Here is a 115,343-nt window from a genome sequence, read left to right as displayed (position 1 = left end):
CGCGCCCTCCCGTCATGTACTCGCAGCCGTGGTCACCCACGCCTTCCACCACAGCCGTAGCCCCGGAGTTGCGCACGGCAAACCGCTCCCCGGCCTGTCCGCGCACGAACAGCTCACCAGAAGTAGCGCCGTACAGGGCCACGTTGCCGATGATGATGTTCTGCTCGGGCACAAAGCTGGCATCCGGGGCGGGGTGAATGATAAGGCGCGCCCCGCTCAGGCCCTTGCCCACGTAGTCGTTGGCTTCGCCTTCGAGGCGGAAGGAAAGGCCGCGCACGCTGAACGCCCCGAAGCTCTGCCCCGCGGCTCCCCGGAAGGTGTAGCTGATGGTGCCTTCGGGCAGGCCGGCGGCGTGGTAGCGCTTGGTGATTTCGTTGGAAAGCAGCGTGCCGATGGTGCGGTCGATGTTGCGGACGGCAAACTCAGCCTGCACGGGCTGCTGATGCTCCAGGGCCGGGCCGGCGTGCTCCAGCAGCTGCCAGTCGAGGATGCCGCTGAGGCCGTGGTCCTGCTCTTCGCTTTGGTGCAGGGTGCTGCCCGGCTCCGGGGAGGTGAGGTAGAGCAGGTCGCGCAGGTCGAGGTGGCGGGCTTTCCAGTGCTGAATATTGGGACGGGGCTTGAGAAACTGCGCCCGGCCCACCATTTCGTTGATGGTGCGGAAACCCAGCTCCGCCATGATTTCGCGCAACTCCTCGGCCAGAAACCGGAACAGGTTTACAATATGCTCGGGCTGCCCACTAAACAGACGGCGCAGCTCCGGATCCTGCGTAGCTACGCCTACGGGGCAGGTATTGAGGTGACATTTGCGCATCATCACGCAGCCGCCGGCCACCAGCGCGGCCGTGGCCACGCCCCATTCCTCGGCTCCCAGCAGGGTAGCAATGGCCAGGTCGCGGCCGGTTTTCAGTTGCCCGTCGGCCTGCAGCACCACGCGGCTGCGGAGTTGGTTGCGCACCAGCGTCTGGTGAGCTTCGGCTAGGCCCAGCTCCCAGGGCAGCCCGGCGTGGCGGATGGAACTCAGCGGCGAAGCGCCGGTGCCGCCGTCGTAGCCGGCCACCAGAATCACGTCGGCATGGGCTTTGGCCACGCCGGCCGCAATAGTACCCACACCGGCCTTGCTTACCAGCTTCACGTTGATGCGGGCGGAGCGGTTGGCGTTCTTGAGGTCAAAAATCAGCTGGGCCAAATCCTCAATGGAGTAGATGTCGTGGTGGGGCGGGGGCGAAATCAGGCCCACGCCGGGCGTGGCGTGGCGCACCTTCGCAATCCACTCGTCCACCTTGTGGCCGGGCAGTTGCCCGCCTTCCCCCGGCTTGGCGCCCTGGGCCATCTTGATCTGCAGCTCGTCGGCATTGGTGAGGTAGTGGGCCGTCACGCCGAAGCGGGCCGAGGCCACCTGCTTGATGGCCGAGCGCATGGAGTCGCCATTTTCCATCACCTCGTAGCGCATAGGGTCTTCGCCGCCCTCGCCCGTGTTGCTCTTGCCCCCGATGCGGTTCATGGCAATGGCCAGGGTGCTGTGCGCCTCGTGCGAAATCGAGCCGAACGACATAGCCCCGGTGGCAAAACGCCGCATGATATTTTCGGCCGGCTCTACTTCTTCCAGCGGTACGGCCGGGCGGTGGTGGGCAAAGTCGAGCAGGCCGCGCAGGGTGAAGGCACTTTTGCCAGGCGTATTCACCAGCCGCGCGTAGCGCTGGTAGGTTTCGTAGGAGCCGGTGCGGGTGGCGTGCTGGAGCAGGTGTACCGTTTCGGGGTTGAACTGGTGCGCTTCGCCCCGGCGGCGCCACTGGTACACGCCGCCTTCGGGCAGCAGGTTCTGCTCTTCCAGTGTGCTGGTCCGGAAGCCCTGAAAGTGCTTAAACAGCGTTTCACGGGCAATTTCATCGAGCCCCAGCCCGCCAATGCGCGTCACGGCGCCGGTGAAATACTGGTCTACTACGGCGCGGTTGATGCCGAGAATTTCAAACACCTGCGCGCCGTGGTAGCTCTGCAGGGTGCTGATGCCCATCTTCGAGAATATCTTCAGCAGCCCGTCGCACACGGCTTTCTGGTAGTTGGCTTCCAGCTTGGGCACCGCGAGGCCCGCACCCAGCCGCCCCTCGTAGTGTAAGGTGCGGATAGTGCTCAAAGCCAGATACGGGTTGATGGCCGTAGCCCCAAAGGCCAGCAGGCAGGCAAAATGGTGTACTTCCCAGGCGTCGCCGGCTTCCACTACCAGGCCTACCGAGCCCCGGTAGCCCTTGCGGATGAGGTGGTGATGCACCGCCGACACGGCCAGCAGGGAAGGAATGGCCGCGTGCTCCGAGTCGAGGGCCCGGTCGGAGAGAATCAGCACTTCGAAGCCGTCGTCTACTGCGTCCTCGGCGTAGCGGCACAGGCGCGCCAGACCGGCCTGCAGCGCGCCCGGCTTGCCATCGGCCCGGAAGTAGGTGTTGATGGTCTTGGCGTTGAACAGGCCCGTGTCGATGCTGCGCAGCTTTTCCAGCTCGTGGTTGGTAAGGATGGGCTGACGCAGGGCCACGCAGTGGCAATGCATTTTGTCCTCATCCAGGATGTTGCCGTTGTTGCCGATGAAGGTGGCCAGGCTCATCACCAGCCGCTCCCGAATGGGGTCGATGGGCGGGTTGGTGACCTGAGCAAAGAACTGCTTGAAGTAGCTGCTCAGGTGCTGGGGCTGGTCGGAAAGCACGGCCAGCGGCGAGTCCACGCCCATAGAGCCGATAGGCTCCTTGCCCTCCACGGCCATGGGGGTAAGAATCGTATCAATATCCTCACGGGTGTAGCCAAACACCTGGTGGTACTTGAATACCGATTCGGCCGCCAGGTCGGTGAATACCAGCCGGGGCTCAGGAAGCTCTTCCAGCCGGATCTGGTACTCGCTCAGCCACTGGCCGTAGGGCTGGCGGCTGGCGGCTTGGGCTTTCAGCTCCTCGTCGGTGATGATCTGCCCGGCTACGGTGTCAATCAGCAGCATTTTGCCCGGCTGCAGGCGGCCTTTGCGCACCACGCTGGCTTCGGGTAGGCCCACACCCAGCACGCCGGCCTCGGAAGCTACCAGCACCCGCCCGTCGTTGGTGAAGGCGTAGCGCAGGGGGCGTAGGCCATTGCGGTCCAGCATGGCCCCAATCATGCGGCCATCGGTGAAAAGCAGCGCCGCCGGGCCGTCCCAGGGGGCCATAAAGGTGGCGTGGAACTCGTAAAACGCCTTTTTGAGCGGGTCCATCTGCTCGTTGCCGTCCCAGGCCTCGGGCACCAGCATCATCATGACGTGGGGCAGCGGGCGGCCGCAGTGCAGCAGCAACTCCACAATGTTGTCGAGGCAGGCCGAGTCCGACTGGTTGGCGTCGATGACGGGCAGCAGAATCTCCATTTCCTCCGCGCTGAAATAGGGCGAGAGGTAGGAGGGAAGGCCGGCGTAAAACCAGTTCAGGTTGCCGCGCAGGGTGTTGATTTCTCCATTATGCGCCATGAGGCGGAAAGGCTGGGCCAGCCGCCACGAGGGAAAGGTATTGGTGGAGAAGCGCGAGTGCACCATGCCGATGCCGGACGTTACCCGCTCGTCCGACAGCTCGGGGAAGTAGCCCCGCACCTGGTAGGTGGTCAGCTGGCCTTTATAGATGATGACGCGGCAGGAAAGGGACGTGAAGTACACTTCTTCCTCCGGCACGCTGGCGGCTACCTCGCGGCTGATGAGGCGACGCAGTACGTAGAGCTTGCGCTCAAAATCCTCGGGCGTAGTCACACCGGCTGGGCGGCCTACAAACAGCTGCTCAATGGCTGGCTCGCCCGACAAAGCGGTGTGGCCAATACCGGCCGGATTCACTGCCACCGGCCGGTAGCCCAGCACCGGAAAGCCCAGCTGCGCGGCGGCCGCATCAATGATTTCGCGGCAGGCCTGGCGCGCGCCGCTGCTCTTAGGGAGAAACGCCATGCCCACGCCGTACTCGCCCGGCTCGGGCAGGCGGATGCCCAGCGTGGTACATTCCTCCAGGAAAAACCAGTGGGGCAGTTGCAGCAGAATGCCTGCCCCGTCGCCGGAGTCAGCATCGCAGCCGCAGGCACCGCGGTGCTCCATATTTTCCAGAATCGTCAGCGCATCAGTCACAATCTGGTGCGACCGGCGACCATCGACGTAAGCTATAAAGCCCGTACCGCAGGCGTCGTGTTCGAATTCGGGCCGGTATAGGCCCTGAGGCGCAGCTAGCTCCATGGGAGACATCAGAGTTCAACGGTAAAAAATGACCCCCGGCAGTAGGTCCGAAGTAGAAACCTAAGCAGTTGCGTCTGCCCAAACCATTGCCACTGCGGTGGTTTTCCGGTTTCTAACTCGCTCTGATTTTCCTGCATTTTGCCGCTTAAACCCGCTAAAGCCGCGTATTGGCGACGGTTGCCTAACCCAAACAGCAGAAAACCGGGGCGCAGCCGCTACAATTTCAAACTCCAGGCTACCTCGTCATTTACTGCCCGAAAAACGGTGTCACTTCATCTTTCCCTTCCGCCTTTGCTGGACAGAAGCGTGGCGGCAGGTCTGAAGGTCAGCAATTGATCCAGGGGTTTCGGGCTGCAGAACCACTTTGCCTTTGCTAAGAAATAAGCAAGTTTTAACTATGTCAGGATACCTGTAAGTGCTTACGTAAATGTTTTTACATTTGCCGAATGAATTTCTTCGCCAAAGTTGGCCCCGCCGCGCTGGGAAGCCGGTTGCGCCGGTTGAATGACCTGATGACTTCCCAGGCCGCGGAGGTGTACGCCAGCTACCAGGTACCCTTCGAGCCCCGGTGGTTTCCGGTGTTCTGGAGTGTAGCAGCCGATTCCACTCGCCACGTGAGCGACATTGCCGAGCAAATCGGCCAAACCCACGCCGCCGTTAGTCAGGTAGTGAAAGACCTCATGAAACATGGTTTGGTGGAGGTGCAGCGCGGCGAAACCGACCAACGCCGCAGCATCATTGCCCTCACCGACAAAGGCGCCAGCTTGTGGCCGGCCCTGCAGGAGCAAACCGCCGATGTGCGCCAGGCTACTGAAGCCCTGCTGGCTGAAACCCGCCACAATTTGTGGCTGGCCATTGAAGAGGTGGAGTACGCCCTGTCGCGCCAGAGCCTGGCCAGCCGGGTGAAAGCCATGCGCAGTGAGCGGCTGGGCAGCGAAGTGCGCATCCTTGACTACGAGCCCCGATACCAGCCCGACTTCAAACAGCTGAACCTGACCTGGATTGAGCAGTACTTCCGCGTGGAAGAGCCCGACCTGCTTGCCCTGGACCATCCCGATACGTACATTCTGGAGAAGGGCGGGCACATTCTGCTGGCCGCGTACCAAAACCGGATAGTAGGCGCCTGTGCTTTGCTTTGGATGGAAGATGACACGTACGAGCTGGCAAAAATGGCCGTAGCGCCCACCGCCCAGGGTCTGGGTATCGGGTTTCGGCTGGGCGAAGCCGCCATTGCCAAAGCCCGGATGCTGGGGGCGCGGCGGCTGTACCTGGAAAGCAACACCAAGCTCAAGCCCGCCATTCAGCTCTACCACAAGCTGGGCTTCCAGAAAACCGTGGCGGGGCAGCCTTCCCCTTACGAGCGGTGCAACATCCAGATGGAGCTGTTGCTGTCGTAGATAGGACGACGGAAGGCTGATCAGGAAACAGAGGTAACGCATTCAGGCAAACCATTGGCCGGGTTGCCCGTTATGTTTGCGAGAATACGACGAAGCCCCTATTTGCTTAATGGCCAACGCTACTTCGCCTTTCCGTTGGCTTGCCCTGGCGGCGGTTCTGCCGGCCCAAGTCGCTACGGCCCAAACAAGGTCAGCAGTACCCGATACCACCCAGCTGCGGGAAGTCGTAATTACGGCTTCGAAAGTGGAGGAAAGCATTCTGCAGTCGCCGGTGACGGTGGAGAAGCTCAGTGCCCGACAGCTGCAGATTACGCCCGCGCCCTCTTTTTTTGATGCCTTAGAGCATGTGAAGGGCGTGCAGGTGATTACGCCCAGCCTGGGTTTCAAGGTAATAAATGCCAGGGGCTTCAGCAATACCACCAACGTGCGCTTTGCCCAACTGGTTGACGGTATTGATAACCAGGCGCCCCACATTGGCGGGCCCATTGGCAACGTGCTGGGGCCAAGTGACCTGGACATTGGAGCGGTGGAGATAGTGCCGGGCACAGCGGCCGCACTGTACGGGCTGAACGCCATCAACGGACTGGCTAATTTCAGCACTAGAAACCCGTTTCTAAGCGAAGGGCTGAGCGTGCAGCAAAAATCCGGGCTGAACCACGTGGGTGACCCGGCAACTGGCGTGCGTTTGTTCTCCGAAACCAGCCTGCGTTACGCCAAGGTCCTGGGTACGAAGTGGGCCCTCAAGGTAAATAGCACCTACCTGCGCGGCTACGACTGGGTGGCCCGCGACCTGACCGACCTCAACCCCAAGGGCAATGCCACCACCGGTCTGCTGGGCCCCGACAACCCGGCCCGCGACCCGGTGAGCAGCTATGGAAATGAGTCATCTAACCGCTCGACCCTCACGCTGGGTGGCAAAAGCTACCAGGTGGCCCACACCGGCTACCTGGAGCAGGATGTGGTGGACTACCGCCTCCAGACGCTCCGCTACGACGCGGCGCTGTACTACAAAATGACGGATAAAGCTGAACTGGCCTACACTTACCGGGGCAGCCAATTCGACAATGTGTACCAGCGCAGCAACCGGTTTCGGCTCGAAAACTACCACCTGCAGCAGCACGCTCTCCAACTCACGGGGCCCGTGGTACAGGCCCGGGCCTACTTCACCCGGGAAAACACCGGCCGCAGCTACAACCTGCGCTCCGCCGCCGAAAACCTGGACCGCAGCTTCAAGCCCGATAACTCGTGGAACCAGGACTATGCCGCCGCCTGGAACCAGGCCGTGGCAGATGGCCAGACCGTAGCCCAGGCCCACGCTACGGCCCGCACCGCCGCCGATGCGGGCCGCCTGCAGCCCGGCACGCCGGAGTTCAAACAGCGCCTGCGGGAGCTGACCGACATTAATAATTGGGACCAAGGGGCGGCCCTGCGCGTACAAGCTGATCTATTGCACCTGGAGGGCCAAATGAACCTCGGTAGCGCCTTGCGCCGCTGGGGGCGTAAGGCGCTACCGGCCTGGGCCGACGTATTGCTGGGCCTTGCCCACCGCACGTATTTCATTCAGCCCGACGGCAACTACTTCATCAACCCCGAGCAAGGGGAGGACCCGTACAGTACGCTTACCTACGGCAAAACAGGGGGCTTTGCCCAAGCCGGAGCCCGACTCTGGGAGGAGAAGATTCGGCTGACGGCTACGCTGCGGGCTGATAAGAACGATTACTTTCACACCCTTTTCAACCCGCGCCTGACGGCGGCGTACTCGCCCACCCAGCGCCATCACTTCCGACTAAGCTATCAGAGCGGCTACCGGTTCCCAAGCTTGTTTGAGGGGTTTTCCAACGTGAACAGCGGGCAGGTGAAGCGCATCGGGGGGCTACGGGTGATGTCGGATGGAGTGTTTGAGGCCAGCTACCTGCGCAGCTCCATCGACGCCTTCAACGCGGCCGTAACCCGCGACGTGAACACCGGGGGCCTGTCGCGCGGCCAGGCCATAAGCAAAAACCAGGGCACGCTGCAAAAGAACCCTTACACCTACCTGCAGCCCGAATTCATCAAGTCCTGGGAGGCGGGCTACAAGGCGGCTCTGCTGCCCGGCGGGCGCCTGCTAGTCGACGTGGACTTCTACGCCAACACCTACCGCGACTTTATTGCCCAGGTAGAAGCCTACGTGCCCCTCAATGCCGCCGGCCAGCCGATGACCCCCGGGGCCGACCAAAACACCGTGGCTACTGCTTTGAGCGCCCGCGCCGGCCAGGCCCGATACCGCCTCTGGACTAACTCGCGCAGCCGGGTGCACAACTACGGCGGCTCACTGGGGTTGCGCATGGAGGTAGGCGGCAGTTACCTGGCCGGGGCCAGCGCCACCTATGCCCGTCTGCGCCGCACTGAGTCGGGCGACGGGCTAGAGGACGGCTTCAACACGCCCCCCTGGGCTGCTAATCTGAGCCTGGGCAACGAAAATGTGGGCAAGCATATTGGCTTTGGCCTCAACTACCACTGGCAGCAGCGCTACTATTCCCAAACGTTCCTGGTGAGCGGCTACGTGCCCGTTTACGGCACCCTCGACGCCCAGCTCAGCTACCGTCTGCCCACACTTAACCTGCGCTTCAAGCTGGGCGCCAGCAACGTACTCAACCACTATTACGTGAGTTACCTCGGCGGACCTAGCGTGGGCGGGTTGTATTACCTGCAGCTGACACACGGTTTATAGAGACGCTATATCTTGCGGCTTGCCGTTGCTGATGTTGATTACCACGGCGCGGTTTCGGCCGTTCAACGACGAGACGCTACTATGCGTCCCTACTCCGTTTTGCTCCATGCTCGATGCCCTCCGCGCTTATTTCCGTGACAAACTCCCGCTCACCGAAACTCAACTCAACGAACTGACGGGGCTGCTTACCCCGCGCCAGCTGGCGAAAGGCGAGGTTCTGGGGCGGCAGGGCGAGACGGCGCGCTACGGGGCCTTTGTGGTGCGCGGCTGCCTGCGCAGCTACGTCACGGACGAGCGCCAGAAGGAACACATCCTGCAATTCGCTCCCGAAAACTGGTGGATTGCCGATCAGCACAGTATCCGCCGCCACGAGCCCGCGCTGTTTGCCATTGATGCGCTGGAAGACTCCGAGGTACTGCTCTTTGGCGCCGGGTTCTACGCGCAGCTTTCTGCCTTTGGGCCGGCGTTCCAGGCGTTTTTCTACGAACTGCTGCAACGCAGCCTGGCAGCTATGCAGCGGCGGCTGATTGGCGTGCTCAGCGTCCCGGCCGAAACCCGTTATCAGGAGTTTCTGCAGCTGTATCCTACGCTGGCCCAGCGGCTGCCCCAGCGTCATATTGCGGCCTACCTAGGCATCACACCCGAATCCCTGAGCCGCATCCGGGCTGAGCGGGCCAAAGGCTAGCCGGCCGGTTAAATCCCGAGGCTGTTGCTGTACCAACCGGCCGGCGGCTGATTGCACATATGAGCCCGGGCACTGGCTAGTCGTGTCTAAGCGAATATAACGTAAGCCGGAAGCGGGCTTCCAGCAGTGTCGAAGCGCGGTCCGGAGAAATTTAGAAAGAATATGGTTAAAGGCTAAATAACCTAAGTGGTAGTCCCTCGCGGCCGGTTGAGATTGAATATAGGATTATAGAAGGGAAAAATCGGGCCAGGAGCATAACGTGCGCCGGTGGAACCCCGTAAGCCAAAGCAACTGCCCGTGTTGCAGCGCCAGCCCTTCATCCACAACCAGCTTTCTTTCTATGCCTCAGCAACCGACCAACGCACCGGCCCGCGCCGGCGGGGTGGCCGTGCCGCCGTCTGCCGGCCCGGTTCATCTCACCATCAACGGCCAGCAGCATACCCTCCAGCTTGCTCCCTGGACCACCCTGCTCGACGCCCTGCGCGAATACCTCAACCTTACCGGCACCAAGAAAGGCTGCGACCATGGCCAGTGCGGGGCCTGCACGGTGCTGATCGATGGTAAGCGCATCAACAGCTGCCTGTCGCTGGCGGTGATGCACGAGGGCGAGGAAATTACGACCATAGAAGGCCTGGGCACCACCGAAAGCCTGCACCCCCTGCAGCAGGCCTTCATCGACCACGACGCCTTCCAGTGCGGCTACTGCACGCCCGGCCAGATCTGCTCGGCCCAGGGCCTCATCAACGAAGGCAAGGCCCGCACGGAAGATGAAATTCGGGAGCTGATGAGCGGCAACCTCTGCCGCTGTGGGGCTTACATAGGCATTCTGAATGCCGTGAAGGAAGTTGTGGAAAAAAAGTAGTGAGTAGTAGGTATTGAGTAGTAAGACCTTACATCTGGCTGCTACTCTAATCCATTATATGCTCAGTACCAATTACTCACTACTCAATACTAACACATGAACCCATTCACCTACCACCGCGCCACGGCCGTCGATGATGCCGTGCGTGATAAGGCCGGGCACAGCAACGCTGCCTACATCGGGGGCGGCACCAACCTCATCGATTTGATGAAGGAAAACGTGGAGCGCCCCACCCACCTCGTGAGCGTGGGCAAGCTGCCGCTGGCCGCCATTGAAAATCTGCCCGACGGCGGCCTGCGCCTGGGTGCTACCGCCACCAACGCCGACACGGCCTGGAATGACGAGGTGAAAAGCCGTTACCCGCTGCTGAACCAAGCCATTCTGGCCGGGGCCTCGCCGCAACTGCGCAACATGGCCACCAACGGCGGTAATCTCCTGCAGCGCACCCGCTGCTACTACTTCTACGACCTGGCCACGCCCTGCAATAAGCGGGAGCCCGGCTCGGGCTGCTCGGCCATTGGCGGCTACAACCGCATCCACGCCATTCTGGGCACCAGCGAGGCGTGCATTGCCACCCACCCCTCGGACATGTGCGTGGCCCTGGCCGCGCTGGCTCCTACGGTGCGCGTAAGCGGGCCAGGTGGGGAGCGGAGCATTGCCTTCGAGGAATTCCACCGCCTGCCCGGCGACCAGCCTGAAAAAGACAACACCCTGGAGCCCGGCGAGCTGATTGTCAGCCTCGATTTACCTGCCAAGAGCTTCGAGAAGAATTTCAGCTACCTGAAGCTGCGCGACCGGAGCAGCTACGCCTTTGCCCTGATATCGGTGGCGGCGGCCCTGGAGCTCGAAGGGAATACCATTACGGATGCCCGCCTGGCCTTGGGCGGCGTGGCCCACAAGCCCTGGCGCGACCAGGAGGCCGAAAATATGCTCAAAGGCCAGCCTGCCACCGCCGAAACCTTTGCCCGCGTGGCCGCCAAAGTGCTGGAAAACGCGCAGGGCCAGGGCTCCAACAACTTCAAGATTGAGCTGGCCCGGCGTGCCATTGTGCGGGCACTCCGGCAGGCCGCCGAAGGCTCGCAAACCGCATCCGACGTCTTTCTAAACTCGAATCCATGAGCACGACCAACCACATAGGCAAGCCCACCAGCCGCGTTGATGGTCCGGCGAAAGTAACCGGCGCGGCCAGGTACTCGGCCGAGTACAACGTGCCCGGCCTGACCTACGGCTGGGTGGTCAGCAGCCCCATTGCCAAGGGCAAAATCACCAGAGTCCACGCCGACGAGGTGCTGGCGCTGCCCGGCGTGCTCCAGGTTTTCTCCCACGAAAACGTGCCTTCCCTGGCCTGGTTTGACCGGAGCTACAAGGACGACGTAGCCCCCGGCGGCTCGCCTTTCCGACCCCTGCACGATAACGAGGTAAAGTTCAGCCAGCAGCCCGTGGCTCTGGTGGTAGCCGAAAGCCTTGAGGTGGCCCGCTACGCGGCTTCCCTGCTACGCCTGGAGTATGAAGAGGACAAGCACGAAACCGACCTCGAAACCAAGCGCGACGAGGGCTTTGAGCCGGGCCGCGGCAAAACCGGCTGGATGCCCCCGCCGCCGCCCCGCGGCAACCCCGACAAAGCCTGGGAAGAAGCCCCGCACCGCATGGAGGCCGAGTACGTGCATGGCGCCCAGCACCACAACCCCATGGAACTGTTTGCCACCACGGCCGAGTACCATGCCGACGGCAAAATCACGGCCTACGACAAAACCCAGGGCGTATATAACGTGCAGCAGTACCTTACCAAAATCTTTGGGCTGAAGAAGGACGACTGCCGGGTGGTAAATGAGTACATGGGCGGGGGCTTCGGCGCGGGTTTGCGGCCCCAGTACCAGGTGTTTCTGGCCGTGCTGGCCGCCCTGGAGCTCAAACGCTCAGTGCGCGTCACGCTCACCCGCCAGCAGATGTTTTCCTTTGGGCACCGCCCCCACACCCTGCAGTACCTCAAGCTGGGCACCAACGCCGATGGCACCCTGGCGGCCCTGCAACACCACGCCCTGCATGAAACCTCCCAGTTTGAGGACTACACCGAAAACGTGGTGAACTGGAGCGGCATGCTCTACCAGTGCGACAACGTAAAGCTGGGCTACCAGCTGGCCAAGCTCGACGTGTACACGCCCCTGGATATGCGCGCCCCCGGGGCCGCTACCGGCTCCATCGGGCTGGAAATAGCCATGGATGAAATGGCGTATGCCGCTGGTCTTGACCCGCTGGAGTTCCGCCTGCGCAACTACGCCGAGCAGGACCAGAACCTGAAAAAGCCTTTCTCCAGCAAGAAGCTGCGCGACTGCTACCACCAGGGCGCGGCCAGGTTTGGCTGGGAAAAGCGCACCCAGGCGCCCCGCTCCATGCGCGACGACGCCGGCAAGCTAATAGGCTGGGGAATTGGCGGCGGCGTGTGGGATGCCACCCAGCAGAAGTCCGCCGCGAAGGCCAGCATCACCGCCGACGGGCACCTGACGGTATCCAGTGCGGCCGGTGAAAACGGCACCGGCACCTACACCATCATGACGCAGATTGCAGCCGAAACGCTGGGCCTGCCCATCGAAGCCGTCACCTTCAAGCTCGGCGATACCGACCTGCCCGAGGCCCCGGTACAAGGCGGTTCCTGGACGGCGGCCTCGGTGGGTACGGCCGTGAAGAACACCTGCGAGGCCCTGGGTGAAAAGCTGCTCAAGCTGGCGCAGAAGATGGAAGGCTCGCCCCTCAAAGGTGCTAAGCTGGAAGACGTGGAGTTTGTGAACGGCCAGATCCGCCTGCGCACCGACGCCAGCCAGGCCGTAGTGCTGCGCGACGTGCTACAGGCCAGCGGCGAAACCAAGGTGGAAGCCGATAGCTCGGCCATGCCCGATATGCTCAAGCAGCAGCCCTACTCCATGCACTCCCACAACGTGGTGTTTGCGGAGGTGAAGGTGGATGAGGAGTTGGGCACCGTGCACGTAACGCGGGTGGTCAACGCCGTGGCGGCCGGCCATATTCTCAACCTCAAAACTGCCCGCTCACAGGTGCTGGGTTCCATGGTGTGGGGCATCAGTGCGGCGCTGATGGAGGAAACGGTGATGGACCACAAGTTCGGCCGCTACATGAACCACAACTACGCCGAGTACCACGTGCCCGTCAACGCCGATATCCACGACCTCGACGTGCTGTTTGTGGAGGAGGAAGACGACATTGTGAACCCACTGGGCGTGAAAGGCATTGGCGAGGTTGGCCTGCTAGGCGTAGCCGCTGCCATTGCCAATGCCGTGTACCACGCCACCGGCAAGCGCGTGCGCGACCTGCCCATAATGATTGACAAGCTGCTGTAGCCCTTGCAATTTGTCTTCACAGAAAACGCCCCGGAGTCAGCTGACTTCGGGGCGTTTTGTTGTTTGCTGCGCGCCTCTTTTACCGACGGCTCTGGGCTCTACGGAGCTTTTACGGCATCATCAGGCGCCTGTTCGTATTCAGCCAGGGACTCGTCCAGCGGCCGGCCCTGCTTATGAATACAGGCGCAGAATGCATAGCCGGCGGTGGTGCGGTTGCTGCCTTTAAACTGCGCCTTGCACTCTGACATCATGTTGTAGGGCTTCACATCGAACGAGTTTATACCTACCACTACCAGCGCTACGGCAGCCGCTACTCCCGTGAAGAAAGCAACCGGGAACTTGTGGCTGGTTGGCTGCGGCGTCAGGGCTGCGGGCGGATAATTGAAGGGGAGAATATACTTCAGCCTATCGTAGTACCAGCCCAGCAGATACAAATTGGCCAGCACCATCAGTGGGGAAGTAAGCAGCGACCCATCAAACCGCACGGCCAGCGACAGGATGCAGATGTTCAGGATAATAGGAAAATAAAGGACCGCTCCGAGAGGGGCCGTCCAGGGCAGCAGCAGCAGAATAGCAGCAGTCATTTGCACCACGCCGATAAAGGGATAGTAATAGCCGGTGTGGGACAATGCTTCCAGGTAATGGCCCATAGGGTGGTTATCGGACAAAACAGTAAACCGCTCACCCATAATCTTCACGAACCCCGACGGAATAAACCCGGCCGCCAGGGCCACCCGGTTGAAAACCGCGAAATACTGCAGCCAGCGGTTTTGCTTTGCCTGCGCATGCAGGCGGTCCAGAGCAGATGACAGACTCATATATAAATTGTAGAAGTACTGAGCCGAAGCTTTCAGGCCGATGATTGATGACTGGAATGCAGAAGCGCCGCGCCACCGCTGGAGCCTATAGTGAAGCTTGGAGGCTGGCTAAGACTTGACGGGATGGGTGCGCCCTATATTGTCATGCAGCGGCACCCGCGGATGGCCCACAATGCCAAGCCGGGGATTAGTCCCAGAGGCCCGTAAAGGCGAATGCCGCCACCAGGCTCACCCACAAACCCACGAAATAGACCAAAATGCTGATGCCGTTGGCTGCCAGCTTCTGCCAGCTGCCCTGGTAGCGCAGATAGTCCATCAGATGGTAGACGATGCCGCCGAATGCCCCGGCCACCGGAACCGTGAGTAGGGGCAGAACCGTCCACAAACCAAAGGGCATGTTGGCCCCACGGGCAAAAACAGTCATAAAAACAACTACCAGTCCGAACGCCAGCCCCGCGCCCTGCAGGATGCGTTTGCCCAGGGAAGCAGGATGCAGGCTTTGCGGAAATTCAGATGAACCAGTCATGACGTAGAAGTGGGAGGTAAGTGAATAAAAGAACTTTGAATTGCAAAGTAAACGAGAAAAATTGAAAAAGGATAAACTCAGGAGAGAAATAAACTTTTCGACGTAGGGAATAGAGGCTTGTCGTGGGGTACCACTTACATTCCAGGGGCTATCCACCATTCAGCTCTACGGCCCCCTAACGCTGGACGTAGTTGGTTGGGTGGTCTGGCTGTCGGGTAGGAGCCTGGGCCCGATACTCCAGGGGGCATTTCTTATCCTATATCAAGGCGGGGCAGCAACTGCCGGGGTAGCTTTGTAGTTGCTATCTTACTGCTCATACGCCGCGCCGCCGCATGCTTCAACCACCTGCGCCGCAGCCCTTTGCTTTTCGCCATGAACTCTCTGCAAGACCTCCACAATACCGCCAGCGGCTTCCAGAAAACCGCCAAGATGCCCGTGCTTTTCGTCGGGCACGGCTCGCCCATGAATGCCCTGGCCGATAACCCGTTCACCCAAACCCTGCACCAGCTGGGCCTGGATATCCGTAACCGACAGCCCCCGCGGGCCATTCTAGTGGTATCGGCGCACTGGCTTACGCGCGGCACCTTCGTGGCCGTGAATGAGCGGCCCGAAACCATCCACGACTTCGGGGGCTTCCCGCAGGAGCTGTTCGACATGCAGTACCCCGCGCCCGGTGCGCCCGACGTGGCAAAAGAAGTTCTGGCCGCCCTGCCCGACGCCCACCCGACCGATGAGTGGGGACTCGACCACGGCTCCTGGACGGTGCTGCACCACCTGTTTCCCGAGGCCGATATTCCGGTATTCCAGCTCAGCATCGACTACTACAAGCCCATAACCTACCACGCCGAGCTTTCCCGGCAGCTGCAGTTTCTGCGCCGCCGCGGCGTGCTCATTCTGGGCAGCGGCAACATCGTGCACAACCTGCGCCAGAGCATGCCCAAGCTCATGCAGGACGATGCCACGCCTTACGCCTGGGCACAGGAATTCGATGAGTGGGCCAAGGCTAAAATAAACCAGCGCGACCTTCTGGCCCTAGCCCACTACCAGCAGGCCGGCGCCAGCGGCCCGCTTTCCGTGCCCACCCCCGACCATTACATCCCGATGCTCTACAGCTTGGCCCTGGCCGAGCCCGACGACGCCATCCGCCACGCCTACGAGGAGGTAAGCTACGGCGGCATGAGTATGCGCACGTTTGTGGTAGGGTAGGCGGGGCTAAATTCCGGTTTATAAGCCTCGCGGCGCTGCTATTACCTGCTGCTGGGTATTTTGCGGAGTGCCAGCAGGCAACACTTAGAATAGAAACGCAGCTATTTAGTATGGGTATTGCCCATGCTAAATAGCTGCGTTTCTGTTGTTTATCAGGGTGCCTTAATTCGTGGCTCCCTTATCTGTCTGGGCCTCTACCGTTGCCTGCACGGCCGAAGGAACAGTCGAAAGCAGATCGAGCCCGGTAGCCGCCTCAATGGCGTCGACGCTGGTGCGGTACTGGCCCCAGGCCTGGCTCAGGCTGTTGTCGTTGGGCGTATCCACGGCAATGATGCGGGTAGCAGAGCCGACGCGGGCCGCGTCGTTGTCGCCCACAGGAAGCACCACAATCACCTTCCACACCCGTGCAGGCACGGTCACGCGTCCATTGTCTACCGTATTGGCTGCCCCTTTCGAGCCCACGCCGCCCTTGCCGTAGCTGCCCATGATGACGTAGAGCTCATTGCCAGCGCGCACCAGGGTTCGGCAGTAGCTTTCCAGGTCGGCCCAGGTTTGCTGGTTGTTGTTGGGGGCCTGCGGTAGCATGTTGGTCATCAGGAAAGTGGCCGAGTTGTCGGGCACGGTGCTGGTGCGGTCGGCTGAAGGGCAGTTGTGGCCCCGGTCGAAGCCCGAGCCGGAGTAGCTGGTGGCCTGCACCTGATACCAGCCAGCGGGCAGGGTGTTGTCGGCGCGAAAGTCATCCTGTCGGTCGGCCGAGCCCAGCCAGAAAGAGGCAATACGCCAGCTCACCCAGTTGGGGATGCCCCGGTCGCGGTGGTAGCTCAGCGCATACTGAGGCTTTACCAGCAGATAGTTGGTGGGCTGGTTTACATCGGCCGTGGCGCCGCTGGGGTTGCCCATCGTCAGCAGGTTGTCGTCATCGACGGATAAAGCAACCGGTGGGGTAGGCGCCGGGTCGTCGTATGGTTCCTTGATGCAGCCGGAAAAGAGGAAAGAAAAAGCCAGCAGAGCGCCGACAAGGTACTGCGCACGATAGTTCATGCTACAAAGATACCGTGCTGTCCGCGTTCCAACGGGCTACTTCACCATCAGGCTGCGTACCTCGCCGGTTTGCTTGCTCACTTCAAAGGCGGCTTTGTTGGGCATCCGGCCGGCCCAGTCGGTGCGGGGCACCAGCACCTGCCACTGCGTATCCACATCCACCACGCTGGCCGAATCGAGCTGATACAGGGCCGGATTGGGTTGGGCGGCCACAAATTGGGCTACGGCGGCCCGAGCTTCGGCTTCCGTCTGGGCGGAGGTAGCAGCAGCCTCCGTAGCGGCAATTGTCTGGGTATCGGCAGCGGGTTGCTGGCAGCTGTTCAGCAAACTGGCGGCACTGCAAAGGGTAAGCAGAAGAAAAGTGCGCATTGGCTGTAAAAACAGGCCGCGCGACAGTCAGCAGCCCAGGAAAGCTACAAACCGCCACGCGGCGCTTTTGAAAAATGGAAAAATTAATTCAGGTACACTTCCGCCGCTATTTCAAAGCGGTGGGGGCTGAAGGCGTTGAAGTACGGGGCATTGCCTTCAAAGCCCAGTACATGTACTAGTTCCAGCCCTTCTACCTTGCTGGGAACCAGCCGGACGGGGTAAATTTTGCCTTCTTCCGGCCAGTCGCCTATGTGGTTGGCGGGGCGGTTGGAGGCGTCGATGCAGTAGGCATAATGCAGCACGGGCTCCGTGCGCGTAGCCTCGCTCAGCGAAAGGTTGGCAACTTCAGGCATAGGACTACAAAACAGCAGTTTTCGAAATTGGTTCGGGCGGCCTGTCCGGCAGTGTTTCTACGTGTGCCGGGCAGCAAGGTAGACAAGCTACTGAAAAGGCCGGAATATTTGTTTTTCCGGCCCGAATTATAACCGTCGGGAAGTGCCTGCTCAGGCTGCCGTACGGCGGAGTTTGTGAGCCAAGAAATACCCCGCCAAAAGAAGCCAAAACCGCGCGTATGCTGGCAAAAACCAGATAAAATAGGTATCTTTGTAGATACCTAAGTTAGGCTGAATTAACTGCGTCACATGAGTGAAACACAAGAGATAATCGGTACTTCGGACTACTCCGCGGATAGTATTCAGGTGCTCGAAGGGCTCGAAGCGGTGCGCAAGCGCCCTTCCATGTACATCGGCGACACCGGCGTGAAAGGTCTGCACCATCTGGTGTGGGAGGTAGTCGATAACTCCATTGATGAGGCCCTGGCCGGACAGTGCGACCGGATTGAGGTGACCATCCACCCCGGCAACGCCATTTCGGTACAGGACAACGGCCGCGGTATCCCCGTCGGCATCAACCAGAAGTTTGGCAAATCAGCCCTCGAAATAGCCCTCACTGTGCTCCACGCCGGTGGCAAATTCGATAAGAACAGCTACAAAACCTCCGGCGGCCTGCACGGCGTGGGCGTGAGCTGCGTGAATGCGCTCAGCACCCACACCCACGTCACGGTAAAGCGCGACGGCCACATCTACGAGCAGGAGTACACCATCGGCGTGCCCCAGTACGACGTGCGCGAGATTGGCGATACCACCGACCGGGGCACGCTGGTGTGGTTCCAGCCCGACCCCACCATCTTCGACGAGACGCTCGTGTATTCCTACGAGCGGATTGCCACCCGTCTGCGCGAGCTGGCTTACCTGAACCGCGGCATCCGCATCGTCCTCCAGGACCTGCGCACGCCCGCCGATGGGGGCGAGGAGCAGCGCGACGAGTTCTACTCCCAGGGCGGCGTGGCCGAGTACGTACAGTACCTCGACAGCAGCCGCACCGTGCTCATGACCAAGCCTGTGTACGTGGCTACCGAGCGTGGCATTCCGGTGGAAGTGGCTTTCCAGTACAACGACTCGTATCAGGAGCATATCTTCTCCTACGTCAACAACATCAACACCCACGAGGGCGGCACCCACGTAGCAGGCTTCCGCTCAGCTATTACCCGGGTGCTGAAAGCCTACGCCGAGAAGTCGGGCGAGGTGGCCAAGGCTAAAATCGAAATCCAGGGCGACGACTTCCGCGAGGGCCTCACCGCCGTTATTTCGGTGAAAGTAGCCGAGCCCAAATTCGAAGGCCAGACCAAAGGCAAGCTGGGCAACTCCGAAGTAAGCGGCGCGGTGAACACTGTGGTGGGCGAAATTCTGAACCAGTACTTGGAGGAAAACCCCAAGGAAGCCCGCGTTATCGTGGAAAAGGTGATTCTGGCCGCTAAGGCCCGGGTAGCCGCCAAGAAAGCCCGCGAGATGGTGCAGCGCAAAACCGTGCTGGGCTCCAACTCCCTGCCCGGCAAGCTGGCCGACTGCTCGGAATCGGACCCGGCCATCTGCGAGCTGTATCTAGTAGAAGGTGACTCGGCCGGTGGCACCGCCAAGCAGGGCCGCAACCGCGCGTTCCAGGCCATTCTGCCGCTGCGGGGTAAGATCCTGAACGTGGAGAAAGCCCAGGAGCACCGCATCTACGAAAACGAGGAAATCCGCAACATGATTACGGCCCTCGGCGTGAGCTTTGAGAAGAAGACCGACGAGGACGACGGCAGTAGCTCCCGCTCCCTGAACCTGGACAAGCTGCGCTACCACAAAATCGTCATCATGACGGACGCCGACATCGACGGCTCGCACATCCGTACGCTGATACTCACGTTCTTCTTCCGCTACATGCCGGAGCTGATCGAGAAAGGCTACATCTACATTGCGCTGCCCCCGCTGTATCTGGTGAAGCGCGGCAAAGAGGAGCGTTACTGCTGGACCGAGGATGACCGCACGAAAGCCCAGGAAGAACTCGGCCGTGGCCGCCCCGAAACCGTGGGCGTACAACGCTATAAGGGCCTGGGTGAAATGAACGCCGAGCAGCTCTGGGAAACCACCATGCAGCCCGCTACCCGTTCGCTAAAGCGTGTTGATGTAGACTCGGCCGTGGAAGCCGACCACCTCTTTTCCATGCTCATGGGCGACGAAGTAGCCCCCCGCCGGGACTTTATCGAGAAAAATGCCAAGTACGCTAAAGTCGACGTGTAAGCGTTTTCAACAATAAAAAAGCCCGCCACCAGCGGGCTTTTTTATTGGGCATGCCGAGTAAAATGCAGCCTTCCGCCCGGCATTGAGCGGAGCCGGCGCACGGCGTTCATTTGTAAGTAAGAAAAATAATGCGACAGAATATTTCTTCCGGCGCCCCCTGGGAGTCCATTGTGGGCTACTCACGGGCCGTGCGCGTAGGCAACGTAGTAGAAGTAGCCGGCACCACCGCCCAGGATGGTGACTCCGTGGCCGGCGGCGACGCCTACCGGCAAACTGTGCGAATTCTCGAAAAAATAGAGGCTGCTCTTGCGCAGGCCGGGGCCGCCATGACGGATGTGGTGCGCACGCGCATCTACGTCACGGATATTTCGCAGTGGGAGGCCGTGGGCCGGGCGCACGGGGAAGTTTTCGGGCAAATCCGGCCGGTTACTTCCATGGTGGAGGTGCGCGCCCTTATCGACGACCGGCTGCTGGTCGAAATGGAAGCCACGGCCATTATTTCCCCGGCCCAAGCCTAGCTGCGCAGCCTCTGTCCTGCGTATCTTACTCCGTCTTTACTCTCGCTATGAAACTTTTCAAGTCCGCCGACCTCATCCGGAAAAGCAAATACATCAGCCGCGACCTAAGCTGGCTGCGATTCAACTACCGTGTACTCGACCAAGCTAAGGACGCCAGCAAGTCCCTGTTCGACCGGCTGCGGTTCCTGAGCATCACCAGTTCCAACCTCGACGAGTTCTTCATGATCCGGGTGGGGTCGCTCTACAACTATATCGATTACGGCAAGGAGCGGGTAGACTACTCCGGACTGCGCGAGCTGCCTTTCCGGCGCAAGCTGCTCGACTTTGCCCACCGCTTCATCAACGACCAGTCGCTCACATACCACTACGAGCTGAAACCGCAGTTTGAGCGCCACGGCTTCAATATTCTGCGGATGGAGGAACTTACGGAGCTGGAGCTGAAGAAAGCCGAGGGCTACTTCAAGCATACCGTGTTTCCGCTGCTCACGCCCATGGTGTACGACTCCTACCACGGCTTCCCGCTGATGATGAACCAGATGCTCATCTTTGGGGTCGTCACGCGCACGGGCACCGATACAGAGGCCGAGAAAGGGCAGGAGCGCCTCACCTTCGTGCAGATTCCGCAGAACCTGTCGCGCTTTTTCGAGCTCACGCGCAAGGACAAAGTTATCTTCGTGCCCATCGAGGAAATCGTGCGGGCCAACCTGCCCAAGCTGTTCCGCAACATCGACATCGTCTCGGCCAACCTCTTCCGCATCACCCGCAACGGCGACTTCACCCTGGAGGAGTCGGAAGACATCGACGTAGACTTCATCAAGGAAATTCAGGTAGGCCTGAAGACGCGCAAAAAGGGCCGCGTGGTGCGCCTGGAAGTGGAGCAGGATGCCTCGCCGGTGCTCATGAACGTGCTGAAGGACCGTTGGAAGATTGACAACGGCAACGTGTTCGTCATCAACTCGCTGTTGGATATGCGCGGGCTCACGCATATTCTGAAGCACCCGAACTTCCGCGGCAAAGGCTCACGGATGCCTTCGCCCGTGACGCCGCTAAGCCTGCCCGATGGGGCCGAGGACAACCTCTTCGAGTACCTCAAGCACCACGATGTGCTGCTACACCATCCCTACAACTCCATTGAGCCGGTGGTGCGGCTGCTGGAGCAGGCCGCCGAAGACCCCCACGTGCTGGGCATCAAGCAAACCATCTACCGCCTGGCCGACGACTCGCGGGTGTCGGCCGCGCTGCTGAAAGCCGCCGAAAACGGCAAGCACGTATCAGTGCTGTTTGAGGTGAAGGCCCGCTTTGATGAGGAGCGTAACATCCGGGAAGGCTCCCGCCTGGAAAAGGCCGGCTGCTTCGTCATCTACGGGGTGGGCAAGTACAAGACCCACACCAAGATGCTGATGATTATCCGCAAGGAAGGGGAGAAGGTGACGCGCTACGTGCACATCGGCTCGGGCAACTACAACGAGCAGACTTCCCGCCTCTACACCGACGTAAGCCTGCTCACTACCAACGACGTGTACGGCCATGACGTGTCGGAATTCTTCAACGTAATTACCGGCCACTCCCAGCCCGACGGCTACGAGTATCTGATTACGGCGCCCAAGGATATGCGTCAGCAGCTGATTCACCTGATCCGGGAGGAAGCCAAAAACGCCAAGAAAGGTCTGCCCAGCGGCATCATCATGAAGATGAACTCCCTGGAAGACAAGGAGGTCATCGACGAGTTCTACAAAGCCTCGAAGGCAGGCGTATCCATCCGGCTGATTGTGCGCGGCATTTGCTGCCTGCGCCCGGGCCGGCCCGGCCTCAGCGACAATATCGAGGTGCGCAGCATTGTGGGCGAGTACCTGGAGCACGCGCGCCTGTTCTACTTCCACCAGGCCGGGCAGCCGGAGGTGTACGCCGGCTCCGCCGACGTAATGGTGCGCTCCTTCGACCGGCGTATTGAGGCCCTGTTCCGCATTGTGAACCCGCAACTCACGCGCGAGGCCATCAACATTCTGTATTTCAACCTGAAGGACAACCAGAACACTTACATCATGCGCGAAGACGGGGCCTACGTGCGCCGCCAGCCCGGCCCCGACGAGGTGCCTTTCAACGTGCACAAGGAATTCTACCAGAAAAACTTCGGGGTAGTGGCCGAGAGCCTGCTGCACCAGGAGTATCTGGCTACGCTGGCCGCCTCGCAGCCGGTGGTAGAAGAGGTGTCAGCCGTGATTATGGCTGCTGAGGAAGACGCCGAGGAACAGCCTACCGACTTCTGTACCCCAGTAGATACTGGTGAGGATGAGACGGAGTTGCCGATTTCGCTACCGGTTTCAGCTGGGCAGTAGGCATCTCACTTGGCCCCGCTGGCCTCACCCCTGGCCCCTCTCCCGTGGAGAGGGGAGCCTGACGAAACAAGACCTCGGCTTACCAGCCGAGGTCTTGTCGTATTAATGCATAGATGCACTACCATCAGTTGCGCCAGGCAGCGCGACTGGCTCCCCTCTCCACGGGACAGGGGCCGGGGGTGAGGCCAGCGGCACCAGGGGCGAGGCTCTTACTCTACGTCCGTGGGGCGGCTTTGCACACTTAGCTGCGGACTCCCGGGCCTGTGGTTGTCTTTGGGGCGGAACTCCTCGAAGTGGTCTTCGAACAGGGCTTGCAGCATACCGTCTTTCAGGCCGATATCGGGTACAATCATAGAGTGGATGTTGGCCCACTGCATGGCCGAGAGGTAGATGTGGCCGGCGGGCACGATAACATCGGCGCGGTCGGGGTTGAGCATGGCCACGTTCACGCGCTCATCCATACTCAGGCTGGTGAGGTGGTCGAGGATGGTAGCAATGCGGGCGCGCGTCACGGGCTTGTCGAGCTGAGGTTGGGCCAGGCTGTAGAGCTTGTTGATGTTGCCGCCGGTGCCGATAGCGCGGGTGACGTGGTAGCGGCGGCCGTTTTCGGTTACCCAGTCTTCCATGCGCTGCCAGGTTTCACGCATGGCCTCGGTGCTGAGGCCGGCTTCTTCCTGCTGCATACGCCGGATGGAGCCCACCTCAAACGACTGTGAAGCCACTTTGCGACGGTCGTGGTAGATGTTGAACTCGGTGCTGCCCCCACCCACGTCGATGTGGAGATAGTGCTTCTTGTCTTCGAGCAGGTGCTCAATCACCCGGTTGATGTAGGCTGCTTCATCCTGACCGTCAATTACCTGGACCTTCATGCCCAACTCCTGTTGGATGCGGTCGGCCACTTCCTGGCCGTTTTCGGCGGTGCGCATGGCGGAGGTGGCGCACACTAGGTAGTGATTGGGCGCCACGTCGTGTACCTCCATCAGCAGCTTCAGCGCGTGCAGGAACTTGATGAACTTATCCTGTTTTTTCTCCGAAATCCGACCGGTGGCAAACACATCCTCGCCTAGGCGCAAGGGGTAGCGCACGTACTCCACCCGCTTGAGCCGGTACCGCTCGCCATAGTGGAGCACTGCCGAAATCTGGCAGCGCACCGCATTTGATCCAATATCGATGGCAGCCAGTTTCAGCAGGGGATAATCCATAGGAGTTGGTTAGGGGAGGAAGTGCGGTTTATAAACAAATATAGCCGTTTGTGCTAACCCTAGAGGCCGGTAGAATTACTATTTAGCGGGCAGAAAGCAAAAAAGCCCCGCAAATAGCAGGGCGTTTCTCGGTAGCAGGCGCAGCAAATATCACTGGTCGATCAGAAAGTAAGACATACTGTCGAAGAACATAGACCTTTGAAAGCAGTGTTTTTTCTTTCTTTGAAAAAGAGGACTTACGCTGAGCTTTTCTTCCGGAATGATATACCCTGTATGAAGACGAAACTATTTGTTGCCGTCATGCCGCTTGGGTTGTGCGCCTGCGTGTATGACCCGCCTCAGCCATCCGTCCAGCTGATTAACTGCTCTGGTCAGCCTGCAACGCTTGAGTTATACTTCGATACAGCCACATATAAGAGTCAGTGGGATAAGCACCAATTTCGCCTGTTTTTGACGGATAACTATGGCTATTCTTATCCTGGGCCTGAAACTAAGCTGGTATCTTCCGATACGATAAACCTAGTACAGCAGTACTCCATCCCGGTTAAATCAACTTTCTCAATCAGCGGCTGGGGCGATAGAAACAAACCAGTGCTTTACCGCAAAATGCGGATTATAAGCCGGACTGACACCGTGGTATATACCGACCTGGAACAACTAAAAAAAGCGTTTACCAGAGTCAGCGAATTCAGGAACAAGCTCGAAATACGTTGACGTCTGTGTTGCGGTGCATTGACCTTAAGTAGATAAAAATGGAATACTTGTCGTTCCGTAGCAGGGCCCTTCTGTCTCAGTTCTACTGGTCAATCCTAAACCCAACGCCGAACTGAAGCAGGGCGCTTTCTTCCTCGGAGGTCTGGTAGGAAATGGACAAAGCCAGCTGCTCGGTGACGGGTGCGATGTAGAAGCCACCGCCGTAGCCCGCGTGCCAGCCGGTGGGCGAGGCGCCGCGGTAGTACACGCGGCCCTGGTCGTAGAACCCGAACACGCCGTAGTAGAAGGGCAGGATGGAGTTTTTACTTTGGCCCAGAGCCAGGCGCAGTTCGGTGTTGAGGTAGGCACTGGCGTCGCCGGTGAAGCGGTTGCGCACGTAGCCGCGCAAACCCTCGCGTAAGCCCAGATTGGTGTATTTGTAGAAGGGAATCTGGTTACGGTCGCCGTAGTTTTTGGCGCCGCCCACTTTCACCACCAGCGTAGCGGGCACGAGCAGGCGGGCCGTGCCGTAGAACTCGCCGAAGGCCTGGGTAAGCCCGAAGTTTGCTCTGGCCTGGTTGAGCTGACGGTAGGAGTCGTGCTGGGCCCGCAGGCGCACCCCGCGCCGGGCAAAGCTCTGCCGGTCGCGCAAATCAAGGTCCAGCACGGCGTTCAGTCCCACCAGCCGCTGAAACTGGGTGTTGGGCCGCAGGTCGTCGGGAATGGGACTAGGATTTTCGGAGCCCAGCAGGGAGTTGGCCGTGTAGTTGGATTTATAATGCTCGTAGCTGGGGCCGATGCGGAAGAGGCTACGCTGCAAGAAGGTGCGCTCCAGGAAAGCGTTGGCAGTGTAGCCTTTGTAGCGTGCCTTGTAGAAGTTGTCGTTGTACAGGTTTTCGTCCTTGGTAGTCTGGTTGCCGAGGCCGAAGAAGTTGTAATACTGGAAGTAGTTGCCGTACTCGGTACGCAGGCCAATATCCCACTTCCTGATGGCGTAGCGGTAGCGCGAATTCAATGAAACCTGGAAGTTGCCGTTAGTGGAGCCCTGAATATCGATGCCGTACAGGTTCTTGAAGCCGGGCTTGCGGAAGCCCTGGTGCACAATGTCGAAGCCCGCGCCAGCCCCGAATCCATCACTCTGGTTGAAGATGAGCGTAGCACGTGGGTTGTAGCCATCGTACTCGAACTGCTCCCGGTCGTAGCGGTTTACTTCGAGTTTGGTGGAAGTGCGGTTGTCACTTTCCTTGCTCAGCTTCAGCTCCGTGTCGGGCACGTCGTACACTTTCGTGAGGGCGCGCAGGCCGGATACACCCGATTCATCCGTAATTCGGTCTTTGCCGTCGCCGCCGATGATGCGCAGGAGTACGCTGTGCGGGGCCTGGCCCGTAACGGTGAAAATATCGTCGTCGCCGAGGCCGTAGAGGCTTACTTCGTCGGTTTCCTTGCGCTTGAAGGTGCGGTCGAACAGCGGCTCACCCTCGGGCTGGTCGGTGCCCTTGGCCTTGTCGAACATACGCACGCGCAGGTTGCCGTCGGGGAGGCGTTCGGCCTGGAACACTTCGCTCTTGTTGGAGCCTACTACGTCCACGCGCTTGGCCAGCATCAGGTAGTACTCATCCAGTGCTTTGGGCAGCTCCTGAATGCGGGCTTTCAGCTTGCGGTTGATTTCCTGACCGGACAACGCCTGAATTTCCTGGGGAAACTGGGCGGTAGCCTGGTCGATGGCGGCGGGGGTAATCTGCTGCTGCAAGTACTTGCCTACGTCCTGCCACTGCTCCCGCGTAAGGGACTGCAGCAGGAACCTGTCCAAATGGCGGGCCGGCCAGTTCAGGCTTTCCATGTCGTGAAACTCGCTCTGGAAGTCCTCAATGCTGGGCACAGCCCATTCGCGGTTGGCCGTCCAGGTCAGCAGCCCGTTCCAGAGGGTAAACGACTGGTCCCGGTCGCGCGGAATGGGCTTGTAGATGGTCGTGTTGCCTTGCTTGTAGCCGGCCCATTTCCAGTTGTCCTCGTGCTTGCCGAAGTCGGCCACCAGCATATCAAAAGCACGGGCCTTGCCTAGGGCCACGGCGTCGATGCGGTTGTCGTGGTCCTTGTAGAGTTGGCGGAAAAAGCTGAACGAGCGGCGCACATCGTCGGCCCCGCCAAAGCCGGGTAGGTTGGGCTTGGGGTCCACGGGGCGGTCTTCCAAAGTGCCCAGCAGGCCGGCGTACTGGTCGCGGTAGGGACCGAGTTGCTGGTTGTCGGGCAGCACAAACAGGCGCGGCCGGGCGTGCAGAATATCGGTCTGATCAAGCAGGGACGACACGGCCAGGGCGGAGTAGGGGTGGGCCGTGGGCGTGATGTCGCGCAGCACGTCGGCGGCAATGGAGTTGCGCAGCTCCGGAGGCAGGATCTTGGTCACGTCTTTGTCCACCGAGCGGAACACGTACTCGGAGGAGTCGGCGGCAATGAGCTTGAGCGAAGTCGTCTGCCGTCCGCCGCCCCGGCCAAAGGGCCGCAGGCCACCTTTATCGGTAGCCAAGTTGAGCGTGGGCACCTGCACTGGCTGCGTCCAGGACGTGCGGTAGAGGGGCCCCAGGAAAAACCGCTTGCCGGGGCCACCCTTGTACTGCGGGCCGGGTGTTACAGTAGTGGTAGCCACAAAAGGCGCGTCGGGTTTGGCATTGGCTACCCCGCGTGGGGCCGTAGGGCACTCGGGAATAAAGGCATTGACGGGTATACCCGGCAGGCGTGGCTCCTGGCAGGCACTCTGGAACAGCGTACCCGCGTAGGATTCCTTTACCGCTTCGGTAGTACCTTGGAAGGTGTAAAAAGCCGTTTTAACAGTACCGTCCTCGTAATATTCGAGCTTGGAAAAGCCTTCTTCAGACTTGTTGTATAGGGATTTGGCATTGGCGCCCACGTGCTGCTTTTCTGTGAAGGAGCCGGCTACGAGGTGGTAGTTGCCGGCCAACGGAGTGAGCTGCAGGCTATAGTCGTGGGCGGCGGCGTACACCACACCGGGGTTTTCCTGCAGCGTATTCAGCAACTCCTTGCGGAAGTTCTGGTAGGCCGGGTTGGCCATGTCGCGCGGGGAGCCTACGTTCTGGCGGTAGGCCGTGTAGAACGAGCCCACCAGCGGGGGCAGAAAGTGGCGCAGCACGGGCATGTGGCCGCCGTAGATGCCATTACTGACGACGGGCTGGTGGCCAACCAGCAGCACGTTTTTGCCCTTGGTGTCATCCAGAATATCCTGCAGCTGCTCCCGGAATTCCTCCTGGGTCATCGTCTTGCAGTCGGTGTCGGGCGCTTCGGGCCGGTCGTAGGGGTGCGTCCACCAGGGCGAGTTGATGGCTACCAGACGCACGTTGGGGGCAATATCCACCACTTCAGGGCCGGGGCAGCCACCCGTGGGTACGAAGGCGTTCTGGCCGGGCAGGCGCTTCTCGATGTACTCTTCCAGCCGGCGCACGCGCTTCAAGCCCTCGGGGCCGGAGTTGGCCCAGTCCTTATCACCAGGCACAAAGTAAAGCTTACCATTGGGCAACCCGGTGAGCAGGTTAATAAGCACATCGGCCCGGGCCTTCTGACCAGCCGCGCTGCTGTCCTGCTTGCCGGCCAGACTTTCATTGCCCACGATGTCGCCAAGGTGGACAAGGGTAAACGGGCCGGTTTGCTGCTCTAGGGTACGGCGCAGAGCCTGCAGGTGAGCGGGAGTAGGCGCGGTGGTGGCGGTGTTGCCGAGCAGGAAAACAGTATGGGCCGGGGCAGTCTGCGCCAGCGCCGGGCACGTTGCCGTAAGCAACAGCGCAGCAGCCAGCAGCCGGAAGTAAGGGTTGAGCATGTAGCTGGAAGGGAAATCCGAACGGGAAGTGCCTTCCTTACGCAGAAAGCTGAACGGAGATAAGGCCGGATTAACATTTCTTAATCTGATAAATGAAATTTTCTGTCTGTCAGCAGCACATTTTATTAGGGGTTCACCCGGAAGCAGCCAAGTGTATAAGGCCGGTTGGAGCCGGTAGTTTGAAAATGCCTTGTCAAAACTGGCCTGCTATTACAATATATTAAAAATTTCCTGTGCAAAATCCTGCTTTTTTGCTTGTTTTCTAACCGCTTTATCTGCCATACCTAATGGTGGCTTATATCGGGCTTATTGCCTGATCGGGCACATCAACGCGTGTGACGTAAGTGATAAAAAGATGAAAAAAACATGGTTTTAGCACCATATAAGGCGTTTTCAAAAGTTGACATTGCACTGACCGACCCGATATATTGCTACTGTTTCCAAGACTGCATCCGGCAGCCTTGGAGGCCCCGATTTTCCCGACCTACCTCTTTTCCACAACCCCACCATCATGAAGAAACTCTTTACCACATTTTGTGGCGCTCTGGCATTGGCCGGCGCCACCCAAGTAGCCCAGGCGCAAACCTACCAGCAGGTCTGGGCCGATGAATTTAATGGTAGCATCAGCTCCAGCTGGGTGTTTGAAACCGGCGGTGGCGGCTGGGGCAACAACGAAAAGCAGTACTACCAGCGCGCCAACGCCACCGTGAATGGCACGGACCTGATGATTACGGCCCGGAGAGAAAATGTAGGCGGGTTGCCCTACACCTCGGCCCGGATGAAAACGCAGGGCATCAAGCAATTCACCTACGGCAAGATAGAGGCGCGCATCAAGATGCCACTTGGCCAGGGCCTGTGGCCGGCTTTCTGGATGCTGGGCGCCAACATCGGACAGGTTGGCTGGCCGGCTTGCGGCGAAATCGACGTGATGGAGCACATCAACTCCGAAAGCAAGGTGTACGGCACAGTGCACTGGGACAGCAACGGCCATGCCGAGTACGGCGGCAACATCGTGACGACGCCCCAGAACTACCACGTGTACACGGTGGAATGGGAGCCCACCTACATCCGCTGGTTTGTGGATGGAGTGAAGTACCACGAAATCAACATTACCGGCAACACCGGCGGTACCGAGGAGTTTCAGCGGCCCTTTTTCCTGCTCCTGAACCTGGCGGTAGCCGGCAACTGGCCCGGCCAGACGGTAGACGAAAGCAAGTTGCCCGCTACCATGTACGTTGACTATGTACGGGTATACCAGAAAACAAGCACTCCAACTACCTCTAGCGTTACGCTGCAGGCAGAAAGCTACTCGGCCATGAACGGCGTACAGTTGGAAAACTGCTCGGAAGGTGGCCAGAACGTGGCCTACATCGATGCCGGCGACTGGATGGCCTACAACAACGTCAACTTTCCCACTTCGGGCACTTATAAGCTGGAGTACCGCGTAGCTAGCCCCAGCGGTGGTACGTTGTCGTCGGATCTGAACGCTGGCTCCGTGCAGCTGGGCAATGTGGCCATTCCGGCTACTGGTGGCTGGCAGAACTGGACGACGGTTTCCAAGAACGTGAACGTCAATGCGGGCACCTACAACTTCGGGGTGTTTGCCCAAACCAGTGGCTGGAATATCAACTGGATCCGCATCACCAAAGTCACTGCCCTGACCGGTTCCGCTGGCACTACCACGCTCACCACGGCTACGGATGCCAAGACCAAAGCGGCCAGCGGCCCCTTCGGCGTGGAGGTGTACCCGAACCCGCTGCCCGCCGGCCGTACGTTGCAGCTGCGCCTGAGCGGCCACGATGCCAAATTGCCCGTAGGCGTGCGCATCACCACGGTAAGCGGCCAGGAAATGCTCCAGCGTACGACTTTTGCCAACGGCGAGCTGCAGCTGGATTGCCAGTCGCTCAAGAGTGGCCTCTACCTGCTGCGCGTGACGAGCGGCGAATCGACCCAGGTGCAGAAGCTGGTAATTCAGTAGCGCGCCAAGCCCATCTGGTTTAATGCAAAAAGCCCCGCCGCAAAGATGCGGCGGGGCTTTTGCCTGCTGAGGTCAGCCAGAATCAGCTTTCGGCGCGCATCAGTTCGGCGGCCACTTTGGGCACGCCGGTGGTGGCGGGCTCGGTGATGAAGTGCAGATCGGGGCGGGCTGAAACCGGCGGGCGACTAGGGTCGATGATATAGATGGGCGTGCCCGGCCGGACGTAGTTGACGAGCCCGGCCGCCGGGTACACCTGTAGGGAAGTGCCCACCACCAGAAACACATCGGCCGTAGTGGCTTCCTCTACGGCGCGCTCCATCAGTGGCACCGCCTCGCCAAACCACACGATGTTGGGCCTGAGCTGGTGGCCTTTCTCGCACAGGTCGCCCAGCTCTATCCGGTCCGATTCCATGGGGTACACCAGTTGCTCGAAGTAGGAGCTGCGCGACTCAAACAGCTGGCCGTGCAGATGAATAACGTGCGAGGAGCCGGCCCGCTCGTGCAGGTCATCCACGTTCTGGGTTACAATCACTACGTCAAAGTCCTGCTCCAGCGCGGCCAGGGCCAGGTGGCCGGCGTTGGGCTCCGCGGCACGGGCAGCGCCCCGGCGCTGGTTGTAGAACTCCAGCACCAGTTCGGGGTTTTTGGCCCAGCCCTCGGGCGTGGCCACGTCCTCGATGCGGTGACCTTCCCACAGCCCATCGGAGCCCCGGAAAGTAGCCAGGCCGCTTTCAGCCGAAATGCCGGCCCCGGTGAGGGCCACGATTTTCTTTTTCATAGGTAGCGGGGATAATAGATTCGTCAGGTATATACCTTGTCTGGGCCCGTGTGGTTCGGAGCAGTACCGCTGCTGCTGCGCTACTCAAACCGGCCCAATTCGGTGCGCTCGAACGTCCACTCAGGCGTAAGTACCTGGTCAGCCTGCGGATCGAGAAAGAACCAGGCGCCCAGGCCCGGAGCCTCCAGATTCTTCAAGACGTGCATCTGTTGGGCAGGCATGTAGCTTTGCGCCAGCAGGGCTACGCGGCGGCCGGTGCTGGATTGCACCGCTACGTCCAGCACCAGCACCGCGTGGCCCGGCGAGCCACCGTGAATCAGTACGTCGCCGGGGCGCACCTGCGCTAAGGGAACAGGCCGCAGTTCCTTGCTCAGCGACAGGGTACCGGCGTAAGTGAATATCCGGTCGAGGTAGCGGCGGAGGCTGGCGTGGCTGGGTGCTTCGGCGGGGCGTGGGGCAGGCTGCACGCTGTTGCCCGTCACCCGAAACCCCGTACCTGAGTACCAGTCCTGAAAGCGGATATCGTGGCCGCTGGTGAGGTGAAAATGAATCTGGTTGGGCTGTCGGCTGAACTGGTACTCGGCCCGCAAGCGGATAACCGCATCGGCGCACTGCTGCAGATCCTGATTGCCTACGTCGAGGTCCAGCACGGCTGCGTGTACATCCTGGCGGTTTTTCAGCTGCCCATTGTGCAGCCTCACCGGCGGTTTCCCCGGCAGCAAAGGCAGATACCGCAGCCACGCCCCAAAAGAGGCCGGTAGTACATCCACACGCTGGTAGCCTTGGGGTGGAGTAAACCGAGAGGCTAGCGTCTGGCGGGCGTTGTAGCGCCCGGCTGCCAGCCAAGCATAGTCCTGAGCCCGGCCGGAGACAAGGGTTTGCGCAGTCCCGGCTTGCCGGGCCGGAGCAGATTCGGCCGGTATAGGGTTGCCAAGTGTGGCGAGCAGCAACAGTAGGATAGGCATCATCAGTATAGAAAATGGCAAGTTCAATGCAGCCTTCCTAACGGCTCCATCAGCTTGGTATTTCATCCAACCTACAACAAAAAAGGCCCCGGCTAACGCCGGAGCCTTTTTGCTGCGCGGAATGGCGCGAAAGAAACTTTACTTAGCCTTGCTGGCCGTTTTGGAAGCGGCTGTTTTAGGAGCAGCCTTCTTAGCGGCCGGCTTTTTCGCCGCTGGCTTTTTGGCGGCCGGTTTCTTGGCGGGCGTATCCGCTTTTTCCTCGGCGGCAGGCGCAGCTTTCTTTCCGAAGCGGCCGCCTTTGGCTGGTTTATCCGGCGTGGCGTCAGCCAGCTCCAGGCAGCGTTCCAGGGTCAGCTCAATGGGTTCTTCGCCTTTCGGAATCTTCACGTTCTTCTTGCCCACTACGATGTAAGGGCCGAAACGGCCATTTAGTACCTGCACGTCTTCGCGGCCAGGGAAAGTTTTAATCAGGCGCTCCGAGTCCGACTTGCGTTTGGCTTCAATCAGATCAATGCCTTCCTGAGCCGTGATGGTGTGCGGGTCCTGCTCCTTGGTGAGCGAGTAAAACTTGCTGTCGTGGCGGATGTAGGGGCCGAAGCGGCCGAGCGCGGCCGTCATGGCCTTGTCTTCGAACTCGCCCACCACGCGCGGTAGCTTAAACAGCTCCAGCGCTTCTTCCAGGGTGATATTCTCGATGAACTGCCCCTTGCGCAGGCTGGCATACACGGCCTTTTCGCCTTCGGGGGCACCTTCCAGCGGCTCAATCTGCACGTACGGCCCAAAACGCCCTAGGCGAGCCGTCAGCTTTTGGCCGGTTTCGGGGTGGATGCCGATTTCGCGGGTGCTGCCCAGCGTGCTGCGCTCGATGTCCTGCCCACGCTCTACCGTTTCGTGGAAGGTGGTGTAGAAGCCGGCCAGCATATCCGTCCATACCTCCTGGCCATCGGCAATGCGGTCAAACTCGTCTTCTACCTTGGCCGTGAACTGAAAGTCCACAATCACGGGGAAGTGCTCTACCAGGAAATCCGTTACGACCATGGCCGTGTCCGTCGGGAACAGCTTGGCTTTGTCGGCTCCGTAATTTTCAGTCTTTACCTCGGTTTTCACCGTGTCGCCATCCAGCGTGAGCACATGAAACTTACGCTCCTTGCCTTCACGAGTGTCTTTTTCCACGTAGCCGCGCTTCTGAATGGTACTGATGGTAGGCGCGTAGGTGGAAGGCCGGCCGATGCCCATTTCCTCCATCTTTTTCACCAGGGAAGCCTCCGTGTAGCGCGCCGCCGGGGAGGCATACCGCTCGGTAGCGCGCAGCACCTGCAGAGGTAGGTCCTGGCCCACACTCAAGGGCGGTAAGCCGCGTGAAAACGACGATTCCGCAGCTTCATCCTGCTCGTCATCGTCCTTGCTCTCGGCGTAGGCTTTCAGGAAGCCTTCGAAGGTAATAACCTCGCCCGTAGCCGTAAGCGTCACGCCGGGTTGGGTGCTGATGCCGATAGTAGCCACTGTGCGCTCAATCACCGCGTCGGCCATCTGGGAGCCCAGGGCGCGCTTGCGGATCAGGTCGTAGAGGCGCTGCTCGGCGGAGTCCTCGCCGGCTTTTACCAGCGCAAAGTCCGTGGGCCGGATGGCTTCGTGGGCTTCCTGAGCCGAGGCCGACTTGGTTTTAAATTGGCGGGTGTGGGCGTATTCTTCGCCGTAGGCTTGCGAAATGGCCACTTTGGCCGCCGCCAGCGCATCCTGCGAGAGGTTCACGGAATCGGTGCGCATGTAGCTGATGCGGCCGGCTTCGTAGAGCTTCTGGGCCACGCTCATGGTCTGGGCCACCGAGAATCCCAGCTTACGCGAGGCTTCCTGCTGCAGGGTAGAGGTAGTAAACGGCGGCGCGGGGCTGCGCTTGCCGGGCTTTTTCTCCAGGTTTTCGATGCGGTAGCTGGCTCCCACGCTGCGCGTCAGGAAGGCTTCAGCATCTTCGCGGGCGGCAAAGCGCTTTGGCAGCTCGGCTTCCAGCACGGCCCCGCGGCCGGCATCAAAGCGGGCTACCACGCGGTAGGCGGAGGACGTTTTGAATTGGCTGATTTCCCGCTCCCGCTCCACTACCAAGCGTACGGCCACACTCTGCACACGCCCTGCTGAGAGGCCGGCTTTTACTTTTTTCCAGAGTACCGGGCTCAGCTCAAACCCCACCAGCCGGTCGAGCACGCGGCGGGCCTGCTGGGCGTTTACCAGGTTCAGGTCTATTTCCCGGGGGTTGTCGATGGCCGTGAGAATGGCGTTCTTGGTGATTTCGCGAAACACGATACGGCGCGTTTTGTCGCCGCCGGTCAGGTTCAGGGTTTCGGCCAGGTGCCAGCTAATGGCCTCCCCTTCGCGGTCATCGTCACTGGCCAGCCACACAGTTTCGGCTTCCTTGGCCAGCTTCTTCAGCTGGCTGATGATTTCGCGTTTATCGGGCGATACGACGTAGGTAGGCTTGAAGCCATTAGCAATGTCAATGGCATTGTTATCCTTCGGCAAATCACGCACGTGGCCAAAGCTGGATTTTACGATGAAGTCCTTGCCCAGGTAACCTTCGATGGTTTTGGCCTTGGCTGGGGACTCGACAATGACTAGATTCTTAACCATATAGGAGGAAGCAGGGCGGGGGCTGCCGTTATTTTCTTGAGTAGAACGGGAAGCAGCGCAGGGAAGTTGAATTTTGCCGCAAAGATGCTGCAATATTCCGGCCCGGTATTTTATTCATCCAGATAAAGTTGAAATAAAGCCGGGAGTCTACTACACAATAGGCCAGTAACTAGTTCAGCAGATGATGATTGAGCTATATAGCGCGGCAAACCAGGAAAAATGCCGGTGAGTTAGGCTGGTTTACCAGTTTTGTTACCTTTGTCGGTCTGACGAAAAGGGCTGATTTCCGGCTTGTCTTCATCTGCACCGCCTTTATTTCCGGCTTCGCAATTCCATAGTATATGGCTTCTGGCAAACCCACCCGCGCCGCTAAATCCGCCGATTCTTCTGTTACTGCCGCTACCGACGCGCCGGTAACGCCTCCGCGCAACGGGCAGTCCGAAGCGGCGCCTTCCAAGAAAGGCACGGCCGTTACGAGTGACAGCACGCGCAAGCGGGGAGTGGTGCGGGCCGAAATAGCCGACCAGGCCCCGGACTACGTCAACGAGCAGCTTAACCGCGTGCTCTACGCCCTCGATGCCTTTAAGAAAGGCGACGTATCGGTGCGCCTCACCAAGCAGAACGACGACATCTTCGCCGAAATAGCCGAAGCCTACAATTCCATGGTGGAAATGATTGGCGGGGTAGGCGGTGAAGTGTCGCGCATTTCGAAGGTGGCCGGGGTGGAAGGCAACCTGAAAGCCCGGGCATCGGCTGAAAATGCCGCCGGTTTCTGGCGCGACATGATCAACAATATCAACGGCCTGGTAGACAGCATTGCCGTGCCGGTATTGGAGGTAGGCAAAGTACTGAAGAACATCAGCCGCGGCAACCTCGACGAATCCTTCCAGATTCCGGTATCCGGCGACTTCAAGGTGATGGCCGAAACCATCAACAAAACGATTGACAACCTCAACGTTTTCGCCGGCGAGGTAACCCGCGTGGCCCAGGAAGTAGGTACCGAAGGAAAGCTGGGTGGCCAGGCCTCGGTACCGAACGTGGGCGGCATCTGGAAAGACCTTACCGACAACGTAAACAACATGGCCAGCAACCTGACTTCTCAGGTGCGCGACATTGCCAACGTAGCTACCGCCGTAGCCAAGGGTGACCTGACCCAGAAGATTACGGTAGATGTAAAAGGGGAGCTGCTGCAGCTGAAGCAGAACCTGAACCAGATGGTGGACTCCCTGAACCTGTTCGCAGGCGAAGTAACCCGCGTGGCCCAGGAAGTAGGTACCGAAGGAAAGCTGGGTGGCCAGGCATCGGTGCCGAACGTGGGCGGGGTTTGGAAAGACCTTACCGACAACGTAAACAACATGGCCAGCAACCTGACTTCTCAGGTGCGCGACATTGCCAACGTGGCCACGGCCGTAGCCAAGGGTGACCTGACCCAGAAGATTACAGTAGACGTAAAAGGGGAGCTGCTACAGTTGAAGCAGAACCTGAACCAGATGGTGGACTCGCTCAACCTGTTCGCCGGCGAGGTAACGCGCGTGGCCCAGGAAGTAGGCACCGAAGGCCGCCTCGGCGGTCAGGCCGTAGTGCCCAACGTAGCCGGTACCTGGAAAGACCTGACGGACAACGTAAACACCATGGCCGCCAACCTGACTTCTCAGGTGCGCGACATTGCCAACGTAGCCACGGCCGTAGCCCGCGGCGACTTGAGCCAGAAAATCACCGTTGATGTAAAAGGGGAGCTGCTGCAGTTGAAGCAGAACCTGAACCAGATGGTGGACTCGCTGAACCTGTTCGCTGGCGAAGTAACCCGCGTGGCTCTCGAGGTAGGCGCGGAAGGCAAGTTGGGCGGCCAGGCCTCGGTTCCGAACGTGGCCGGCGTGTGGAAGGAGCTGACTGACAATGTAAACTACATGGCTTCGAACTTGACGAGCCAGGTACGGGACATTGCCAACGTAGCTACCGCCGTAGCCCGCGGCGACTTGTCGCAGAAAATGACGGTGAACGTGAAGGGCGAAATCCTGGAGCTCAAGAACATCTTGAACCAGATGGTGGACTCCCTGAACATCTTTGCCGGGGAAGTAACCCGCGTGGCCCGCGAAGTAGGTACGGAAGGGAAGCTGGGCGGCCAAGCCAACGTACCCCGCGTAGGCGGTACCTGGAAAGAACTGACCGACAACGTAAACACGATGGCCAGCAACCTGACTTCTCAGGTGCGCGACATTGCCAACGTGGCCACGGCCGTAGCTAAAGGTGACCTGACGCAGAAAATTACGGTCGATGTGAAAGGGGAACTGCTGGATCTGAAGAACATTCTGAACCAGATGGTGGACTCCCTGAACATTTTCGCCGGCGAAGTAACCCGGGTGGCCCGCGAAGTAGGCACCGAGGGTATCCTGGGCGGCCAGGCCAACGTGCCGAACGTTTCGGGTACCTGGAAAGACCTCACCGACAACGTAAACACGATGGCCAGCAACCTGACTTCTCAGGTGCGCGACATTGCCAACGTAGCTACCGCCGTAGCCCGCGGTGACCTAAGCCAGAAGATTACGGTAAACGTAAAGGGCGAGCTTTTCCAGTTGAAGGAAAACCTCAACCAGATGGTGGACTCGCTCAACACCTTCGGCGACGAAGTAACCCGCGTGGCCCGCGAAGTAGGCACCGAAGGCAAGCTGGGTGGTCAGGCCGTAGTACCCAACGTACGAGGAACCTGGAAAGACCTCACCGACAACGTAAACTTCATGGCCGCTTCGCTCACCAGCCAGGTGCGCGACATTGCCAACGTAACCACTGCCGTAGCCCGCGGAGACCTGAGCCAGAAAGTATCCGTTGATGTAAAAGGCGAGCTGCTCGACCTGAAGGACAACATCAACCGGATGGTGGACTCGCTCAACATCTTTGCCGGTGAGGTAACCCGCGTGGCGCTTGAAGTAGGTACCGAAGGCCGCCTCGGTGGTCAGGCCAACGTGCCCAGCGTGAGCGGGGTATGGAAAGAGCTGACCGACCGGGTAAATACCATGGCCTCCAACCTTACTACGCAGGTGCGGGGCATTGTGAAGGTAGTAACCGCCGTATCCAAAGGTGACCTGACCCAGAAGCTGACCCTCGAAGCCAAAGGCGAAGTAGCCGATCTGGCCGAAACCATCAACCGAATGGTGGACGACCTGAACCGCCTGGCCGTGGAAGTAAGCCGCGTGGCCAAGGTAGCTGGGGTAGAAGGCAAGCTGACCGAGCGCGCCACGGTAGGCGGGGTGTCGGGCTCCTGGAAAGAACTCGTGGACACGCTCAACGCCCTGCTCGAATCCATTGCCTCGCCGGTACTGGAAGTAGCCCGCGTCGTACGCGCCATTTCGGAAGGCGACCTGACCCAGCGCGTGGAAGTACCCACTGCCGGCGACATCATGGCCATGTCCGACGCCCTCAACCTGGCCGTGGAAAACCTGAACGAGCTGCTCGGCGAAATCAACGACTCGTCCCTGATTGTGGGCTCGTCGTCGGAGGAAATGGCCGGCAAAGGCCAGGAAATGAGCCGCGTCACGGTGGACGTGGCCCTGGCCATGCAGCAGATGGCTGAAGGCGCCCAGAACCAGGCCCTCAAGACCGACCAGGCCTTCAAGCTGATCGAGGAAATCATGACAGCTACCAAGGAAACGGCCGGCAAGGCCGACGTCGGTATCAAAGCCGCTATCCTGGGTGAGCAAACCTCGCAGTTGGGTCTGAAAACGGTAGCTGAGGTGGTGAAGAACATGGAAGAAATTTCCAACGCCGCCGCCCAGACGGCCCGCACCATTGAAGTGCTGAGCACCCGTTCCGGGGAAATCAGCAAGTCGCTGGGCGTTATCACCGACATTGCCTCGCAAACCAACCTGCTGGCCCTGAACGCCGCCATCGAAGCGGCCCGCGCCGGGGAAGCTGGCCGCGGTTTCGCCGTAGTAGCCGAGGAAATCCGCAAGCTGGCCGAAGGCTCCCGCAAATCGGCCAACGAAATTGCCACGCTGGTAGAAGACGTAAAGAAAGATACGACCTCCGCCGCTACCGCTATTTCGACCATGGAAGGCCGGGTACTCAAAGGCAAAAACGCTACGTTTGAAGCCTCCAGTGCCTTTAAGAACATTGCCACCTCCAGCGGCGAGACACTTCGCACTTCCCGCGACATCCTCACGGCCACCGAGGTGCAGAAAACCTCGATTGGCGACGTAGTAAAGTACGTGGAGGAAGTGGTAGCCATTGCTGAGCAGACGGCTTCGGGCACGCAACAGGTAGCCGGCACGGCCAAGCAGCTTTCTTCGAGCATGCAGGAGCTCACGGCTTCCAGCCAAAAGCTGGCCGACATTGCCGATGACCTGCAGGCGGGCCTGTCCAACTTCCAGCTGATCGAATTCGTGGAGCCCGAGCCCGAGCCTGAACCCGTTCGGCGCGGTCTGCGGCGTATGGTTCAGCAGGTGAAGCCCGAAGTCAAGCAGCCCGTGCGGCGGCAGCAGGGGCCGGTAACGCGCCAGGCTGCCCGCCCGGCTACGTCGGCAGCGCGTTCGGCCGCACCGGCTAAGGGACCCTCAATAGCCCAAGCCAAGCCGGCTGCCAAGGCCGCCGCGAAACCAGCGCGGGCCTCTGCCCCTAAAAAGGGTGCTGACGCTCCGGCCGCCAATAATAAACCGGAGGCCACGCCCCGTAAATCTTCCAAAAACAAAGGCAAATAGTTTCGGACGTCGGCTAGGGGCCACGCGGTGGTGCTCACCGCAGGCCCCAACCCGGTAGCGTTTCAAGCGCAGTAGTATGCAAACAGAAGCCAGCGTCAGTAAAAAACAGGTCATTCAGGAAGCCGTTATTCAGCTGATTATTTTCAAGCTGGGCAGCGAGGAATATGGTGTGCGCATCGAGCAGGTAAAGGAAGTGACCATCACTCCGGAAATTGCGCAGATGCCCAAAACGCCCGCTTTCGTGAAGGGCATTGCCAACCTGCGGGGCGACATTATTGCCATCATTGATCTGGAGGAGCGGTTTGGCTTGCGCCGAGGCCATCAGCCCACTACAGACGGGCTGTCCTATACGCTGGCCATCGAAGCCAAGGACTACACCATTGGCATTGTGGTGCGGGAGGTTCCTCAACCACTTTCTTTGCCTGTGTCCGCCATCGAAAAAGCGCCCGAATTCATCCAAGACAACGGGATTCAGGAAAAATACATTGAAGGTATTGCCCGGCTGGAAGGTCGCATCATCATTGTGCTGGACATGATGAAGTTGCTGACGCCCGCCGAAATCATGCAGCTGAACACACGCGGAGAATCTTCCGGGACACGCTCCCGTACGTAGTCCCAACCATTTTCCTCGTTACACTCCGTTTCCCTTACTTATGAAAAACCGCATTCTCATCGTAGACGACTCGTTCTACATGCGCACGATGCTGAAGAATATGCTCACCGACGCCGGTTACGAGGTGGTGGGCGAAGCAGCCAATGGCCAGCAGGCCCTGGAAATGGCCACCGCCACCCGGCCCGATCTTATTACCCTCGACGTAATTCTACCTGATAACACGGGCCTGGATGTGCTGAAAGGTATTCGGCAGGAGCAGCCGGAGGTGCGCATCGTAATGTGCAGCGCCGTTGGACAGGAAGTGATTGTAAACGAAGCACTGGAAAGCGGCGCCGTGGCGTATATCGTGAAGCCGTTCTCGGAAGAGAAAGTGCTGGAAATCGTGAGCACCGCCCTGCAGCAGGGCAGCTCCTCCGCCGACGCAGCTTCCGATACCGACGAAGCTCAATAAGGGCTAGGTTGGCAGCCGCTTTGGTTGTCAACATATGGGCTCGATTTATACCCTTTCGCCACGCTTTCCATTTTCCGTGATCCGCTTATCTCCAGCACCTAATACCGTCTTGCTTGGTGAGCTACCAGGGCTTTCGCGCCTGGAGCTGACCCGGTGGCTGGCGGTTGCGCCCGATATGCGGGTGGTAGGCTCAGGCGGTACTGCGGAGGATCTGGTGCGGCAATGCCAGCGGCTGCGGCCCAGCCTGGTTATTGCCGGTGAAAGTGCATTACCCGTCCTGAGCCAACTTAATCAGGTGCGTCCTGTGCCCGTGCTGCTGTATGCCAATGGTCTACCGCTGCCGGGCATGCTCCGTGAGGTGGCCCGCTTCGGGGTATACGACTATATACTGCCGCTGCTGCCCCGCGAGCATACTGGCGCCGCCCAGCAGCGCGCTGATTTCTGGCGCAAAATTCGGGCAGTATTACCCTCGGTTTCGGCCCCGGCTCCCCGCCCGGCTACTTTGCTGGCCCCACCTCAGGGGGTTATTGTGCTGGGCGGCTCTACCGGCGGCACCAAAGCCGTGGAGCAAATTGTACAGCAATTGTCATCTACGCTGAAGCAGGCCGTGCTGGTAGCCGTACATCTGCCGGCTCATTTTACGGACTCGTTCGTGGAACGTTTACGCCGCATATCCCCGCTGCCGGTGCAGGCTGCCAGCCATGAGTCGCGGCTGGAGCCCGGCAAGATCATGGTCATTCCCGGGGGGCAGAATATGGTGGTGCGCCCGATCAGCAACGGACCCTGGCTGGGCTGGCAAACCGAATTCTCCACGGAAATGCCGGGCTTCGATGTGCCTTCCATCGATCTGCTGCTGGCTTCCCTGGCCCGTACGATGGGGCGTAAAGTCACCGGCGTTATCCTGAGTGGGTTGGGAAGTGACGGTACAGCCGGCGCGCAACTGGTGCGGGCGCAGGGGGGCGCCATCATTGCCCAGAACGAGCAGTCGGCTACGGTATTCGGGATGCCTAAATCGGTTATCCAGGCCGGGCTGGCTTCGCAGGTGTTGCCTTTGCATAGTATTGCCGAGTTTATCAACCGGTATGGTTCCGCGGCGTCGCCTGTCCATGCGCAGGCCCGTTCTGTTTCCCAACTCTCGCTCGGATGAAATCACGGGACCAGGAATACCGCGAAATGTTCATGGCGGAAGCGTTGGAGTACTACGACGCCATGGGCCGCCATATCAGCGAGCTGGAGAAAAACCCGCAGGCCGACGCCGCGCTCAATGAGCTGTTCCGGCTGATGCATAACCTGAAGGCGAATGCGCGGGCCATGGGCTTCAACGAGCTGGGCGAAATTGCCCACGGTATGGAGACCATCTTCGGCCTGATTCGCAGCAAGGAAAAGGCGTTTACGGGCTCGGTTATTCCCGTCATCTTTGGCGGCATCGATACCATTGGCGTTATCATCCGGGCCATTGGCGAAGATGCGCCGCTGCCGGAGGCAAGCATGCTGCTGGCCAACCTCGACCGACTGGTGAAAGGTGAAGAGCCCATTCTGGACGGTGAGCTGGCCGCCGAAGACTCGCGCAAGCTGGAGCTGTCGGACCTGGTCTATATCCAAATCAAGAAGCTAGACCATCTGCTGAACTTGGTTGGGGAGCTGATTATCGATCGCGACCGGGTGTTTACCCTGGGCCAGGAAATCGGCAACCCGGCCCTGCAGGCAGTGGCCTCGCACCTGTACCGCATTGCCGACGAGTTGCAGTACAGCGTGATGGATGCCCGGCTGGTAAACGTTGGGTCCCTGTTCAACAAGTTTCCGCGGGTGGTGCGCGACGTGGCGACGGCCGAGCAAAAGGAAGTCAACCTCACCATCAGCGGACAGGATATTCAGATTGACCGCAACATCCTCCAGATCATTACCGATGCGCTGCTGCACCTGGTGCGCAACGCCATCGGGCACGGCATCGAACAGCCTGCCGAACGCGAAAAGGTTGGCAAGCCGCCGGTCGGGGAGCTGGCCATCCTGGCTTCCACGGAGCGTGACGACGTGCTGATTCAGGTGCGCGATGATGGCCAGGGCATCGATGTGGAAAGCGTACGGCGCAAAGCCGTGGAGCGCGGGCTGGTAAGTGCCGGGGCTGCGGCCTCGCTCAGCCCCAGCGACGTGCGGGCTTTCCTGTTTGAGCCCGGCTTTTCCATGGCCAAGGAAGTAACCGATATTTCGGGCCGGGGCGTGGGCCTGGATGTAGTGAAGCTGGCCATCGACTCCCTCGGCGGGCAGTTGCGCGTTGATTCAGAGCTGGGCAAGGGCACTACCTTCACGCTGGTATTGCCCACCTCCATTGCCGTCAAAGGCGCCTTGCTCTTTGAGCTGGAAGGCCGCAGCTACGCCCTGCTGCTTATGCACATCGACTCGGTGGTGTCATTGTGGCCGCAGCAGCTGCACGTGGTCGGCGGGATGCTCCTGGCCGAAGTACAGGGCGAAAACGTGCCGGTGGTGAGTTTGCGGCAGCTGCTGCACTCCGGCGACGAACCATTGCCTCCCGCCGACCGCAGCGAGCTGCACGGGCGGCAGGATATCATCATTGCCAACTACAACAACCGGCGGCTGGGCCTCATCGTCGACCGGTTTGTACGACAGCAGAACATTGTCATCAAACCCATGTCTCAACCCCTGGATACCATTGATCTGTTTGGCGGCGTTACGCTGCTGGGCAGTGGTCAGGTATGCCTAGTGTTGGACGTGCCGGCCATAACCCGAGTGTTTCTGGCCAAAAGACCTTAATCTACGTATTGCATACCCCGGCTCGGCGTGCACCCGCACAAAGAGCTGGCCAACCGAATTGAGAGTATGGAGTTGCACATGACGGAACTGGAGCGGGATATCATCCGTGAGATTCTCAATATCGGCCTGGCGCGCGCGGCAGACTCATTTGCCGTTATTGCCCAAGAGAAGGTATTGCTGGAGGTGCCCAACCTGGACCTGGTCACGGCGGACAGCGTGATTGAAACCGTGCAGCAGTACGAGTACAGCCACCGCATCATTCAGTCGGATATCCGCGGAGACTTCAACGGCACTACGCTGATGCTGTTTTCCGGCCAGCACGTGCAACGGCTCTCTAAGGTCTGTTTGCGCATGGATGTGCCGGAATCTATCGAGATAAATGAGATGCAGGAGTCCCTGCTGCTGGAGATGAGCAATATTATCACCGGCGCGCTGGTCACGCAGTTGGCCAATATTCTCAAAGCGCACATATACGGGGCGCCCCCGGCTGCTTCCAATGGCGACGTAACTATTTCCCTGCACAGCCTCATCAGCCACAACCCGGGCTTCCAGCCGCTGATTTTCTCGGTTATCACCCAGTTCTCCGATCAGAACAGCTCCGTGGAATTGCCGCTGATGCTGTTCTTCGACCGGGACACGTTTGTGAAGATTCTGGAAATCATTCGCGGCTACAACTTCCTTGATACGCAGTCGGCGGGCGCTTAAGCGCGTTCTGCCGTTTTCCTTTCCTGCTCATGTCCACCTCTTCACTCGAAGAAAAGCTTGCTAAGTTTGACCCCAACGGTGTTGGGGATTCCAGCGGCGGGTTGTTTGGCTTGCCTTTCACCCCCGCCGAAGCCCAGGTAGTGGTAGTGCCCGTACCCTGGGAAGTTACCGTGTCGTACCGCGCCGGTACGGCTGCCGGACCCGCCGCCATCCGCGACGCCTCGGCCCAGGTAGACCTCTACGACCCGGACGTGCCGGATGCCTGGCGCCTGGGCATCGCCATGGAGGAAATTGACGAAACCTGGGCCCAGCAAAGCCATACGTTACGGCAGCAGTCGGAAGAGTACATTGGCTGGCTGGAAGCCGGGCAACCCGCAAAAGGCGGCGCCGGGTTTGCTGCCGTGCCCTCCGCTATTACTGCCAAAGGCCAGGAGCTGCTGGCGTGGCTTCAGCAAAAAACCGGCACTCTGCTCGATGCGGGCAAGAGCGTGGTGGTGCTGGGCGGCGACCATAGTACCCCGCTGGGCTACATGCACGCGCTGGCTGAGCGCCACGAGGAGTTCGGGATTCTGCAGATTGATGCCCACTGCGACCTGCGGCCGGCCTACGAAGGCTTCCAGTATTCGCACGCCTCTATTATGTACAACGCCCTGCAACTGCCCCAGGTAAAAAAGCTGGTGCAGGTAGGCATCCGCGACCTGTGCCAGCAGGAAGCTGATCTGATTGCGCACTCCGGGGGCCGGGTGGCCATGTTCCACCACCGTTCCCTGCGCGACCAGATGTACGAGAAGAAGTCGTGGAAGAAGATGTGCGGCAAAATCATTGCTCAGCTGCCTCAAAAGGTGTACCTGAGCTTCGACATCGACGGCCTCGACCCCAAGCTTTGCCCCGGCACCGGCACGCCCGTGCCCGGCGGGCTGGAGTTTGAGGAAGCCCTTTACCTGATTCGGGCCGTGGTACGCTCCGGCCGCCAGATCATCGGTTGCGACCTGAACGAGGTAGCTCCCGGCGAAACCGACTGGAACGGCAACGTGGGCGCCCGCCTGCTGTATCAGATGTGCAACTGGATGGCCGTTTCACAGGGCCACCTGAAAGCTACTGGCATGGCCGGTTAATTGGTCAATTATGAAAAAAAGGTCTGTTTCCGAAGGGGAGCAGACCTTTTTTGTTGGCTAAAAGAGTTGCCATAATAACCCAAGCCCGCCGGAAAGAGTACATTAGCCCGGCGCTATAATTAGTGTCAGTTTGGATTTTCCTTCACCCTCAACTCTCTCCACTGTTATGGGCTTCATTCTCAAGTTCATCCTCACGGCCATCCTTACCTACGTGCTGGCCCGCTACCTGCCCGGCTCGCACATCGGCGGTTTCAAAGACGCTGTTCTACTGGTGCTGGTGCTGGCAGTGCTCAACGCCATCCTGAAGCCTATTCTGAAAGTCCTGGGCTTTCCTATTACCATCCTCACGCTGGGGCTGTTTTTGCTGGTCATCAACGCCGTTATCGTACTACTAGCCGACTGGATTCTGCCTGGCTTCAAGGTAGATGGTTTCCTGGCGGCCCTGCTGTTCAGCGTGGTGCTGTCGTTGGTGACGGCCGTAGTGGATATGGTGGTCGATTGATCGGCAATGCTGAAAACGAAACCGCCCGACTACGCTGCGTAGTCGGGCGGTTTCGTTTTCGAAGTCAGCTGTTTGTGAGCCGCCCTTAGCGGGAAACTAAGGCGCGGCGCCGCCGGTAAAGCAGCCAGGCCCCAGCCAGCAGCGTGAGGGGCCAGAAGTACGTGACGAATACCAATGATTCGCCCAACAAGTACCAGCCGTAGCGCAGGCCAGCTGCCAAACGGGGAAACAGCGGGGCCTGAGGTTCCATTTCAGTGGGTACGGGCTGGTAATACTGCAAATGAAGTGTCCCCAGGGTGGCTTCCTCCGCCAGCAGTTGGTCGTTGGCCGCTAGGGTAGAGGTATCCGTGGCAGCGCGGGGAATGGTGCGCACGCGCAGCTGCTCCGTAGCCAGGTCGCGGGAGCGGATGTCTTTGCTTTCGACGTAGCCCAGGCGGCCCAGCGCCACGGTAAGCGCCAGAAACTGAGTTGAAGGTACCCGAATGGTAAGACGCTGCGTGTGGCGGCTGTCTTCTCTGGCTTCGTGCGCTTCAGCCAGGTAGGCGTGGTGCTGGTAGAGTACCGTATCCAGCTGGCTGGTTGCCGCTGCAAAATCCTGTACGGCCATGCGCATCTCGCCCTCATAAATCACGGGGCGGCGGGTTTGCCACAGCCGGCCCAGCGGTATGCCCGACAGCTCGGTGGCGGCAGGAACTACTATTTCCTGCGCCGGGGATTCTTCAACGGTTTCGGTGGCTTGCTGCTGGGCGCACCCAGCCAGCATCAGCCCCGCCAGCGGGAGCAGACGCAAATACTTTTTCATCGGAAGTAGGGGGAATTGAGATGGATGAAAAAGCCGCGCAGCTTCTGCTTCTTCATACCGGCACTCCTGAAACGTAACCCATTGCTGGCAGCAAACGCAAAGCCGCCCGGCCTCTGCAAGCAGAAACCGGGCGGCTCAGGGAAAAAATTGTGTGTATGTGAGTTATTTATCCAAACACCAAACGGGGCGGCTACAGGCGGCGGATCTGGGCCCCGAGGGCAGAGAGGCGCTTGTCGATGTACTGATAGCCGCGGTCAATCTGCTCCACGTTGTCAATCACGCTGCGGCCTTCAGCCGAAAGGGCGGCAATAAGCAGGGCCACGCCCGCCCGGATGTCGGGCGAGGTCATGTTGATGCCGTGCAGCTGCTTCTGGCGGTCCAGGCCGATAACGGTGGCGCGGTGCGGGTCGCAGAGGATTACCTGAGCGCCCATGTCGATGAGCTTATCCACGAAAAACAGGCGTGACTCAAACATCTTCTGGTGAATGAGCACGGTGCCCTTGGCCTGCGTAGCCACCACCAGCACAATGCTCAGCAGATCGGGCGTGAAGCCGGGCCAGGTGTGGTCGGAAACCGTGAGGATGGAGCCGTCGAGGTAGGTGGCAATTTCGTAGTGGGGCTGCGCCGGAATGTGGATGTCGTCGCCGCGAAACTCCAGCTGAATACCCAGCTTACGGAAGGTATCAGGAATGATGCCAAGCTCCGGAATCTGACAGTCCTTGATGGTGATTTCCGAGCCCGTCATGGCGGCCAGGCCGATGAAGGAGCCGATTTCAATCATGTCGGGCAGCATGCGGTGGTCGGTGCCGCCCAGGCTTTCTACGCCCTCAATGGTGAGCAGGTTGGAGCCGATGCCGTTGATGTTGGCCCCCATGCGTACCAGCATCTTGCAGAGCTGCTGCAGGTAAGGCTCGCAGGCCGCGTTGTAGATGGTCGTGGTGCCCTTCGCCAGCACGGCGGCCATGACGATATTGGCCGTGCCGGTCACGGAGGCTTCGTCCAGCATCATGTAGGTGCCCGTTAGCCCGTTTTCGGCCTTGATGCGGTAGAAGTCGGAGCCTTCCATGGTGAGCTTGCCGCCCAGCTTTTCCAGGCCGAGGAAGTGCGTATCCATAGGACGCCGGCCGATTTTGTCGCCTCCGGGCTTGGGGAGCTGACATTTGCCGAATCGTCCCAGCATGGGCCCCAGAATCATAACGGAGCCGCGCAATGCCCCGGCCTGGGCTACAAATTCAGGGGTGTCGAGGTAGTCGAGGTTGACGGCGTCGGCCTGGAAGCGGTACGTGTCAGAGGCCAGTTTGCCTACTTTCACGCCCATGTCGCGCAGCAACTCAATGAGCTTGTTCACGTCCCGGATGTCGGGGATGTTGCTGATGGTAACGGGCTCGGGGGTGAGCAGGACGGCGCACAGAATCTGCAGGGCTTCGTTTTTAGCGCCCTGGGGTACGATTTCTCCCTTCAGCGGATGTCCGCCGATTACTTCAAATGAAGCCATGTAGTTACTGGTTGTTCGTGGTCAGTTTTTCGTGCCCTGATGCCAATGGTGGCGGTTTGTTGACAAGTGCAAATTGTCCGTCGCCAAAGCTGGTACAGCCTGACGACGGACAACTTGCCATTGACAACTAAATCCTTACTGCGGGGGTTGCTGGGGCTCCTGGCGGCTTTTCTTGCCGCCCCGGCGCTGCTTGTCGCGGCGGTTGCCAGCGCCTCCACTACGGCGGCCTTCGCGGTCGGGGCGTTCCTGGCGGGGCTGCGGCACGATGAAGGGGGCCGGACGGCCACCAGCAGTGGCGGGAGCAGCGGCGGTTTCAAACAAGCCCTGCGCTTCTACCTGAGCGGGGTCGAGCGTTAGCTTGCCACCGGAAAGGTCCTTGAGGTGCTTGAGGATGGTGACGTCCTTGGCGTTTTCCTTGTTGTGGGAGCGGTAAAGGAACTTCATGGTGCGGCCAATGGTGATAGTGGCCTGCTCGCGCTCCTGCGGATCTTCCAAGGTCAGCGCCTTTTCCACCATCAGCTCCACGCCCCGGCCGTAGGCGCGCAGCTTCAGGGCTTTCTGGGGGTAGGGCAGGGGCTTGGGGTGTTCGTTCAGGTCTTTCAGGCCTTTAAGCTCAAACGGCGAGTCGATGTCCAGATTCTCATCGGCCATTTCGTAGAGGTGGTTCCATACCTTCTGCTGGGCATCGGGCTGGTCGCGCAGGCCGGGCTGCAGACGGAAAATCAGCTGCACCAGCTGGTGGGCGCGCTTGGTCCGCTCGTCGCGGTCTTCGATATCGTGGAGCTGCTGGATGAGCTGGTAAGTGCTCTGGCCGTACTCGCGCTGGAGCAGCTCGTGTTTATGCAGGGAAGGTAAAGGCATGGGCAAGGAAAAAGTCGGCAAATATACGTCAAACCGCCCCCCGGCCCTAGTTTCGGAACGAGGGCGGGCGGGAGGCATACTGACAGGCAAAGGACAGGCGCGCCGAACGCGCAATCCAAGATAGGACGAATTATAGTAAGGCCGGGCGGGGCTTAGTGTACCCGCAGCTTGGCAAAGCTCAGGAGCAGGGTTTTTTCGCCCACTTCCTCGAACTCGATGATGGCCTTGGTGGAGCCCTGCACGGTTTCGAGCTTAGTCACGGTGCCAAAGCCAAACTTGGGGTGCTCTACGCGCTGGCCGGTTTGCAGGTTGCTGGTGTCGGAGGGCTTGAAATCGGCGGGCGGGGTGTACTTGGTGGCGGCCAGCTTGCGTGGGGCCTGGGGCACGAGGTTGCTGCGCCGCTCAAACACGTGCCCGAACGGTGATTCGCCCGGTCCGGTGCGGTCGGGTCCGGGGCCGGCCGAGAACTTGAAGTCCACATACTGCGGGTCGATTTCGTCGAGGAAGCGGCTTTTCTCGCAGGAGCGCAGATTGCCCCACTGGTAGCGGGAGGTGGCGTAGCTGAGCGTGAGCTTTTTCTCGGCCCGTGTAATAGCCACGTAAAATAGGCGGCGCTCCTCCTCCAGGTCGGCCCGGGAGGTAATCATCATCTGGCTCGGGAATAGATTTTCCTCCAGGCCCACGATGTACACGTTGCGAAATTCCAGGCCCTTGGCCGAGTGAATCGTCATCAGCGTCACCTGCTCGCCTTCGCTCTGGGCGTCCTTGGTGTCGGCGTCCGTTACGAGGGCAATGTCCTGCAGGAAGGCGCTTAGGCTCTTTTCCTCCCGCTCGGGGTCTTCCACGAAGGCCTTCACCCCGTTCAGCAGTTCCTGGATGTTTTCGTAGCGCGAGAGGCCCTCGATGCTCTTATCGGCGTAGAGCTCCTCTATCATGCCCGAGTTCTTGGCAATGAACTTGGCGGCTTCAAACGCGTCTTCCTTGGCCGCCACGGCCGTGTACGCCTTGATTTTCTCGGCGAAGTCCACGATGGGGTTGGCCGCGCGCGTGGGCAGAAACTGGTCGGCATTGCTGACGACCTCCCAGATGGTGTGGTTCGACTCCTCGGCCGCGTTGATAAGCTTGGCAATGGTAGTGTCGCCGATGCCGCGCTTGGGGTAGTTGATGACGCGGCGCAGGGCTTGCTCGTCGTTGGGGTTCACCGTGAGGCGCAGGTAAGCTACTAGGTCTTTGATTTCCTTGCGCTGGTAGAAGCTCAGGCCCCCCACAATCTTGTACTTGATGTTGAGCTTGCGCAGGGCCTCTTCCATGGCCCGGCTCTGGGCGTTGGTGCGGTACAGGATGGCAAAGTCGTCGTAGGACAAGTGCTGGTTCATCTTGTCCTCATAGATGCTGTTGGCCACCAGCTTGCCTTCTTCGTTGTCGGAAGCGGCCTTCAGCACCTCAATCAGTGGGCCTTCCTCGTTGTCGGAGAAGACGTCTTTGCGCAGCTGGGCCTGGTTGTTTTTGATGACGGAATTGGCCGCCTTCACAATGGTTTTGGTGGAGCGGTAGTTTTGCTCCAGCTTGAACACCTGCAGCTCGGGGTAATCCTTCTCGAAGTTGAGAATGTTCTGAATATCGGCCCCGCGGAAGGCGTAGATGCTCTGCGCGTCGTCGCCCACCACGCAGATGTTGCGGTCCTTGGCCGCCAGCTTGCGGGCAATCAGGTACTGGGAGTAGTTGGTATCCTGGTACTCGTCCACCATCACGTACCGGAAAATGTGCTGATACTTGTTGAGCACATCGGGGTGGTCCTTGAACAGCACGTTGGTCTGGTAGAGCAGGTCGTCGAAGTCCATGGCCCCGGCCTTGAAGCAGCGGTTGGCGTACTGCTGGTAAATCACGCCGAGCTTGGGCCGCATCGAGGCTTCGTCGTCCTGCCGGATAACGGGGTCGTTCAGGTACTGCTGCACCGAAATCAGCTTGTTCTTGGCCGAGGAAATCCGGCTCAGCACCATGTTGGGCTTGTACATCTTGTCGTCCAGTTCCAGCTCCTTCAGAATCTGACCGATGAGGGTTTTCGAGTCCTGGGTGTCGTAGATGGTGAAGGAGCGGGGGTATCCGATTTTATCGGCCTCGGAGCGCAGAATGCGCGCGAAGATGCTGTGGAAGGTGCCCATCCACAAGTTCTTAGCATTCGGGCCCACCACTTTCTCGATGCGGGCGCGCATTTCCTTGGCCGCCTTGTTGGTGAAGGTGAGGGCCAGGATGTGAAACGGGTCCACGCCCTGCTCCAGCAGGTTGGCAATGCGGTAGGTGAGCACCCGGGTTTTACCCGAGCCCGCACCGGCTATAATCATGCAGGGCCCGTCGATTTGCATCACGGCGGCCGCCTGCGAGGGGTTCAATAACGAAAGATAATCCAGTCCCATGCGAAAGTTAGTCGGAAACTAAGCTTGTTGGCTTGTTAGCAAAGGTACGGCTTTCGGGCGGGGCATGGAAACCGGGTTATCTTTGCGGTTAGTATTTCTCGCAGTGTTTCGCAGAGGCTGGCGCAGTGTTTCGCCGTGTCGTTCCGCCGGTCCACTGCGGGACCCTGCGTCAGCCTCTGCGAAACACTGCGAGAAAACCATGATTATCATTCAAAATACCGTCATTTCCGACGACGTTCGGGACAACTTCTTCGTCTGCAACCTGGAGGCCTGCAAAGGCGCCTGCTGCGTGGAGGGCGACCTGGGCGCCCCGCTGGAAACCGCCGAGCTGGCCATTCTGGAGCAGGAGTACGAGAACATCAAGCCCTTCCTCACCGAGGCCGGCCGCGCCGCCATCGAGGAGCAGGGCCTCTACATCAAGGACTGGGAAGACGACTACAGCACCACCACCATCGGCGACCGGGAATGCGCCTACGCCCTCTACGACGAGCGGGGCATCCTCAAGTGCGGCATCGAAGAAGCGTACCTGGCCGGGGCTACTTCGTTCAAAAAGCCCATCAGCTGCCACCTGTACCCTATCCGCATCACCAAGTACGAGGACTTCGAAGCCCTGAACTACGACCGGTGGAACATCTGCTCGCCGGCCTGCTCTTTCGGCGCCAACCTGGGCGTGCGCATCTACCAGTTCCTGAAGGAACCCCTGATTCGCAAGTACGGCGAGGCATGGTACGGGGAACTGGTAACGGAAATCGAGACGAACAGCCCGCCGGTGAACCCGTAAATTGGATAAGCAACTTTTAAGGCATGTATTTACTCAAGATCATAGTAATACGATTACGCTTTAGCGTATTATTTAGCCATATAGAGCAGGAAGTGAAGGCCTTTTTCTGAACTCCCGGATTGTACCGATAACTAGGGCAAGGCCGCCAATTAAGCCAATGAGTCCTCCATTTCTATTCTGACCCTTTATTAACGAGCTATCTATGATAACCCGTCCGTTTTGCACAAGTTGGTATATCTGAACGGAGTTACCTGTAGTACCAGTAGAACTAGGGTTGAAGTATACTTTAACTTCATTCCCCACAGTTAGTTTGGCGTCGATATCATCGTAGTTCTGGGTGATTTTGTATACCTGAAAGACGTAAGGGCAGTTGGCAATGTGCAAAGTGAATTTTGCGCCAGTTTTTCCTTTTTCCATCAATATGCCGGAAAAACTACTGACATCGGTTAGATCAAATGTAGCCTCTCTAAGTACGCTGAAACTAACAAGTAGAACAGCACAACTTAGGAGTAAACCGAATCCTAGTTGGATATAGCGTTTGAATTGTTGCCACATAAAGGTTAAAAGCTAGTTATCGAAAGACTAAGCTGAGTAAGCGTGCCAAAGGTATTTTGGCTTCATCTTTGGAAAATCAAGAAGCTAAATTTAGGGACTTATACAACTAGTATGCAATAGGCCAACAGGCTGCCTTAAACTGCCTAAACCGTCGTAAGTTTGACCCGATGCCCTGGCTGACCACCGACGACTTTCTGGAAACCCTGGCGAAGCTGCGGCAGCGCGGGCTGCCATTTCTGCTCTCCAAACTGGTGCCCAGCAACCTGGCCCGCACCCGCAGCGCCTTCGACGACCCCGCGCTGCAGGCGGCCAACTGGTGGCAGGTGCCAGCCGTGCGGCGGCGCTGGAACGAGAAAATCAGCGGCGACGCGGCTATGCCTTACGAAGCTTACGTAGCCAGCCGCTACCTGGCGGGCCGCACCGGGCTGCGGCTGCTGTCCCTGGGTAGTGGGGCCTGTTCCCACGAGCTGGTCTTTGCCCGGCAGCCGCATTTTGCCCTGGTCCACTGCCTCGATATTGCCGAGCGGCTGCTAGCTCAGGCGGCGGCCACCGCCCAGGCCGAGGGCCTCCAGAACTTCCAGACCGAAGTAGCCGACGTAAACCGCCTGAACCTGGTCCCAGCTTCCTACGATGTGGTGCTGTTCCACTCGGCCCTGCACCATTTCCGGGATGTAGAGGGCATTGTGGCCCGGGTGCGCCAGGCGCTGGTGCCCGGCGGCCTGCTTGTCCTGAACGACTACGTAGGGCCCGCCTGCCTGCAATGGACGCCCCGCCAGCTGCGCGCCGCCAATGCAGCGCTAGGGGAAGTGCTGCCCGCCCGGTATCGGCAGCGGTTTTTGTCGTCCCAAATCAAGCGCCACGTAAGCGGCCCCGGCCGCCTGCGCATGTACCTGGCCGACCCCTCCGAGGCCGTGGAGTCGGATCGGATTGTGCCCGCGCTCCGGCGGCACTTCACGCCTTTGGAAGAAGCCGGGCTGGGCGGCAACCTGCTCACGCTGGTACTCAAGGATATTGCCCACCATTTTCTGGCCGAAGACCCCACCACCCAGGCCCTGCTAATGGCGCTTTTCCAGCGGGAAGACGAGCTGTTGCTGCAGGAGCCCAGCAACCTGCTGTTCGGCGTGTACCGGCCACTGATGCCCTAGCCGTTACTTCATCAAATCCCGTCGCACTTTCAGGGTGAGGCGTAGGGAATCCTGCCGCCAGCGCCCCCGCAGTCGGAGCGTATCCGGGCCGGCCAGCGCGTACTGCCAGGGACGGGGGGCGCCGTACTCGTTTTTTTCGCTGCGGGCAATGAGCTGCAGAACCTTCTGGGGCCGCGCCGAATCCGGCTCCGTAATGAACCGGTCGCGGCGGAATGAGTTGCGCAGCACGGCGTTGGCCGCCTGAAAGTAGGCGCGGGTCGGCCACACCGAGTCGGTAGCCGCTACCGGCTGCCAGCGGTCGGCCGCCCACCGCTCGGCTTGCACGGTTTCCCACACGCCGGTAACGGGTAGCACCTGGGCCTGCTCGTCGGCGTAAGCCATTACCCCGACGCTATCCTGCCCAACTAAATAGAGCATAGCCAGCGTGAGCAGAATGCCCAAGCCCCGGTACACCCAGCGCCCTATCCGGCTAAAGTGTTCCGCTGTGGCAGGCAGGGTGCGGGGCGCCGCCGGGCGGTGCAAAATAAAGAACTGCCAGAGCCGGTCGGCATCCTGAGCCAGGAGCAGCAAAGCCAGGGCTAGGTAGGTGCCCGAGCCAATCTTTACGCACACGTCAAAAAACAGATTGATGACGAACACGTTGAGCATGACCACCGTGGCCACGAAGGCCCCCAGAGTGCGGGTACGGCGAAACAGCAGCAGCACGGCCGGCAGTATCTCACCCCACCCCAGAAACTGCTGATAAGTCCGCGAGTAGCCGAAAAACTGCCAGGCCACGCGCATCGGGGTCAGCTCGGCCGGCGGCGTGTCGAGGTTAGCCCACAGGCGCGGGAACTGAGTGGCAAACACTTTCGAGCTCCCATACATAAACAGCTGCATGCTCAGGTACAGCACGATAAGGTCGAGCATCACCGCTGCCACTGCCCAGCGGCGCCGCGTCAGCCGTTGCACCAAGGCTGCACCAACTCCTATCAACACGCCCCAGCCCAGGCCAATGCGAAGGGAAAGCCACTGGGCCGGCGTATCGCCGCAGCTGGAGCTTACTTCCGCCAGCGGCTGCAGCAGCCCCATAGACAGTAAGGCTTCGTACAGCCACGGGGCCAGCACCACCCCCAGGCCAACGGCCGCCGCGACGGTATTGAGTAGGTGCCAGCCGGAAGGCACCGGACGCAGCGCAGGAGAGGTAGGGAGGGCAGGCATGGAAAGGGTATACAATAAGACCTGAATATAGAAGTCGTCCTTTAGAATACAAACCCCTGCCAGGTCCGGGTATGCGGGCTGGCGAAGCTGGCTACCAGCCTTTTCCACAACACAACAGGCCGCCCATATACGGGGCGGCCTGTTGTGTTACCTACCTGAAGTTGATTACTGCCAGGTGTCGGTGCGGGTGAGGCTGGTGCCGGAGGGCGTGAAGGTGCGGTTGGCACCACCTTCCCAGAGTACGTTGCCGGCCCCATCCTTGCGGATGTACTTGTACTGCACGCTCGTGCCGCTGGTCAGGTTTACGGTGCCGGTCCACTTAGGCCAGGCCGCGCCACTGAGCTTGATGGCGTTGGCCGTGTTCCAGCTACCCAGCTGAGCCGTGCTGCCAATCACGTACACGTCCTGCCCCGTCACGGTGTTGCTGTAGGTCACGTTGAAGGTCACGGCCGTGGAGCCGGTGGTGGGCGGGGGCGTGGTAGTGCCGCCGGTGGTGGGCACCCATACCGAGTAGCTGCGGGCATTCACCGGGAACACGCCCGTGCCGTTGGCGTCGGTGGTAATGGTGCTGGTGTTGTTGCCGGTTTTGTCGGTCAGGGTCTTGCTCTTGAAGGGCGTGGTAATGGTTTTGGAGCGGGCCGAGGAGCCGTCGTTCAGCAGCAGCAGCAGGCCAGGGTGCGTGGCGTCGCCGGCGCGGGAGTAGGCATACACGTCGGCGTCGTTTACGCTGGTGTACTCAAAGCCGGAGCCGTAGGCGTTGGCCTGACGGATGGCGGTCAGGTTCTTGATTTGCGCACCCAGGCCGTACTCGTAAAAGTCGCGGTAGAACACACAGGGGTAGCCTTTTTCGCGCGTCAGGATATAGGCGTAAGCCAGCATCTTCAGGTTCGTCACGGGCGAGTACAGGGCCCCGGGGTGGTCGGTATCGTGGTTATCGACGAAGGAAACCGACAATGGGCCGTTGGCCTCCGTGAAGCCGGCGAACTGCAGCCCGCGCATATCCCAGGAGCCATTGCCGTTGCTCATGTCCTGGAAAGTGTAGTGCAGCGGCACATCGAACAGGCTGGTACGCCCACCCGTGGCGGTAGCGTAGTTGTTCAGATCCTGCAGGTTGCGAAACCAGGCTTCGCTCACGGCAAACCGGCCGCTGCTGCCCTTCACCGCATCCAGCCACTGGTTCACGTAGGGCGTGTAGATGTGCTTGGTGGCGTCAAGACGGTAGCCGTCGAGCTGCAGCTTGCCCGTAATCCAGTTGCCCCAGTTGATGGTTTCGGTAGCGTTGGCCGCGTTGTTGTTGTACTGGATTTCCGAGCCCAGCAGGTTGTCGTAGGCGTCGTTGTTGGCATAAGGCTGAAAGTCCCAGCTTTTCCACTGGTACCAGCCGTTGTTGGGCGCCTGCTGGGTGCCGGTAAAGTTGGCGGAGCTCCACTTATAGGAGCTGTAGGTGTTGCCGCGGCCAGGGAAGTTGAACTTGGTATACACGGTGTTGCCATTCACCGTTTCCTGTGCGTCGGCCCAGGTCAGGTGGTTCATCACCATGTCCTCGTATACCTGAATGCCCTGCCCGTGCAGGCTCGTAATAGCCGACTGCAGCTGCCCGATGGTGCCGTAGCGGGTGGCTACGGTGCCTTTCTGGTTGAACTCGCCCAGGTCGTAGCGGTCGTACACGCCGTAGCCTACGTCGGTAGCGCTGCCGCCTTTGTAAGCCGGCGGAATCCAGAGGGCCGTGATGCCCGCCGCCTTCAGCTCCGCCGCTTTCGAGCCCAGGTTTTGCCACCAGGAGCCCGCCGGGGTACTGACGGGTACATCCCAGTAGAAGGCCTGCATCATCACGCCGTTGGTAGGTACGGCATTTTGCGTGGTGGAGGCCGCCAAGGGCGCCGGGGCAATGGGCGTTACCACATCCTTGGTGCACGAAGACACAAGTGTGCCCGTGGCAGACAGCCCGAGTAGGGCCGCCGCTAAAAACTTTCTCATAAATGGTGGGGTTTTGGTAGGGGGTTATGCTAGCAATACTAGATATTATGCTACATATTAAAAGGATATAATTTTGTCATTTAAGTAAAATATTTCAGTGATGAATTACGGCATAAATTGCTTTGTATAAGCCACTTATAGGTTGATATAAATTTGCTAAACGCGAAATTTCGCCTTTGAAAAGTATTCGCTTATACTTAATAAGTACAATCAGTCTCGCGGTTCCTAATGCCTTGGCGTTGACGCTTCAGCGCCATACCAGCACCAAGGTGCCTAAAAGGATGAGCCCTGCCCCCAGGCCCGTTTGCCAGGTAAGCTTTTCGCCTAGGAACACCACCGACAAACCAATAGCTAGGGCCACGCTCAGTTTGTCCACAGGTGCCACGTGCGACACTTGCCCCAACTGCAAAGCCTTGAAATAGAAAATCCACGACAGGCCCGTAGCCAGCCCTGATAAACCCAGAAACACTAGCGTAGTGCGCGACAGGTGCTGAAGCTCGCCCACACCACCCCGAAAGTACACGATGCCCCAGGCCAGCACCAGAATAACCGACGTTCGGATAGCCGTAGCCAGGTTGGAATCAACGCCCTTTACTCCAACCTTAGCCAGCACCGCGGTAAGCGCCGCAAAAACGGCCGAAAGCAAGGCGTACGTCCACCACATAGTTGGTTGCCAGTTCTTTGTTGTCAGTTGTAAGCCAGGCAAATGGCAATCCATTTGCGAAGACCAAGGTACCTACGTGTGTTGCGGGCAAGATGTCTGTAAACAACAATGCCTGACGATGACGCCAGGCATTGAAGAAAGCAGCAATAGCCGTGAAGGGCTACAGCACCGAGAAGTCGAAGGAGGATTCCAGGAACTTGGTAGTGAAGTTGCCGGCCTGGAAGTCGGCGTTGTCCATCAGGGCAAGGTGGAAAGGAATGGTCGTTTTCACGCCTTCCACTACGAACTCGCTCAGGGCCCGCTTCATCTTCACAATGCACTCTTCCCGCGTCTGAGCCACGGTGATGAGCTTGGCAATCACATTCTAAGTACAAAATAATCGATGATAATATTTAAAACTCTTCTTGATCAAACTACTTGCGCCCTTGGTTAAGAACTGGAGGTTGATGTCTTTCTACTAAAAGAGAGAGTCGGATCGAGTTTAGAAGTTGATTGATAGAGTCCAGTATTATTGTTTGCTACTATTTATTACAAGCTCACACTATCTTAGTACATAAAACTGACGTTAATAGAGCATAATGTCGAATTAAATTCTAGTGCCAGTTAATCTCATTTGTATAGGATATTATTCCTATTTTAGCAGATTAACTAACGGTATACGTGGTAGTTGCACTGGTTAACTAACCCAAGTTGCAGATTACAGGCCGAATCGGTCGGGGGCATGTGCAAAGAACAAAGAGGCCGGATTTGAGGGCAAAGCCGGCGGCAGAAGTAGCGTGGAACTTCTTGGCAAATTGATTTGTGAGGCCGCTGAAGCAGGTTTCGATGCCCTGACGGAAGTGCCGCACTGTCAGAGCGTGTTTGGGAATTAGGTTCGGGCAAAAAGAAACGAGCCAGTAAGTTGCGTGGGGAGTTCCTAGGCTCCTTTTCGCTCTATGGTTGAGTGCTATCACCCCCTTACTGACTCGCAGTGGCAAGTTATCGCGCCGCTACTGCCCCTGCAACGCAAGCGGCGCTTGTATTTGCGCTAAGTCGTTGACGCCCTGCGCTACGTGTGCCGCACGGGCTGCCAGTGGCGCAGCCTGCCGACGTGTTTTCCAGCCTGGTCGGCCGTGTACTACTACTTTGCCCGCTGGCAAGCCACCGGCACGCTGCAACAACTCAACGAGGCCGGCAACCGCGCCGACCGGCTGGCGCGCAACCGCCTGCCTATCCCGTCGCTGGCCCTGGTCGACGCGCAAAGCGTCAAACTGGCCCCGCGCCTGAACCAGCAGCGCGGCCTCGACGCGCACAAACGGGTGAACGGCCGCAAGCGCTAGGTCCTGTGCGACACGGGCGGCCCACCCGCTCTTGCCCCGGCGCGAGCAACTGCGCCCGGGCTGGGCCAGCCGGCTGCGCACTGTGCTCACTGACCGGGCCTACCACGGTCGTTTTGCCCAGCAGGTCCGGGCTTTGGGCTGGCAGCACCAAGTGGCCAGCCGCCCGCCCAGTGCCGATCGGGGCTTCGTGCCCGTGGCCAAGCGCTGGGTCGTGGAGCGCACCTTCGCCTGGCGCAACTGCTTTCGGCGCATCGTCGTGGATTACGAGCGCACCCCGGCCAGCCATGCGGCCTGGATACTGCTTGCCAATCTGACCATGACGTTACGACGTGCTACAACCAAGTAAATTCCCAAACACGCTCTAAGAAAGCGCGTGCCGGTTCGTGCGGGCGTTTGCTATTGGCGCGCCGGGCCGTGTGCTGCTGGAAGCTGGTAGCTTCTTCGAACACATCCTCGTGAATATAGACGGTGTAGTCCGCGTCGGTGTAGAGCACGCTGCCCTCAGGTAGATCGGGGTCGAGTTGGCGCAGGCCGGTCATGTCAGCCTCGCTGCCGGGGTGAATGTAATAGGCCACAGGCAGTCCGTCACCGGTAGCCAGCACCTGTACCTTCACGCCGTAGTTCCAGTAACGCTTGATGGCACAACGCCCATGATAGACCTTGCCCATCAGAAGTTTACTGCGGCCGATGCGCGTGTTGTGGCACACGGGCACAGGAGACGAACCGAGCACAAGGCGAGCTGCCGCATGCTGGTCTTTGAGCAACTGGCCAAACGTGGTGAAGAGCTCATTGAGCACGCCTTTGAGCTGGTGCAACTGGCCGCGAAAAGCCACTTTTGTGCAGCGCCCGCTGTCCCTAGTGGCCCTGCATGTAGCGGCAGCCTCCGGTCAGGTTGCCGCCGAAGTAGCGCGCCGCCACCAAGGCAGTGGTCAGCACCTCGGCATCAGACAGGTGCTGGCGTGGGTTGGGCACTGGTGCCCAGGCCGGGCAGATGGCCGTCAGCCAATCATCGATAAAGCAGTACATTGCTACGGTCTGTTCCGTCATGGTCAAAGCAAGGAGTGAAGCGTCAGATACTTCAAAACCTACTCTGTTCTAGAGTGTGTGGACAGTTAGCGTATCCAATCGAGGGCAGCGAGTAGGTGGGCAGTAGCTAAAAAAGAAAGAGCCGACTTGTCGTAACGAGTGGCAAAACCGCGGGCTTCTTTGAGTCGCCCAAAGAAGCGTTCGGCTTCGATGCCATGGCTCTTGGCGAGCGTTTGTAGGCTTTCCTGACTACGTTGGATAGCGGCTCCAACTGCCTCTGTTGTTCGGGCGATACCGTGGAGTATCTGTCAGCTTAACGAAATCCCAAGCCCGAAAGTACACCATCACATTCTGGAACTATACAGCTAGGAAGTAAAACGGATCCATATGGCCGCGCTCAGGCACGGCTTCCACGTGCTGGTGACACTCACGGACTCGCTCCGTGTCACGTTCGGAGGTTTACAAGATTTGTGCGCCGTAGGTTCTATTATTTCAACACGCGCCAGACCGCTCCCTGCTCATATCCTGCCGTCTAGGCTTGGCATGCTTGTGTCCGTGCGTCTAGGCAGCGCCCCAAAGTGTCCGTCTGCCGCTACTGCTGCATTAACGCTCCGCTCAGCTAACGGAGCGCCACGCGCTGGCACAAAGCCAATCAACGTTTGAAACTTCCCACTTACGCAGGCCGCCTACCAGTCGCTACATTGTTCTCGAATTCCTATATCTCTCAAATTTATTTTTTGCTTTGCGTGCTCTACTTAGAGTTAGGACTAACTATCAGGCTTTGCAGTGTGGCACTATCTAGATGAGTAGTCAGATCACGACAAAATTGTTGAGTAAATATTTCTGCGCCCTCCTTATTCAGGTGCTGAGAGTTATAAAAATAACGGCGTGAACGTGAAAGTGGGTGATTAGAATAATCTAGAAAAGGTATATTAAAATCATTTGCATAACGTGTATATAGGTCAATAATTTCCTTTCTATTCCGAATTATTGATTGAAATTCGGAATATTCGGGTGGGTAAACAAGTATTAGCTTAATATTTTTGGCTTGACACATCATGAGAAACGATAAAAACTTTGCCTTTGCTTTATAGTCAACGATAGCAAATTCGCCGCGAGGATGCGCCGCTTTAAACTCTTCGAATTTGCCATCCCATTTTTTGTCCTGTGGAGCATAATTTTTATTGATCTTTTCTATTACCGTTGGGCGCTGATGAATATAATTGTTGATTCCTTCCTTTATTAGAAAGGCTTCACTATTATAGCGGTATAAAGGTACATGTATTTGAAACCAATTGAACCTGCCCTTATATTGCTGTGTAGCACCTATAATAGAACTATCGCTTAGATATGGTAAAAATTGTTGATATTCGAACAAATCTGATCGATCATGTAATGAGAAAAAATCTAACACTTGTACTATGCACTTAGGCTTAGGATTATACTTTAGGGCCATTTTTAAACGATAATCCTGCATCGAAAACTGATAACCTTCCATTCCAAGGTTGTAGCTATTCGTATGCAACATCGAGTCAATAATATTGGTCGAAAACTGTACCCGTGCACGAGAAGAACCAGATATGTATATTTTGCTCTTAATTTTAGAGGAACGAATATCATTCCATGTGCCCAGATACTTATTGCGTGAAAGGAGTAGTCCCTGTGTTATTGCATGATGTAGCCCAAATGCGAAAGGCAGTGGCAAAATAATAAAAAGGGCAGCTTTGTAAACAAAGGTTTTCAACATTTTACTTAGAACTGAAAGTAGATGAACTGACGCTCTTCAAAAGCACCAAACATGACTATAACCAAAAGTGCTAAATAATAAGCTCCCCAGCGTACATAAATAGGCATAGCCTTCAACTGTTTATTGAGATTAAATCGCATGTGAAGTGTCGCAATTACTTCTAGTATAATAATCAGAGCAAAAAATACCGGCAAGAGCTTTATACTTGGCAGTGATGGTCCCAATGTTACGGTATGTTTTACAATAACATTACTTAGTTCTTGAGGTATTTTTGTTAATTGCTTTACCATATATATGGCATCGGCGAATGAATGCGCACGGAAGAAAATCCAAGCCACTGTAACTAAAACGAAGTTAGTTGTAATGCCAAGAATTCTCCGTACGCTCGAGTTTTCAGACAGTCCTATAAGAGTAGCCAGGCGTGAACGAACTGGCTTAAGTAAGCCACCCGCTACCTGATATATGCCATGCAATGCACCCCATATAATGAAGGTCCAAGCAGCTCCGTGCCATAAGCCACTCACCATAAAAACTATGAATAAGTTTAAATATCTTCGGCTCTTAGAAACACGGCTACCACCCAAAGGAATGTATAAATAATCCCGAAACCATGTCGAAAGCGATATGTGCCACCGTCTCCAGAACTCACCGATAGATGCAGCGTGATAAGGATGATCGAAATTGCGCATCAGTCGGAACCCCATTACGCGTGCTGTACCAAGTGCCATATCAGAATAACCAGAAAAATCACAATAGATCTGGTACGAAAAGAAAATACTAGCTATGGCAATAGTAAGCGCAGGATACCGCTGTGGTTGGTTAAACACTGGGTCAGTGAAAATGGCTAGTCGATCAGCAATAACTACCTTTTTAAGTAAGCCCCAAGCCATTAATTTTAGCCCTTCAGTCACATCAAAGTAGTTGAACTTATGCTTCTGATAAAACTGGTGCATTACCTGTTGAGGCCGCTCTATAGGGCCAGCTACCAGCTGGGGATAAAACATGACATACAATGCGTAAATGCCAAAGTGGCGCTCTGCTTTCTGATTGCCACGATATACCTCGATTGTATAGCTCATAGCTTGGAATGTATGAAAAGAGAGTCCGATGGGCAATAAGATACTTAAGAAAGGAATGCTGGCGCTATTATCACTGGGTAATACTAAGCCTAACAAAGTATTTAAGTTCTCCGCAATAAAATTGTAATACTTAAAAACAGCGAGTACTCCTACATTAGCACAAATACTGACTATAAGCCATATTTTGCGATTGTGGCCATCAGCCTTTTCAATGAATATGCCCGCATAATAATCGATTATAATTGTTGCAAATAGTATGACTATATAAATAGGGACAAAAGCCATATAAAATACACAACTGGCAATCAATAAATGAAGCCATCGGTACTTATGTGGCAACAGAAAATAAACTGTTGTTACAAAAATGAAAAAAAACAGAAAATCTGTTGAGTTAAAAAGCATAATGAATGCAGTATTTGAAGGTATTTACAGCACCGAGAAGTCGAAGGAGGATTCCAGAAACTTGGTAGTGAAGTTGCCGGCCTGGAAGTCGGCGTTGTCCATCAGGGCAAGGTGGAAAGGAATGGTCGTTTTCACGCCTTCCACTACGAACTCACTCAGGGCCCGCTTCATCTTCACAATGCACTCTTCCCGCGTCTGAGCTACGGTGATGAGCTTGGCAATCATCGAGTCATAGTTGGGCGGAATCTGGTAGCCGGCGTACACGTGCGTATCCACACGCACACCGTGGCCGCCGGGAATATGCAGGGTAGTGATTTTGCCGGGTGAGGGGCGGAAATCCTTGGCCGGGTCTTCGGCGTTGATTCGGCACTCCATAGCGTGCATCCGCGGGTAGTAGTTGTCGCCCGAAATCGGGATGCCCGCTGCTACCTTGATCTGTTCCTTGATGAGGTCGTAGTTGATGATTTCCTCCGTCACGGGGTGCTCCACCTGAATGCGGGTGTTCATCTCCATGAAGTAGAAGTCGCGGTTGGCATCTACCAGGAACTCAATAGTGCCCACGCCTTCGTAGCTGATGGCCGAGGCGCCGGCAATGGCGGCCTTGCCCATCTTCTCGCGCAGCTCTTCCGTCATGAAAGGCGACGGCGCCTCTTCCACGAGCTTCTGGTGTCGGCGCTGAATGCTGCAGTCGCGCTCCGAGAGGTGGCATACGCGGCCGTACTGGTCGCCGCAGATCTGAATTTCGATGTGCCGGGGCTCCACCACAAACTTCTCCAGGTACACGCCATCGTTGCCGAAGGCGGCTTTGGCTTCGGTGCGGGCGTCGTTCCAGGCTTTCTCGAACTCGTCTTCGGCGTTGATGATGCGCATGCCGCGCCCACCGCCGCCGGCCGTAGCTTTCAGGATAACCGGGTACTTGATTTTGGCGGCCACTTTTTTGCCCTGCTCTACCGAGTCGAGCAAGCCCACGGAGCCCGGGATGCAGGGTACGCCGGCCGCAATCATGGTGGCTTTGGCCGAGGCCTTGTCGCCCATCTGGTTGATCATCTCGGGCGAGGCTCCGATGAACTTGATGCCGTTTTCCTGGCACACGCGCGAGAATTCGGCGTTTTCACTCAGAAAGCCGTAGCCCGGGTGAATGGCGTCGGCATTGGTGATTTCGGCGGCGGCAATCAGAGTCGGAATGCTCAGGTAGCTCTGCGCGGAAGGCGGCGGGCCAATGCACACGGCCTCATCGGCAAAGCGCACGTGCAGGCTTTCCTTGTCGGCAGTGGAGTACACGGCCACCGTTTTGATGCCCATTTCCTTGCAGGTGCGGATAATGCGCAAAGCAATTTCGCCCCGGTTGGCAATCAGTATTTTCTTGAACATTGGGTCTTGGGATCTTAGGGTCTTGGGGTCTTGGATACGCTGAAAAGTAAGGGGCCTTGCGGTCCTGGGTCGGTTTTCCTTCAGAAAACCAAGACCCCAAGACCCCAAGACCCCAAGACCCCAACCAGATTACATCGGCTCGATGAGGAACAGCGGCTGGTCGTACTCCACGGGGGAAGCGTTTTCCACCATGGCCTTCACGATGCGGCCGGACTGCTCGGCTTCGATTTCGTTGAACAGCTTCATGGCCTCAATGATGCAGATAACCTGGCCTTTCTCCACCAGGTCGCCTACCTGCACAAACAGCGGCGCGTCGGGCGAGCTGCTGCGGTAGAAGGTGCCAATCATGGGCGACTTCAGGGGCACGTAGTTGCCACCGGCGGCTTCGGCCGCCGGCGCAGCTGGTGTGCTGGGTGCCGCCGCGGGCGTCGGAGCCGCTACCGGGGCGGGAGCTGCGGCCATCGGTGCCGGAGCGGCCGCTACAGCCACGCCGCTGCTCACCACCTTGGTGCTGGGCTCGCGCTGCACCGAGATTTTGAATTCCTCGGTTTCGATGTTGACTTTGTTCAGGCCCGACTTGGCAATAAAGTCAATCAGGTCTTGCAGTTCTTTGGCTTTCATGACGGCGGCTGAGGGCTTGGTGGGCTGCTTATTTGACTCTTTCGACATAGGAGTAGTCGCTGGTCTTGATGCGAATTTTGGTGTCGGTATCAATGAACAGCGGCACCTGAATGCGGGCGCCGGTTTCCACCGTGGCGGGCTTGAGCGTGTTGGTGGCGGTGTCGCCGCGCAGGCCGGGCTCGGTGTACGTCACTACCAGCTCTACGGTAGTGGGAAGCTCAGCGGTGAGCGGCTGCTCGGTTTCGGCGTGGAACAGGATAGTCACCACTTGGCCTTCTTTCATCAGGTCGGCGAAGGGCACCATGGCCTCGGGCAGCACTACCTGCTCAAAGCTTTCATTGTCCATAAACGTGAAGCCGTACTCGTCCTTATACAGGTACTGGTGGGGGCGCTGCTCTACACGGGCCGTTTCCACTTTCACGCCGGCGTTGAACGTGTTGTCAATCACACGGCCGGTTTTGATGTTGCGGAGCTTGGTGCGCACGAAGGCCGGACCTTTGCCGGGCTTCACGTGCTGGAATTCGGTGATGACGTGCAGCTCGTTGTTATAATTCAACACGAGCCCGTTGCGAAAATCGGCAGTAGTGGCCATGGGGTGGGGAAATTGAAATTGGTAATCAAGAATGCAGAACGACAGAGCTCCAGCCGATGGCAGCCATAAACTTCATCTTTTCTTCCTGCATTCTTAATTGAAGTCGCAAGTATAGAGGTTTTCCGCGTGCGTGCCGCCTCGGCTGGCTCAGATGCCCGTGGCTACAGCGGCACCGTCGTAGGCCCACTTCACGTAGAGTGCGCCCCAGGTGAAGCCGCCGCCGAAAGCCGCGAAAATCAGGTCGTCACCTTTCTTGAGCTTACTTTCATAGTCAGCCAGGCACAGCGGAATGGTGCCGTTGGTGGTGTTGCCAAACCGGTGAATGTTGAGCATGACCTTTTCCGGGCCAATGCCCACGCGGTTGGCCGTAGCATCGATGATGCGCTTATTGGCCTGATGGGGCACCAGCCAGGCAATATCGTCGGCGGTGAGATGGTTGCGCTCGGCTACCAGGGCGGCCGTGTCGGCCATGTTGGTGACGGCAAACTTGAACACCGTGGAGCCTTCCTGGTAAATGTAATGCTCGCGGTTGGCCACCGTTTCGGCCGTTGGGGGGCGGCGGCTGCCACCGGCTTTCTGGTGCAGGTAGCGGGCCCCGTTGCCATCGGAGTGCAGCTGCTGGTCGAGCAGGCCGTAGCCTTCGGTGTTGGGTTCCAGCAGCACCGCCGCCGCGCCGTCGCCGAAAATTATGCAGTTGGCGCGGTCGGTATAGTCTACAATGGCCGACATCTTATCGGCGCCGACTACCACTACTTTCTTGTAGCTGCCGGTCTGGATAAACTGGGCGCCGGTGGTCAGCGCGAACAGGAAACCCGAGCAGGCGGCCTGCATATCGAAGCCAAAGGCCTTGGTAGCGCCTATGCCGGCCGTAATGAGGTTGGCCGTAGCCGGAAACACCATGTCGGGCGTGGTGGTGGCGCAAATCAGCAGGTCAATTTCCTCGGCCCGGGTGTTGGTTTTGGCCAGCAGCTGCTCCACGGCCTTGATGCCCATGACGGACGTGCCCTGGTCTTCGCCCTTCAGAATGCGGCGCTCCTTGATACCGGTGCGGGTGGTAATCCACTCATCGGTGGTGTCTACCAAGGTTTCAAGCTCCTGGTTGGTCAGCACGTAATCGGGTGCATAGGCACCCACTCCGGTAATGGCAGCGGTAACTTTCATCGAAAACGGATAAACGAAAAAGCGCGGCTAAGAAAAAGTCCGGCCGGGGCCGGACTTAGTCGCTAAGACTTGAAGGTGTTTTTTATCTGGTCGGAAATGCCCGAGTGCGCCATTTGGTAGCCCTGCATCAGCATGTTGCAGATAGCAGCCGGCGTGCTCACGCCGTGCCCGATGATGGCGTTGTCGTTGATGCCCAGAATGGGGGAGCCGCCCACTGCTTCGTAGTTGAACTTGTCGAAGAAGGGGTCGTGCAGGTTTTTTTCGGCCATGATGTCGTAAATCGACTCGGCCATTTTCAGGAGCACGTTGCCCGTGTACCCGTCGCAGATGATGACGTCGGCGCGGTCGTTGAACAGGTCGCGACCTTCAATGTTGCCGATGAAGTGAATATGGGGATTCACCTTCAGCAGGTTGTGCGCGGCCTGCAGCAGCGTGGTGCCTTTTCCTTCTTCTTCGCCCAGGTTCATCAGGCCCACTTTAGGCTGCTCAATGCCCAGCACATACTGCGCGTATAAAGAGCCCAACTCGCCGAACTGCTCCAGCATTTCGGGTTTGCACTCGGCATTGGCACCTACATCGAGCATAATGCCGAAGCTGCCGTGCAGCTTGGGAACGAAGTTCGCAATGGCCGGGCGCAGTACGCCGGGCACAGCTTTCACCGAAAACATAGCACCCACCAGCATGGCACCGGTGTTGCCAGCCGAGCAGAAGGCTTCGACCTCGCCCGCGTGGAGCATGCGGTAGCCTACGGCAATGCTGGAATCCTGCTTTTGCTGGTAGGCTTTGGCCGGATGTTCTCCCATTTCGATGATCTGCGAGGCAGATACGAACAGGAGGTCGGCGGCCGCTTCGCCGTGCTGGTCCAGGAGGGGACGCACAGCGTCTTCCTGACCAATCAGCACTATCTGGGCTTTGCCGGCCAGGGTTTTAGCCGCCAATACCGCGCCATCGACCGCAGCCCGCGGGGCAAAGTCGCCCCCCATAGCGTCCAGGGCTATCTTCATGTACGAACGTTCAAGATGTCTGGGAGAGAACCTCCGGGGCCGTCTTCCGGCCCGCACGGGACTGAAAGACGGCCGGCATCCTCACCTAGGAGGAACGGAGGAAAGAGGGCAGTTTGGAAAGAGCGGAGGCTATTCTTCGTCGGCGTCGGCGGGGGCCGCGGCGGCTACGGGCGCGTAGTCCTTGATGGCTACTTTGCCGTTCAGGTACAGGTCACCATCAACCACGTAGGCCTTGTGGCGCAGGTGCAGCTCGCCGGTGTTCTGGCAGATGGAAACGGGCTTCGGAGTGAGCTTGTAGTGGGTGCGACGCTTTCTGCGGACTGCGGTAGAGGTCCGGCGTTTAGGATGAGCCATTTTGAAAAGAAATTATGAAGGATGAAGTAGAAAGAAAGAATCAAGCCGGGCTTAATTCAGGTTGCGCAGGGCGTTCCAGCGCGGGTCGATGCCGTCGTTGTCATCATCGTCGTCGGCGTCGCCTTCCTGGCGGGTCGTGAAGATGAGCTTGGTTTCGGAATCGGGGTTTTCGTCGGGCTCGTTCTGAAAGCGCGGGTGCAGCTTCTTCATGGGCAGGGCCAGCCCAATGTAGTCGAACAGGTGCTGGGCAATGGGCAGCGTCTGGGTGTCCTGCGTGATTTGCAGCACATTGTCATCCAGCTCTAGTTCCCGGTCGCCGTAGCGCACCAGTAACTGCTCATGCACGTCCAGGGGCTGGTCGTACTCGTCCAGGCTTCGGTCGCACACTAGGCGCACGGTGCCCGTGATATCGAAGTCCAGGGTCAGCAGCCGGTCGGTTTTATGCAGCGTCACGTCGGCGTGCAGCTGGCCATCGGGGATGAGCTGCTGCTCGAACTGCTCGAAAAAGGCCCGGTCCAGCTCAAACGCAAAGTGGTGCGTTTTGTCGGCCAGCTTGGCAATTGCCAGATCGTATTGAGCGTCCTTTTTCACGGGTCAGGTTGGTAGCAGGGAGCAAAAGTAGGAAGTTTTCGCCGGGTTGAAAGTGCGGGAGCGAAGCTAGCGGATAAGTCAGGCGTTCTTAAGAATGAAGTCCGACGGAATGCCTAGCCGTTCGTACAGGCGCTTGGCCAGATCGAGCGTCACGCGCCGCTTGCCGCTCAGAATCTGCGAGAGACGCCCGGCGGGCACTTCCAGCAGCTGAGCCAGCTCCTTCTGCTTGAGCCGCATCTGCTGGCGCTTCAGCTCAATCATTTCGGCTAAAGACGTCGGCAGATTCGGAATGGGCAGCAGCCCCAGCTTGCTCTCGTACGTGTCCAGTGCCACAATAAGCTCCCGAAACTCGGTTTCCAGCGCCTCATTCCCCTCAATACCCGCAGCTACCAGCGCATCAAGGCGGCGCAGGGCAGTACGGTAGTCGGCAGGAGTGTGCAGCGTCATAGAAAGCAAAACGGCCACTTTCGGCTAATTCCAAAAAAGCAGGCTGCAAAGCTACGGCATAGTTTTGAAACCGCAAACAATCTTTTCAAAAACGAAATATTCTTTGTGAATACGTATCTTTTCCGGAAGCCTCAATCAGCCAAAAAACAAGCACCGGCTGACGCAGTTGCTGCGCCGGCCGGTGCCGAGTTCAACCAAGCACATCGTGGATAGAAGCCCTATTGGGCTGCTGCTTCCCGGCGACGCCGCACCAGGTCGCAGGCCAGGTACAGGGCCTCGCGGAAGGACGTTTCATCGGCTTTGTACTGTCCGGCCAGTCCATAGGCCGTGCCGTGGTCGGGGGAGGTACGAATGACCGATAGGCCCGCCGTGAAGTTGACGCCCCGCTCGAAAGCCAGGGTTTTAAATGGAATCAGCCCCTGGTCGTGGTAGAGCGAGAGGGTGGCGTCGAACTGGCGGAACTGTCCGGTGCCGAAGTAGCCATCGGCGGGGTAGGGGCCATACACCAGGTGGCCATCATCCTGCAGGCGCTGCAGTACGGGCGCTACTATGTCGGCTTCCTCGGTGCCCAGCAGGCCGTTTTCGCCGGCGTGGGGGTTGAGGCCCAGCACCGCCACGCGCGGCTTCAGAATACCGAAATCCTGCGTCAGGGATTTGAGGAGAATGCGCAGCTTGGTTTGCAGCAGCTCTTTGGTTAAGCGGCTGGGCACATCCTTAAGGGCAATGTGGCCAGTGGCAGTGGCTACGCGCAGATCCTCACTAACCAGCAGCATCAAACTTTCCCGGGCCTCGAAAAAGCTGGTCAGAAACTCAGTGTGGCCGGGGTAGCGGAAGTCGTCGGCCTGAGTGTTTTCCTTGCTGATGGGCGCCGTCACGAGGGCATCGAGCAGGCCAGCTTTCAGGTCGAGGGCGGCAGCCAGCAGGCTTTGGCGGGCGGCGCGGCCGCTAGCCTCGGAAGGCTGGCCGGGCGTGAGCGTGAAATCTTCTTCCCAGCACGTCACGGCATTGTGCTTGCCGGGCGCAATGTCCTGCGCCTCGCGCACCTGCCGGAACGTGAGCGGCTCGGCGTCTTTAATCACCGGAAACTCGTCGAACAGCACGGTGGCCGTACCATAGACCACCGGCGTGCAGAATTTCAGCAGGCGGGCGTCCAGAAAGGTCTTGTAAATGATTTCGGGCCCGATGCCGGCCAGGTCGCCGACGGATATGCCAATGCGTGGAAGCATCTGATTGTGCTTAGTGCTGGGTGCCTAGTGCTTAGGTTGTGGGGGCAAGGTTTGGCCTGGCTCCGGCAACTGGCACTAGACAGTTAGCTTTTGTTTGTAATGGTTGATGAAGCCGTGCAACAGCTTTTTGCAGTCGGTTAGTTTTTCAAGGTTTTCACTCAGCAGTTGCTGAGAAAGGAAACCCTGATCAAAGCTGATGTACAGCTGGGTTTCCAGCTCATACAACGAGCCTCGAGCCATGAAAAAGAATTGCAGCGCGTCTTTGGGGTACTGCCGGCCGCAGCCCTCCGCAATGTTGGACGCAACTGAAACCGCACTTCGGCGCATTTGGCTGGTCAGACCAAACAGCTCCTCTTGCGGAAAGGCTCGCGTCAGCTGATAAACGGAAGAAGCCAGTTGGCGGCTTTTTTCCCAAACCAGCAAGTCGGTATAAGGCCGGCCTTCCATCTTTCTTTTGGTGCTTGGTTATTTGTTAGTGTTCAGGACTTAGTGCTTAGTTTTCTGATATTATGCTCACTGGCTAGCCACCAATTATTTGGCTGCCTGGAATTCCGAACACAACCTAAGCACTAAGCACTAAGCACGACGCACTAAAAACTCATACGCAAGGCGTACGGCAGTGCCGGTTCCACCTTTGCCGCGGTAGGAGTCGGGGGCGTAGAGGTAGGCGGGGGCAGCAATATCGAAGTGCACCCAGGGGTAGCCCTCCGTAAACCGCTCCAGGAACTTGCCGGCAGAAATGGCACCGGCTTCGCCCTTGCCCAGGTTGTTGAGGTCGGCAATGTCGCTCTTGATGTGGTCGGCGTACTCGTCCCAGAGCGGAAACTCCACCAGCCGCTCGTGGGTGCGGTGGCCCGCCTGCTTAAGGGCGTCCAGCACATCCTCATCGGCCGTGCCCATGCACACAATGCCTTCCTTGCCGATGGCGCGGGCGGCGGACCCGGTGAGCGTAGCAAAATCCAGCACCAGCTCGGGGTTGTATTTCCTAGCAAAGGCCAGGGCATCGGCCAGCAGCAGGCGGCCCTCCGCGTCGGTGTTTAGCACTTCCACCGTCAGGCCGCTGTACATCGTGATGACGTCGCCGGGGGCAAAGGCCATGCCGCCGGGACGGTTGTCGGTAGCCGGCACCAGCCCGATAACGTGCAGGGGCACCCGGTTTTTGGCCAGGGCGTAGAGCGTGCCCACCACGGCTGCGCCGCCGGCCATGTCGCACTTCATGGTGTCCATACCGCCGGGCGTAGGCTTCAGGCTCAGGCCGCCGGTGTCGTACACCACACCTTTGCCCACCAGCACGATGGGCTGTTGGTTGGTGGCGCCTTCGGGCTTGTATTCCATGATGGTGAACGTAGGCGGCTCGGGGCTGCCCTGGTTTACCGCCAGCAGCCCGCCCATACGCAGGGCCTCAATACGTACCAGGTCCAACACCTCCACGTGGAAGCCGGCCTCGGTGCCCGCCTGCGTCATCTGGTCGGCAAACTGAGTGGCACTGAGCTTGTTTTGCGGAGCATTCACCAAGTCGCGGGCCAGGTACACGCCGGCCAGCACGCCTTCCAACTCCCGCACCTGCTCGGCCGTCACGTCGGCGCCTACCAGGGTGAGGCGCTGCAGGTCGGGAGCCTTCTTTGATTTTTCGTCGGTTTTGTAGCCGGCAAACTGGTACGCGGTGAGGGCCAGTCCTTCGGCCAGGGCCAGGGCGCCGGAGCCCGTCAGGTCCTGCACGAACAGCTCCTGCACGTGGTCGTGCTTAAGGTGGGCGTACAATTGATGGCCGCACTCGCGCAGGTATTCGGCGCTGAGGGCCAGCGTCTTTTTCTCTTCAGCTACCACGTAGTAATGGTGGTGCGTGTACTGGTTGATGCGGATGAGCTTGGAACCAGCGGCCAGCTGCCGGGCCACGTACTCGCGCACCGGCTCGGGCAGGTCGGCAGCGGTTTCTACGGAAAGCTCCGTGGTGCCGGCAGGCAGGATAAAAACGGTATCCGCAATGGACGGGAAGTCGGCGGCGTAGGCAAGCTGAAGCGGCATGAGCAGGGAAATAAACCGTTAATTCACCCAGATAGGAGCCGCGCCGCACGGAGTGAGCGGCACCGGCTGTACCTTTAGGCCGCGAAGGTAAGCCTTTTAGGCATGAGGAATGACGCGTGAAGAATGAGGAGCAAGCTAGTGGCTGTTCTTTGGTTTTCGGCCCTCGTTCCGCACGCCTCACTCTTCATTCTCCAGTATGGATTCCGTTAAAGCTAAAAAGCACCTCGGGCAGCACTTCCTCAACGACCCCAACATTGCCCGCAATATAGTGGAGGCCCTGCGCCTGCCCGACGGTGTGAAGGAAGTGCTGGAAATAGGGCCGGGTATGGGCGTGCTCACTCAAACCCTGCTTCAGCACCCCGAGTACCGCACTTCCGTGGTGGAAATTGACCGCGAGTCGGTAGCGTATCTGCAGCAGCACTACCCGGCGCTGGAAGGCCGCATCTACTCCCAGGATTTCCTGAAGATGGACCTGAGCAAGCTCTATCCCGGGCAGCCCCTCAGCATCATCGGCAACTTTCCCTACAACATCAGCTCCCAGATTTACTTTCAGGTGCTGGCTTACCGGCAGCAGGTGCGCGAGTGCGTGGGCATGATTCAGAAGGAAGTGGCCGACCGCCTGGCCGAAGGCCCCGGATCCAAAACCTACGGCATTCTGAGCGTGCTGCTGCAGGCGTTCTACGATATTGAATACCTGTTTACAGTGCCCCCGCACGTGTTCAGCCCCCCGCCCAAGGTGCAGTCGGCCGTTATCCGCCTCACCCGAAACCAAACGGTGGCCCTGGCCTGCGACGAGAAGCTGTTTTTCCGGGTAGTGAAGCAGGCTTTCCAGACGCGCCGCAAAACCCTGCGCAACGCCCTCAAGCCTTTCGGCATGCCGCCCGAAGCCACCACCGACCCCATTTTCGACAAGCGCGCCGAACAGCTCAGCGTGCAGGATTTTGTAGGGCTGACGCAATGGGTGGAGAATCAATTAAAAGGGGGCGATGAAACGGCTGCATAATGCGGCTTATGCGGGTGTATTGCTGATGGGTGTCGGCTTGCTGAGCAGTTGCGAACAGCTTATTGGTTGTGATGGTATGATTAAGGATGTCACCGGAAAACCACTAGTCGGAGTTCGGGTAACGTTACGGCAGAATGAGATAAGTCACGAGGCCGTTTTTTCTGATTCGTCGGGTCGATTTCAGGCTACTCAATTTATTGGGTACATCGGAACACCACCACATCAGGAAGTTATATTTACCAAAGCTGGATACCAGTCGAAGCGTGTGGACCTGAGCGCGTTATACAAGCGTCAGGGATATTCACTGAAGCTCCGGGATAGTATGGGAGTCGTTATGAAAAGGGCCGACGTCCCTTCCGCAAGTACGCATCGTTTGTAATTTTTAATTCTCATTTTTTAATTGAAAACCTCCATCTGCCTCGTCATCGACGACATGCACCCCAGCCTGCCCGACTACCTGCGGGAAGCCGGGGTGGAAATTCACTATCGGCCTGACCTGACAGCCGCCGAAGTACCGGCCGCCCTGGCCGCGCATCCGTACGACGGGCTGATGGTGCGCTCCAAGCTGCGCATCACGACCGAGCTGCTCAGTCACGGCCCGCACCTGCGCTACGTGGCCCGGGCCGGGGCCGGCGTCGATAATATCGATGAGGCGGCTTTGGCTGCGGCCGGCATCACGCTGCTGAATGCACCCGAGGGCAACCGCGACGCTGTGGGCGAGTACGCCATTGGGCTGCTGCTGGCTTTGCTGCGCCACATCCCACGCGCCCACCAGGAAGTACGGGCCGGGCAATGGCGGCGCGAGGCCAACCGGGGTGAGGAGCTGGGCGGCAAAACGGTGGGCCTCATGGGCTACGGGCATATGGGCAAGGCTTTTGCGCGCCGTCTTGCCGCCTTCGACTGCACCGTGCTGGCTTACGACCACGACCCTGCCTGCGACTATGGGCACCATGCCACGCCCGCGACGCTGGCCGAGCTGCAGGCCCGGGCCGAAGTGCTGAGCATTCACATTCCGTATTCGGCCGCCAACCACCACTTCATCGGCTCGGAATTGCTGCAGGGCTTCCGCAACCCTATCTGGCTGCTGAACACAGCCCGGGGAGAGGTGCTAGACCACGCTGCCCTGGTACAGGGACTGCAGAGTGGGCAGATTCGGGGAGCGGCGCTGGATGTGCTGGAAAACGAAAAGCTGAGCACACTCACCCCGGAGCAGCAGGCCCGGTTCGACTTCCTGGCGGCGGCTCCCAACGTTGTGCTGTCTCCGCATGTGGGCGGCTGGTCATACCAGTCCTACGAGCGGATCAATCAGGTGCTGGCCAGCAAGATTCAGACGTTTCTGCGCAGCCGCTCTTAGCTGGCTGCTGCAGGCTGATAAAGCAGCGGAAGAGGAGTTTTGGGGTGCAAAAATCGCCAGAAGGACGTTGCCCCGCCGGGAGCGGGCTAGCAGTATTCGCGCAGGTTTCGTATATTTGCCTAAACCTGTCGGGGGAGAACGGCCAGCCACGCTGGCCGTTCTCCTTGTTTTTTGAGCTTACCATCACCCAACCATGGCAACCATAAATTATTATACTCCCGAAGGCCTGCAGAAGCTGAAGGACGAGCTGCAGGACCTCAAAATCCGGGGCCGCGCCAAAGCCGCCGAAGACCTGCGCGAAGCCCGCGACAAAGGTGACCTGAGCGAAAATGCCGAGTATGATGCCGCGAAGGAAGCGCAGGGCCTGCTGGAAATGAAGATTTCCAAGCTGGAGGAAGTTGTGGGCAATGCCCGCCTGCTCGACGAGACAAACCTTGACTTGACCAAAGTGCTGATCATGAGCAAAGTGAAGCTCAAGAACCTGAAAAATAACATGGTGCTCGACTACACGCTCGTAGCCGAGGAGGAAGCCAACCTGGCTGCTGGTAAAATCTCCGTGAAGTCGCCCATCGGCAAAGGCTTGCTGGGCAAGTCGGCCGGCGACACTGCCGAAATTACGGTACCCGCCGGCAAGCTGCAGTTTCAGATCCTGGAAATCAGCCGGTAGCGGTGAGTTAGTGAGATGGTGAAACGGTGAGTTACATGTTCTCGCTTCAATCCAGCGTCAAAAAAGGGCGAAACCGGAAGGTTTCGCCCTTTTGCGTTTTGCCCCGTACTTTAACGCCGCCGACTGCGCGCCGCCAGAACGTCAAACTCACCACCTCACTAACTCACCATTTCACCGTATGCCTTCCATTTTCTCTCGAATTGTTGCGGGCGAGCTGCCAGCCTATAAAGTGGCCGAAGACGAGCACCACCTGGCGTTTCTCGACATCACCCCCCTGATAGAAGGCCACGCGCTGGTGATTCCGAAAAAGGAAGTAGACTACATTTTCGACTTGCCACCGGCCGAGCTAGCGGCCCTGCACCAGTTTGCGCAACGCGTGGCCAAGGGCGTGCAAGCTGCCGTGCCGTGCAAGCGCATTGGTGTGGCCGTAATCGGGCTGGAAGTGCCCCACGCGCACATTCACCTTATCCCGATGCACCATGTGTCGGACATGAACTTCGCCAACCCCAAAATCAAGGTAGCGCCGGAGCGGATGCAGGAGCTGGCCGCTGCCATTGCGGCCCGGGTGCCGGCCGCCGAAGCTTCCGCGCCCGCCTCGCCGCTGAACACCAAAGGCGGCCGCGAAACCACCGAAGCCCCGGCCTCTGCCCCGAGTGCCAAGCAAGAAAAGCCAGCCGCCGAAACCTCTGATGCCACGCTCGACCAGCTTCGCCAGCTCACGCAGGGCTTGCACTTTGTGAGTGAGTCGGAAGCGCCGCTGGAGGCCGTGAGCTACGCCGCGCCCGCCGGTCAGCTCACCGATGCCGCCCTACGCAAGCTGGCCGGTCAGCCCGCCGATACAAAGGTGGAAAAGCTGGAGCTGACCTACTTCCTGCGCAACCACACCGCCGATGATGGGGTGCTGGGCGACCTGGCCCTAGCCAACCGCTTCAAGGCCCTGCAGATGTACCTGAAACAGGAGCTGAACAACGTGCAGGTGTACCGCTTTGGCCAGAGCCCGCAGGTGCCGGTGCTGGCGCTGGGCGAGGCCGAAGGCGGCCAGCTGGCCGGCTTCAAAACCGTCCTCACCGAAACCTGATAGTGCTGCAGTTAAGACCAGAAAGCTCGTTTGCTTCCTTGTTAAAGGAGGAAAACGAGCTTTCTGGTTCTGTAAACCCGAATAGCTTAGGGCGTATTCTCCGCCCGCACGGTGCGACGGCGGATACGGTTTTCGCGCTCAAATACTTTGATGAGTACGATAAAGTAGGAGAGCAGCAGCGGCCCCAGCACCAGCCCCAGAATCCCGAAAATTTCGACGCCCAGCACCACGCCGGCCAGCGTAATCAGCGGATGAATGTCGCCGATGCGGCGGGCCAGCAGGATGCGCAGCAGGTTATCGATGTTCATGATGACGATGACACCAATCAGCAGGATGCCCACGCCCTGGCCGGTATGGCCCTGGGAAAGCTTGATGATGGCCGCCGGTCCCCACACCAAGGGCGTGCCCAGCACCGGGATAAAAGCCATAAAAAAGCTCACTACGCCCCAGAAAATGGCATCGGGCACGCCAAACAGCTGGAGCGTAATGGCCGTGAGCAGCGCCTGCACCAGGGAGATAAGCGCCTGCCCGAGTACGTTGGCATTTACGTTGTTTTTAAGCGACTCACCCAGTTCATGCAGGGTATTCGGGCGGAAGGGCAGGTAGCGCCGCAGGCCGCGCAGGAAGCCCTGTTCCTGCGTGTACATGAAGTACAGCGTGAACAACATCAGCCCAATGATGACGGTGAAGTGCAGCAGCCCGGTGGCCAGGGACGGAATACGCTGGCTGAGCCAGCTCACGCTTTGCTGCACCAGGCCGCGCACATTCTGCTCGGTGGTAATGGCATAGCCGGTTTTCTGCTCGATTTTGTGCAGGACGGCCATTATCTGGCTGGTATCCTGAGCATACAGCCGAATACGACTTACCAGCATGAGCGTGAGAGCCGTGAAGGGTAGGATGATGACCACGAAGGCAAACGTGAGCAGCCCCGCCGTAACCAGCTGCTTGTTCCACCGGCGCCGGTGCACCAAAGCCTGAAACCACGGCCGCAGCACCACATACAGGATGCCTGCTCCCAGAAACGCCGTGATATAGCTGCCCAGTCCTACCAGAATGAGGGCGGCCAGCGCTACCAGGCACAAAATCAGCAGCACATACTGCTGACGCGGGGTGTAGATGTTTTCGGAGGAAGCCATAGGTAAGGCAGACAGGGAGTGGCCGCAAATTACCCGCTCTACCTCAACTATACGCATGGCCACTTGCCTTTAACTGCAGAACGCAACCAGATAGCTCCGCTGGCACCAGAAACGCAGCTGCCTCCGCCTTGCCCGGGTGGCACGCGGAGGCAGCAGGGGGAAAACCCGTCCGGAAAGCTTACAGCTTGAACTGGGCGCACACCTTCACGCCGAAGGTCTTCACCTCAGGCAGGTCGCGGTACGTGAGGCGGTGGATGAAATCCACGCGAAATACTTTGAAGATATTTTCCACGCCGTAGCCCAGCTCCACGTAGGGCTTGCTGTCCAGCGGCCGGAAGGTGGGCAGGGCCGCGCCGTTTTCATCCGTCAGCGGGGTGGCGTTGCGGTTGGCCTGGCTTACGCCGCCGTAGAGCACGTTGCCGGAGGCCAGCAGGCGCCAGTCGAGCTTCTTGAGCAGCGGCACCGAGTTGATAAATAACCCCTCGAAATAGTGCTCGAAGTGCAGGGACGCGTACCGGTCGCTTACAAACTCGAAGTAGCGCATCAGGTTGTAGGCACTGGTGGTGTAGATGGGCGACTCGTTGCCGAGGTGGCTTTTTAGCACCGGGTACGGAATGGTGCTCGGAATGTAGCCCGCATCCACGATGTACTCGGTGCGGCCCAGCTGGCCCAGCTGCAGGCTGTGCGTCACCAGCAGGTTGAACTTGTGGTAGGCGAAGTCACTGCCCAGCACGCCATCGAAGCCACGGGTGTAGCGCAGCGTAAACACCGGCCACTTGGCCAGCCCTACCGCGTAGCGCCGGTTCTTATTCTGAATCACGGTTTCGTCCGGAGCGTAGCGCGACTCCAGAATCACCTCCGACAACGCGAATTTGTCGGCGGTGGGGGCGCCGGGCTCGTGGTCGGCGCTGGTGTAGTAGGCAAAGTCGTAGAGCGGGTCGAAGCGCTGATGACGGAGCGTAATCTTCTGGCTGAAGCCGTGAAACAAGTCTGATTGAGCCGAAACGCCCGTCACCTGCCGCCACAGGGGCCGCCCCGGCTTGATGTTGCCAAAGCGCACAGCCGCATCGAACAAGGGGTTTTCGGTGGCGTAGCCGTTGTCGAGCAAGGCCACTTGGTCTACGTCGTGGCTGCGCTCAAAGCCCAGGAGCGTCCAGTTCCGGCGGTTGAGCACGCGGTAGCCGGTCAGGCCATACTTGAAATCCTGGTCCTTGGTGCCGTAGGCCACGTAGGTGCGCACAAACCAGTTGGGGTTCAGGTCGCCGCTGGTGCGGAAGCCAGCCTGAATGCGGCCGCCTTCCACGTTATTGTAGGTGAAGATGCTCGGCACCGGGCCCAGCTCAAACTTGCCCACTTGCTTGTAGCCCGTCACCAGCAAATCGGCCAGCTCCAGGGTAGAGCGCACGGAGCGCAGCTTGCCCACAGAGTCGAGGGCCGTAAGAGTGCGTACCTCCTGGGCCGTGAGCGTATCGGGCCGGTGCTGCTCCCAGAAGCCAGCCGGAATTTCCAGGGCATCGGTAGCCGAGGCAAAAGGCTGTTCGTAGAACTTAGCCTCGTGCGGGTGCTCCACATCGAAGCCGGAGTTGGTCGTGTTGAAGCGCACCAGCAACCCGGTTTGCTTTTTCGTGGGTTTCAGGCCCACCACCACGCGGGTGCGCAGCGGCAGCCACGGCCCCGCCGCGCTGGGCGTCAGGTCCTGGTACACCCGAATCTGGTCCACGAAGTTGATGTTGGCCTTGGGGTCTACGGTCAGGTCCACCCGCCGCAGCGCGTACGAGTTCATCGTAATCCAGATGCGGCCGGTGAAAGCGAGGTCCTGAGCGCGGCGCGGCCACACTTTCAGCTGGTAGCAGCGGTCCTGGCCCACATACACGGAGTCTTCCAGGTCGTAGTCGTAGGTAATGCGCCAGCCATCGGCAATGGGCGACATAAAGTCCTTGCCCATCACAATCTGCCAGTTGGGGTAGAAATCGTAGTCCTGAAAGGATGAGCCCAGCACCTGCGAGAGGACTGAGCCGTCGCGCGGGGCCACGCCATGCAGCTGGGAATGCTTGATTTCCTCCCGCTCCCGATTGGGGCGGTGCCGCACGTAGTAGCGCGACAGCACCTCCGAGGCAAACACCGGCACAGTAGGCTTGCCGCTGGCATTGCGCTCCATCTCGCCCACGCCCTGCGCCACCGACGTCATATCCCGGATTACCTTCTGGCGCGCCAGCCGGTCCGTCACGTCCGACAATGACACCTCCACGCGGTTGTAGGAGTTGAATTCGAAGGCTTCGAGCTGGGCTTTGTCGTTTTGCTTTTTGTGCTGCTGCACCTTACGGAGCACGGCAAAGGCCGGATTTTCGCCGGCCCGCACCACCACCTCGCCCAGCGAAACGCTGCTGCTGGGCAGGGCAAAGTTGATGGTTTGCGCGGGCGCCTTGCTTACGGCCCGGCTTAGCGGCTTGAAGCCCACTGCCCCGGCCGAGAGAGAATCGATGCTGCGGTTGACGGTGAGACGGAAATGACCGTTCTCATCGGCCGTGACGCCGAGGCTGGTACCCCGCACGAAGATGGAAGCGAAAGGTACAGGCTGGCCGGTAGCCGCTTCGGTAACATGTCCGCTAAATACAATTTGCTGAGCTTGCGAAACGGACAACCCGACTCCAAGCACCAGCAACACCAGTAGTAATACTTTTTTCATGAACCCAAACTCCTCCAATACCTTGCAAAGGTAGTCGCAAAGATCTGCTATTTACTTTACTTCTACCCAAAAATATGCGCAATAGTCTGAAATACAGAATGGTGCACTGGTAGTTCAGCCGACTGCCAAAATAGCTCCTTGTTGGGTCAGGTGTTTCAGCCAAAACCTCAAACGTCTACTCGACTGCCATAACCTGAAAGCAAAAAAAGAGTTTACCGCAAACGATTTAGATTGATTAAATAAGATAAAAACACAATATGACTACCGAATAGCACCAGTGTCGGCGCGGCTTTCCAGCTGCTCCTGCACAGGGCGGGGTAGGGCGCTCAGCAGGTCGAGGCCGGTGGCGGCTTCAATGGCATCCACGCTCACGCGGTAACGGCTCCAGTCGGGGCTTACCTGCTGGTCGTTGGGCGTATCCACGGCCAGAATGCGGGCCTGGCCGGCAGCAATGCGCTGCAGGTCGTTGCTGCCTTCGGGTAGTATCACCAGCACTTTCCACACCCGGGCCGGCACCGTCACGCGGCCATTGTCGAGGGTGGTGCGCGGGCCCGCCGTGCCGGCGCCGCCCTTGCCGTAGCAGCCCATGACAACGTAAACCTCCTGCCCGCGCTCCACCTGGGTGCGCGTCCACTCTTCCAGCCCGCTCCAGGTGCGCTGGTTGTTGGCGCCGGCCTGCGGAATCATGTTTGTCATCAGGAAGGTGCTGGAGTTGTCGTCGAGGTCAGTGGTGCGGTCGGCCGAAGGGCAGTTGTGGCCCCGGTCGAAGCCCGAGCCGGAGTAGGAGCGGGGCGTCACCTGGTAGAACTCGCGAGGCAGAGCCGGGTCGGGCCGGAAGTCGTCCTGGCGGGGGGCGCTGCCCATCCAGGCGCGGTTCAGGTGCCAGCTCACCCAGTTGGGCGTGCCGCGCTGAGCGTTGTAGCTGAGCGTATACTGCGGTTTGGCAAGCAGGTAGTTGGTAGGCGTGCTCAAGCTGGCCGTAGCGCCGCTGGGGTTGCCCAGCGCCAGGTTGTCGTCGCGGCGCGTTACTACCGCTTCGGCGCGGGCAGTGGTAGCGGGCGGCAACGAAGACGCGGCGGGTGCAGGCCGGGTGCCCGGCACTACCACGGTTGAGGTAGCCGCTCCGGCCGAGCTGCTCAGCACGATGTCATCGATATTCAGGCGGCCGGAGCCACCGTCGGTTTTTCGGATTTCCAGCCGCAATGGCGTAGAGGTACTGCCTTCGAAGGTGGTGACAACGAGGCGCGCCCCTTGCGTGCGGACCGGCTGGCCGATGCGGCGGTACGTGCGCCCCCCGTCCACGCTGCCCCACAGCTCCCAGGTACTAGCTTCATCGGAGCCGTAGGCGGCGGCCGACACCTGCAGCTGGCGTAAACCGGCGGGCGCATCGAAGTTCATGCGCAGACGACCCTGGCCCCGCAGACGCACAGCCCGCTGACCCCGCTTGTGGTCCTGCTCGGAAGCGCCAATCAGCGCATCGGTGAAGTGCCAGGAACCCGAGGCCAGGGCTTCGTCGGCCTCGGCGTAAGAGGCTTTCTGGCCCTGCTCGAAGGTTTCGCGCAGGCCGGCGGGCGCCTGGGCAGGCTGTTCGGCCGCAGAAGTGGGGGCGCTGGGAGTTGTTTCGGCGGGCTGGGAAGAACAGGCAGGGGTGGCGGCGCTCAGCAGCAGGGCGGCGGGCAGCAGGAAAAGGCGCATAACACTAAGGAGGGTAGACGCCGCAAAAGTAACGGCGGCTACAGGAAGGTGGCAAACACCAGCAGGCCGGCGCCTACCAGCGTCCAGACCCGCACAATGCGGGAAACCAGCTTTACTTGTTGTTCGAGAGAGGCGCAATCAGAGGAAAACGACTTCAGCATAGCTCAGAAAGAGGAAAACAGAACGGAGTACTATACTGCTAGATTCAGCCGGGCCGCAAAAGGATGTATGGTCCGTGAAAAAAAGTAGCTTCTCCGTAGAAGGAAAGAGGTAGTGGGCTCATAATCATAGGAATGCAGCAGGTGGAGCTACACCAAGAGAGGCAGGTCATCAGCTTCGTCTGACCTATGATTAAAAAATACCTGCGCCCGCAACACAGCTCAATAGAAGGCATTGCAGGCGCAGAACAGGAGGAAAAACATTTGCCGATCTAGGCATTGCCGAAGTGGTGGTGCCAGGCTTTTTCCAGCCAGGAGCTGCTCAGCTGCGCGTCTACCAAGCCCAGGGCACCCACGCACCAGCTTCCGCACAAGGCGCCGTACTGCAGGCATTTTTGCCAGGGCTCCTCGCGTAGAAAGCCATAAAGGAAGCCGGCAAAGAAATTGTCGCCGGCCCCGTTGCTGTCGACCAGGGCGGGTGCGGGCACGGCAGGCTGTTCCAGCCACTGGCCTTCAGCGGTAAGCAGGGTAGCCCCCGCCGCGCCGTGGGTGCACACCACCAGGCGCTTGCCCGCCGCCCGCAACTGCTCCATCACCGGTCGGTAGTCGGGCAGGTTATCGGAGCTGAGGTGAATGTACTGGGCCGCAGCAATGAAAGGCTGATGGTAGGGGTTGTGGCCGTCGTAGTCATGCAGGTCGGTCCAGATCGGGTGGGGGTAGTCCTGCAGCAGCGGAATCAGCGGCTGGCAGTAGGGAATGATGTTCAGGACCACGCACGCGCTGCCCTTGATCAAGGCTGCCACTTCAGCCTGGTCGAAAGGCAGGGTGGTGGATGCCTGCGTGATGAACATAGAAATCCGCTGGCCCTGGGCATCCATCAGGTTCACATGGCGCTCCGTACCGACGGGGTCCATTACGTAGTGGGCTTCCACACCCTGCGCCCGCAAATCGGCCTGGATGTGGTGGCCGTAGGCATCGTCGCCCACGGCGGAGTACAGGACGTTGGGTACGCCCAGCTTGGTTAGGGCTAAGGCTTTGCCCGCGCCGGTGGAGCCCGTGCCTTCGTGGAAAGGCGCCCGGTGAATGGTTTGCGGCTGCGGGGCCGGTAGTTCGGGCAGCGTTACGATATGGTCGAAGGTGGTACCTCCCAGAATAAGGGTATGCATCACAAAGCAGATATGAGGGTGATGAATGGCAGCAGTAAGCCAGGCACCGGGCTTAGCGAAGCTCCCAAACCAAGGCAGTATAAGCCGGTACGCTGGCCGTTTGCAGGTCCGTCACCACCGCATCCGTCAGCACGTCTTGGGCTGAGGTGTAGCCTTGCAGGCGCTCGGCAAAGCGCTGCAGCGGCACCGATTTCGCCGTGGGGTTGCAGTTCAGCATCACCAGCACCGTGTGGCCTTGGGCATCGTGGCGGAAATAGGTATACACGCCGTCTTCCGGCACAAAGTGGGTGAGCTGGCCGGTTTGTAGCACCGGGTGGGTTTTGCGGTAGTTGGCCAGCTTGCGCACATACGCGTGCATGTCCTGCTGGGCCGGGGTGCGGCCGGCCGCCGTGAAGGCGTTTTTCGAGTCGCCGGGGAAGCCGCCGGGGAAGTCTTCCCGCAGCAATCCGTCGGGGCGGCTGAAGTTCTTCATCAGCACCTCGGTGCCGTAGTATAGCTGCGGGATGCCCCGCTCGGTGAGTAGCCAGGCCAGGGCCAATTTCTGCTTGCGCACGTCCTCACCCAGCACCGAGAAAACCCGGTCCACGTCGTGGTTGTCCAGGAAAATGACGTTGCGCGAGGCGTCCTCGTACATCCAGTCGCCCTGCACGGCGTAGTAGAGTTTGGCGGTGCCCTCGGCAAACCCGGAGGGCTTGGTCAGACTTTCAAGCAAGGCCTGGCGCAAGATAAAGTCGATGGCTCCGGGCAGGTTGCTCTTGAAGCCGTTGATGGGCGGAAATACGTTGCGCGTCCAGAAAGCCTGCTGGGCCACGCCCTCGGCCTCCTGCATCCAGGTTTCGCCAAACATGCCCAGCTGCGGGTACTCTTCCAGAATGGCCTTTCCCCACTGCATCAGAAACCCGGGGTCGGAATACGTGTAGGTATCCACACGGTAGCCGTCGACGCCCGTGTACTCCACCCACCACAGGAAATTCTGGATGAGGTAGGTGGCCACCAGCGGGTTTTCCTGGGCCGGGTCGGGCATGGTTGTATCGAACCAGGTGGTGCTAAACAGCTTGCGGTCCTGGGCTGCTACGTGCGGGTCGTTTACCGTGCCGTTGCGGTAGTTGCCGCGCGTGAACGTGGGCCACTGGTGAAACCAGTCCTTGGCCGGCTGATCGAGCCAGAGGTAGTGGTAGCTGCCAATGTGGTTGAGCACCACGTCATGAATTACCTTGAGACCCTGTTGGTGGGCGCGCTGCACAAAGCGCACGTAGTCCTCGTTAGTGCCGTAGTGCGGGTCTACCGCGTAGTAGTCGGTAAGGGCGTAGCCGTGGTAGCCGGCTTTGGGCATGTTGTTGTCGACCACCGGGGTAGGCCAGATGGCCGTCACACCCAGGTCTTTCAGGTAGTCGAAGTGCTGCTCTATGCCCTTCAGGTCGCCGCCGTGGCGGGCGTACATGGAGTCGCGGGCCACGCCGGGGGCGCGGTTGCCTTTTACCACATCGTTGGTTGGGTCGCCATTGGCAAACCGGTCGGGCATGAGCAGGTAAATCAGGTCAGCGCTGCTGATGCCCTGCACCTTGGTTTTGTCACCGGGGGTGGTGCGCTGGCGCAGCTCGTATTCATACGCCACCTTCCTGGTGCCCTTCAACAGCAGCTTGAGCTTGCCGGGCTTGGCGGTGGGGCTGATGGTGAGGTTGACGAGTAGGTAGTTGGGGCTTTCCAGCTTCCGGAAGCCTTCGAGGGTGACGCCCTCATAAGTGGCTAGCTCTACCTGGCTGCCCGCAATACCCGGGCCGTGCACCAGCAGCTGCAGCTTCGGGTTTTTCATGCCCACCCACCAGAACGTGGGGTCGATGCGGGTGATAGGGGAGGTGCGGGGCGCAGCCGTGGGGGAGGCCGCCAGGGTGGTGAAGCGGCTGCCGAGAAGCCATAGCAGCAGGAACAGTTTGGGCAAGGACATAGAAGGGGGAATAGCTAGGCGGCACCAGCGGCCGCCAAGTGGGAAAAAGCGTACGTTCCGCCTCGGCCGACCATGGCCGCACCGATTTGGTTTGGTAAACATCGTCCTTCGCTTTCCCAGGCGCGCCCCACTTTGCTAAGCCGCCCCTATGTGCTTGATGCTATTTGGTCAACTTGCTGATGTAAAGTGTACTAAATCGAGGATAATTCGGCTCCTTTTCCAAAAGTGGTACTTCCGTGCCTGACTTTACTCCTCACGAACCCCGCTGAAGTACTCCCGCGGGGTTTGGTCGGTTTGCTTTTTAAAGGCGCGGTTGAAGGCCGATTTAGAGTTAAAGCCCACTTCCAGGGCCAGGGCCAGAAGGGTATATTGCTGGGCACGCGGCGTTGTCATCAGCTGCTTAAACTCCTCCACCCGGTAGGCATTGACAAAGTCGAAGAAGTTTTGCCCGAACCCCTCGTTGATGACCTTGGATAGCACGTGCGGCGGCAGCTGCAAGCCCCCGGCCAGCTCATGAATTGTGAGGCTGGGGTTGAGGTAGGGCTTGTGATGCCGCATGTAGGTGGTCACGGCCGCCTGGGCAGCGGCGAGGCCCAGCGTTGCTCCGGCTGGGCGAGGCGGGCGTGGGGCCGCGGGCAGCTCCATAGCTGGCACCTTGGTCGCGGAAACTTCGGAACGCTGTACCGCAGCAGTCGGGCTTAATATAGGAGCCACTTCCGGTGCCAGCTTAGGCTCCGCCGGAGCAGGCACGAGTCGAAAGATTTGAGGCTGGTGCAAGACCACGTAGCCCAGGAAATAGGGCAGCGTAGAAAAGACCAGCCAGATCAGGTTCAGGTTGCGGGCCGCTAGGGTGTACACGTCGAAAGCCACCCAACGGCTGGCCACCACCACCCCAAACAGAAAGCCCCACAGCCCCAGGCAAACGGCCTGAATGCCCAGCACCGTGGAAAGGTAGCGCAGGTTCTGGGCGTACGACACGCTGGCTTCGTACTGCCGGGTATAAGCCCGGATGGCGCGGCGGCAGGCCAGCCAGTAGCCCAGGTTGGTGAGCAGCGCCGCCAGTCCCGTCAGCAGCAGCACGTTGCGTAGCATGGGCTCATGACTTACCAGTCGGAGCTGAAACTCGTAACTGTCGAGCAGGAAATAGGGCAAGTACACCAGCAGCTGCAGGGCCGAGGGCACAAAGTACAGCCATTTGCGCTGCGACTGGGCTTCGTTGAACAGCAGCCGCCGGATATAGCAATAGAACAAAGGGCCGTAGAGAAACCAGATAAAGTCCGGTACCAGGGTAAGCTGCGGGTAGGCATTGGCTACGGCCCGGTCGCTGCTCACCACCGTGAGCAGAGTGGCGCCGGCGCCCAGCCCCAGCAGCCACAACAGCCAGCGGTTGGCAGCCCGGTTGGCTTGCTGAATGCTGGGAATGGCCACCAGCAGCAACCCGCCCTGAAAGCACGAAAACAGCAGGAGAAGGTCGTAGAGCGAGTAAAACTGAAAGGTAGCCGTGAGGTCCTCCCAGCTTTGCACGCGCACTTCTACGTCGCCGGCCTGGGCTTGCTGGCGGGTCACCACGCGGTTGGCCCGCACCTGTCCGTGCCCGCTGCCCTCAATGGATGCCCAGCTTCCCCGCGAAACTTTGTATTCGAGCCGGGGCAGCCGGGTGTGCAGGGTGAGGGCAAACAGACCGTTGGCCTGCCGGCGAAACCGGTAGCGGGCATCAGCCGGCTGCCAGTTGTTGAACGACCCTACCAGGTACAGGGCCGCATCGGTGGGGGTATTGGCCGGCAGGCTGGTCAGCACGAAATGGTAGGCAATCGGCAGCTGGGGGCTGTCTGAGGCAGTCAGCGCAGCCGGGCCGGGTGGTGCCGCAACTATGGGCCACCAGGTGAGCAGAAGCAAGGCCAGGAAAAAACCAAACCGAGGGTAAGCAAGCACAATAGGAAGCTGGTTAGCGGGCAGGTAAAGTAACTGCTGAAACAGCAGCTTTCCGCAGGCCGGCTCACCCAGGCGCTGGAACGAAGCAAGGAAAGTTCCCGCCCTGGTATAGCTGCGCGTCTGGTGGTAGAATCAGGCCGTACCAACTATCTCTTCCCTCCGCTACCTTGCAGGACTTCCGCTATCTGTATGAAACACGCCTACTTCCTGGCCGCTATTGGGGCTGCCCTGGCCACGCTGCTCGCCTGCTCGACTGACTCCACTACTTCCAGCGTCATCGAGACGACGCCCGACGCGCGCTTCGACCAGTACAAGCAGCAGTTCATCGACTCGCTGTGGTACTACAACCCCGAGTGGGCCAGCTCCCAGGGCTACCACCGCTACGACTCGGTGCTACTGATTCCGACCGTAGCGCGGCGGCAGGTGGAAGCTGCGGCTCTGGCCCGGCGCGGGCGCGAGCTAGCCAAGTTTTCGATACAGGAGCTGTCGGTGAACAACCAGACCGATTACCAGCTGCTGGAAAATCACCTGGCCTCGGCCCGCTTCTACGCCGATACCCTGCGCGACTGGCAGTGGAACCCGGCCAGCTACAACCTGGGGGCCTCGGTGGGCGAAATCCTGAACGGCCGCTACCAGCCCCTTGACCGGCGCCTGCGGTCCATCAGCCAGAAAATTAACCGCGCCGCCGACTTTTACGAGGCGGCCAAAGACAACATCGAGCGGCCAACCAAGGAGCACACCGAGCTGGCCATTCTGCAAAATGAAGGCGGCCTGGCCGTATTCGGGAAGGCGCTGGCCGATTCGGTGGCGAAGTCGGGCCTAAGCGCCCGGGAAAAGCAGGACCTCACGGGCCGCATAGCCACAACCCAGCTGGTGATTGAAAGCTACCTGCGGTTTCTGCGCCAGGATGTGCTGCCGGCCGGCCAGTTTCGCTCGTTCCGCCTGGGCAAAGCGCTGTTCGACCGCAAGTTCGCGCTGGATATTCAGGCCAGCTTGTCGGCCGAGCAGGTGTACCAGCAAGCCCGCCAGCACCGCCAGGAGCTGCTGCACGACATGAAGCAGCGCGCCGCCCGCCTCTGGCCCAAGTACTTCCCGAGCCAGCCTGCTCCTTCCGACTCGCTGGCGCTGGTAAAACAGATACTTGGCAAGCTTTCAGCCCGGCACGCCACACCGGCCGGCTTCGTACAGGCCGTACGCGACCAGATGCCCGCGCTGGTGAAATGGGTGAACGACCACCAACTGCTGACGCAGGACCCCAGCAAGCCGCTGGTGGTGCGCGAAACGCCGCTGTATATGCGGGGCAGCGGGGCAGGCGCCAGCATCTCGGCTCCTGGTCCCTACGACAAAGCGGCCAACACCTACTACAACGTGGAGCCCCTGGATGGGCAGCCCGCCGCCCAAGCCGAAAGCTACCTGCGCGAGTACAACGACTATACCCTCCAGATTCTCAACATTCACGAAGCTATTCCGGGCCACTACACGCAGCTGGTGTACGCCAACCGCAGCCCTTCCCTGGTGAAATCCATCTTCGGGAATGGGGCTATGATAGAAGGCTGGGCCGTGTATGCCGAGCGCATGATGCTGGAAAGCGGCTACGGCAACAACACTGATGAGCTTTGGCTGGCCTGGGATAAGTGGAATATGCGTGTGACGCTCAACACCATCCTCGACCACGAAGTACACGTGAATAACCTCACCGAAAAAGCCGCCGTGGCCATGCTGCTGCGCGACGGATTCCAGGAAGAGGCCGAGGCCCGCAACAAATGGCGCCGGGCCACGCTCAGCCAGGTACAGCTGAGCAGCTACTTCACCGGCTCCACCGAGATTCTGGCCTTGCGGGAGGAACTGCGCCGGCAGCAGGACAGGGAATTCGACCTGAAAGCTTTCCATGAGCAGCTGCTGAGCTACGGCAGTGCCCCGGTAAAGTACATCCGGCAAATGATGCTGCGCCGTTCCTAGCCGGTTTTGCCGCTGCGTGCTGGCAGAAAGCCGCACGGCCGGGAATTTACGTCGCCCGGGCGGTGTCTGCTAGCCGGCGCCACCCCGGCGTACCCGTTCCATTTGTTTTGCCCTCGGCCTATAGCATGAAAGTTACCCATCGTCAACGCATTATCGATACCGATGATGCGGGCCTGCGCCGCTACGTGCACGACCACCTCAAGGTATTTGTTGAGTTCACCTCCGGCAACTGCCCTATCTGCGAGCTGCTGGCTCCGCCCTTCGCCCAGTTTGCCGATGATGCCGAGTTCGAGGATATCCTGTTTCTGCGCCTGGACTCCGACGAAAACCCCGTGGCCAGGAAAATGATGGATGATCAGGCCGCCCCGTTCTTTGTAGCTTACTGCCAGGGGCGGGTGCTCACCTGCGACGCCCTGACGCGGGAAGCAGAAATGCGCGCCATGCTGGAAACGCTGCGCCACTACCAGCCCCTGTCGGCATAGCGTGCGGCCGCGCCTCCACAAAGACCTGATTGCGCTGACTTTCTTTCTGCTGACGGTAGCTTTGCTATTCCTGTTTTTTCAGTAGTCAGGTCCTTTATTGTCTCGAAGCCAGGAAATTCGTTCTAGCTTCGCAGCCGTGTTTTTTCTGCTGTCCAAACTTCTAGCCGTAGCGCTGCTGCCTGCCGTGTGGCTGGTGCTGCTGGCCGCCGCTGCCGTGTTCGACTGGCGCCCGGGGTGGCGCCGCCGCTGGCGCTACGTGCTGCTGGTACTGGTGCTGGTGAGTACCAACCTGGCGCTGGCCAACGAGGCCATGCGTGCCTGGGAGCTGCCCGCCGTGCGCCTGAGTCAGCTACCCACGCACGATGCCGGGGTGCTGCTCACCGGTATTACCAACCAGCGGGAGCCCAATGACCGGGTGTACCTGGCTACCGGTGCCGACCGCTTGATGCATACCATCTGGCTGTACCGGGCCGGCAAGATCAAGCGCATCATTATCACTGGGGGTTCTGGCCGTTTACGTGGGCCGGTTGCCAGCCGCTCGGAGGCGCAAGAGCTGGCGGTACTGCTGCGCCTAGCCAAGGTGCCGACCTCGGCTATTCTGCTGGAAAACCAGAGCCACAATACCCGCGAAAACGCGCTGTTCACCAGGCAGCTGGTCGCCCGTTACCCCGATATCAAGAGCCTTACGCTTATCACCTCAGCCTTTCATCAGCGCCGGGCGCTGGGTTGCTTTCAGCAGGTGGGCCTGAACGTCACGCCTTTTCCCGCCGATTTTCGCAGCGTAGACCGCAGCATTGGGCTTGATTACTGGCTTATCCCGTCGGTGGATGCGCTGGAGCTATGGACGCAGCTGCTCCACGAAATCAGCGGCTACCTCACCTACAAGCTGCTGGGGTACTGTTAGGGGCGTTGCTTGTTCTTGGTGATTAGGCCTTGAGGTATTCGGAAAAAGAGAAAAAAGAAAGGCCCCGCGACAACCGTCGCGGGGCCTTTCGCATACACTTCTAAGCTCTAAGCTCTAAGCTCTAAGCTCTAAGCTCTAAGCTCTAAGCTCTAAGCTCTAAGCTCTAAGCTCTAAGCTCTACTCCACCTTTTTCTGCTTTCCCGACGCCTCACCGCTTACCCAGATAGACTTCTGGTTGACGAACTCCCGGATGCCCAGGTAAGAAAGCTCCCGGCCATAGCCCGACTTCTTCACGCCCCCAAACGGCATTTCCGGCGAGGATTTCACCATGCTGTTTATGAACACCGCGCCCGCTTCAACCCGGCGGGCCAGCTCCTGACCGCGTTGCGCGTCCTTTGTCCAGATGGAGGCGCCGAGGCCAAAGCGGGAGTCGTTGGCGAGGCGAATGGCGTCGTCGGCGTCACGGGCTTCCAGGATGAGGGCCACCGGGCCGAACAGCTCCTCGGCGTAAGCGCGCTGGCCGGGCTTGATATTGGATAGAATGATGGGGCGGAACAGGGCCGTGCCGGGCTGGCTCTGGCCCCCGTACAGCTCCACTTTGGCGCCCTGCCGCACGGAGTCTTCTACCTGCTGGGTAAGCTCATCAGCCAGATCGGGGCGAGCCAGGGGGCCGTACTGGGTGGATTCCAGGAGCGGGTCGCCGGTGCGCAAGGCCAGCAGGTGGGTCTTCATCTTCGAAATAAACTCCTTCACCACCGGCTTCTCCACGATAAAGCGCTTGGCCGCGATGCAGCTTTGCCCGGCGTTGATCATGCGGGCCTGGGCGGCGGTTTTGGCGGCCAGTTCCAGGTCGGCATCCGCCAGCACGATAAAGGCGTCGGAGCCGCCCAGCTCCAGCACGGTTTTTTTTATCTGGCGGCCGGCGGTGGCAGCCACTTCGGCGCCGGCTGGCTCCGAGCCGGTAAGCGTCACGGCGCGCACCCGGTCGTCCTCAATCAGCCGGCCCACCAGGTCGGAGCCGATGAGCAGCGTGCGGAACGTAGCGGGTGGAAAACCGGCGTCGTGGAAAATCTTTTCCAGCGCCAGCGCGCACTGCGGCACATTGGAAGCGTGCTTGAGCAAACCCACGTTGCCGGCCATGAGGGCGGGGGCGGCAAAGCGTACCACTTGCCAGAAGGGAAAATTCCAGGGCATAATGGCCAGCACCACGCCCAGGGGCTCGTGCGCAATAAAGCTGCGGCGCGCTTCGGATTTGATTTCCTCGTCGGCCAAGAAGGCCTCGGCGTGTTGGGCGTAGTACTCGCAGGTGAGGGCGCACTTCTGCACCTCGGCGCGCCCATCGGCCACGGGTTTGCCCATTTCCAGGGCCATGAGGCGGGCCAGCTCGTTCTGCCGTTCGCGCAGCAGCGCGGCGGCCCGTTGCATCAGGCGGGCGCGGTGGGCAAAGGAGGTAGTGCGCCATTCGGCCGCGGCGCGGTGGGCCTGCCCCAGGATACGCTCGGTTTTCGACCAGCTGAAGGCGCGAAAGCGGCGCAACACCCGGCCGGTGTAAGGGTTGTAGGATTCGATAGCCATTGGGGCGCGGAAACTGTTTAGGTTGCACAGCCTTACCGCGGTGCCTGTCAGTGACAAAAGGGCGCCTGGCTGGTTAAGACTGCGTATCCACAACGCCGGACTTGCAGCCGCGGTTTTGTTGCCGGTGGAAAATAGCTGGTAAACCAGCAGGAAATCCTACTTTTGAGCCAGACGACCGAAACTCGGCGTCTGGTTCGTCACTTCAACTTTCAGCTTCGTGACATCAAAAACTTCCGGGGTAGATGCCATAACCGAAGAACAGCTGGTGGCGCGCCTGAGGGCCCGCGACGAAGCGGCCATGACTATCTTCTACGACAAGTACGGCACGGCCCTCTACGGGGTCATTGCCCGCATTGTGAAGAAGGAGGAAGTAGCCGAGGACGTGCTGCAGGAAAGCCTGGTGAAAATCTGGCACTCCTTTCTGAGCTACGATACCAGCAAAGGCCGCCTGTTTACCTGGGTGCTCAATATTTGCCGGAATCTGGCCATCGATAAAATCCGCTCCCGCCAGTACCGCGTAGGTACTCGCACACAACCGCTGGAAGACAGCGCGGCGCAATGGCAGGCCGCTCCGTCATCATTCAAGCCCGAGCATATCGGGCTGGAGGAAGTGACGCGTCAACTTAATCCGGAGCAAAAGCAGATCATCGACCTGCTGTATTTCGGCGGCTATACGCAAAGCGAAGTGGCAGAAGAACTCGAATTACCGCTCGGCACCGTGAAGACGCGGGCCCGGGCGGCCATCAAAGTACTCGCAAAACTGATTCGATAAGGCCGTGGACATTCAGCAATACATCGAATCCGGCATGTTGGAGCAGTACGTACTCGGTACGCTTACGGTTCGGGAACAACAGGAAGTTGAACAACTGGCCAACGAGTTTCCGGCCGTGCAGGCGGAAATTTCGCGCATTCAGCAGGATCTTGACGCCTATGCCGCAGCCCACGCCGCTACCCCGCCCGCCGGTATGCGCGAGCGGGTGCTGGCCGGGTGGCAGCAGGCCGTGCGCGCCTCGGAAGGCAACACGCAGCCCGCCGCTCCGCGCATGGTGGCCTCGGAGCCTGCACCGTCCGTCGCGCCGGAAGCCGTGGTGCGCTCTATCGATTCGGCCCCATCGTCGGGCCGGAAGTTTGGCTGGCTGGTAGCGGCGGCCGTGGCGCTACTCACGCTCAGCGCCCTCGGCAACTATCTGCTCTACAACCGGCTGAAGGAAACCGAAACCAACCTGCAGGTAGCCCATACCGAACAGACGCGCTACGCCGCCACCGAGCAGGCTGCCCTGAAGGAGCGGGATGAGCGCACGCGCCAGCTGGAAATCCTGCGCAGTGAGCAGTTCCGGGCCGTGGACCTGAAAGGCACACCCAAAGCCCCCGACGCCCTGGCCCGCGTGTACTACAATGCCGCTACCCGCGCCGTGTACGTTGATGTGCGCCACCTGCCCGCCTTGCCCAAAGGCAAGCAGTACCAGCTCTGGGCTATGGACAAAGGCCAGCCGGTGGATGCCGGGGTACTGACGGCCGCCGCCACCGCCGGCGACACCCTGCAGCAGATGAAGGACATTGCCAGTGCCCAGGCCTTTGCCCTGACGGTGGAAAATGAAGGCGGCAGCCCCACACCCACCCTGAGTACCCTGACGGTGATAGGCAACATCTAGGCTTGCCAAGCAGTTAAGAAAGGAGAGCGGACCACCTACCCGGGGCCCGCTCTCTTTTTACTTGGCTATCGGGCTTGTAAACAGGGCGGCGGTGCCGTTATTGTGCGTCCTACTCTTCTCTCCCCACCGTGCACGGAACCATCTTCACCCTGCTTAAGCGCTACGTTCAGACCCAGTACGACCACAGCACCTGGCTGCGGCTGCTGGAAGCGTCGGGGCTCACATCCGGCGACTTCGACCACAAAAGCGTGTACCCCGACGAGCAGATGTATGCGCTGGTGGGCAACGCGGCGGAAATGACCGGGCTGTCGGCCAATGAGCTGCACGAAAATTTCGGGGAGTATCTGGTGCCCGACCTGATGTACATGTACCAGAAGCTGCTGCAGCCGGAGTGGACGACGCTGGATATGATAGAGCATACGGAGACCACCATGCACGCGCAGGTGCGGCGTGAACACACCGAGAATGCACCGCCCGTGCTCAACGTCACCCGTATATCCCCCCACGAGCTGGTTATCGACTACGTATCGAAGCGGCGGATGGGGGCTTTGGCGGTGGGCATTGTGCGGGGCCTGGCCAAGTACTACGACGAAGCTGACCAGATTGAGGTAACCCCTACCACCAGCGAAGACGGCGAAGAAGTCCGCATCCGGGTGCGCCGCAAACGGTGATGAGGTAACATGTAACAGGTAACATGTGACAGGTAACATGTGACAAGTTTTCCTATGGCCTCATCACCTGTTACGTGTCACCTGTCACCTGTCACCTTTCACCCTTTCACCCTTTCACCCCTTTCTTTCCTTTCTATGAGCACGTACTACAATCCCGCTGACCTGGCCAAATTTGGTAACATCACGGAGTGGCAGGCCGAAATGGGCAACAAGTTCTTCAGCTACTACGGCGAGGTATTCAAGGAAGGTGCCCTCTCGGAGCGCGAAAAAGCCCTGATTGCCCTGGCCGTAGCCCACGCCGTGCAGTGCCCGTACTGCATTGATGCCTACACCACCGACTCCCTGCAAAAAGGCGCCGACGAAGCCCAGATGATGGAAGCCGTACACGTGGCCGCCGCTATTAAGGGCGGGGCGGTGCTGGTACACGGCGTGCAGATGATGAACAAAGCCAAAGAGCTGTCGATGTAAATAAGGGCAGTGCAAGCCCTGTCCATTGCTGATGCCAGAGTCTGACGTTTTTTTTAAGTCTGCCCGGCTACTGCCCGGCTTCCGACAGCCCAAGCGGTGGGCGGCGGTGCTGCTCGTGGTGCTGGCCAGCTCACTTACCGCCTGCGGACAGTCAGCGCCCGGCTCTTCTTCCTCTTCTATGTCGGCCTACGACCACATGCTCCGGCTGCTGTTCAAGCCCACGGTGCCCTACATTCAGCCGGGGGAGCTAGCCAGCCTGCTGCAGACCAAGCCTGAGGGTGTGCTGCTGCTTGATACGCGCGGAGCCGCTGAGTACCGCGTAAGCCACCTGCCCGGGGCCCGGTTCGTGGAGTTCAACACCTTCCGGGAAACCGACCTGAGCGCCGTGCCCCGCACCCGGCCGGTAGTGGTCTACTGCTCAGTGGGGGCGCGGAGCGAGCAGGTAGGCGCGTGGCTGCGGGAGCAGGGCTTCCGGGACGTGCGCAACCTCTACGGCGGCTTGTTCCAGTGGGTGAACGACGGGCACGAAGTGGTAAATGCCCAGGGCCCCACCAACCAGGTGCATCCGTACTCGGTGGTGTGGAGGCCCTGGCTTAAGCGCGGGGTGCCCACGTATGAGTAGCGCCCCCGGCCATCTGCTGGTGTTTGCGCGCTACCCCGAGCTGGGCAAAGTAAAAACGCGCCTGGCCGCCGACATCGGCCCGGCGGCGGCTCTGGCCGTGTACCAGGAGCTGCTAATCCATACCCAAGCCGTGGCTGCTCCGCTGCCGGTGGCCAAAACTGTGTGGCTGGTCGCGCCCGGCCCTACTGCCGACCTGAGCGAAAGTTGGACCGATTACGAGTTGCAGCTTCAGCCGCCCGGCGACTTGGGCGCCCGCATGCACGCGGCCTTCGCCCACGCCTTTGCCCAGGGTGCCGGGCGCGTGCTCATCATCGGCACCGACTGCCCCGGCCTCACAACCGCGCATCTGCAGACGGCGCTGGAAGCCCTCCGCACCCACGACGTGGTGCTGGGCCCGGCGGCTGATGGCGGCTACTACCTGCTGGGCCTGACCCGGCTCTACCCCGAACTGTTTGCCGACAAGCCCTGGAGCACTGCCACTGTACGGGCCGAAACCCTGCGCGACGCCGCTGGGCTCGGGCTGCGCGTGCACCTGCTGCCCGAGCTGCACGACGTGGACACCGCCGCCGACCTGGCCCGCTGGAGAAATCCGTCGGCCTGAAAATTCTGCCCTATGGTACCTGCTTTCCTGTTTCCGCGTTATCGTTTTACTGGCCAGGCTCTGTGTCTTAGCATTCTGGGGCTCACGGCCGCCTGCACGCCCCAGCCGGAAGTCAGCCAACCAGCCGCTACACTGCCCCTGCAGGTAACGCAGCATTTCGATGTCGGCTGGGCGCAGAATAAGTGGTGGGATGATGGCCTGGCCGAAGTGGCTACCTATGCGGCCGAGCGCACCATCTACCAGAAGCCGCGGCAGTTTGAGTACACACTCATCACCGTGAAGGAGGACTTCAACCGGGAGTTCAACGCCAAAACCGACGACTACCAGCGCCCTGACCTGTTTCCGGTGATGAAGGTGAACCAGTTTTGCCGCATCCCCACCGACAACTACCCCTACCACTTCCTTACGTCCCTGTTTTTCCGGCGCGAGCAGCCCACCCAGCTGCACAAGCTCACCACGTCGTCGCAGGAATGGTGCGGCGCCACCTTCAAGGCCCTTACCGCCGAGGCTGCAGGGTATGCGCAAACCTACAACTCGTACTGGGACGGGCAGGGAGCCGGCACGCGCCACCTGGCCGGAGCTATGCTGTTTGAGGATGGGCTACCGTACACGCTGCGCAGCCTGCACTTTGCCCGGCAGCCCGCCTTCACGGTGCCGGTGTGCGAGCTGCTGCAAACCAGCAAAGCTGCCCCGCCGGTAGTCTACCAAGCCCGCATCAGCGTGGGGCCCGCCGCCCCCACCGATACCCCGGAAGCCGCCTGGCAGGTGCGGGTGCAGCTGGATAGCACCAGGCAAAACCGCTACTGGTTTGCCCGCCGGTATCCCCACGTACTGCTGCGCCAAACCACCTGGGACGGCCGCAGCCTCACCCTCCGGCAGGTGCGCCGCTACGCCTACTGGCAGCATTGAGAGGCGCGAGCTGCCATGTTCACACGCCTGCCACCGCCCTGATGTGCGCGAAGTGGTTTGATGCGTTACCGTAGCCGAAGCCGGCGGCTTCCAAACCCCTGCCTGTTGCAACCAAAGAGGTGTCGGCACCTCCTGAAGCTCCGTCGGTACCTCCCGAACCCGCATCCGTAGCAGCCGAAGTTGCTTCTGCTGCTCCCTAAGCTCTGTCAGCAGCTCCCGAAGGTTCTGCCGGGGCAGCCTAGGCTCTTTCCTTCGCTCCCGAAGGTCTTTCCTTAGCTATGTTCTCAGCTTCGGGGGCTGCAGGCGGTACTTCGGAGACGTAAGCCGACCTTTCGGGCGCGGCGGGAGCGGTCCAGGAAGAGGCAATGATCAGGGCAGGCGCCTAAAGGGAACTTTCGGAGCGGGTAGGTGGCGCTTCAGTGTGGTGAGGGTGGTCGTGGAAAGATCAGTCCTGCAACGGCTCTTCCGGCCGCCAGGGTTTTTCCAGCAGCAGCACTCCCAGCACCACGGTGTATTCCAGCGCCAGCAGCCAGGGGTTTTCGCGGTAGCTGCTGGTTTGATAAGTGGCGTAGGAGAGGGTGACCAGTGCGCCCCACACCAGCGCAAACCGAAAGCGCGTGAACACGCTCAGGGCCAGCAGCGGGGTGAGGTACCAGGGATGCACCACCGTGGCCAGCAGGTAATACAGCGTAAGCACCAGCAGCAGCGTGCGGGGCAGTGCGGCCCCGGATAGCGGCAGCCTTTCGCGCCAGGCCAGCACCAGGATGCCCAGGGCCCCTGCACCCGCCAACGCCGGCCCAATCAGCGCAATCTTATTGTAGCCCCAATACCAGTAGCCCAGCGCCCGCGCCAGGTAGTAGAAGCTGGCATTGAACTCGAAGGTGCGGAAGTACAGCCCCAGGCTGCGCCCGATGTTCTGCAGTAGCTCAGTCGTGAGAAACGGGCTGAACAAAGCCAGCACCGTGAGGCCGCACACGGCGCCGTAAGCCACAGCCCGCCGCCAGCCCAGCCGGCGCACCAGCAGGGGTAGGGCCACCAGCGGCAGCAGCTTGGTAGCCACCGCCACCCCCAATATTCCCGCCGACGCCTGCCACCGGTCCCGCAGCAGCAGGGCCCCGGCGCCTAGGAGCAGAGCAATGACCAGCGCCTCAAAGTGCAGGTTTCCGGTCAGCTCCACTACTACCAGCGGGTGCAGCAGGTACCATAGGGCCTGGGTGCGGGGCAGGCGCAGCTGCCGCAGCAGCCAAAGCAGCAGGAGCGTGGTAGCTGCTTCCGCCGCCAGCACCAGCAGCCGCAGCACCAGCACAAAGCCTTGCTCTGAATCAGGAAACAGCCTGGCACCCAGAGCAAAGGCCCCCTGACAAACCGGCGGGTACACGGAGTAGTAGTGCGGGGAGTTGAGCTGCGAGTACAGCTGCCGCAGCTGCGCGGCCAGGGCTGGTGGGAGGGAAGCTGCCGGTGTGGGAGCCACCAGCTCATCGGGCCGGAAGCGGAAGGGGTTGTAGCCGTTGGCCACGAGCAGGCCGTCCCAGCGGAAGCGGTAGAAGTCGTCGGAGAGGGCGGGGGGGGCCGGCAGCCAGAGCAGCCGCAGCAGCAGGGCGGCGGCCAGCCCCAGCCCCAGCGGCACCCGCGCCCAGAGTAGGGCACCGTACCCCGCAAACGCCACGGCCAGCAGCCCCAGCAGCTGCACGGTGTGCGGGCGCGGGGTGGCGTAGGCCAGCCCCGCGTAGGCGCCCGCTGTCAGCACCAGCGCCGTGCTCACCCAAATCGTGCGCCGGGCGCTCATATGGGGCGGCGGTTGTGCTGCACCGAGTACCCGAACACCAGCCCGAAGCCCACCGCCAGCAGCAAGTGAAACGGCAGCAGCCCGAACTCCCGCAGATACACGCCCGCGCCCAGCCCAAACAGAAAGTATCCGGCCAGCACGCCTTCGAGCCAGGTGAGGGCATCGAGGGAGCCGGTGCGGTAGCGGCGGCGCAGCCAGCCGGCCCCGGCGCTTACCGCGCCGAGCTTGGGTGTGCGGATAAAGGCCGACTGCCGTCCCAGCAGCCCCAGCAAGACCGCCTGCGCATTATGCAGCGAGAAGCCCATTGACACGGCCAGAAACAGCAGGAACCGGCCGCCGAAACCCCGGCGGCCCATGCGACCTGGCGTATGCTGCCAGGCCGTGTAGTAGTAGTACACCAGCGGCAGCAGCGTGAGTAGGAACACCGAGGCCAGGTTGAACACGGGCCGCAGCGCGGGCGTACGGTGCTTGATGAACACCAATGGCACGCTCAACAAAGCCATGAGCAGAATCACCGTAAATACGCTGCTGTTCAGCAAGTGAAAGGTGGCGTGCAGCCTGGTGGCAGCCGACGCGTTAGAGCGCCATACCCGGGCCAAGTGCTTGCGGGCGGTTTCGGCAGCGCCCTTGTTCCAGCGAAACTGCTGCGACTTCACGGCGTCCATGGCGGCGGGCAGCTCGGCCGGGGCCACCACCTGGGGCAGGTACTCGATGCGCCAGCGGCGCAGTTGGGCGCGGTAGCTCAGATCCAAATCTTCGGTGAGCGTATCCGAGTGCCAGCCGCCCGCATCCTCAATGCAGGTGCGGCGCCACACGCCCCCGGTGCCGTTGAAGTTGAGAAAGTGTCCGCCAGCCGCCCGGCCCACCTGCTCCACCAGAAAGTGCGCGTTCAGGGCAAAGGCCTGCAGCTCGGTCAGCAGGGAAAAGCCTTCATTGAGGTGGCCCCAGCGGGTTTGCACCACGCCCACGTCGGGCTGGGAGAAATACGGAACGGTGCGCCGTAGAAAATCCGGCTCAGGGAGAAAGTCGGCGTCGAAGATGGCTATGAACTCCCCGTCAGTGAGGGTGAGGCCGTAAGCCAGGGCACCGGCCTTGAAGCCTATCCGATTGGGGCGCCGCACGTGGTCGATACGCAGGCCCTGGGCGCGGTAATGGGCCACGCGGGCCGCCGCCACCGCCACCGATTCGTCGGTGCCATCGTCCAGCACCTGCAGGTGCAGCCGGTCGGTGGGGTAGTCGAAAGCCGCCGCCGCGTCGATGAGTCGCTCCACCACGTACAGCTCGTTGTAGACGGGCAGTTGCACCGTCACGTGGGGCCACTGCGCAGGGGCGGCGGGCTCAGGACGAAGGCCGGCGCGGTAGGCCCGGCGAGCCAGCCGGGTAAGGTGAAACTGCGAGAGGCTGAAGCCCAGCATGAAGAGCAGGCACGCGCCATACAGTATCACCAACGCAATTTCCATTCGGGAAGACAGGTAGTTTAAAAAGCGGTTGCCGGTATTGTAATTGAAGTCATAGATGATTTAAAATCAGATGGTAATAATTGATTGGGTAAATGGATAGATCAGCAGGTTTGCAATAGAGCACAGCCTTTGCGAAGCGCAGGCCAGCTGCGCTTCGCGAGCTTCAGCTACGCCAGTAGCGGAAGATGGTCCAGAGGATTTTGTAGCCTGCGCCCAGCGTGCCCTTCACCGTGCCCGACACCTTGCTGGTGCCGATGCGGCGGCGGTAGCGTACGGGCACTTCTACGCTGCGCAGCCCCAGGCGGGCCGCCTTCAGCTGCATTTCCACCGTCCAGCCGTAGGTCTGATCCTGCATCCCGATACGTTGGAGCGCCTCCCGGCGGATTGCCCGGAACGGCCCCAGGTCCGTGAACCGGGCCCCGTAGAGGCGGCGTAGCAGGGACGTGGCCAGCCAGTTGCCGAAGATCTGCTGGGGCAGCATGGCCCCGGCTTCGCGCTGGCCCAGGGCCCGGGAGCCAATCACCAGATCGGCCTCCCCGCGCAGAATGGGGGCCACCAGCCGGGGCATTTCCTCGGGGTAGTCGGAGTAGTCCCCATCCACGAACACGATGACGTCGGCCTGCTCCGCCACCGGGCGGGCAAAGCAGTGGGCCATGCCGGCCAGGCAGGCAAAGCCGTAGCCGGGGCGCGCTTCCCGCACCACGGTGGCCCCGGCCGCCCGGGCCACGGCCCCGGTGTCGTCGGTGGAGTTGTTATCCACCACCACCACCTCGCGCACCAGCCCGGCCGGGATTTCGGCCAGTACCCGGGCAATGGACTGCTGCTCGTTGTAGGCGGGAATGATGACGTCGATAACGGTCATGCGGGCGGAAGGGAAAACCGATGAGGCCGTAAAGATGCAGGACTATGCGCAACCTTTCGCGGGCCGGCGGGTTGAAAGCAGATTCTCCCAACACTTTCCTCCGCCAGTACTATGCTCAACGTAGGCCAGCCCGCTCCCGACTTCACCCTGAAAACCACTGCCGGCGCCACCTTCCGCCTGCAGGAGCAGCGCGGCCGCGCCGTGGTGCTGTACTTCTATCCCAAAGACGATACGCCCGGCTGCACGGCGCAGGCCTGCTCGTTTCGCGACCAGTACCAGGATTTTCAGGATCTGGGCGCCGAGGTAGTGGGCATCAGCTCCGACTCCGAGGCCTCGCACCAGAAGTTCACCGAAAAGCACCGCCTGCCCTTCCCGCTGCTGGCCGACGAGGGCGGCCGGGTGCGTAAGCTCTACGAAGTGCCCCGCGCCCTGCTGGGTATTCTGCCCGGGCGCGTCACCTTCGTGATTGACAAAAACGGGGTGGTGCAGTATATTTTCAACTCCATGAACCGCGCTACCGACCACGTAAGCGAAGCCAAGCGGGTACTACAGGAGCTGCAGCAGGCCTAACCGCCTGACCTTCGGATCGAATCTGCGTACACGCAACCCGTTCCATTTCGCCCGTCGCGCATGATTCGTTTCTTTCTGACCCTGGTCTGCAGCCTGCTAGTACTGGCTGCTTCGGCTCAAACTGCCGCTACGCCCGCCGTGCTCAATGCCACACTGGATGGCTACGCGTATCCTTTTCCAGTAAGCTACCTGCCGCTGAAGCTGGAAGGAAAGCCCGTGCGCATGGCCTACATGGATGTGCCAGCAACAGTCAAGGCCAATGGCCGCACCGTAGTGCTGCTGCACGGCAAGAACTTCTTTGGGGCGTATTGGCGCGAAACCATCAAGACCCTGACGGCGAAAGGTTTCCGGGTGGTAGTGCCCGACCAGGTGGGCTTTGGCAAGTCCGATAAGCCGGACATTCACTACTCTTTCCACCAACTGGCTCAGAACACCCGCCACCTGCTCGATACGCTGGGCGTGCGCCGGGCTGTGGTGGTGGGGCACAGCATGGGCGGGATGCTGGCTACGCGTTTTGCCCTCCTGTACCCGGAAGCCACGGAGAAGCTGGTGCTCGAAAACCCGATCGGGCTGGAAGACTACCGCGTGGGCGTGCCCTACCAAACCATTGCCCAGGCCGAAGCCACCGAGCTAAAAAGCACCGAGGCCAGCATCCGCAAGTATCACGCTACCTACTACCCCCACGGCTACCCTGCAGCCCACGACGAGTGGCTGCTACCCCTGGCCGCCCAGACCCGCCACCCCGATTTTCCGCAGGTAGCCCGCGCCAATGCTCTTACCTTCGACATGATCTATCAGCAGCCGGTGAGCTACGAGTTCAGCCGGGTGCTGGTGCCCACGCTGCTCATCATCGGGCAGGACGACCGCACGGTGGTAGGCAAAAGCCTTGTCAAAGACCCCAAAACGCTGGCTGCTATGGGCCAGTACCCCGAGTTGGGCCGTCGCACCGCCGCTCTAATCAAAGGCGCTAAACTCGTACCGCTGCCGGGCATAGGGCACATTCCGCACCTGGAGGCGCCAACGAAGTTTCAGGCGGCCCTACTGGCGTTTTTGCGCTGAGGGCTCTTAGAAAAAAGATGGACCGGAAGCCTACTGCTCAAGTGGCAGGTTCCCATCACAGGCACAGCGAAACCCCACGGTTGGGGCAGGGCCAGTGTAGGTGCCACGGGCTTTCACAGTACAATCTTCCAGCTTATCAAGGTAGCTGCCTCCCTTCGTTATGCCGGGTTCTTGTACCAGTTCGGCAACGTTGCCAAGCATATGATAAAGCCCGAGGTATGCAAAAGTACCCCATATATATTCAGGGGTATTAGAACGTAGAAAATAAGGCAGTTCCCGTTGGCTAACCAACCAAGTAATTACGGGTTTAGTCTGGTTATAGCGCTTGATATCCTGCTTAATCTTGGCTGTGCTAGCGGAGAGACGCCCCCGATATTTCAAGTACGATGCTGCGGCTGGGATAACCTTTATACGACGCTTAGGCGCCGCCATACCATGTGGGTACGGGGATAAGCCACCGGCGGCGTACTCCCATTCTTGCTCAGTGGGTAGCCGTATATTGAACCGTACCGCGTGCGGGGCTGACGTGGGATACTTTGCGTCAAGAAGATGATTGTAAACTACGGAGAGCACAGCGCTGCGCCAATGGCAGTAGCCTAGTGCCTGTTCCCGGGAAATGCCTACTACTGGGTAAAAACGATAAAAAGGGTCAGTGAAGTACTGGGGGTGCGGTTGAGCCGCTGTTGATGGTAAATATCGGCGCACCGTAGCCGCACCAGAGTCAATAGCGAGGACGTTGAGAAAATGCTGCCATTCCATATTAGAGGTTTCTGCCGCATCCACCCCGAAGGGAATATTGCGTAAAAACATCATGCTGGCCGGTTTTATAGCATTGGGCGCTCTTGCTGGATAGGTTGCAAACCAGCGCGTATACACTCCCCTCGTGGCTGTATCTGCATAAAACCACCACGCCCCGCGGAGCACACTATTATCACGCCGCCCTTGATAGTCAGGGAAGGGAAACATTAGAGCCGGCTGGTTAGCCGGTTTGTAGGGCAACGCCGAGAATAAGCTACGTGTGCCTGGGATTTTTGCGGATGGGCTTCTCTGAGTAGTATATTGTAAAGTGCACGAAGCACATACTAGCATTAACAGTAGCGTACCAATAATTTGTCTTTGGAATAAGGATAGGGTATTCATCTTACTAATTTATGCAACGTGTAATGTTCATCGAAATAAATGCCATACAATATTAGCTACCCCGTTGCAATTTGACCGATAGTTATTCAGCTGCCCTCGCACCTCGAAGCCCCAGCCAAGTTTCAGGCGGCACTGCTGGCATTTTTGCGGTAATGAGTTACTTGCGGTTAGGGTAGGTTACTTCTGCTACGCACCGAAAGCCGATGTGCGGAGCCGGCCCGTTGTAAACTCCCCGCGCTTTAACGGTGCAGGCTTCCAGCGGGTCGAGGTAGCTGCCGCCCTTGGTCACGCCCCGTTCCTGCACCATTTCGGCCGCGTTGCCTAATTGTTGATAGAGGCCATAGTCGTTTGGTGGGCCTTGATAGACATAGCCAGGAGATTGAAGCTGTAGAAAGTACGGTTGGATCTGCCGGTAGTTAATCCAGGAGCGCAGAGGGTTCCTTTGGTTGTACTGCTTGATATCGGCCGTGATTTGTTTAGCGTCAATGGCGCTGCCTGACCGTTTTTTCAGGTAGGCGGCTGCGCTGGGGTTAACGACGAGGGGAAGCTCGGTACAGGAAGTGCTGTAGGGCAGCCCTCGGTTAGCGAGTGCCGCCAGCTCCCATTCCGCTTCCGTGGGCAGCCTAAACGTGAAGCGCACGTAGTCCGCCGACAGGCTGTCAACCGATTTTACGCTGCTCTGATTGAAGCTGGAGGTGACTAACTGACTGCGCCAGCGGCAGAAGGCAACCGCCTGCTCGTAGCTGATGCCTACCACTGGATAGTAGCGGTAAAACGGATTAGAAAAATAATTGGGACTGGGCAAGGCCGAGGAGAGGGGTAATAGCGGGGCCGTTGTTGCACCAGCCTGCTCCTGGCGTAGCAGATACTGGAGCCACTCCCAGTTGGGAATTTCGGCCTCATCTATTCCCAGTGTGTCGTTAACCCGTACGATGCCTGGCGCAAATATCTGCTTGGCTTCTTGGGCTGCTTTGCGGGGAGGCTTTACCTGACCAAAGGAACAGGTTGTAGTCTGGAAGTTGAATTGCAGAACCCGGTCGTCAGGATAGCCCCGGTAGTTGTTAGGGCCGGTACCTAGAATAACCCGTTGCCCTGTAGTTGTGCTGTACTTACCCGCAAAGGTGCTGCTTGGGGTGCGGACGGAACAGCCGGCCGCCAATAGCAGGATAGCAGAAAATAGAAGTGTAGGATAAGTCATGCCAATAAAGAAAAGTAGGCCGTGCAATTACTCCAGTATCCGCAGGCTTTCCGCCGAAATCAACGCCGAGGCCTGGTAACGGCCTTCGCGCGGACCGTTTTCCAGGTTGAGCACGCCGCGGGGGCAGGCTGTGCTGCACAGGCCGCAGCCCACGCACGCGGCCCGGATGATGGGCTCCCCGCGCTGAGCATACTGCTTTACGTCGATGCCCATTTCGCACACGTTGGAGCAGTTGCCGCAGCTGATGCACTGGCCGCCGTTGGTGCTAATCCGGAAGCGGGAAAAGTGCTTCTGCAGCAGCCCCAGGTAGGCCGCCATGGGGCAACCGAAGCGGCACCACACCCGGTTACCCAGAATAGGGTAGAAGCCCACCCCGATAACGCCCGAGAAAATAGAGCCGATAAAAAAACCGTAGACTTTGCTCAGGCCCTCCACCGGGCTCAGCCCGTCCACCAGCGGCAGCCCTGAACTGTGCGAAGACGTAAACCAGCCCGGCAGCAGCCCCGCCGCGCCCAGCCACAGCAGCGCCGTCACCAGCACAATGAAGCCCAGAATAGGGTAGATGAGGCGCACTTCCCAGCGCCAGGCGGCCCGGCTTTTGTCGGAGAGGTGGCGGTACGGGTCGCCGGCAGTTTCGGCCAGGCCCCCGCAGCCGCACACCCAGGAGCAGTACCAGCGCTTCCCGAAGAAGTACGTGAGCACCGGCGTGGCCACGAACGACATCACCGCGCCCCAGAACACCATAAACACGCCCAGCGCTTGCCCGTCGCGCACGAGGTAGTCCACGGTGCCGGGGAAGAGGTAGTCGTACTTGAGGGGCCAGAAATAGCTGAAGTAGAACTCCGGCTTCTGGAGAGCCAGCAGCAGCCCCGGCAGCAGCCAGGCAAAGCCCAGCTGGAAAAATACGACCGATACCGTGCGCACCCGCTGGTAGGGCGAGTGGCGGTACTTGTACAGTGCCCGGCCGCCCATCAACAGCACGGCCAGCGTGTAGAAGGTGCCGTACAGAAACCACTGGTCGGCCGGCTTTTGCCGCAAAGCGTGGCTAAGCCCGTCGAGCGGACGGATAAGGTTTTCGAGGTACTGCGGCCACCAGTAAAGCACCACGTAGAAACCCGTGAGCACCAGACCCGTCACCCAGGCCACCGCGCCCCGGGCCGTGCTGGCGCGTGCCCACAGGTTATTGTGCCGCACGCCGGCCGGCCCGCGCCCGAACTTGTACCGGCTCCAGCCCAGCGTGCCCGCACTCAGCGCCCCCAGCCCGAGCCAGAAGGCCGGCCCGCACAGCCCTTCCGGGGCCGCCGCTGCTACCAGCAAGGCCAGCAGCCCCAGCGCCACAGCCGCCAGCCAGCCCCGCTCCGCCATTGGGGTATCGTGTACAGGCTGGGCCAGGGGTTGGGGAGAGGAGAAGATCGTAGAGGTAGTCATAATGGTTCAGTTGGTATAGCGTTGGGGCCAGGCGGTCATGCTGAGCATATTTCAGCACGTCATGCAGAGCAGAGCGAAGCATCTCGCGTGCTGATGTTGCAGTGGTAGTCAACTTAAGGATATACCACACCCGCGAGATGCTTCGTCTCCGATCTGCATGACGGTTAGGTAATTACCACACCAGCGAGCTTCCTCGGTCACTGGCTTGATGCGCCACATGCTCGAAATGACGTTCGGGAGGCTAGCATCCAGCCATTGCTAATGATGATGGTGGTGGCCGCCGGGCTTGCTGGTGAAGTTGCTGATGGTGCCCAGCACGAAAAGCGCGGCCCAGCATACGTAGAGCCAGTGAAAGCCATCCGGGCGGGGGTGGTGCAGCAGGGACAGGATAAGCTGGGCACCCAGGCTCATGAGCACGCCCACTAAGGCAATAAACTGCCAGGCGTTGAAGGCGGTAGGGTGGTAGAGCTTGCGGAGGTCGGGTTTGTCGGGCATAGGCAGAGTTATAGGGAAAGCAGGTGGACCAGCAGGCCCTTGCGGCGGCGCAGCACCAGCGGCGCCAACTCGGGCTGCTGTTGGTTGAAGGCGGCCACGATGGCAGCCTCGTGCTGCGGAAAGAATTCCGGGTCGAAGTTGGCCGCTCCCAGGTGCTCCAGGGCGTGCCGCACCGACGCGCCCTGGCGCAGCCAACCGTCGCAGATTTCATGGCGCAAACGCAACCCCATTGTGTTCAGGCCAAGCAGGGTTAGGTGGTCGTCGAGGCGGTAGTGAAGGCGCAGGCCGAGGGCCCGGGTGGGGTGCTGCCACCAGAAGCTGGCCTGGCCGGCCTCGGGGCGGGCGGGCACCTGTCCGTAGGTCTGGTATTCGAGGTCGAAGAACTTGGCGGAGTTAAACCAGGGGCCGCGCCGGTAGGGGGTGGGCTGCCCGCAGATGGTGTGCGCCACGGTTTCGCCCTGCATGCGGCCGGTGTACCAGAGGGGCTCAATGGCCGCCTCGCCGGGCGGGGGCTGGCGGCGCTGGGCACAGTCACCCGCCGCGTAGATGCCCGGCACGGAGGTTTGCAGCCGCTCATCCACCAGGATGCCCCGGTCGGTTTCAATGCCCGTGCCAGCTGCCAGCCCAAGGTTGGGCTGCACGCCCGTGGCAATACCCACCCACTGTGCGGGCAGCTCCTGGCCGGCCGAGGTGCGCACGGCCCGCACCCGACCCGCGTCGTCGCCCAGGATTTCGGTTAGCTCGGTGCCGTACTGCACCTGCACGCCATGGCGGCGCAGCTCGGCAGCTACCAGGGCGGCTTCCTCGGCAGGCAGCACCGAGCCCCAGTAGTGGGCATCGCGCACCAGCAAGGTAACGGCCACCCGACGGGCGCCCAGCATCTCGGCCAGCTCCACGCCAATGAGGCCACCGCCGACTACCACGGCCTGCTGCACCCCTGGGGTACAGGCGGCCATCAGCTCCACATCGGCTTTCGAGACGAGGCCCTGCACGCCCTGCAGGTGCTGACCGGGCCAGCCGTAGTAGCGGGTGGTGGCGCCGGTGGCCAGCAGCAGCGCGTCGTAGGTGAGGGGCGGGCCGGCCGCCAGGTGCACCTGCTGCTGCTTTGCGTCGATGGCGGTGGCGTGGTCGTGGATAAGCTCCAGGCGGTTTTCGGCCCAGTACCAGTCCTCGAAGGGCTTCACATCGGGCCAGCGCATATGGCCCATGTAGAGGTACATGAGGGCCGGGCGCGAGAAGTGGTGCGGGCTTTCCGAAGAAACCAGCGTAATGCGAGCCTCGGGCTGGAGCCGCCGCGCCGTTTGGGCGCACGTTACGCCCGCAATGCCGTTGCCGATGATGACTAGGTGCATAAAGCGCGGAGAGAAAAGGCGAGAGGGCGGAAAAGGAAGGACATGGCCGGCTACCGGCAAAGGTCGGCAGAAAACCGCCGCCCCAGCCATACGCAAACCAGGCCGGGGCCGGATGGTTCCGGGGCCGCCAACCATGCCGCGCCGCCCGCGTAGGAAGAAGCAGTACCCTTCACACCGAAAAACCGACGACTATGGCAACGCCCACCAACCAGAACGAGAACGTGCCCGCCTCCGAGAACAAATCCGCTCACAACGAGCAGCTGGAAAAGGAGCGCGAGTTCAAGGAAGACCAAAGCAACGAAAAACAGTCGAGTGACCCTTCGGCCCAGCGCAACATCGGGGCTAATGGCTACGACCAGCGCAACAACCAGAAAGACCAGCTGGAGAACCTGCACATCGGCGGCAACGAAACCACCCCGCAGGGCGGCAACGACCACGGCACGGCCAGCGTGAGCGAGCAGAACCAGGGCCCTGGGTTTGCGGTGGAAGGCAGCAATGAGATGGGCAGCTCTATCCGAACCCGGGACCAGGACTTTGGCGAAGCCGCCCCCTCAGGCCCGGCCAAGCCCGCCCACGACTAAGCCCTTGCCGCACAAAATTGTCCTGCCCGCAAGCGTGGCCGACCCCGCTCAGTACTCTGAGCGGGGTTTTTTGTATTTCCGGGTGACGCGCAGCCCGCGCAGCAACCCTCAAAAACGCCTCCTGTCGTGAAGAGTAGCACAATAGGCTGAGGCAGGAAAACAGTCGATTGAAAAAAAATTAGGATTATCACCCGCAGACAAAATATATTTAGCAACTGAAATTTCCACCGGGCCTCCGCCGCCCCGGAAATACACTGCTTCGAGCTGAACAACTAACCTTTTCTAATCCACCCCAAAACCTCTTGCTACTGCGTATGAGCCAGAACCCTTACGAAAACGATAACGCTGCCTGGGAAGAGGAAGAGCGGGCCCTGTCTGCGGGCAATACGCGCCTTGGCCTCATTGTGGGCGCGGTGCTGCTGCTGGCCGGGCTGGGCATTGCCTTCGCCCCCGGCACTACCAAGAAAGCTGATGGTACGTCTTCTTCTTTTGCCGGCGCCGTGCTGCTCGATGGGGAAGCCAGCGTGACGGGTACCGCCGAAAAGCCGGTCGAGGCCGTAGCTACGGAGGAAGAAGCCGACGCGGCCGACCCGGCTACCAAGACCGTCACCAAAACCACGACAACCACCAAACCCGCTGCTCCGGCCGTAGCTACGGCAGCTACGGTAGCCGCCCCGGCCACAGAGGCCGCCGCGCCGGCAGCTGCTGCGGTAGAGGAAGCACCGGTAGCGGCCGCGCCGGCTCCGGCCGTGGAGGAAGCACCTGCTACGACCAACCTGAAAGGCCGCGTGCTGGATGAAAACGGGCAACCCATGGCTGGGGCCACCGTGTTCCTGAACGGCTCGAAGAAAATTGCCAGCACCGATGCCAACGGCAACTATACCATTGAGGTACCGGTAGGCGAAAACACGCTCACCTACGGCTACGGCGGCTACAATGACCAGGTAACGCGCGCCCGCACCGGCCAGGCCGTGAACGTGACGCTGCTGCCCAAGGACGGCGCCAAGCGCCGCCGCCGGTAGGGTCTCATCCCCGGCCCCCTTCCCTCGCTTGATGCGCGACATCGCGGAGAGGGAAAGCCAGGCGCCAGGCCTACGCGGGTTCTTTGGCTGGCGCCACGAACCCGCTACCAATTAGGACAAGCTGTTGATAGTCTTTTTAAACAAACAACGCCCCGGCTTTTCAGCTGGGGCGTTGTTGTATGTGGCCGTACCGAAGGCTAGCGTATTAATTAAGCTGCAAGGATGGTAGCGGGTTCGTGGCGCCAGCCAAAGAATCCGCGTAGGCCTGGCGCCTGGCCCCCTCTCTGCGATGTCGCGCATCAAGCGAGGGAAGGGGGCCGGGGGTGAGGCTATCAGGACCTGGGAGGTCCGGCTAGGCAGCCGGCGTACCGCCCAGGCGGCTGCGGAAGATGAAGTACACCGGCACACCCAGGGCCACTAGCAGCAGTCCGTAGCGCGAGTACTCGGCCGTGTCGGGGGCAATGAGCAGGATGATGCAGAATAGCGAAGCCAGTACGATGTAGATGCCCGGCACCAGGGGGTAACCCCAGGCGCGGTAGGGGCGCGGGGCCTCGGGCCGGGTGCGGCGCAGCACGAAGATGCCGACGATGGTGACGACGTAGAACAGAATCACCGAGAACATGACGTAGTTGAGCAGCTGCCCGTAGGAGCCGCTCAGGCACAGCAGACTAGCCCACAGGCACTGCACCCATAGGGCCCGGGCCGGCACTCCGGCCGCGTTCAGCCGGGCCAGGCCGGAAAAGAACAGGCCGTCCTTGGCCATGGCGTAGTAGGCGCGGGCCCCGCTCAGGATGATACCGTTGTTGGCCCCGAAGGTGCTGAGCATGATGAGCACGGCCATAACGATGGCGCCGGCCGGCCCCAGCACCTGCTCGGCAATGGCGGTGGCTACCCGGTCGTCGGTGGCGTACTGAATGCCGCGGCCGGCCAGGGTAGTAGCCTCCGGGGAGCCTACCAGAGGCAGCGCCAGCAGGTACACGATGTTCACCAGAATGTAGAGGACCGTGACGATGCCCGTGCCGATGGCCATGCTGCGCACCAGCGTCCGCTCGGGGTTCACGATTTCCTCCCCCGCGAAGCCGATGTTGTTCCAGGAGTCGGAGGAGAAGAGGGAGCCGGTCATGGCCATGCCGATGGCGAAAACCAGGCCCGACAAATTCAGGGGCAGAGGTGAGGCCGACACGCCGGGAGCCGGGTAGCGGGTAGCCGTCCACAGATCGGCGAAGTTGGCCTGCACGGCTTCGGCGTTCATGCCCAGCACCAGCCCGCCGATGATGAGCAGGGCCAGGGCTACCAGCTTGGTGGAGCCCAGCACGTTCTGAATGAGCTTGCCGGTGCGCACGCCCTGGGCGTTGAGGGCCGTAATGGCGACAATCAGGATAATGGCCAGGAGCTGCACGCTGCTGAAGTCAAACGGCCCGAGGCGGAACAGCACGTTCTTCACCGAAAACCAGGGCACCAGCACGCCGGTAAACTTGGCGAAGGCCACGGCCACGGCGGCAATTACGCCGGTCTGAATCACGAGAAACAGCGTCCAGCCGTAGAGAAAGGCGGTGAGGCGGCCGAAGGCTTCGCGCAGGTACACGTACTGCCCGCCTACCTTGGGGAACATGGAGGCCAGCTCCCCGTAGCTCACGGCCCCGGCCAGGGTGATAACGCCCGTGAGCAGCCAGACTACCAGCAGCCAGCCGCTGCTGCCCACCTGCCGGGCAATATCAGCCGAGACGATAAAAATACCGGAGCCAATCATGCTCCCGGTCACAATCATGATGGCGTCAAAGAGGGTAATGGCGCGCTGAAAGTGGCCTTGCTGTTCTTCGGGCATAGGGGAGGAGGGTAAAGTTTGGCGGAAGATAGGAATTGATGGGTGGATATGGCGAGGGAGCAGCGCGGGCAGCTCGTCATGCAGCGCGCAGCACCTCGCGGGCTGATGTCGGATTACTGCTGCAACGTCTACACGCGAGCTGCTTCGTCGCTGGCTTGATGCGCTACCTGCTCTGCATGGCGGATATGCGCTGCCGGACTGATCGGAGCGGCGAAAAGTATCTATACTACCCCGCAATACTGCATAAAGACAGGGCGTTAAGGGCTCAGTTTCACCCTTAACCCTTTCCCATTATGGCACGCGTTAAGAACAACATCATCACCCAGGGGCTGAGCGGCACCATCGGCGGCACGCTGGTATTCCGGCAGGTGGGCGACCGAACCATAGTGTCGGCGGCACCCCAGGAGTCGGACAAGGCCCCTACGGCCCGGCAGCTGGCGCACCAGGAGCGGTTTCAGCAGGCGGCCCTCTACGCTAAAGCCGCGGTAGCGACGCCCGAAGGCAAGGCGGCTTACGAGGCGGTTCGCCCCGAAGACCATACCGTGAGTGCCTACGCCATTGCCGTAGCCGACTTTATGCAGGCTCCCGATATCCACGAAATCGACCTAAGCCGCTACAACGGCAAGATTGGTGATAAGCTGCGGGTGCGCGTGACGGACGACTTCCGGGTGCAGGCCGTGACGGTGCGCATCGAGAACGGCGACGGGACGCTGGTTGAAGAAGGTGCCGCCGTGCAGGAAGCCAACGGCCTGGACTGGACCTTCACCGCCACCAAAGCCAACGCCTCCTTGGCGGGCGACAAAATTACCATCTCGGCCACCGACCGGCCCGGCAACCTGAGCAAGGAAACCAAAACACTGTAAAGAAGCAGGACAGGTTTTGTCTTATTCGGTTGGATTAGCGCTGTTGGCCGAAAGGGGGCTTTTGGATATAGGCACTATTTACCCACTCTTTAGGCACCCTTGACCCGCCACTGCGGAAAAATACAAACGGCCGCTCCGGATTCCGGGGCGGCCGTTTTGGTTCGTATAGCTGGTGGCCAGTGCGCAACGTTGCGGGGCGACTGCTCAGATAACGTAGGTGGCGCCGTAGCTGGGGTCGTAGGTGGCAGCGTAAGATGCCGCGTACTTGGACAGGATTTCTTCCTCCACGCCGAAGCCCAGCAGGTATAGCTCCCGAAATTCGCGGGTAGTCAGGGCGAAGCGCTGCTGCTTGCGAATCAGGTGGCGCAGACGGCGCTGAGTGAGCGGTGGAAAGGGCCGGGACATACGATAAGCGGCTGGTGGTACAGGGAATAAGATACCTTAAAAAAGCCGGTTCTCATTGAGAGAACCGGCTTTTTATAGCTGCATCGTTCAACGACGAGACGCGTATTCGCGTCTCTACAGCGTGTAGCCCTCCTCGGTGTGGCGGATGAGGCTGAGGGTGGCCAGCAGAATTTGCGCCTGCTGAGCCAGCTCGGTGAGGAAGGGCACCGCAGCCCCAACCCCGTAAATGCTTTATGCGCATTATCCGAAAGAGAAGCGGAGGAGCTTGATGACTTGGTTTCCTGGCTTTGGGGACTTGTTACTCCACCACCACACGGCCGGCAAACTTCTGGCCTTGGGCAGTGGTAGCGCGCAGGATATAGAGGGCAGGGGCCAGGCCCTGCACTGAGATGGTAGTGGCAGGGGACAGAGGGGCTTGGCGCACTATGCGGCCAAGCGCGTCCACCACCTGTACGTTTGTGCCGGTGGGCAGGCCGGGTAGGTGCACCAGGTTGGTAGCGGGGTTGGGGTACAGCCCCTGGGGCAGCGGCAGGGCAGCGGCAGTGGCCAAGGGCAGGTTGTTGCGCAGGCGGGCAACGAAAATTCCACCATAGGCATCCCAAGACGTGAGCGTAGTGGAACCAATCGAGCACTCCCCGTAGCACGAGCCGACTACCAGTATGTCGCCTTGTTTGTCAAATCCTATGGACCCGGCAGCGACTTGTCCATTGCCTCCTGCCGACTGCACCCACCGCACCACACCCTGCGGCGTGTATGCAGCCACCAGGGCGTTGGTGCCAGGGGTAGTGACCGAGAAAGGAGGAAACGCCACCTCGCCTTGAAACTGACCGGTTATAAATGGGTTGCCGGCTGCATCCAGTTCTAAGCCTAGTGCAGCATCTATGCCACTGCTGCCAAAGGAACGTACCCAGAGCGGTTTACCCTGGGGCGAATATTTAGCCAGGAAGCCATCTTGTTGTCCGTTGCTGGTGAGCGTAATGTCGCCCGCGCTTATCGAATCTTCAAAGTAGCCTGCTATATATACGTTGCCGGCCTCATCAACCTGGGCTTCCCAAGCAATGTCAATGGAAGGCCCGCCAAACTTCTGCACCCATTCCAAACTACCCGAGGTGGTGTATTTGGCTACAAAAATATCGTTAACGCCCTCGGATTCGAACGTAGTGCCTGTATCAAACACAGGGCCGCCCGCATATTGACAAACTATATACACAGCACCGGCTTTTGCTACTACCGCCGTTGGTATGTACACGACGTTGAGCACAGGGGAGGGAAGCGAGGGATACTCTACAACCCGCACCAAAGACTGTAGCACCCCGGAAGAGGAAAACGTGGCAAGAAAGAAAGCAGTAGTAAAGGGGGAAGTGGTAATAGTGGCGTTGTCGATGGTTAAGCTCGCGCTAAACAGCCCTATCACGACCACGTTGCCGGCGGCATCGACGCTTGCCTTATTGGCAAAGGCAGCGGCATAATCATTAGAAGAGTTTTGCTGGGCCCACTCGGCAATTCCCTGGGAGGAATAACGCAGCACGAAGGCGAAGAAATTATACGGGTTGGAGTTGCCGGTGAGCTTGACCCCATTGCCCAAGTCTAATGAAGCCGTGAATGTACCGGTGAGATAGACGTTGTTGGCAGCATCAAGACAAATGCCATAAATAAGCTCATCGTTAGCCGTGCCTAGCTGGCGTACCCACAGCAAGGCACCGGTGGGGGAGAATTTAGCCAGGTACACATCGATAGCGCCCTTACTCTTCAGGGTGGTGCCGCCAATCGTAATGGTTTCAGTGAAGTAGCCTGCATCGTACAGGTTGCCCGCCGCGTCAAACACTTTATCAACGCTGAGGGAGCCGAGGCCTACCAAACGGGCGCTTTCCCAGGAGGGCGCTGCTTGAGCCGCGGCCTGGTGGACAGGCCACAGACTGGCCAGCAACATAACAACAAGCGAAAGAGCAGGAAGAAGCGCACGTATGGGCATAGCAGGGAATAGTTAAAGACGGATTGATCAGAGAGTGTAAGTGCCTTCCGGCGTTTGCCGCACCAGACTGAGGGTGGTCAGGGCTGCACAGCTCCGGCCAATAACTTGGTCAACGACGAACCACCCCGGCCTTCGGCCACCCCTCCTTAGTTTACGCCGACAGCTGGTTGAAAAGAGGAGGAACGCTTCGCGCCGCCCTGCGTTTCTTAGGCTTCTGAGAGGGCCAGAGCAGGCTACTCTACTG

At 59.7% G+C, this 115,343-nt stretch carries 95 protein-coding genes and 4 pseudogenes (2 of these 99 only partly in view); 43 read left to right on the top strand and 56 right to left on the bottom strand.

All coding sequences use genetic code 11. The features are described 5' to 3' along the window. Positions 1-4,222, bottom strand: partial view of a glutamate synthase large subunit gene (gene gltB, locus I5L79_RS09455; RefSeq protein WP_196954785.1) — the 5' portion only. The gene continues 305 nt to the left of window position 1, outside the view; the window shows 4,222 of its 4,527 coding nt (coding positions 1-4,222); it begins with the start codon at positions 4,220-4,222; the stop codon falls past the left edge of the window. A gap of 437 nt (positions 4,223-4,659) precedes the next feature. On the opposite strand from gltB, the gene I5L79_RS09450 reads away from it, so the two are divergent. The 6 genes from I5L79_RS09450 (at position 4,660) to I5L79_RS09425 (ending at position 13,217) form a co-directional block, all read left to right on the top strand. Then, positions 4,660-5,610, top strand: coding sequence for a bifunctional helix-turn-helix transcriptional regulator/GNAT family N-acetyltransferase (locus tag I5L79_RS09450; RefSeq protein WP_196954784.1), 951 nt, complete (start codon positions 4,660-4,662; stop codon positions 5,608-5,610). A 109-nt stretch (positions 5,611-5,719) separates the two neighbouring features. Beyond that, on the top strand, positions 5,720-8,320 hold the full coding sequence (locus tag I5L79_RS09445; RefSeq protein WP_196954783.1) for a TonB-dependent receptor: 2,601 nt from the start codon (positions 5,720-5,722) through the stop codon (positions 8,318-8,320). A 31-nt stretch (positions 8,321-8,351) separates the two neighbouring features. Continuing rightward, positions 8,352-9,005: a Crp/Fnr family transcriptional regulator gene (locus I5L79_RS09440; protein WP_231403004.1), complete on the top strand. Its 654-nt coding sequence runs from the start codon at positions 8,352-8,354 to the stop codon at positions 9,003-9,005. A 340-nt stretch (positions 9,006-9,345) separates the two neighbouring features. Next, positions 9,346-9,867, top strand: coding sequence for a (2Fe-2S)-binding protein (locus I5L79_RS09435; protein ID WP_196954781.1), 522 nt, complete (start codon positions 9,346-9,348; stop codon positions 9,865-9,867). A gap of 96 nt (positions 9,868-9,963) precedes the next feature. Then, on the top strand, positions 9,964-10,986 hold the full coding sequence (locus tag I5L79_RS09430; RefSeq protein ID WP_196954780.1) for an FAD binding domain-containing protein: 1,023 nt from the start codon (positions 9,964-9,966) through the stop codon (positions 10,984-10,986). After that, a complete protein-coding gene (locus tag I5L79_RS09425) occupies positions 10,983-13,217 on the top strand; it encodes a xanthine dehydrogenase family protein molybdopterin-binding subunit (protein ID WP_196954779.1) in 2,235 nt (744 codons plus the stop codon). The genes I5L79_RS09430 and I5L79_RS09425 overlap by 4 nt, the downstream gene beginning before the upstream one ends. A gap of 98 nt (positions 13,218-13,315) precedes the next feature. Here the strand turns inward: I5L79_RS09425 and I5L79_RS09420 are convergent, their stop codons facing one another. Together I5L79_RS09420 and I5L79_RS09415 are read right to left on the bottom strand one after the other, a co-directional pair. Next, entirely contained in the window at positions 13,316-14,035 is a 720-nt protein-coding gene (locus I5L79_RS09420) for a DoxX family protein (protein WP_196954778.1), read from the bottom strand. Positions 14,036-14,222: 187 nt separating this feature from the next. Beyond that, positions 14,223-14,561, bottom strand: coding sequence for a potassium transporter KefB (locus I5L79_RS09415; RefSeq protein WP_196954777.1), 339 nt, complete (start codon positions 14,559-14,561; stop codon positions 14,223-14,225). 372 nt (positions 14,562-14,933) lie between these two features. On the opposite strand from I5L79_RS09415, the gene ygiD reads away from it, so the two are divergent. Next, positions 14,934-15,767 (top strand): 4,5-DOPA-extradiol-dioxygenase, encoded by an 834-nt coding sequence (gene ygiD, locus I5L79_RS09410; protein WP_196954776.1) that lies wholly within the window; start codon positions 14,934-14,936, stop codon positions 15,765-15,767. A 162-nt stretch (positions 15,768-15,929) separates the two neighbouring features. On the opposite strand, the gene I5L79_RS09405 is transcribed toward ygiD, so the two are convergent. The 3 genes from I5L79_RS09405 to I5L79_RS09395 all read right to left on the bottom strand — a co-directional run bounded on the left by I5L79_RS09405 (position 15,930) and on the right by I5L79_RS09395 (position 17,530). Next, positions 15,930-16,808 carry a DNA/RNA non-specific endonuclease gene (locus I5L79_RS09405; protein ID WP_196954775.1) on the bottom strand — a complete coding sequence of 293 codons (879 nt, stop codon included), beginning with the start codon at positions 16,806-16,808 and terminating at the stop codon, positions 15,930-15,932. A 36-nt stretch (positions 16,809-16,844) separates the two neighbouring features. After that, a complete protein-coding gene (locus I5L79_RS09400; protein WP_196954774.1) occupies positions 16,845-17,177 on the bottom strand; it encodes a hypothetical protein in 333 nt (110 codons plus the stop codon). Positions 17,178-17,260: 83 nt separating this feature from the next. After that, the gene (locus I5L79_RS09395; protein ID WP_196954773.1) at positions 17,261-17,530 is read right to left on the bottom strand and encodes a hypothetical protein; all 270 of its coding nucleotides are present in this window, start codon (positions 17,528-17,530) and stop codon (positions 17,261-17,263) included. 288 nt (positions 17,531-17,818) lie between these two features. On the opposite strand from I5L79_RS09395, the gene gyrB reads away from it, so the two are divergent. From gyrB to ppk1, 3 genes are all read left to right on the top strand, one after another. Beyond that, the gene (gene gyrB / locus I5L79_RS09390) at positions 17,819-19,795 is read left to right on the top strand and encodes a DNA topoisomerase (ATP-hydrolyzing) subunit B (protein WP_196954772.1); all 1,977 of its coding nucleotides are present in this window, start codon (positions 17,819-17,821) and stop codon (positions 19,793-19,795) included. Between the two features lie 128 nt (positions 19,796-19,923). Next, a complete protein-coding gene (locus I5L79_RS09385) occupies positions 19,924-20,313 on the top strand; it encodes a RidA family protein (RefSeq protein WP_231403003.1) in 390 nt (129 codons plus the stop codon). A 47-nt stretch (positions 20,314-20,360) separates the two neighbouring features. After that, positions 20,361-22,649: a polyphosphate kinase 1 gene (gene ppk1 / locus I5L79_RS09380; protein WP_196954771.1), complete on the top strand. Its 2,289-nt coding sequence runs from the start codon at positions 20,361-20,363 to the stop codon at positions 22,647-22,649. Between the two features lie 209 nt (positions 22,650-22,858). Here the strand turns inward: ppk1 and I5L79_RS09375 are convergent, their stop codons facing one another. Next, complete coding sequence (locus tag I5L79_RS09375; protein WP_231403002.1) at positions 22,859-23,851, bottom strand: Ppx/GppA phosphatase family protein; 993 nt, start codon at positions 23,849-23,851, stop codon at positions 22,859-22,861. A gap of 273 nt (positions 23,852-24,124) precedes the next feature. Here I5L79_RS09375 and I5L79_RS09370 point away from each other — a divergent pair, with 273 nt between their 5' ends. Beyond that, positions 24,125-24,565 (top strand): hypothetical protein, encoded by a 441-nt coding sequence (locus I5L79_RS09370; RefSeq protein WP_196954770.1) that lies wholly within the window; start codon positions 24,125-24,127, stop codon positions 24,563-24,565. Between the two features lie 82 nt (positions 24,566-24,647). On the opposite strand, the gene I5L79_RS09365 is transcribed toward I5L79_RS09370, so the two are convergent. Further along, the gene (locus tag I5L79_RS09365) at positions 24,648-28,370 is read right to left on the bottom strand and encodes a BamA/TamA family outer membrane protein (RefSeq protein WP_196954769.1); all 3,723 of its coding nucleotides are present in this window, start codon (positions 28,368-28,370) and stop codon (positions 24,648-24,650) included. A 511-nt stretch (positions 28,371-28,881) separates the two neighbouring features. On the opposite strand from I5L79_RS09365, the gene I5L79_RS09360 reads away from it, so the two are divergent. Then, entirely contained in the window at positions 28,882-30,348 is a 1,467-nt protein-coding gene (locus I5L79_RS09360; RefSeq protein ID WP_196954768.1) for a carbohydrate-binding protein, read from the top strand. Between the two features lie 82 nt (positions 30,349-30,430). On the opposite strand, the gene I5L79_RS09355 is transcribed toward I5L79_RS09360, so the two are convergent. The 3 genes from I5L79_RS09355 to topA form a co-directional block, all read right to left on the bottom strand. Beyond that, complete coding sequence (locus tag I5L79_RS09355) at positions 30,431-31,126, bottom strand: SIR2 family NAD-dependent protein deacylase (protein WP_196954767.1); 696 nt, start codon at positions 31,124-31,126, stop codon at positions 30,431-30,433. Positions 31,127-31,206: 80 nt separating this feature from the next. Then, entirely contained in the window at positions 31,207-32,094 is an 888-nt protein-coding gene (locus tag I5L79_RS09350; RefSeq protein ID WP_196954766.1) for a DUF4846 domain-containing protein, read from the bottom strand. Between the two features lie 135 nt (positions 32,095-32,229). Further along, positions 32,230-34,713, bottom strand: coding sequence for a type I DNA topoisomerase (gene topA, locus I5L79_RS09345; RefSeq protein WP_196954765.1), 2,484 nt, complete (start codon positions 34,711-34,713; stop codon positions 32,230-32,232). A 341-nt stretch (positions 34,714-35,054) separates the two neighbouring features. On the opposite strand from topA, the gene I5L79_RS09340 reads away from it, so the two are divergent. The 8 genes from I5L79_RS09340 to I5L79_RS09305 all read left to right on the top strand — a co-directional run bounded on the left by I5L79_RS09340 (position 35,055) and on the right by I5L79_RS09305 (position 45,559). After that, positions 35,055-39,404 (top strand): methyl-accepting chemotaxis protein, encoded by a 4,350-nt coding sequence (locus tag I5L79_RS09340; protein ID WP_196954764.1) that lies wholly within the window; start codon positions 35,055-35,057, stop codon positions 39,402-39,404. Positions 39,405-39,480: 76 nt separating this feature from the next. Continuing rightward, positions 39,481-40,017 carry a chemotaxis protein CheW gene (locus tag I5L79_RS09335; RefSeq protein ID WP_196954763.1) on the top strand — a complete coding sequence of 179 codons (537 nt, stop codon included), beginning with the start codon at positions 39,481-39,483 and terminating at the stop codon, positions 40,015-40,017. Positions 40,018-40,057: 40 nt separating this feature from the next. Next, positions 40,058-40,468, top strand: coding sequence for a response regulator (locus tag I5L79_RS09330; protein ID WP_196954762.1), 411 nt, complete (start codon positions 40,058-40,060; stop codon positions 40,466-40,468). Between the two features lie 76 nt (positions 40,469-40,544). Further along, entirely contained in the window at positions 40,545-41,615 is a 1,071-nt protein-coding gene (locus I5L79_RS09325; RefSeq protein ID WP_196954761.1) for a chemotaxis protein CheB, read from the top strand. After that, positions 41,612-43,237 (top strand): chemotaxis protein CheA, encoded by a 1,626-nt coding sequence (locus I5L79_RS09320; protein ID WP_196954760.1) that lies wholly within the window; start codon positions 41,612-41,614, stop codon positions 43,235-43,237. The genes I5L79_RS09325 and I5L79_RS09320 overlap by 4 nt, the downstream gene beginning before the upstream one ends. Positions 43,238-43,264: 27 nt before the next feature. Beyond that, on the top strand, positions 43,265-43,942 hold the full coding sequence (locus I5L79_RS09315; protein WP_317191371.1) for a chemotaxis protein CheC: 678 nt from the start codon (positions 43,265-43,267) through the stop codon (positions 43,940-43,942). A gap of 29 nt (positions 43,943-43,971) precedes the next feature. Beyond that, positions 43,972-45,057, top strand: a complete 1,086-nt coding sequence (locus I5L79_RS09310; protein ID WP_196954759.1) for an agmatinase family protein — start codon at positions 43,972-43,974, stop codon at positions 45,055-45,057. Positions 45,058-45,223: 166 nt separating this feature from the next. Next, complete coding sequence (locus tag I5L79_RS09305; protein ID WP_196954758.1) at positions 45,224-45,559, top strand: phage holin family protein; 336 nt, start codon at positions 45,224-45,226, stop codon at positions 45,557-45,559. A gap of 85 nt (positions 45,560-45,644) precedes the next feature. On the opposite strand, the gene I5L79_RS09300 is transcribed toward I5L79_RS09305, so the two are convergent. The 4 genes from I5L79_RS09300 to I5L79_RS09285 all read right to left on the bottom strand — a co-directional run bounded on the left by I5L79_RS09300 (position 45,645) and on the right by I5L79_RS09285 (position 51,125). Next, the gene (locus I5L79_RS09300) at positions 45,645-46,361 is read right to left on the bottom strand and encodes a DUF4349 domain-containing protein (protein ID WP_196954757.1); all 717 of its coding nucleotides are present in this window, start codon (positions 46,359-46,361) and stop codon (positions 45,645-45,647) included. Positions 46,362-46,551: 190 nt separating this feature from the next. Next, positions 46,552-47,856: a UDP-N-acetylglucosamine 1-carboxyvinyltransferase gene (murA, locus tag I5L79_RS09295; protein WP_196954756.1), complete on the bottom strand. Its 1,305-nt coding sequence runs from the start codon at positions 47,854-47,856 to the stop codon at positions 46,552-46,554. A gap of 135 nt (positions 47,857-47,991) precedes the next feature. After that, on the bottom strand, positions 47,992-48,717 hold the full coding sequence (locus I5L79_RS09290) for a DUF4290 domain-containing protein (RefSeq protein WP_196954755.1): 726 nt from the start codon (positions 48,715-48,717) through the stop codon (positions 47,992-47,994). A gap of 152 nt (positions 48,718-48,869) precedes the next feature. Next, positions 48,870-51,125: an ATP-dependent helicase gene (locus tag I5L79_RS09285; RefSeq protein WP_196954856.1), complete on the bottom strand. Its 2,256-nt coding sequence runs from the start codon at positions 51,123-51,125 to the stop codon at positions 48,870-48,872. Positions 51,126-51,330: 205 nt separating this feature from the next. On the opposite strand from I5L79_RS09285, the gene I5L79_RS09280 reads away from it, so the two are divergent. Beyond that, on the top strand, positions 51,331-51,912 hold the full coding sequence (locus tag I5L79_RS09280) for a DUF3109 family protein (RefSeq protein WP_196954754.1): 582 nt from the start codon (positions 51,331-51,333) through the stop codon (positions 51,910-51,912). A 72-nt stretch (positions 51,913-51,984) separates the two neighbouring features. Here I5L79_RS09280 and I5L79_RS09275 read toward each other — a convergent pair whose 3' ends face one another. Further along, positions 51,985-52,467, bottom strand: coding sequence for a hypothetical protein (locus I5L79_RS09275; RefSeq protein ID WP_196954753.1), 483 nt, complete (start codon positions 52,465-52,467; stop codon positions 51,985-51,987). Between the two features lie 167 nt (positions 52,468-52,634). On the opposite strand from I5L79_RS09275, the gene I5L79_RS09270 reads away from it, so the two are divergent. After that, positions 52,635-53,612 carry a class I SAM-dependent methyltransferase gene (locus I5L79_RS09270; RefSeq protein ID WP_196954752.1) on the top strand — a complete coding sequence of 326 codons (978 nt, stop codon included), beginning with the start codon at positions 52,635-52,637 and terminating at the stop codon, positions 53,610-53,612. Positions 53,613-53,615: 3 nt separating this feature from the next. Here I5L79_RS09270 and I5L79_RS09265 read toward each other — a convergent pair whose 3' ends face one another. The 5 genes and pseudogenes from I5L79_RS09265 to I5L79_RS23875 form a co-directional block, all read right to left on the bottom strand. Beyond that, entirely contained in the window at positions 53,616-54,812 is a 1,197-nt protein-coding gene (locus I5L79_RS09265) for a hypothetical protein (protein ID WP_196954751.1), read from the bottom strand. A gap of 165 nt (positions 54,813-54,977) precedes the next feature. Further along, positions 54,978-56,789, bottom strand: a complete 1,812-nt coding sequence (locus I5L79_RS09260; protein ID WP_196954750.1) for an alpha-amylase — start codon at positions 56,787-56,789, stop codon at positions 54,978-54,980. 247 nt (positions 56,790-57,036) lie between these two features. Then, positions 57,037-57,453: an EamA family transporter gene (locus I5L79_RS09255; RefSeq protein ID WP_196954749.1), complete on the bottom strand. Its 417-nt coding sequence runs from the start codon at positions 57,451-57,453 to the stop codon at positions 57,037-57,039. A 160-nt stretch (positions 57,454-57,613) separates the two neighbouring features. Further along, positions 57,614-57,817, bottom strand: a pseudogene (locus I5L79_RS09250) (acetyl-CoA carboxylase biotin carboxylase subunit); the annotation flags it as partial. 333 nt (positions 57,818-58,150) lie between these two features. Then, positions 58,151-58,301: pseudogene (locus I5L79_RS23875) on the bottom strand (IS982 family transposase); the annotation flags it as partial. 195 nt (positions 58,302-58,496) lie between these two features. On the opposite strand from I5L79_RS23875, the gene I5L79_RS09245 reads away from it, so the two are divergent. Both I5L79_RS09245 and I5L79_RS09240 read left to right on the top strand, forming a co-directional pair. After that, the gene (locus I5L79_RS09245; protein WP_262894873.1) at positions 58,497-58,772 is read left to right on the top strand and encodes a transposase; all 276 of its coding nucleotides are present in this window, start codon (positions 58,497-58,499) and stop codon (positions 58,770-58,772) included. A gap of 31 nt (positions 58,773-58,803) precedes the next feature. Then, complete coding sequence (locus I5L79_RS09240) at positions 58,804-59,118, top strand: transposase (RefSeq protein WP_196954747.1); 315 nt, start codon at positions 58,804-58,806, stop codon at positions 59,116-59,118. Positions 59,119-59,134: 16 nt separating this feature from the next. Here I5L79_RS09240 and I5L79_RS23870 read toward each other — a convergent pair. From I5L79_RS23870 to I5L79_RS09160, 15 genes and pseudogenes are all read right to left on the bottom strand, one after another. Then, positions 59,135-59,819 (bottom strand): annotated as a pseudogene (locus tag I5L79_RS23870) (transposase); the annotation flags it as partial. A 188-nt stretch (positions 59,820-60,007) separates the two neighbouring features. After that, positions 60,008-60,103 (bottom strand): annotated as a pseudogene (locus tag I5L79_RS23750) (IS481 family transposase); the annotation flags it as partial. A 446-nt stretch (positions 60,104-60,549) separates the two neighbouring features. Then, entirely contained in the window at positions 60,550-61,545 is a 996-nt protein-coding gene (locus I5L79_RS09220) for a hypothetical protein (protein WP_196954744.1), read from the bottom strand. Between the two features lie 5 nt (positions 61,546-61,550). Next, entirely contained in the window at positions 61,551-63,026 is a 1,476-nt protein-coding gene (locus I5L79_RS09215; RefSeq protein WP_196954743.1) for an MBOAT family O-acyltransferase, read from the bottom strand. 24 nt (positions 63,027-63,050) lie between these two features. After that, a complete protein-coding gene (gene accC, locus I5L79_RS09210) occupies positions 63,051-64,397 on the bottom strand; it encodes an acetyl-CoA carboxylase biotin carboxylase subunit (RefSeq protein WP_196954742.1) in 1,347 nt (448 codons plus the stop codon). A 129-nt stretch (positions 64,398-64,526) separates the two neighbouring features. After that, on the bottom strand, positions 64,527-65,018 hold the full coding sequence (accB, locus tag I5L79_RS09205; RefSeq protein WP_196954741.1) for an acetyl-CoA carboxylase biotin carboxyl carrier protein: 492 nt from the start codon (positions 65,016-65,018) through the stop codon (positions 64,527-64,529). 28 nt (positions 65,019-65,046) lie between these two features. Continuing rightward, the gene (gene efp, locus I5L79_RS09200; protein WP_149072786.1) at positions 65,047-65,610 is read right to left on the bottom strand and encodes an elongation factor P; all 564 of its coding nucleotides are present in this window, start codon (positions 65,608-65,610) and stop codon (positions 65,047-65,049) included. 147 nt (positions 65,611-65,757) lie between these two features. Continuing rightward, the gene (locus I5L79_RS09195; protein WP_196954740.1) at positions 65,758-66,771 is read right to left on the bottom strand and encodes a beta-ketoacyl-ACP synthase III; all 1,014 of its coding nucleotides are present in this window, start codon (positions 66,769-66,771) and stop codon (positions 65,758-65,760) included. Between the two features lie 62 nt (positions 66,772-66,833). Next, positions 66,834-67,775 carry a phosphate acyltransferase PlsX gene (gene plsX, locus I5L79_RS09190; RefSeq protein ID WP_196954739.1) on the bottom strand — a complete coding sequence of 314 codons (942 nt, stop codon included), beginning with the start codon at positions 67,773-67,775 and terminating at the stop codon, positions 66,834-66,836. Between the two features lie 129 nt (positions 67,776-67,904). Then, positions 67,905-68,129, bottom strand: coding sequence for a 50S ribosomal protein L32 (rpmF, locus tag I5L79_RS09185; protein WP_196954738.1), 225 nt, complete (start codon positions 68,127-68,129; stop codon positions 67,905-67,907). A 51-nt stretch (positions 68,130-68,180) separates the two neighbouring features. Next, positions 68,181-68,720: a YceD family protein gene (locus tag I5L79_RS09180; RefSeq protein ID WP_196954737.1), complete on the bottom strand. Its 540-nt coding sequence runs from the start codon at positions 68,718-68,720 to the stop codon at positions 68,181-68,183. 78 nt (positions 68,721-68,798) lie between these two features. Further along, positions 68,799-69,167, bottom strand: coding sequence for a helix-turn-helix domain-containing protein (locus tag I5L79_RS09175; RefSeq protein WP_196954736.1), 369 nt, complete (start codon positions 69,165-69,167; stop codon positions 68,799-68,801). A gap of 218 nt (positions 69,168-69,385) precedes the next feature. Then, positions 69,386-70,393, bottom strand: coding sequence for a 4-hydroxythreonine-4-phosphate dehydrogenase PdxA (gene pdxA, locus I5L79_RS09170; protein WP_196954735.1), 1,008 nt, complete (start codon positions 70,391-70,393; stop codon positions 69,386-69,388). Between the two features lie 75 nt (positions 70,394-70,468). Then, positions 70,469-70,840, bottom strand: a complete 372-nt coding sequence (locus I5L79_RS09165) for a four helix bundle protein (protein WP_196954734.1) — start codon at positions 70,838-70,840, stop codon at positions 70,469-70,471. A gap of 129 nt (positions 70,841-70,969) precedes the next feature. Beyond that, entirely contained in the window at positions 70,970-72,418 is a 1,449-nt protein-coding gene (locus tag I5L79_RS09160; protein WP_196954733.1) for a leucyl aminopeptidase family protein, read from the bottom strand. A 196-nt stretch (positions 72,419-72,614) separates the two neighbouring features. On the opposite strand from I5L79_RS09160, the gene rsmA reads away from it, so the two are divergent. The 4 genes from rsmA to I5L79_RS23645 all read left to right on the top strand — a co-directional run bounded on the left by rsmA (position 72,615) and on the right by I5L79_RS23645 (position 76,520). Further along, positions 72,615-73,421, top strand: coding sequence for a 16S rRNA (adenine(1518)-N(6)/adenine(1519)-N(6))-dimethyltransferase RsmA (gene rsmA / locus I5L79_RS09155; RefSeq protein WP_196954732.1), 807 nt, complete (start codon positions 72,615-72,617; stop codon positions 73,419-73,421). 400 nt (positions 73,422-73,821) lie between these two features. Then, positions 73,822-74,775 carry an NAD(P)-dependent oxidoreductase gene (locus I5L79_RS09150; protein ID WP_231403000.1) on the top strand — a complete coding sequence of 318 codons (954 nt, stop codon included), beginning with the start codon at positions 73,822-73,824 and terminating at the stop codon, positions 74,773-74,775. Positions 74,776-74,968: 193 nt separating this feature from the next. Beyond that, on the top strand, positions 74,969-75,442 hold the full coding sequence (gene greA / locus I5L79_RS09145; RefSeq protein WP_196954731.1) for a transcription elongation factor GreA: 474 nt from the start codon (positions 74,969-74,971) through the stop codon (positions 75,440-75,442). Positions 75,443-75,620: 178 nt separating this feature from the next. Then, positions 75,621-76,520: a nuclease A inhibitor family protein gene (locus I5L79_RS23645; RefSeq protein WP_196954730.1), complete on the top strand. Its 900-nt coding sequence runs from the start codon at positions 75,621-75,623 to the stop codon at positions 76,518-76,520. Between the two features lie 86 nt (positions 76,521-76,606). Here I5L79_RS23645 and I5L79_RS09135 read toward each other — a convergent pair whose 3' ends face one another. The 7 genes from I5L79_RS09135 to I5L79_RS23640 all read right to left on the bottom strand — a co-directional run bounded on the left by I5L79_RS09135 (position 76,607) and on the right by I5L79_RS23640 (position 87,238). Then, positions 76,607-77,656 (bottom strand): AI-2E family transporter, encoded by a 1,050-nt coding sequence (locus tag I5L79_RS09135; protein ID WP_196954729.1) that lies wholly within the window; start codon positions 77,654-77,656, stop codon positions 76,607-76,609. 178 nt (positions 77,657-77,834) lie between these two features. Continuing rightward, complete coding sequence (locus tag I5L79_RS09130; RefSeq protein ID WP_196954728.1) at positions 77,835-80,342, bottom strand: DUF5686 and carboxypeptidase-like regulatory domain-containing protein; 2,508 nt, start codon at positions 80,340-80,342, stop codon at positions 77,835-77,837. 261 nt (positions 80,343-80,603) lie between these two features. Further along, positions 80,604-82,037, bottom strand: coding sequence for a DNA/RNA non-specific endonuclease (locus I5L79_RS09125; RefSeq protein ID WP_231402999.1), 1,434 nt, complete (start codon positions 82,035-82,037; stop codon positions 80,604-80,606). 38 nt (positions 82,038-82,075) lie between these two features. Beyond that, entirely contained in the window at positions 82,076-82,198 is a 123-nt protein-coding gene (locus I5L79_RS23500) for a hypothetical protein (RefSeq protein WP_257869850.1), read from the bottom strand. Positions 82,199-82,467: 269 nt separating this feature from the next. Then, positions 82,468-83,361 (bottom strand): carbohydrate kinase family protein, encoded by an 894-nt coding sequence (locus tag I5L79_RS09120; RefSeq protein WP_231403019.1) that lies wholly within the window; start codon positions 83,359-83,361, stop codon positions 82,468-82,470. Between the two features lie 52 nt (positions 83,362-83,413). After that, entirely contained in the window at positions 83,414-85,306 is a 1,893-nt protein-coding gene (locus I5L79_RS09115) for a glycoside hydrolase family 13 protein (protein ID WP_196954726.1), read from the bottom strand. A gap of 246 nt (positions 85,307-85,552) precedes the next feature. Continuing rightward, a complete protein-coding gene (locus I5L79_RS23640; RefSeq protein ID WP_196954725.1) occupies positions 85,553-87,238 on the bottom strand; it encodes a helix-turn-helix domain-containing protein in 1,686 nt (561 codons plus the stop codon). Positions 87,239-87,427: 189 nt separating this feature from the next. Here I5L79_RS23640 and I5L79_RS09105 point away from each other — a divergent pair, with 189 nt between their 5' ends. From I5L79_RS09105 to I5L79_RS09095, 3 genes are all read left to right on the top strand, one after another. Then, entirely contained in the window at positions 87,428-89,197 is a 1,770-nt protein-coding gene (locus I5L79_RS09105; RefSeq protein WP_196954724.1) for a DUF885 domain-containing protein, read from the top strand. A 125-nt stretch (positions 89,198-89,322) separates the two neighbouring features. Next, positions 89,323-89,679 (top strand): thioredoxin family protein, encoded by a 357-nt coding sequence (locus I5L79_RS09100; protein WP_196954723.1) that lies wholly within the window; start codon positions 89,323-89,325, stop codon positions 89,677-89,679. A gap of 136 nt (positions 89,680-89,815) precedes the next feature. Further along, on the top strand, positions 89,816-90,583 hold the full coding sequence (locus I5L79_RS09095; protein ID WP_196954722.1) for a YdcF family protein: 768 nt from the start codon (positions 89,816-89,818) through the stop codon (positions 90,581-90,583). A 177-nt stretch (positions 90,584-90,760) separates the two neighbouring features. Here I5L79_RS09095 and I5L79_RS09090 read toward each other — a convergent pair whose 3' ends face one another. Further along, positions 90,761-92,158, bottom strand: coding sequence for an NAD-dependent succinate-semialdehyde dehydrogenase (locus I5L79_RS09090; protein WP_196954721.1), 1,398 nt, complete (start codon positions 92,156-92,158; stop codon positions 90,761-90,763). A 217-nt stretch (positions 92,159-92,375) separates the two neighbouring features. Here I5L79_RS09090 and I5L79_RS09085 point away from each other — a divergent pair, with 217 nt between their 5' ends. From I5L79_RS09085 to I5L79_RS09055, 7 genes are all read left to right on the top strand, one after another. Further along, positions 92,376-92,930 carry an RNA polymerase sigma factor gene (locus I5L79_RS09085; RefSeq protein WP_257869842.1) on the top strand — a complete coding sequence of 185 codons (555 nt, stop codon included), beginning with the start codon at positions 92,376-92,378 and terminating at the stop codon, positions 92,928-92,930. Between the two features lie 4 nt (positions 92,931-92,934). Further along, positions 92,935-93,810: an anti-sigma factor gene (locus tag I5L79_RS09080; RefSeq protein ID WP_196954720.1), complete on the top strand. Its 876-nt coding sequence runs from the start codon at positions 92,935-92,937 to the stop codon at positions 93,808-93,810. Between the two features lie 128 nt (positions 93,811-93,938). Beyond that, on the top strand, positions 93,939-94,481 hold the full coding sequence (locus I5L79_RS09075; RefSeq protein ID WP_196954719.1) for a heme NO-binding domain-containing protein: 543 nt from the start codon (positions 93,939-93,941) through the stop codon (positions 94,479-94,481). A 135-nt stretch (positions 94,482-94,616) separates the two neighbouring features. Next, entirely contained in the window at positions 94,617-94,949 is a 333-nt protein-coding gene (locus tag I5L79_RS09070) for an arsenosugar biosynthesis-associated peroxidase-like protein (RefSeq protein WP_196954718.1), read from the top strand. 31 nt (positions 94,950-94,980) lie between these two features. Further along, entirely contained in the window at positions 94,981-95,571 is a 591-nt protein-coding gene (locus I5L79_RS09065; RefSeq protein WP_196954717.1) for a rhodanese-like domain-containing protein, read from the top strand. Further along, positions 95,564-96,172: a TIGR04282 family arsenosugar biosynthesis glycosyltransferase gene (locus I5L79_RS09060; RefSeq protein ID WP_196954716.1), complete on the top strand. Its 609-nt coding sequence runs from the start codon at positions 95,564-95,566 to the stop codon at positions 96,170-96,172. The genes I5L79_RS09065 and I5L79_RS09060 overlap by 8 nt, the downstream gene beginning before the upstream one ends. Before the next feature lie 12 nt (positions 96,173-96,184). Next, the gene (locus I5L79_RS09055) at positions 96,185-97,081 is read left to right on the top strand and encodes a hypothetical protein (protein WP_196954715.1); all 897 of its coding nucleotides are present in this window, start codon (positions 96,185-96,187) and stop codon (positions 97,079-97,081) included. A gap of 445 nt (positions 97,082-97,526) precedes the next feature. Here the strand turns inward: I5L79_RS09055 and I5L79_RS09050 are convergent, their stop codons facing one another. The 3 genes from I5L79_RS09050 to I5L79_RS09040 all read right to left on the bottom strand — a co-directional run bounded on the left by I5L79_RS09050 (position 97,527) and on the right by I5L79_RS09040 (position 101,189). After that, positions 97,527-98,867 carry a glycosyltransferase 87 family protein gene (locus I5L79_RS09050; protein ID WP_196954714.1) on the bottom strand — a complete coding sequence of 447 codons (1,341 nt, stop codon included), beginning with the start codon at positions 98,865-98,867 and terminating at the stop codon, positions 97,527-97,529. Continuing rightward, on the bottom strand, positions 98,864-100,327 hold the full coding sequence (locus I5L79_RS09045) for a cellulose synthase family protein (protein ID WP_196954713.1): 1,464 nt from the start codon (positions 100,325-100,327) through the stop codon (positions 98,864-98,866). The genes I5L79_RS09050 and I5L79_RS09045 overlap by 4 nt, the downstream gene beginning before the upstream one ends. Positions 100,328-100,490: 163 nt before the next feature. Beyond that, a complete protein-coding gene (locus I5L79_RS09040) occupies positions 100,491-101,189 on the bottom strand; it encodes a glycosyltransferase family 2 protein (protein ID WP_196954712.1) in 699 nt (232 codons plus the stop codon). A gap of 111 nt (positions 101,190-101,300) precedes the next feature. On the opposite strand from I5L79_RS09040, the gene I5L79_RS09035 reads away from it, so the two are divergent. Together I5L79_RS09035 and I5L79_RS09030 are read left to right on the top strand one after the other, a co-directional pair. Beyond that, on the top strand, positions 101,301-101,759 hold the full coding sequence (locus I5L79_RS09035; RefSeq protein WP_196954711.1) for a peroxiredoxin: 459 nt from the start codon (positions 101,301-101,303) through the stop codon (positions 101,757-101,759). Positions 101,760-101,819: 60 nt separating this feature from the next. Then, complete coding sequence (locus I5L79_RS09030; protein ID WP_196954710.1) at positions 101,820-102,818, top strand: alpha/beta fold hydrolase; 999 nt, start codon at positions 101,820-101,822, stop codon at positions 102,816-102,818. 30 nt (positions 102,819-102,848) lie between these two features. Here the strand turns inward: I5L79_RS09030 and I5L79_RS09025 are convergent, their stop codons facing one another. The 5 genes from I5L79_RS09025 to I5L79_RS09005 form a co-directional block, all read right to left on the bottom strand. Next, positions 102,849-103,694, bottom strand: coding sequence for a formylglycine-generating enzyme family protein (locus I5L79_RS09025; RefSeq protein ID WP_196954709.1), 846 nt, complete (start codon positions 103,692-103,694; stop codon positions 102,849-102,851). A gap of 421 nt (positions 103,695-104,115) precedes the next feature. After that, positions 104,116-105,156 (bottom strand): formylglycine-generating enzyme family protein, encoded by a 1,041-nt coding sequence (locus I5L79_RS09020; protein ID WP_196954708.1) that lies wholly within the window; start codon positions 105,154-105,156, stop codon positions 104,116-104,118. 27 nt (positions 105,157-105,183) lie between these two features. Then, complete coding sequence (locus tag I5L79_RS09015; RefSeq protein WP_231402998.1) at positions 105,184-106,584, bottom strand: 4Fe-4S binding protein; 1,401 nt, start codon at positions 106,582-106,584, stop codon at positions 105,184-105,186. Between the two features lie 258 nt (positions 106,585-106,842). Beyond that, positions 106,843-107,079: a hypothetical protein gene (locus I5L79_RS09010; RefSeq protein ID WP_196954707.1), complete on the bottom strand. Its 237-nt coding sequence runs from the start codon at positions 107,077-107,079 to the stop codon at positions 106,843-106,845. 8 nt (positions 107,080-107,087) lie between these two features. Then, complete coding sequence (locus tag I5L79_RS09005) at positions 107,088-108,431, bottom strand: NAD(P)/FAD-dependent oxidoreductase (RefSeq protein ID WP_196954706.1); 1,344 nt, start codon at positions 108,429-108,431, stop codon at positions 107,088-107,090. 191 nt (positions 108,432-108,622) lie between these two features. Between I5L79_RS09005 and I5L79_RS09000 the strand changes: the two genes are divergently transcribed. Beyond that, complete coding sequence (locus I5L79_RS09000) at positions 108,623-109,012, top strand: hypothetical protein (RefSeq protein WP_196954705.1); 390 nt, start codon at positions 108,623-108,625, stop codon at positions 109,010-109,012. A gap of 314 nt (positions 109,013-109,326) precedes the next feature. Beyond that, positions 109,327-110,034 (top strand): carboxypeptidase-like regulatory domain-containing protein, encoded by a 708-nt coding sequence (locus I5L79_RS08995; RefSeq protein ID WP_196954704.1) that lies wholly within the window; start codon positions 109,327-109,329, stop codon positions 110,032-110,034. A 352-nt stretch (positions 110,035-110,386) separates the two neighbouring features. Here the strand turns inward: I5L79_RS08995 and I5L79_RS08990 are convergent, their stop codons facing one another. Continuing rightward, a complete protein-coding gene (locus I5L79_RS08990) occupies positions 110,387-111,859 on the bottom strand; it encodes an APC family permease (protein ID WP_196954703.1) in 1,473 nt (490 codons plus the stop codon). A 293-nt stretch (positions 111,860-112,152) separates the two neighbouring features. On the opposite strand from I5L79_RS08990, the gene I5L79_RS08985 reads away from it, so the two are divergent. Next, positions 112,153-112,722, top strand: coding sequence for an Ig-like domain-containing protein (locus tag I5L79_RS08985; protein ID WP_196954702.1), 570 nt, complete (start codon positions 112,153-112,155; stop codon positions 112,720-112,722). 204 nt (positions 112,723-112,926) lie between these two features. On the opposite strand, the gene I5L79_RS08980 is transcribed toward I5L79_RS08985, so the two are convergent. The 3 genes from I5L79_RS08980 to I5L79_RS08970 form a co-directional block, all read right to left on the bottom strand. After that, complete coding sequence (locus I5L79_RS08980) at positions 112,927-113,127, bottom strand: hypothetical protein (protein ID WP_196954701.1); 201 nt, start codon at positions 113,125-113,127, stop codon at positions 112,927-112,929. A 298-nt stretch (positions 113,128-113,425) separates the two neighbouring features. Continuing rightward, a complete protein-coding gene (locus tag I5L79_RS08975) occupies positions 113,426-115,099 on the bottom strand; it encodes a T9SS type A sorting domain-containing protein (RefSeq protein ID WP_196954700.1) in 1,674 nt (557 codons plus the stop codon). Positions 115,100-115,332: 233 nt separating this feature from the next. Then, positions 115,333-115,343: the final stretch of a T9SS type A sorting domain-containing protein gene (locus I5L79_RS08970; RefSeq protein WP_196954699.1), read on the bottom strand. The gene runs 1,714 nt beyond the window's last position; only the last 11 of its 1,725 coding nucleotides appear in the window; its start codon lies beyond the right edge, outside the window; it ends in the stop codon at positions 115,333-115,335.

It is taken from the genome of Hymenobacter guriensis (assembly GCF_015773195.1).
GTDB lineage: Bacteria > Bacteroidota > Bacteroidia > Cytophagales > Hymenobacteraceae > Hymenobacter > Hymenobacter guriensis.
Note: the sequence above shows the minus strand (reverse complement) of the source record. Positions and strands in the feature narration are given on the sequence as shown.

Coding starts and splice junctions, on each gene's coding strand:
- I5L79_RS09450 (WP_196954784.1), top strand. CDS start 4,660: ATGAATTTCTTCGCCAAAGTTGGCCCCGCCGCGCTGGGAAGCCGGTTG.
- I5L79_RS09445 (WP_196954783.1), top strand. CDS start 5,720: ATGGCCAACGCTACTTCGCCTTTCCGTTGGCTTGCCCTGGCGGCGGTT.
- I5L79_RS09440 (WP_231403004.1), top strand. CDS start 8,352: ATGTTGATTACCACGGCGCGGTTTCGGCCGTTCAACGACGAGACGCTA.
- I5L79_RS09435 (WP_196954781.1), top strand. CDS start 9,346: ATGCCTCAGCAACCGACCAACGCACCGGCCCGCGCCGGCGGGGTGGCC.
- I5L79_RS09430 (WP_196954780.1), top strand. CDS start 9,964: ATGAACCCATTCACCTACCACCGCGCCACGGCCGTCGATGATGCCGTG.
- I5L79_RS09425 (WP_196954779.1), top strand. CDS start 10,983: ATGAGCACGACCAACCACATAGGCAAGCCCACCAGCCGCGTTGATGGT.
- I5L79_RS09420 (WP_196954778.1), bottom strand. CDS start 14,035: ATGAGTCTGTCATCTGCTCTGGACCGCCTGCATGCGCAGGCAAAGCAA.
- I5L79_RS09415 (WP_196954777.1), bottom strand. CDS start 14,561: ATGACTGGTTCATCTGAATTTCCGCAAAGCCTGCATCCTGCTTCCCTG.
- ygiD (WP_196954776.1), top strand. CDS start 14,934: ATGAACTCTCTGCAAGACCTCCACAATACCGCCAGCGGCTTCCAGAAA.
- I5L79_RS09405 (WP_196954775.1), bottom strand. CDS start 16,808: ATGAACTATCGTGCGCAGTACCTTGTCGGCGCTCTGCTGGCTTTTTCT.
- I5L79_RS09400 (WP_196954774.1), bottom strand. CDS start 17,177: ATGCGCACTTTTCTTCTGCTTACCCTTTGCAGTGCCGCCAGTTTGCTG.
- I5L79_RS09395 (WP_196954773.1), bottom strand. CDS start 17,530: ATGCCTGAAGTTGCCAACCTTTCGCTGAGCGAGGCTACGCGCACGGAG.
- gyrB (WP_196954772.1), top strand. CDS start 17,819: ATGAGTGAAACACAAGAGATAATCGGTACTTCGGACTACTCCGCGGAT.
- I5L79_RS09385 (WP_231403003.1), top strand. CDS start 19,924: ATGCGACAGAATATTTCTTCCGGCGCCCCCTGGGAGTCCATTGTGGGC.
- ppk1 (WP_196954771.1), top strand. CDS start 20,361: ATGAAACTTTTCAAGTCCGCCGACCTCATCCGGAAAAGCAAATACATC.
- I5L79_RS09375 (WP_231403002.1), bottom strand. CDS start 23,851: ATGGATTATCCCCTGCTGAAACTGGCTGCCATCGATATTGGATCAAAT.
- I5L79_RS09370 (WP_196954770.1), top strand. CDS start 24,125: ATGAAGACGAAACTATTTGTTGCCGTCATGCCGCTTGGGTTGTGCGCC.
- I5L79_RS09365 (WP_196954769.1), bottom strand. CDS start 28,370: ATGCTCAACCCTTACTTCCGGCTGCTGGCTGCTGCGCTGTTGCTTACG.
- I5L79_RS09360 (WP_196954768.1), top strand. CDS start 28,882: ATGAAGAAACTCTTTACCACATTTTGTGGCGCTCTGGCATTGGCCGGC.
- I5L79_RS09355 (WP_196954767.1), bottom strand. CDS start 31,126: ATGAAAAAGAAAATCGTGGCCCTCACCGGGGCCGGCATTTCGGCTGAA.
- I5L79_RS09350 (WP_196954766.1), bottom strand. CDS start 32,094: ATGATGCCTATCCTACTGTTGCTGCTCGCCACACTTGGCAACCCTATA.
- topA (WP_196954765.1), bottom strand. CDS start 34,713: ATGGTTAAGAATCTAGTCATTGTCGAGTCCCCAGCCAAGGCCAAAACC.
- I5L79_RS09340 (WP_196954764.1), top strand. CDS start 35,055: ATGGCTTCTGGCAAACCCACCCGCGCCGCTAAATCCGCCGATTCTTCT.
- I5L79_RS09335 (WP_196954763.1), top strand. CDS start 39,481: ATGCAAACAGAAGCCAGCGTCAGTAAAAAACAGGTCATTCAGGAAGCC.
- I5L79_RS09330 (WP_196954762.1), top strand. CDS start 40,058: ATGAAAAACCGCATTCTCATCGTAGACGACTCGTTCTACATGCGCACG.
- I5L79_RS09320 (WP_196954760.1), top strand. CDS start 41,612: ATGAAATCACGGGACCAGGAATACCGCGAAATGTTCATGGCGGAAGCG.
- I5L79_RS09310 (WP_196954759.1), top strand. CDS start 43,972: ATGTCCACCTCTTCACTCGAAGAAAAGCTTGCTAAGTTTGACCCCAAC.
- I5L79_RS09305 (WP_196954758.1), top strand. CDS start 45,224: ATGGGCTTCATTCTCAAGTTCATCCTCACGGCCATCCTTACCTACGTG.
- I5L79_RS09300 (WP_196954757.1), bottom strand. CDS start 46,361: ATGAAAAAGTATTTGCGTCTGCTCCCGCTGGCGGGGCTGATGCTGGCT.
- murA (WP_196954756.1), bottom strand. CDS start 47,856: ATGGCTTCATTTGAAGTAATCGGCGGACATCCGCTGAAGGGAGAAATC.
- I5L79_RS09290 (WP_196954755.1), bottom strand. CDS start 48,717: ATGCCTTTACCTTCCCTGCATAAACACGAGCTGCTCCAGCGCGAGTAC.
- I5L79_RS09280 (WP_196954754.1), top strand. CDS start 51,331: ATGATTATCATTCAAAATACCGTCATTTCCGACGACGTTCGGGACAAC.
- I5L79_RS09275 (WP_196954753.1), bottom strand. CDS start 52,467: ATGTGGCAACAATTCAAACGCTATATCCAACTAGGATTCGGTTTACTC.
- I5L79_RS09270 (WP_196954752.1), top strand. CDS start 52,635: ATGCCCTGGCTGACCACCGACGACTTTCTGGAAACCCTGGCGAAGCTG.
- I5L79_RS09265 (WP_196954751.1), bottom strand. CDS start 54,812: ATGCCTGCCCTCCCTACCTCTCCTGCGCTGCGTCCGGTGCCTTCCGGC.
- I5L79_RS09260 (WP_196954750.1), bottom strand. CDS start 56,789: ATGAGAAAGTTTTTAGCGGCGGCCCTACTCGGGCTGTCTGCCACGGGC.
- I5L79_RS09255 (WP_196954749.1), bottom strand. CDS start 57,453: ATGTGGTGGACGTACGCCTTGCTTTCGGCCGTTTTTGCGGCGCTTACC.
- I5L79_RS09220 (WP_196954744.1), bottom strand. CDS start 61,545: ATGTTGAAAACCTTTGTTTACAAAGCTGCCCTTTTTATTATTTTGCCA.
- I5L79_RS09215 (WP_196954743.1), bottom strand. CDS start 63,026: ATGCTTTTTAACTCAACAGATTTTCTGTTTTTTTTCATTTTTGTAACA.
- accC (WP_196954742.1), bottom strand. CDS start 64,397: ATGTTCAAGAAAATACTGATTGCCAACCGGGGCGAAATTGCTTTGCGC.
- accB (WP_196954741.1), bottom strand. CDS start 65,018: ATGAAAGCCAAAGAACTGCAAGACCTGATTGACTTTATTGCCAAGTCG.
- efp (WP_149072786.1), bottom strand. CDS start 65,610: ATGGCCACTACTGCCGATTTTCGCAACGGGCTCGTGTTGAATTATAAC.
- I5L79_RS09195 (WP_196954740.1), bottom strand. CDS start 66,771: ATGAAAGTTACCGCTGCCATTACCGGAGTGGGTGCCTATGCACCCGAT.
- plsX (WP_196954739.1), bottom strand. CDS start 67,775: ATGAAGATAGCCCTGGACGCTATGGGGGGCGACTTTGCCCCGCGGGCT.
- rpmF (WP_196954738.1), bottom strand. CDS start 68,129: ATGGCTCATCCTAAACGCCGGACCTCTACCGCAGTCCGCAGAAAGCGT.
- I5L79_RS09175 (WP_196954736.1), bottom strand. CDS start 69,167: ATGACGCTGCACACTCCTGCCGACTACCGTACTGCCCTGCGCCGCCTT.
- pdxA (WP_196954735.1), bottom strand. CDS start 70,393: ATGCTTCCACGCATTGGCATATCCGTCGGCGACCTGGCCGGCATCGGG.
- I5L79_RS09165 (WP_196954734.1), bottom strand. CDS start 70,840: ATGGAAGGCCGGCCTTATACCGACTTGCTGGTTTGGGAAAAAAGCCGC.
- I5L79_RS09160 (WP_196954733.1), bottom strand. CDS start 72,418: ATGCCGCTTCAGCTTGCCTACGCCGCCGACTTCCCGTCCATTGCGGAT.
- rsmA (WP_196954732.1), top strand. CDS start 72,615: ATGGATTCCGTTAAAGCTAAAAAGCACCTCGGGCAGCACTTCCTCAAC.
- greA (WP_196954731.1), top strand. CDS start 74,969: ATGGCAACCATAAATTATTATACTCCCGAAGGCCTGCAGAAGCTGAAG.
- I5L79_RS23645 (WP_196954730.1), top strand. CDS start 75,621: ATGCCTTCCATTTTCTCTCGAATTGTTGCGGGCGAGCTGCCAGCCTAT.
- I5L79_RS09135 (WP_196954729.1), bottom strand. CDS start 77,656: ATGGCTTCCTCCGAAAACATCTACACCCCGCGTCAGCAGTATGTGCTG.
- I5L79_RS09130 (WP_196954728.1), bottom strand. CDS start 80,342: ATGAAAAAAGTATTACTACTGGTGTTGCTGGTGCTTGGAGTCGGGTTG.
- I5L79_RS09125 (WP_231402999.1), bottom strand. CDS start 82,037: ATGCGCCTTTTCCTGCTGCCCGCCGCCCTGCTGCTGAGCGCCGCCACC.
- I5L79_RS23500 (WP_257869850.1), bottom strand. CDS start 82,198: ATGCTGAAGTCGTTTTCCTCTGATTGCGCCTCTCTCGAACAACAAGTA.
- I5L79_RS09120 (WP_231403019.1), bottom strand. CDS start 83,361: ATGCATACCCTTATTCTGGGAGGTACCACCTTCGACCATATCGTAACG.
- I5L79_RS09115 (WP_196954726.1), bottom strand. CDS start 85,306: ATGTCCTTGCCCAAACTGTTCCTGCTGCTATGGCTTCTCGGCAGCCGC.
- I5L79_RS09105 (WP_196954724.1), top strand. CDS start 87,428: ATGAAACACGCCTACTTCCTGGCCGCTATTGGGGCTGCCCTGGCCACG.
- I5L79_RS09100 (WP_196954723.1), top strand. CDS start 89,323: ATGAAAGTTACCCATCGTCAACGCATTATCGATACCGATGATGCGGGC.
- I5L79_RS09090 (WP_196954721.1), bottom strand. CDS start 92,158: ATGGCTATCGAATCCTACAACCCTTACACCGGCCGGGTGTTGCGCCGC.
- I5L79_RS09070 (WP_196954718.1), top strand. CDS start 94,617: ATGAGCACGTACTACAATCCCGCTGACCTGGCCAAATTTGGTAACATC.
- I5L79_RS09065 (WP_196954717.1), top strand. CDS start 94,981: ATGCCAGAGTCTGACGTTTTTTTTAAGTCTGCCCGGCTACTGCCCGGC.
- I5L79_RS09060 (WP_196954716.1), top strand. CDS start 95,564: ATGAGTAGCGCCCCCGGCCATCTGCTGGTGTTTGCGCGCTACCCCGAG.
- I5L79_RS09055 (WP_196954715.1), top strand. CDS start 96,185: ATGGTACCTGCTTTCCTGTTTCCGCGTTATCGTTTTACTGGCCAGGCT.
- I5L79_RS09050 (WP_196954714.1), bottom strand. CDS start 98,867: ATGAGCGCCCGGCGCACGATTTGGGTGAGCACGGCGCTGGTGCTGACA.
- I5L79_RS09045 (WP_196954713.1), bottom strand. CDS start 100,327: ATGGAAATTGCGTTGGTGATACTGTATGGCGCGTGCCTGCTCTTCATG.
- I5L79_RS09040 (WP_196954712.1), bottom strand. CDS start 101,189: ATGACCGTTATCGACGTCATCATTCCCGCCTACAACGAGCAGCAGTCC.
- I5L79_RS09035 (WP_196954711.1), top strand. CDS start 101,301: ATGCTCAACGTAGGCCAGCCCGCTCCCGACTTCACCCTGAAAACCACT.
- I5L79_RS09030 (WP_196954710.1), top strand. CDS start 101,820: ATGATTCGTTTCTTTCTGACCCTGGTCTGCAGCCTGCTAGTACTGGCT.
- I5L79_RS09020 (WP_196954708.1), bottom strand. CDS start 105,156: ATGACTTATCCTACACTTCTATTTTCTGCTATCCTGCTATTGGCGGCC.
- I5L79_RS09015 (WP_231402998.1), bottom strand. CDS start 106,584: ATGACTACCTCTACGATCTTCTCCTCTCCCCAACCCCTGGCCCAGCCT.
- I5L79_RS09010 (WP_196954707.1), bottom strand. CDS start 107,079: ATGCCCGACAAACCCGACCTCCGCAAGCTCTACCACCCTACCGCCTTC.
- I5L79_RS09005 (WP_196954706.1), bottom strand. CDS start 108,431: ATGCACCTAGTCATCATCGGCAACGGCATTGCGGGCGTAACGTGCGCC.
- I5L79_RS09000 (WP_196954705.1), top strand. CDS start 108,623: ATGGCAACGCCCACCAACCAGAACGAGAACGTGCCCGCCTCCGAGAAC.
- I5L79_RS08995 (WP_196954704.1), top strand. CDS start 109,327: ATGAGCCAGAACCCTTACGAAAACGATAACGCTGCCTGGGAAGAGGAA.
- I5L79_RS08990 (WP_196954703.1), bottom strand. CDS start 111,859: ATGCCCGAAGAACAGCAAGGCCACTTTCAGCGCGCCATTACCCTCTTT.
- I5L79_RS08985 (WP_196954702.1), top strand. CDS start 112,153: ATGGCACGCGTTAAGAACAACATCATCACCCAGGGGCTGAGCGGCACC.
- I5L79_RS08980 (WP_196954701.1), bottom strand. CDS start 113,127: ATGTCCCGGCCCTTTCCACCGCTCACTCAGCGCCGTCTGCGCCACCTG.
- I5L79_RS08975 (WP_196954700.1), bottom strand. CDS start 115,099: ATGCCCATACGTGCGCTTCTTCCTGCTCTTTCGCTTGTTGTTATGTTG.